General features: G+C 23.9%; 98 protein-coding genes and 1 pseudogene (2 of these 99 cut by a window edge). 68 read left to right on the top strand and 31 right to left on the bottom strand.

Annotated elements, in window-relative coordinates; genetic code table 4:
* The 16 genes and pseudogenes from AAHM84_RS01440 to AAHM84_RS01515 all read left to right on the top strand — a co-directional run.
* Window positions 1–1,376 carry the 3' portion of a PTS sugar transporter subunit IIC gene (locus AAHM84_RS01440; RefSeq protein WP_342259136.1) on the top strand. Its footprint begins 19 nt before the window's first position, so 1,376 of the gene's 1,395 nt are visible here — the last part of the coding sequence; the start codon falls outside the window, past its left edge; the stop codon is at window positions 1,374–1,376.
* Window positions 1,377–1,655, top strand: a complete 279-nt coding sequence (locus AAHM84_RS01445; protein ID WP_342259137.1) for a hypothetical protein — start codon at window positions 1,377–1,379, stop codon at window positions 1,653–1,655.
* Between the two features lie 3 nt (window positions 1,656–1,658).
* A complete protein-coding gene (locus AAHM84_RS01450) occupies window positions 1,659–2,090 on the top strand; it encodes a hypothetical protein (RefSeq protein ID WP_342259138.1) in 432 nt (143 codons plus the stop codon).
* A complete protein-coding gene (locus AAHM84_RS01455; protein ID WP_342259139.1) occupies window positions 2,068–2,574 on the top strand; it encodes a hypothetical protein in 507 nt (168 codons plus the stop codon). Before AAHM84_RS01450 ends, AAHM84_RS01455 begins: the two co-directional genes overlap by 23 nt.
* A complete protein-coding gene (locus AAHM84_RS01460) occupies window positions 2,574–3,680 on the top strand; it encodes a hypothetical protein (protein ID WP_342259140.1) in 1,107 nt (368 codons plus the stop codon). Before AAHM84_RS01455 ends, AAHM84_RS01460 begins: the two co-directional genes overlap by 1 nt.
* Window positions 3,670–4,725: a PLP-dependent transferase gene (locus AAHM84_RS01465; protein ID WP_342259141.1), complete on the top strand. Its 1,056-nt coding sequence runs from the start codon at window positions 3,670–3,672 to the stop codon at window positions 4,723–4,725. The genes AAHM84_RS01460 and AAHM84_RS01465 overlap by 11 nt, the downstream gene beginning before the upstream one ends.
* Window positions 4,726–4,727: 2 nt before the next feature.
* Window positions 4,728–5,480 (top strand): 2-dehydro-3-deoxy-phosphogluconate aldolase, encoded by a 753-nt coding sequence (gene dagF, locus AAHM84_RS01470; RefSeq protein ID WP_342259142.1) that lies wholly within the window; start codon window positions 4,728–4,730, stop codon window positions 5,478–5,480.
* Window positions 5,473–6,585, top strand: coding sequence for a MupG family TIM beta-alpha barrel fold protein (locus AAHM84_RS01475; RefSeq protein WP_342259143.1), 1,113 nt, complete (start codon window positions 5,473–5,475; stop codon window positions 6,583–6,585). Before dagF ends, AAHM84_RS01475 begins: the two co-directional genes overlap by 8 nt.
* A complete protein-coding gene (locus AAHM84_RS01480) occupies window positions 6,558–7,793 on the top strand; it encodes an FGGY family carbohydrate kinase (RefSeq protein ID WP_342259144.1) in 1,236 nt (411 codons plus the stop codon). Before AAHM84_RS01475 ends, AAHM84_RS01480 begins: the two co-directional genes overlap by 28 nt.
* 11 nt (window positions 7,794–7,804) lie before the next feature.
* Window positions 7,805–8,632, top strand: coding sequence for a MurR/RpiR family transcriptional regulator (locus AAHM84_RS01485; RefSeq protein ID WP_342259145.1), 828 nt, complete (start codon window positions 7,805–7,807; stop codon window positions 8,630–8,632).
* A gap of 13 nt (window positions 8,633–8,645) precedes the next feature.
* Window positions 8,646–8,984 (top strand): hypothetical protein, encoded by a 339-nt coding sequence (locus AAHM84_RS01490; RefSeq protein ID WP_342259146.1) that lies wholly within the window; start codon window positions 8,646–8,648, stop codon window positions 8,982–8,984.
* Window positions 8,962–9,192, top strand: a complete 231-nt coding sequence (locus AAHM84_RS01495; protein ID WP_342259147.1) for a hypothetical protein — start codon at window positions 8,962–8,964, stop codon at window positions 9,190–9,192. Before AAHM84_RS01490 ends, AAHM84_RS01495 begins: the two co-directional genes overlap by 23 nt.
* 1 nt (window position 9,193) lies before the next feature.
* Window positions 9,194–9,499, top strand: coding sequence for a PTS lactose/cellobiose transporter subunit IIA (locus AAHM84_RS01500; RefSeq protein ID WP_342259148.1), 306 nt, complete (start codon window positions 9,194–9,196; stop codon window positions 9,497–9,499).
* 70 nt (window positions 9,500–9,569) lie between these two features.
* A pseudogene (locus AAHM84_RS01505) lies at window positions 9,570–9,824 on the top strand (RpiB/LacA/LacB family sugar-phosphate isomerase); the annotation flags it as partial.
* Window positions 9,825–9,974: 150 nt separating this feature from the next.
* On the top strand, window positions 9,975–10,676 hold the full coding sequence (locus AAHM84_RS01510) for an ABC transporter ATP-binding protein (protein ID WP_342259149.1): 702 nt from the start codon (window positions 9,975–9,977) through the stop codon (window positions 10,674–10,676).
* Window position 10,677: 1 nt separating this feature from the next.
* Window positions 10,678–11,562: an ABC transporter permease gene (locus tag AAHM84_RS01515; RefSeq protein WP_342259150.1), complete on the top strand. Its 885-nt coding sequence runs from the start codon at window positions 10,678–10,680 to the stop codon at window positions 11,560–11,562.
* A 76-nt stretch (window positions 11,563–11,638) separates the two neighbouring features.
* Here AAHM84_RS01515 and AAHM84_RS01520 read toward each other — a convergent pair whose 3' ends face one another.
* Window positions 11,639–12,475, bottom strand: a complete 837-nt coding sequence (locus AAHM84_RS01520) for an SDR family oxidoreductase (RefSeq protein WP_342259151.1) — start codon at window positions 12,473–12,475, stop codon at window positions 11,639–11,641.
* A gap of 628 nt (window positions 12,476–13,103) precedes the next feature.
* Here AAHM84_RS01520 and AAHM84_RS01525 point away from each other — a divergent pair.
* The 6 genes from AAHM84_RS01525 to AAHM84_RS01550 are packed head-to-tail and all read left to right on the top strand — an operon-like array spanning window position 13,104 to window position 20,309.
* Entirely contained in the window at window positions 13,104–14,786 is a 1,683-nt protein-coding gene (locus tag AAHM84_RS01525) for a PTS transporter subunit EIIC (protein ID WP_342259152.1), read from the top strand.
* Between the two features lie 29 nt (window positions 14,787–14,815).
* A complete protein-coding gene (locus AAHM84_RS01530) occupies window positions 14,816–15,514 on the top strand; it encodes a GntR family transcriptional regulator (protein ID WP_342259153.1) in 699 nt (232 codons plus the stop codon).
* A gap of 35 nt (window positions 15,515–15,549) precedes the next feature.
* Complete coding sequence (locus AAHM84_RS01535; RefSeq protein ID WP_342259154.1) at window positions 15,550–17,406, top strand: PTS transporter subunit EIIC; 1,857 nt, start codon at window positions 15,550–15,552, stop codon at window positions 17,404–17,406.
* A gap of 2 nt (window positions 17,407–17,408) precedes the next feature.
* On the top strand, window positions 17,409–18,860 hold the full coding sequence (locus AAHM84_RS01540) for a glycoside hydrolase family 32 protein (protein WP_342259155.1): 1,452 nt from the start codon (window positions 17,409–17,411) through the stop codon (window positions 18,858–18,860).
* A 2-nt stretch (window positions 18,861–18,862) separates the two neighbouring features.
* On the top strand, window positions 18,863–19,780 hold the full coding sequence (locus AAHM84_RS01545; RefSeq protein ID WP_342259156.1) for a carbohydrate kinase: 918 nt from the start codon (window positions 18,863–18,865) through the stop codon (window positions 19,778–19,780).
* A gap of 43 nt (window positions 19,781–19,823) precedes the next feature.
* Window positions 19,824–20,309, top strand: a complete 486-nt coding sequence (locus AAHM84_RS01550; protein ID WP_342259157.1) for a GNAT family N-acetyltransferase — start codon at window positions 19,824–19,826, stop codon at window positions 20,307–20,309.
* Window positions 20,310–20,331: 22 nt separating this feature from the next.
* Here the strand turns inward: AAHM84_RS01550 and AAHM84_RS01555 are convergent, their stop codons facing one another.
* Window positions 20,332–21,186 (bottom strand): formylglycine-generating enzyme family protein, encoded by an 855-nt coding sequence (locus AAHM84_RS01555; protein ID WP_342259158.1) that lies wholly within the window; start codon window positions 21,184–21,186, stop codon window positions 20,332–20,334.
* A gap of 79 nt (window positions 21,187–21,265) precedes the next feature.
* Here AAHM84_RS01555 and AAHM84_RS01560 point away from each other — a divergent pair, with 79 nt between their 5' ends.
* The 17 genes from AAHM84_RS01560 (at window position 21,266) to AAHM84_RS01640 (ending at window position 48,296) form a co-directional block, all read left to right on the top strand.
* Window positions 21,266–22,099, top strand: coding sequence for a sulfite exporter TauE/SafE family protein (locus tag AAHM84_RS01560; RefSeq protein WP_342259159.1), 834 nt, complete (start codon window positions 21,266–21,268; stop codon window positions 22,097–22,099).
* An 897-nt stretch (window positions 22,100–22,996) separates the two neighbouring features.
* On the top strand, window positions 22,997–24,853 hold the full coding sequence (locus AAHM84_RS01565; protein ID WP_342259160.1) for a hypothetical protein: 1,857 nt from the start codon (window positions 22,997–22,999) through the stop codon (window positions 24,851–24,853).
* Window positions 24,854–24,876: 23 nt separating this feature from the next.
* Window positions 24,877–25,806 carry an ABC transporter ATP-binding protein gene (locus AAHM84_RS01570; RefSeq protein ID WP_342259161.1) on the top strand — a complete coding sequence of 310 codons (930 nt, stop codon included), beginning with the start codon at window positions 24,877–24,879 and terminating at the stop codon, window positions 25,804–25,806.
* Between the two features lie 511 nt (window positions 25,807–26,317).
* Entirely contained in the window at window positions 26,318–27,991 is a 1,674-nt protein-coding gene (locus AAHM84_RS01575; RefSeq protein WP_342259162.1) for a lipoprotein, read from the top strand.
* A gap of 863 nt (window positions 27,992–28,854) precedes the next feature.
* Window positions 28,855–28,977, top strand: a complete 123-nt coding sequence (locus AAHM84_RS01580; protein WP_342259163.1) for a hypothetical protein — start codon at window positions 28,855–28,857, stop codon at window positions 28,975–28,977.
* 450 nt (window positions 28,978–29,427) lie between these two features.
* A complete protein-coding gene (locus AAHM84_RS01585) occupies window positions 29,428–30,798 on the top strand; it encodes a hypothetical protein (RefSeq protein ID WP_342259164.1) in 1,371 nt (456 codons plus the stop codon).
* On the top strand, window positions 30,785–31,558 hold the full coding sequence (locus AAHM84_RS01590; RefSeq protein ID WP_342259362.1) for an IS3 family transposase: 774 nt from the start codon (window positions 30,785–30,787) through the stop codon (window positions 31,556–31,558). The genes AAHM84_RS01585 and AAHM84_RS01590 overlap by 14 nt, the downstream gene beginning before the upstream one ends.
* Before the next feature lie 150 nt (window positions 31,559–31,708).
* Entirely contained in the window at window positions 31,709–33,247 is a 1,539-nt protein-coding gene (locus AAHM84_RS01595; RefSeq protein ID WP_342259165.1) for a sulfatase, read from the top strand.
* Between the two features lie 38 nt (window positions 33,248–33,285).
* On the top strand, window positions 33,286–35,937 hold the full coding sequence (locus AAHM84_RS01600) for a PTS transporter subunit EIIC (RefSeq protein WP_342259166.1): 2,652 nt from the start codon (window positions 33,286–33,288) through the stop codon (window positions 35,935–35,937).
* A gap of 32 nt (window positions 35,938–35,969) precedes the next feature.
* Window positions 35,970–36,941, top strand: a complete 972-nt coding sequence (locus AAHM84_RS01605; RefSeq protein WP_342259167.1) for an ROK family protein — start codon at window positions 35,970–35,972, stop codon at window positions 36,939–36,941.
* A gap of 259 nt (window positions 36,942–37,200) precedes the next feature.
* Complete coding sequence (locus tag AAHM84_RS01610; RefSeq protein WP_342259168.1) at window positions 37,201–39,324, top strand: anaerobic ribonucleoside triphosphate reductase; 2,124 nt, start codon at window positions 37,201–37,203, stop codon at window positions 39,322–39,324.
* Complete coding sequence (gene nrdG, locus AAHM84_RS01615) at window positions 39,324–39,824, top strand: anaerobic ribonucleoside-triphosphate reductase activating protein (RefSeq protein WP_342259169.1); 501 nt, start codon at window positions 39,324–39,326, stop codon at window positions 39,822–39,824. The genes AAHM84_RS01610 and nrdG overlap by 1 nt, the downstream gene beginning before the upstream one ends.
* 102 nt (window positions 39,825–39,926) lie before the next feature.
* A complete protein-coding gene (locus AAHM84_RS01620) occupies window positions 39,927–40,652 on the top strand; it encodes a hypothetical protein (RefSeq protein ID WP_342259170.1) in 726 nt (241 codons plus the stop codon).
* 167 nt (window positions 40,653–40,819) lie between these two features.
* Window positions 40,820–42,271 carry a glycoside hydrolase family 1 protein gene (locus AAHM84_RS01625; RefSeq protein WP_342259171.1) on the top strand — a complete coding sequence of 484 codons (1,452 nt, stop codon included), beginning with the start codon at window positions 40,820–40,822 and terminating at the stop codon, window positions 42,269–42,271.
* Between the two features lie 841 nt (window positions 42,272–43,112).
* Window positions 43,113–45,767: a glucose PTS transporter subunit IIA gene (locus AAHM84_RS01630; RefSeq protein WP_342259172.1), complete on the top strand. Its 2,655-nt coding sequence runs from the start codon at window positions 43,113–43,115 to the stop codon at window positions 45,765–45,767.
* A gap of 151 nt (window positions 45,768–45,918) precedes the next feature.
* On the top strand, window positions 45,919–47,373 hold the full coding sequence (locus AAHM84_RS01635; protein ID WP_342259173.1) for a glycoside hydrolase family 1 protein: 1,455 nt from the start codon (window positions 45,919–45,921) through the stop codon (window positions 47,371–47,373).
* Between the two features lie 179 nt (window positions 47,374–47,552).
* Entirely contained in the window at window positions 47,553–48,296 is a 744-nt protein-coding gene (locus AAHM84_RS01640; protein ID WP_342259174.1) for a PTS sugar transporter subunit IIA, read from the top strand.
* A 116-nt stretch (window positions 48,297–48,412) separates the two neighbouring features.
* Here the strand turns inward: AAHM84_RS01640 and AAHM84_RS01645 are convergent, their stop codons facing one another.
* A complete protein-coding gene (locus AAHM84_RS01645; protein ID WP_342259175.1) occupies window positions 48,413–48,571 on the bottom strand; it encodes a hypothetical protein in 159 nt (52 codons plus the stop codon).
* A 729-nt stretch (window positions 48,572–49,300) separates the two neighbouring features.
* On the opposite strand from AAHM84_RS01645, the gene AAHM84_RS01650 reads away from it, so the two are divergent.
* From AAHM84_RS01650 to AAHM84_RS01720, 15 genes are all read left to right on the top strand, one after another.
* Entirely contained in the window at window positions 49,301–51,928 is a 2,628-nt protein-coding gene (locus tag AAHM84_RS01650) for a glucose PTS transporter subunit IIA (protein WP_342259176.1), read from the top strand.
* A gap of 109 nt (window positions 51,929–52,037) precedes the next feature.
* Entirely contained in the window at window positions 52,038–53,267 is a 1,230-nt protein-coding gene (gene glyA, locus AAHM84_RS01655) for a serine hydroxymethyltransferase (protein WP_342259177.1), read from the top strand.
* A gap of 604 nt (window positions 53,268–53,871) precedes the next feature.
* Window positions 53,872–56,757 (top strand): cation-translocating P-type ATPase, encoded by a 2,886-nt coding sequence (locus tag AAHM84_RS01660; protein WP_342259178.1) that lies wholly within the window; start codon window positions 53,872–53,874, stop codon window positions 56,755–56,757.
* 547 nt (window positions 56,758–57,304) lie between these two features.
* Entirely contained in the window at window positions 57,305–58,234 is a 930-nt protein-coding gene (locus AAHM84_RS01665; protein ID WP_342259179.1) for a hypothetical protein, read from the top strand.
* Between the two features lie 2 nt (window positions 58,235–58,236).
* Window positions 58,237–59,370: an SGNH/GDSL hydrolase family protein gene (locus AAHM84_RS01670; RefSeq protein ID WP_342259180.1), complete on the top strand. Its 1,134-nt coding sequence runs from the start codon at window positions 58,237–58,239 to the stop codon at window positions 59,368–59,370.
* 24 nt (window positions 59,371–59,394) lie between these two features.
* On the top strand, window positions 59,395–61,500 hold the full coding sequence (locus AAHM84_RS01675; RefSeq protein ID WP_342259181.1) for an MOLPALP family lipoprotein: 2,106 nt from the start codon (window positions 59,395–59,397) through the stop codon (window positions 61,498–61,500).
* Between the two features lie 157 nt (window positions 61,501–61,657).
* Window positions 61,658–62,005 carry a hypothetical protein gene (locus AAHM84_RS01680; RefSeq protein WP_342259182.1) on the top strand — a complete coding sequence of 116 codons (348 nt, stop codon included), beginning with the start codon at window positions 61,658–61,660 and terminating at the stop codon, window positions 62,003–62,005.
* Between the two features lie 239 nt (window positions 62,006–62,244).
* Window positions 62,245–62,877 carry a hypothetical protein gene (locus tag AAHM84_RS01685; protein WP_342259183.1) on the top strand — a complete coding sequence of 211 codons (633 nt, stop codon included), beginning with the start codon at window positions 62,245–62,247 and terminating at the stop codon, window positions 62,875–62,877.
* A gap of 55 nt (window positions 62,878–62,932) precedes the next feature.
* Window positions 62,933–64,720, top strand: coding sequence for an ATP-binding cassette domain-containing protein (locus AAHM84_RS01690; RefSeq protein WP_342259184.1), 1,788 nt, complete (start codon window positions 62,933–62,935; stop codon window positions 64,718–64,720).
* A 139-nt stretch (window positions 64,721–64,859) separates the two neighbouring features.
* Window positions 64,860–65,351 (top strand): peptide-methionine (S)-S-oxide reductase MsrA, encoded by a 492-nt coding sequence (gene msrA / locus AAHM84_RS01695; RefSeq protein WP_342259185.1) that lies wholly within the window; start codon window positions 64,860–64,862, stop codon window positions 65,349–65,351.
* Window positions 65,352–65,536: 185 nt separating this feature from the next.
* Complete coding sequence (locus AAHM84_RS01700; RefSeq protein ID WP_342259186.1) at window positions 65,537–66,334, top strand: hypothetical protein; 798 nt, start codon at window positions 65,537–65,539, stop codon at window positions 66,332–66,334.
* Window positions 66,335–66,522: 188 nt separating this feature from the next.
* Entirely contained in the window at window positions 66,523–67,398 is an 876-nt protein-coding gene (locus tag AAHM84_RS01705) for a Pr6Pr family membrane protein (protein WP_342259187.1), read from the top strand.
* The gene (locus AAHM84_RS01710) at window positions 67,373–68,248 is read left to right on the top strand and encodes a hypothetical protein (RefSeq protein WP_342259188.1); all 876 of its coding nucleotides are present in this window, start codon (window positions 67,373–67,375) and stop codon (window positions 68,246–68,248) included. The genes AAHM84_RS01705 and AAHM84_RS01710 overlap by 26 nt, the downstream gene beginning before the upstream one ends.
* Window positions 68,249–68,381: 133 nt before the next feature.
* Entirely contained in the window at window positions 68,382–69,194 is an 813-nt protein-coding gene (locus AAHM84_RS01715) for a hypothetical protein (RefSeq protein WP_342259189.1), read from the top strand.
* 394 nt (window positions 69,195–69,588) lie between these two features.
* Window positions 69,589–72,240, top strand: a complete 2,652-nt coding sequence (locus AAHM84_RS01720) for a valine--tRNA ligase (protein WP_342259190.1) — start codon at window positions 69,589–69,591, stop codon at window positions 72,238–72,240.
* A gap of 33 nt (window positions 72,241–72,273) precedes the next feature.
* Here the strand turns inward: AAHM84_RS01720 and AAHM84_RS01725 are convergent, their stop codons facing one another.
* Window positions 72,274–72,912: a hypothetical protein gene (locus AAHM84_RS01725; protein WP_342259191.1), complete on the bottom strand. Its 639-nt coding sequence runs from the start codon at window positions 72,910–72,912 to the stop codon at window positions 72,274–72,276.
* Between the two features lie 137 nt (window positions 72,913–73,049).
* Here AAHM84_RS01725 and AAHM84_RS01730 point away from each other — a divergent pair, with 137 nt between their 5' ends.
* Window positions 73,050–73,586, top strand: a complete 537-nt coding sequence (locus AAHM84_RS01730) for a hypothetical protein (RefSeq protein ID WP_342259192.1) — start codon at window positions 73,050–73,052, stop codon at window positions 73,584–73,586.
* Between the two features lie 1,258 nt (window positions 73,587–74,844).
* The gene (locus AAHM84_RS01735; protein WP_342259193.1) at window positions 74,845–75,621 is read left to right on the top strand and encodes a ComEC/Rec2 family competence protein; all 777 of its coding nucleotides are present in this window, start codon (window positions 74,845–74,847) and stop codon (window positions 75,619–75,621) included.
* A 10-nt stretch (window positions 75,622–75,631) separates the two neighbouring features.
* Here the strand turns inward: AAHM84_RS01735 and rpsT are convergent, their stop codons facing one another.
* Window positions 75,632–75,874, bottom strand: coding sequence for a 30S ribosomal protein S20 (gene rpsT, locus AAHM84_RS01740; RefSeq protein ID WP_339033310.1), 243 nt, complete (start codon window positions 75,872–75,874; stop codon window positions 75,632–75,634).
* A 131-nt stretch (window positions 75,875–76,005) separates the two neighbouring features.
* Between rpsT and holA the strand changes: the two genes are divergently transcribed.
* The 8 genes from holA to coaE all read left to right on the top strand — a co-directional run bounded on the left by holA (window position 76,006) and on the right by coaE (window position 85,231).
* Window positions 76,006–76,959: a DNA polymerase III subunit delta gene (gene holA, locus AAHM84_RS01745; RefSeq protein ID WP_342259194.1), complete on the top strand. Its 954-nt coding sequence runs from the start codon at window positions 76,006–76,008 to the stop codon at window positions 76,957–76,959.
* Window positions 76,960–76,978: 19 nt separating this feature from the next.
* A complete protein-coding gene (locus tag AAHM84_RS01750) occupies window positions 76,979–78,442 on the top strand; it encodes a hypothetical protein (RefSeq protein ID WP_342259195.1) in 1,464 nt (487 codons plus the stop codon).
* A gap of 99 nt (window positions 78,443–78,541) precedes the next feature.
* Window positions 78,542–79,036 carry a methylated-DNA--[protein]-cysteine S-methyltransferase gene (locus tag AAHM84_RS01755; protein ID WP_342259196.1) on the top strand — a complete coding sequence of 165 codons (495 nt, stop codon included), beginning with the start codon at window positions 78,542–78,544 and terminating at the stop codon, window positions 79,034–79,036.
* A gap of 168 nt (window positions 79,037–79,204) precedes the next feature.
* The gene (locus tag AAHM84_RS01760; RefSeq protein WP_342259197.1) at window positions 79,205–81,256 is read left to right on the top strand and encodes a fructose-specific PTS transporter subunit EIIC; all 2,052 of its coding nucleotides are present in this window, start codon (window positions 79,205–79,207) and stop codon (window positions 81,254–81,256) included.
* Between the two features lie 112 nt (window positions 81,257–81,368).
* Window positions 81,369–81,647 carry a hypothetical protein gene (locus AAHM84_RS01765; RefSeq protein ID WP_342259198.1) on the top strand — a complete coding sequence of 93 codons (279 nt, stop codon included), beginning with the start codon at window positions 81,369–81,371 and terminating at the stop codon, window positions 81,645–81,647.
* 13 nt (window positions 81,648–81,660) lie between these two features.
* Entirely contained in the window at window positions 81,661–82,701 is a 1,041-nt protein-coding gene (locus AAHM84_RS01770) for a hypothetical protein (protein WP_342259199.1), read from the top strand.
* A gap of 107 nt (window positions 82,702–82,808) precedes the next feature.
* Window positions 82,809–84,632, top strand: coding sequence for a hypothetical protein (locus AAHM84_RS01775; protein WP_342259200.1), 1,824 nt, complete (start codon window positions 82,809–82,811; stop codon window positions 84,630–84,632).
* Between the two features lie 23 nt (window positions 84,633–84,655).
* On the top strand, window positions 84,656–85,231 hold the full coding sequence (coaE, locus tag AAHM84_RS01780; RefSeq protein WP_342259201.1) for a dephospho-CoA kinase: 576 nt from the start codon (window positions 84,656–84,658) through the stop codon (window positions 85,229–85,231).
* 70 nt (window positions 85,232–85,301) lie between these two features.
* Here coaE and AAHM84_RS01785 read toward each other — a convergent pair whose 3' ends face one another.
* The 6 genes from AAHM84_RS01785 to AAHM84_RS01810 form a co-directional block, all read right to left on the bottom strand.
* Window positions 85,302–86,039, bottom strand: a complete 738-nt coding sequence (locus AAHM84_RS01785) for a hypothetical protein (protein ID WP_342259202.1) — start codon at window positions 86,037–86,039, stop codon at window positions 85,302–85,304.
* A 123-nt stretch (window positions 86,040–86,162) separates the two neighbouring features.
* Window positions 86,163–86,777, bottom strand: a complete 615-nt coding sequence (locus AAHM84_RS01790; protein WP_342259203.1) for a SprT-like domain-containing protein — start codon at window positions 86,775–86,777, stop codon at window positions 86,163–86,165.
* A 10-nt stretch (window positions 86,778–86,787) separates the two neighbouring features.
* The gene (locus AAHM84_RS01795; protein WP_342259204.1) at window positions 86,788–88,101 is read right to left on the bottom strand and encodes a DNA polymerase IV; all 1,314 of its coding nucleotides are present in this window, start codon (window positions 88,099–88,101) and stop codon (window positions 86,788–86,790) included.
* Entirely contained in the window at window positions 88,091–88,909 is an 819-nt protein-coding gene (locus AAHM84_RS01800) for a TlyA family RNA methyltransferase (RefSeq protein ID WP_342259205.1), read from the bottom strand. Before AAHM84_RS01800 ends, AAHM84_RS01795 begins: the two co-directional genes overlap by 11 nt.
* 22 nt (window positions 88,910–88,931) lie before the next feature.
* Window positions 88,932–89,804: a hypothetical protein gene (locus tag AAHM84_RS01805; protein WP_342259206.1), complete on the bottom strand. Its 873-nt coding sequence runs from the start codon at window positions 89,802–89,804 to the stop codon at window positions 88,932–88,934.
* Between the two features lie 4 nt (window positions 89,805–89,808).
* Window positions 89,809–91,443: a 1-deoxy-D-xylulose-5-phosphate synthase N-terminal domain-containing protein gene (locus tag AAHM84_RS01810; protein ID WP_342259207.1), complete on the bottom strand. Its 1,635-nt coding sequence runs from the start codon at window positions 91,441–91,443 to the stop codon at window positions 89,809–89,811.
* Window positions 91,444–91,584: 141 nt separating this feature from the next.
* Between AAHM84_RS01810 and AAHM84_RS01815 the strand changes: the two genes are divergently transcribed.
* Window positions 91,585–92,301: a glucosamine-6-phosphate deaminase gene (locus tag AAHM84_RS01815; protein WP_342259208.1), complete on the top strand. Its 717-nt coding sequence runs from the start codon at window positions 91,585–91,587 to the stop codon at window positions 92,299–92,301.
* Window positions 92,302–92,329: 28 nt separating this feature from the next.
* Here AAHM84_RS01815 and xseB read toward each other — a convergent pair whose 3' ends face one another.
* The 8 genes from xseB to AAHM84_RS01855 all read right to left on the bottom strand — a co-directional run bounded on the left by xseB (window position 92,330) and on the right by AAHM84_RS01855 (window position 99,470).
* Complete coding sequence (gene xseB, locus AAHM84_RS01820) at window positions 92,330–92,533, bottom strand: exodeoxyribonuclease VII small subunit (protein ID WP_339030956.1); 204 nt, start codon at window positions 92,531–92,533, stop codon at window positions 92,330–92,332.
* A gap of 1 nt (window position 92,534) precedes the next feature.
* On the bottom strand, window positions 92,535–93,803 hold the full coding sequence (gene xseA / locus AAHM84_RS01825; RefSeq protein ID WP_342259209.1) for an exodeoxyribonuclease VII large subunit: 1,269 nt from the start codon (window positions 93,801–93,803) through the stop codon (window positions 92,535–92,537).
* A 38-nt stretch (window positions 93,804–93,841) separates the two neighbouring features.
* Window positions 93,842–95,323: a hypothetical protein gene (locus AAHM84_RS01830; protein WP_342259210.1), complete on the bottom strand. Its 1,482-nt coding sequence runs from the start codon at window positions 95,321–95,323 to the stop codon at window positions 93,842–93,844.
* A gap of 12 nt (window positions 95,324–95,335) precedes the next feature.
* Window positions 95,336–95,737: a transcription antitermination protein NusB gene (locus AAHM84_RS01835; RefSeq protein ID WP_342259211.1), complete on the bottom strand. Its 402-nt coding sequence runs from the start codon at window positions 95,735–95,737 to the stop codon at window positions 95,336–95,338.
* A 22-nt stretch (window positions 95,738–95,759) separates the two neighbouring features.
* A complete protein-coding gene (locus AAHM84_RS01840; RefSeq protein ID WP_342259212.1) occupies window positions 95,760–96,758 on the bottom strand; it encodes a lipoprotein in 999 nt (332 codons plus the stop codon).
* A 509-nt stretch (window positions 96,759–97,267) separates the two neighbouring features.
* Entirely contained in the window at window positions 97,268–98,173 is a 906-nt protein-coding gene (locus AAHM84_RS01845; protein ID WP_342259213.1) for a deoxyribonuclease IV, read from the bottom strand.
* Window positions 98,174–98,311: 138 nt separating this feature from the next.
* Complete coding sequence (locus AAHM84_RS01850) at window positions 98,312–99,208, bottom strand: riboflavin kinase (protein WP_342259214.1); 897 nt, start codon at window positions 99,206–99,208, stop codon at window positions 98,312–98,314.
* Entirely contained in the window at window positions 99,198–99,470 is a 273-nt protein-coding gene (locus AAHM84_RS01855) for a hypothetical protein (protein WP_342259215.1), read from the bottom strand. Before AAHM84_RS01855 ends, AAHM84_RS01850 begins: the two co-directional genes overlap by 11 nt.
* Before the next feature lie 221 nt (window positions 99,471–99,691).
* Here AAHM84_RS01855 and AAHM84_RS01860 point away from each other — a divergent pair, with 221 nt between their 5' ends.
* Window positions 99,692–100,453, top strand: coding sequence for a hypothetical protein (locus tag AAHM84_RS01860; protein ID WP_342259216.1), 762 nt, complete (start codon window positions 99,692–99,694; stop codon window positions 100,451–100,453).
* A gap of 7 nt (window positions 100,454–100,460) precedes the next feature.
* Here the strand turns inward: AAHM84_RS01860 and AAHM84_RS01865 are convergent, their stop codons facing one another.
* The 4 genes from AAHM84_RS01865 to AAHM84_RS01880 form a co-directional block, all read right to left on the bottom strand.
* Complete coding sequence (locus AAHM84_RS01865) at window positions 100,461–103,106, bottom strand: hypothetical protein (RefSeq protein WP_342259217.1); 2,646 nt, start codon at window positions 103,104–103,106, stop codon at window positions 100,461–100,463.
* 433 nt (window positions 103,107–103,539) lie between these two features.
* Window positions 103,540–104,289: a polysaccharide deacetylase family protein gene (locus AAHM84_RS01870; protein WP_342259218.1), complete on the bottom strand. Its 750-nt coding sequence runs from the start codon at window positions 104,287–104,289 to the stop codon at window positions 103,540–103,542.
* Between the two features lie 92 nt (window positions 104,290–104,381).
* Window positions 104,382–106,094: a PTS transporter subunit EIIB gene (locus AAHM84_RS01875; protein ID WP_342259219.1), complete on the bottom strand. Its 1,713-nt coding sequence runs from the start codon at window positions 106,092–106,094 to the stop codon at window positions 104,382–104,384.
* Between the two features lie 5 nt (window positions 106,095–106,099).
* Entirely contained in the window at window positions 106,100–107,338 is a 1,239-nt protein-coding gene (locus tag AAHM84_RS01880; RefSeq protein ID WP_342259363.1) for a glycoside hydrolase family 1 protein, read from the bottom strand.
* Between the two features lie 244 nt (window positions 107,339–107,582).
* Here AAHM84_RS01880 and AAHM84_RS01885 point away from each other — a divergent pair, with 244 nt between their 5' ends.
* Complete coding sequence (locus AAHM84_RS01885) at window positions 107,583–108,335, top strand: hypothetical protein (protein ID WP_342259220.1); 753 nt, start codon at window positions 107,583–107,585, stop codon at window positions 108,333–108,335.
* A 5-nt stretch (window positions 108,336–108,340) separates the two neighbouring features.
* Here the strand turns inward: AAHM84_RS01885 and AAHM84_RS01890 are convergent, their stop codons facing one another.
* Together AAHM84_RS01890 and AAHM84_RS01895 are read right to left on the bottom strand one after the other, a co-directional pair.
* Window positions 108,341–108,652: a hypothetical protein gene (locus AAHM84_RS01890; protein WP_342259221.1), complete on the bottom strand. Its 312-nt coding sequence runs from the start codon at window positions 108,650–108,652 to the stop codon at window positions 108,341–108,343.
* Between the two features lie 11 nt (window positions 108,653–108,663).
* Entirely contained in the window at window positions 108,664–109,347 is a 684-nt protein-coding gene (locus tag AAHM84_RS01895) for a hypothetical protein (RefSeq protein WP_342259222.1), read from the bottom strand.
* 135 nt (window positions 109,348–109,482) lie between these two features.
* Here AAHM84_RS01895 and plsY point away from each other — a divergent pair, with 135 nt between their 5' ends.
* Window positions 109,483–110,355, top strand: a complete 873-nt coding sequence (gene plsY / locus AAHM84_RS01900; protein WP_342259223.1) for a glycerol-3-phosphate 1-O-acyltransferase PlsY — start codon at window positions 109,483–109,485, stop codon at window positions 110,353–110,355.
* A 58-nt stretch (window positions 110,356–110,413) separates the two neighbouring features.
* On the opposite strand, the gene AAHM84_RS01905 is transcribed toward plsY, so the two are convergent.
* The 6 genes from AAHM84_RS01905 to AAHM84_RS01930 form a co-directional block, all read right to left on the bottom strand.
* Window positions 110,414–111,091: an MBL fold metallo-hydrolase gene (locus AAHM84_RS01905; RefSeq protein WP_342259224.1), complete on the bottom strand. Its 678-nt coding sequence runs from the start codon at window positions 111,089–111,091 to the stop codon at window positions 110,414–110,416.
* Between the two features lie 137 nt (window positions 111,092–111,228).
* Window positions 111,229–111,453 carry a YneF family protein gene (locus AAHM84_RS01910; RefSeq protein ID WP_053946172.1) on the bottom strand — a complete coding sequence of 75 codons (225 nt, stop codon included), beginning with the start codon at window positions 111,451–111,453 and terminating at the stop codon, window positions 111,229–111,231.
* A 56-nt stretch (window positions 111,454–111,509) separates the two neighbouring features.
* Window positions 111,510–113,477, bottom strand: a complete 1,968-nt coding sequence (tkt, locus tag AAHM84_RS01915; protein WP_342259225.1) for a transketolase — start codon at window positions 113,475–113,477, stop codon at window positions 111,510–111,512.
* Window positions 113,478–113,675: 198 nt separating this feature from the next.
* Window positions 113,676–114,302, bottom strand: coding sequence for a lipoprotein (locus AAHM84_RS01920; protein WP_342259226.1), 627 nt, complete (start codon window positions 114,300–114,302; stop codon window positions 113,676–113,678).
* Between the two features lie 169 nt (window positions 114,303–114,471).
* Window positions 114,472–114,684, bottom strand: coding sequence for a DUF896 domain-containing protein (locus AAHM84_RS01925; protein ID WP_342259227.1), 213 nt, complete (start codon window positions 114,682–114,684; stop codon window positions 114,472–114,474).
* Between the two features lie 31 nt (window positions 114,685–114,715).
* Window positions 114,716–115,343, bottom strand: partial view of an ROK family protein gene (locus AAHM84_RS01930; RefSeq protein ID WP_339030995.1) — the 3' portion only. It continues 335 nt past the right edge of the window; the window shows 628 of its 963 coding nt (coding positions 336–963); its start codon lies off the right edge, out of view — the gene reads right to left on this strand; it ends in the stop codon at window positions 114,716–114,718.

The raw sequence follows: 115,343 nt of genomic DNA on the forward strand, positions 1-115,343 counted from the left end.
ATTCAAAAGAGGACTCAAAGTTCAAAATTTGAATGAATAATAAATTAATACCATTTTTTGGAAAAATTAGTACTCAAAGGCATTTATTAGGTATAAGAAATGGAATAATGGCAGCATTACCATTTATTTTAGTAGGAAGTGTATTTTTAATTATTTCAAGTATTCCAATAGGGACTGGAGATGGACAATTATTATCTACACTTTTTCCACAGCAATTAAAAGTTGCTTTTGATCTAATTAACAGATTTACTTTTGGTATTATGGCTCTTTACATGGCAATTGGTATAGGTTCTGAACTTGCAAGGTTAAGCAGATTAAGTTCAACTCAAGGTGCTGTAATAGGAGCAATGGGATATATAATGTGAATATTACCACTATCTTTGAACGTAACTGTTCTTTCTGAACAAGAAGCAGCTCAATTAGCGGAATTATTAGATAAAACAGGTGTATCTTTTAGTATTTTAAAAGGTGGATTATGAATTAATATAAAAGATTTAGGAGGTTCAACTGCTTTTGTTGCAATTGTTTCCTCTACAATTTGTGTAGAGATTTATAGAGTTTGTCTTAAATATAGAATAACTATTAGATTACCAAAACAAGTTCCAGATGCTGTAAGTAATTCCTTTTCAGCACTAGTTCCAATTTTCTTTGGAGCTTTGATTATAGGTTTTATTAGATACATTGTTGGTTTTGATTTAGCAAATTTTCTTAAAGATGCATTAGCACCAATGGGAAACTTTTTAGTAAGTAATTTATTAGGAGCTTTAATTATTATATTTTTAATTGTATTTTTATGATGATTTGGAATTCATGGAGGTTCCCTTGTTCAATCCATTACGAGACCTTTTTGAATAATTGCTTTGGAAGAAAACCAAGAAGCATTTAAGAATGGTGAGAAGATTCCTAACTATTTTATAGAACCATTCTTTCAATGATTTGCCCAGGTAGGTGGAGCGGGAAATACTTTAGGTCTTGTTATTGTTGGTTCAATAATGTCTAAATCTGCTACACTAAAATCTATGTCAAGGACAAGTCTTGTACCAGGAATATTTAATATTAACGAACCAATATTATTTGGTTTACCAATATTATTAAATCCATTTATGTGGGTTCCATTTGTATTGGGACCAGTTGTATCAGCTACAATCGGATATTTATTACAAATTACATTTGGTATTCATTGAGTGACAATGGCTCCTTGAACAATGCCAGGACCATTGGGAGCATTTTTTGCAAGTGGTAATCAATGGCAATCTTCAATAGCTGCATTGATTGTATTAGCATCATCAATTCTAATTTGATTTCCATTTACACTAGCATATGATAGATTTTTATTAAAAAAGGAAAAATTAGATAGTGAGTCAGGAGTTTTATAGGTGAATACATTTACTTTATTAATAATTTTCACTTTATTAAGTTTTACTAATTGATTAGCTTCTGTTTTTACTTATAAAAAATGTGAAGGGAAATTAAAGGGTAGAAATTTATTTATTGGAATTATAGGATTTGTATTATTTATTGGTATAAGCTGATTAGTGGCATTATTTCTTCCCATGATAGTATTAATTATTTTTATAAGTTTCTATTTGCCATGATGATTAAATTATATGTATTATTTATTAAAGCAAAATAAAGTTAAGGAAAGGATTTTTTAAATTATGAAAAAAATAAATGAAGATTCAATAATCAAAAAAAAGAAGGATTTAAAGAAATATTGTAATAATTGGGTTGTTGTTTTAGCAGTTCTTACAATTATTTTATACGTAATATATTTTACAATTCTTTGAGAAGAGTGAGGTGGTACTAAAAATTTATTTGGAAATAACAATTCAACCATGCTATTATTTGGCTTAAGTTTTTTAGTAATAGCATCTTTTATTTATGGATCTAACAGAAAAAAATTTAGTGCTATAAAATGAATTATTTATTTCATATTATTTTTTATGGCGGGACTTTTATTGAATAGTATTATCGGATTTGTAATATGATCATTCCTACTTCTTTTTACTGGACTGGAAATTATTTTTAATATTGATAAATTTAAAGAATTAAAAAAGGATAAAAAAAATGAGACTAGAACAAATCAATAAATTTGAAAGTGTTTTATTTAAAAACAATATCTCTGAAATAAATAGAGTTTTTTCATCGGAGGTTTTCTTTAAAATTGACTTAACTAATTGTGAATTCTGAGAAGAGTTTTTAGAATATTTATTTTTAAATTTAAAAACAAAAAACTTTAAAAAAGAAAAACTAAAAAGGGGAATTAATTTAAATATTGCTGATACAAAAGATAATATAAAAAATTATATAATTACTGAGTATAAGGAAGGTGAATGTTTAGAAATTGCTAATATAAATTCTAATCAAACTGTTCTAACAAAAATATTTATTAGAGCAAAAAATAACAATGGAAGATACCCTACAAATATTTGATATCTAGAGTCGCAAAGAACACTAAATGAAATAAGTAAAAAAGAACATAAAAAATTGCAAAGTACTTTCAATGCGAAAATAATTAATAAAGTTATTCTTTTAAAAGATTATTTATTAAATAAGGTAAGAGATATTAAGTAATGTTAAAAATTTTAAATATAAAAGATATTAATAACAACTTAATAGATATATATATATTAAAGGGATTAATCTTTTTAAAAAAACCTCTAAGATTTAAAGAGAATCAATTTAGAGAAATAAATTTAGATAAAGATACATATGTTAGTTATGGTTGAATTGATAGTCATGTTCATTGTGATAATGAAAATAAATTATATGGTTCTATTATCGATGAAATTGGATATAAAAAAGGAGTAACAACAGTAATAGATGCAGGAAGCGTTGGAATTAATGGGATTGAAAGAATGTGAGGAATTAATAAAAAAAATATTACAAATTTAAAAATACTACTTAATATTTCTCAAAAGGGAATTTATAGACAATCAGAGTTATCAGATTTAAGGGATATTAAAATTGATTATAATAAAAGGTATGAGAATTTTATTGTAGGTTACAAAGCTAGAATGAGTAATTCTGTTACACTAAATACTGGTATAGATTCTTTATCAATTTTTTCTAATATCAGAAAAAATAAAAATATAAAAAAACCCTTAATGATTCATATAGGTAATGAACCTCCAAGTTTTTTTGAAATAGTAAAATTAATAAAAAAGGGAGATATAATTACACATATTTTTAATTATAAGAATAATTCAATTTTTAATAAAGATTTTACATTAACAAATAATTTAAAGAATGCAATAAGAAAAAAAATATTATTTGATGTTGGACATGGAAATGAAAGTTTTATATTTGATTGTGCTAAAGGAGCTTTTGAAAATAATTTTATTCCTGACATTATAAGTACAGATATTTATGAAACAAATATTAAAAATAATAAAGTCAAATCTCTTGCTGTAACAATGAATAAATTTAAAAAAATCGGTATGAAATGAAGTGACATCATTGAAAGAGTTACAAAAAAACCATATGGTTATTTCAAAATTAAAAAAATGGGAGAAATAAAAAATAAAAACATTGCAAATTTAACATTTTTTAAAATTACAAAAAATAAAGAGTTAGAGATTGACTCAAGGGAAAATATTTTAAAAATAGAAGAGCAAATAACTCCTGTTGCAGTTATTGTAAAAGGTAAATTTTATGAGGTGAATAATAATGATAAATAAATTTAGAAAAGTAATTAATGCTGATGGAAGAATGACTATTTTGGGAGTCTCAAAATTTAATTCAGAAGTGGCTCAAGCTATGGAATATGCAGGAAATAATTTTTTTATTATGTCAGAATTTAAAAATTACATTAATGATGAAATAAAAAAAATAATTAAAACTGAAAATGTTTGTGTTGTTAATTCTGCTTCTGCTGGTATAACATTAGCAGCAAGCGCAGCAATATATAAAAATAAAATTTATGATGTTAATAAAATTATTCCTGTAAAGAAAGAGATAATTTTAGCTAAGGGTCATAATATTGATTTTGGTGCTCCAATTGAGTCCTTATTAAATTTAGTTAATACAAAAGTGATTGAGGCAGGATATGCAAATAAATGTAATGTTGAAGATTATCAATATTATATAAGTGAGAATACAGTTGCAGTACTTTATATAGTATCCCATCATTGTGTTCAAAAAAATATGGCTTCATTAGATGAAGTTATTGAATTATGTAAAAAAAATACTGTTCCACTAATTGTTGATTGTGCTGCTGAAGAAGATATTTTAAAATATTCAAAAAAAGATATAGATGTTGTTATTTTTTCGGGATCTAAAGCAATTGAAGGTCCAACTTCTGGTTTTGTTTTTGGAAAAAATAAAGAACTCATTGAAAATATTAAAAGACATCAAGAGATTATTGGCAGAACAATGAAAATAGGGAAAGAAAATATTTTCGGATTATTGAAGGCTTTAAAAAAATATAAAATTAATAAAAATATTGATTTTGAATCATATTTTAAAATATTTAATTTAAATAAAAATATAAAATGTAAAAAAAATATCGATACAAGAGGTATTCAAAGAATACGCTTTGAGATAGTCAATAATAAAGTTAGTGCAATACAGCTGTCAAAATATTTAAAAAGTTGTGATGTAGCTATTTATCTTAGAGACTATTTTGCCAATCAAGGTTATTTGGATATTGACATTAGAAATATAAATCTTAAAGAAGCAAATATTATTAATGATTCCATTTCATTATTTTTAGAGGGGAAATAAATATGAATAATAAAAAAATAAAGTTTTATAAAAATAGAGTATGCTTGAATGTCTTAGCAAAAGATATAAACAATGCAAAAGAAATTATTGATGCTACGGATGGAAATGTAGTTGTTGGTATTTTATCAAAAAATTTTAAAGATGATGAATCCGCTTATAGTGAGATGATAAAATGAAAAAAAGAAACAAATAATAAGATAAGTATTGGTTTAGGATCTGGAAATCCAAAGCAATCCTACATGGTAGCAAGATTAACCAAGAAAATAAATCCTGCACATACTAATCAGGTTTTTACTGGTGTGGGTCTGTCAATTAATAATTTTGAAAATAATAATACCTTTATAAATTGTCTTGTTTCTCCAACTGGTAGACCTGGATATGTAAAAATAAATACTGGACCATTAAGTTCATCAGTTCATAATGAGGATGCCATTGTTGAAATTAATACTGCAATACAAATTATAAAAGATATGGGGGGAGACTCAATAAAGTTTTTTCCAATGAATGGTCTTTCAACTATTCAAGAGTATAAAATTGTTGCTGATGCTTGTGGAAAAAATAATTTTTGTTTAGAACCTACAGGAGGAATTGATTTAAATAATTTTGAAGAGATACTAAAGATTGCAATTAATGCTGGAGTTAAATTAGTTATTCCTCATGTTTATAATTCTATTATTGATAAAAATAGCGGAGAGACTAACATAAAAAAGGTAAAAGAATTATATAAAATAATTAGAGGTCAAATATATGATTAAATTAAAAAATAAATTAGGCATTTCTATTTATCCAGAGTTACTTAAGTTTGAAGAAATAGTTTCATATTTGGAACTTGCAAGTAAATATTCATTTGACTTATTATTTATAAATTTTATTGGAGTTATTGAAAAAAAAGATCAAAGTCTTTTAAAAAAATATAAAGAAACTATAATAGAAGCAAAAAAAAGAAATTATACTGTAACTATTGATGTTAATAAATCTACATTTGATACAGCTAATATTAATTATAAAAATCCAGACTTAAAATATTTTTATGAGCTAGGAATCAATTGTTTACGCTTGGATGATCAATTTAATGGTTTTTTTGAAGCAAATTTAACTTATAATCCTTATAATATTAAAATTGAGCTAAATCCTTCAACATTTAATGCACAAATTGAGAATATTATAAGTTATGGTGCCAATAAGCAGAACTTACAAGCGCTTCATAACTTTTATCCTCAAAAGTATTCTGGATTGGATTATGAGTTATTTAAAAAATATAATTTAAAAATAAAATCTATGGGTATTAACATTGGAGCCTTTGTTACAATAACAGATCATAAAAGCTACGGACCTTGGGATGTTAGTGAAAATCTACCAACTCTTGAGATGCATAGATTTTTAGAAATTGGAATGCAAGTTAATCATTTATTATCAAATGATTATGCTAGTTATATTTATATCTCTACACAATGTGCAAATATAAATGACTTTGAATCAATACTGAGGCACTTTGATTTTAAAAAACATTTTAAAATTAACTTAATAAATGGTGTTACTGAGCAAGAAAAAAGAATATTAGCTTTTAATAATCATTTTATTAGAGGTGATTTATCTCAAAATATTTTAAGAAGTACTATTACAAGAGTAGAATTTAAGGATATGGATATAAAACCAAGAAAATTCAAGGGTGATATAATACCTATAGGATCTATAGTTATTCCAAATAATTCCTACAATAGATATAAAGGTGAATTGCAAATTGTTAAACAAGAAATAAAAAATGATGGTTTAAGAAATGTAGTAGGTTCCCTACAAGATAAATATTTATTTTTAATTAATGAAATTCATCCTTGAAATTATTTCAAATTAATTTTTTAATGCTAAAGGTTTTTATTGATCTAGGAACCACCAATTTAAAAATAGAAACGTATAATCATAAAAAATTAATTGAGAAGCTTACATTTTTAAATAGACATATATATTTTGATAATGATAATTACTTTTATGCAGATAAACTGTTTGAATTTTTAAAAAAATATTTTATATCTTTAAATAATAAGTACGCTCAAAATATATTTATTATATTTTCTTCTGCTATGCATACATTAATATTTTTAGATGAGAATTATAATCAAATAGATAAAGGTCGTTCCTTTTTAGAAAAAGTAGACTTTAAACTAAATGAAGAGAAAAAAATTTTTTATAGAAAAATTAATAAATTAGTAAATTCAGAATTTTTACCCATATATAAAATCAATAAATTTAGTGAGATTAATTATAATTCAATAACAACTTTAAAAAGTTATATTCTATATAAATTTACTTGTGAGAAAGTAATTGAAATATCAGATGCTGTTGGGTTAGGATTGATTGATTCTAAAAATCGAGTTTTTAGTAAGGAAATAATTAGTAGCATAAACTTAAAAGAAGAACTATTACCACAATTAATTCTCGAAAGAAAAATATTTGAATGCAGTCTCAAAAAATTTATATTAAAAATAGATTTGGGTATTTCTGATGGAGCCTCAGCTGCCATTGGATCTGCTTTTAATAAAAATAGTATTTCATTATCAATAGGAACGACTCTTGGAATAAGATACATTACATCAAAATTTGTAGATACTATATGAGACTTTGATTATTGCTTTCCAATATATAATGATAAATGAATTTATGGTATTTCTTCATCAAATGGTGCAAACAATATTGAATTAATTATTTCAAAAATGAATTTAACTTTAGATGATTTGAACAATATTGATTTTTCAAATGCAAAATTAATTAATAAAAAAATATTTTTCTATAAAGAGAGATTTAATCAAAGTCTTTTAGAAATTAATGAGACTAATTTTAATATTGATTTATTATATACATATATTATTCAAATGATTAATAGAGTAAAAAAATATAAAGATATAATTGATTCAAATAAAAAAAATAAATCTCAAATTATTGCAACAGGTGGTTTATTTAGTAATATTCATATTGCAGCTTTATTTAAAAAAGAGTTTAAAAATGATATAATAATTTCAAAAGATAATAATTTATCAATAACTGGATTAAAAGAAATCATCCAAAGATGATAAGGGATAAAATTATGTCAAATGTAATAACAAAATTAAAAAAAATAAGAGTAAATAATGAATCTGATGCAAATATTGCAAATTATGTTATTGAGAATATTGAGATTATGGATAATATTGATATTAGGGATTTAGCAAAAAAAATAAATCATTCTACAAGTAGTGTAACTAGATTTATCAAAAGATTAGGTTATAGCTCATTTAACGAATTTAAATATGAAGTAAAAAACTATATAAATAGCATTTTAATAGATAGTAAGTATAAAAATATTGATAATGAAAAATTAAGCATGATAATAAAAAAAGAAATTGCTTACATTAATGAAATTCTTGAACATAATATTTTAATATGAACTAGAGATAAAAACATTGATGAAATAATTGAAAAAATAATGATCTCAAAACAAATATTTATTTTTGCCTTGGGTGGAACTTATAGTGTTGGTTATGATTTTTGTCTAAAATTACAAAGATTAGGATTTAATTCAAGCGTTTCAAATGACTCTGTGATTCAAGAAACTCTTATAAGTGCTAATTCGGGAAAGCCTGGGTGCTTATTTATAATTTTCTCACTTTCTGGTGAAACAAAACAGCTGATCTATGTTGCTGAAAAGATAAATAAAAGAAAAATGTTTTTAATTTCTTTTACAGGAATTGAGAACAATACAATTAAAAAGTTATCAAATTTAAATTTATCTATTTTTAATAATGATAACCACTTTAAATCACTTATTAAAGGAAATAGAATATCTTTTATATTTCTTATTGATATTTTAATTCAATTAATTATAAATCAAAACAGTGAGAAAAATTATAAATCAGTTTTAGTTACTACAAAATAGTTAGGGAAGGTTTATGAAAAAAATAAATGAAAGAGAAGTTAGTCAGAAAAATTACTTAAATGGAAAGCCATGGCGTTGATGAATTAAACTTATTCTAATTATTTTATCAATATTACTTTTTATTATTTTGATTTGGGGATTTGCCTTTAAAGGCTTTTTATATATTGAATATAAAAATAAAACAATAAAATATTATAATCAAATTGTAATACAAGAAAACAATGAAGAGGTTTGTAAGGAATTAGATAATGCGTCTGAAAAATTTATATCTAGATGTAAAGAATTTAGAGAAAAAAGAAATGTCTATTATGATTATCAAAAAGGTAATGATGTTATATTTAAATATATATAAAATTGAATCTTTAGCATCTAGTAACTATATTATTTTTTCAGTTACAAATACTTACTTTAATGATATTAGAAATAAAGAAAATGAAAATAATGAAGATTTATTAATGAACTCTACTTTTTTTGTTTATAAAAAAGAAAATAAAAAATGATATCTTGAAGATTTATTATTTCAATATAAGGATATAGAAAAATTAGGAGAATACAAATAAAATGAATGAAGAAATTATAAATGTTAGCATGGAATTAATAGCAACATCAGGAACTGCAAAATCATTGGCTTTATCAGCAATTAATATAGCTAAAAATGGTGATAAAGAAGGGGCAATAAAATTGATTTCAGAAGCTAAAATAGAATTAAATAAGGTTCATAATATTCATGGTGATTTAATTTCAAAAGAAGCAAGTGGTAAAAAGTTAGATATTTCATTACTTTTTATACATTCCCAAGATCACTTAACAAGTGCTATTATTATTATGGATTTAGCTGAACATTTAGTTAATTTATACACCAAGTAAAATATTAGTTTATCTTTTTCTTTATACTTCTTTCAAGAGGAGTATCAGTAATTGTATTTTTATTTGCAAAAGTAAAACTTTTGGAATTATTTTTTGCGGAACAGGAGTTGGAATATCATTAGCTGCAAATAAAATAGAAGGAGTAAGAGCAGTTGTTTGTAGTGAACCTTACAGTGCAAAACTTTCAAAGGAGCATAATAATACAAATATTTTATCCCTTGGCTCAAGAGTTGTAGGATTGGAACTTGCAAAAATGATAATTAGTGAATGAATTAATGCCACTTTTGAAGGTGGTAGACATCAAAAAAGATTAGATATGTATTAGTAAAGTATAATTATTACAAATTTTAATAAAAAAAGTACTTTTTAAAGTACTTTTTTTATTAATAAGCCTTGAAATCTAAGTTTTTAAGCATTACTTTATTTTTTTTAATATAAAAGTATGTTATAGTAAGTATTTATAAGGAGAATTCAAATGAAAACACTAATAGAGATAAATAATATTTCAAAAGCCTTTGGTAAAAAAGTAATTTTTAAAGATTTTAATTTAGAAATAAAAGAAGGTCAAAAAGTAGCTTTAATGGGTGCCAATGGATGTGGTAAGACAACCTTAGTTGAAATGATTGCTCAATTCTCAAAACCAGATTCAGGTGAGATTAAAATTTACTTAGAAGATAATATTAAACAAGAAATTGGGATTCAATTACAAGAAGGTAATTGACCCACAGGAATTACAGCACATAACATGTTAGATTTTTATAAAGCAGTATATCCAAAATTAACAAAAGAGTGAGAAGAAAAAATTAAAAAAGTTTTTGAAATTGATGAGTTTATTGACAGACCTCTTAAAAAATTAAGTGGAGGGCAAAGACAAAGATTTAATGCAATGATTTCAATTATGAATAATCCAAAAATTATAATATTAGATGAATTAACAACAGGATTAGATATGGAGTTACAATTTAAAATAATTGATTTTTTTTCAAAAAACACGAAAGAATTTAATCAAACTTTATTATTGGTTTCACATCATCCAGAAGAAGTTGAAGAAATGTGTGATCGTTTAATTATTATAAAAGAAAGTAAAGTTTTTTATGATGATTCAATAATTAATACAATTAAAAAACACAAATCAGTTAGAGCATTAATGGATAAGTTTTTTAAAGGAGAAATTTAAAATGAATAAATTAAAAAAACAAAAGGATTTAAATATTAAAAAACAAATTAGTATTTTTAATAATTTGTCTCTGTTACTTTCTAAGTCTTTCATTAAAGAACCAAAATCAATAATTTTTATGATTGTAGTTCCAATTTTCTTTAACATTATGTTTTTCTTTATAATGGGAGAAAAATCTGGACAAGGTCATTCAATTCTATTTGCTTATACATTATTGCCATGTCTTACAATTTTAACTCTACTAGCACCAGCTGTAGTAGAATGGAAAAACTCTGTTTTCTTAAAAAGAATTGATATAACAGGAATAAGAAAGGGTATGTTTATAGGAGCACTTTGATTTGTATATTTAATAGCTGGAATAATAGCATTTATATTAATGATGATCTTTAATTTAATATTTTCTGAAATTTATAGTTTGGCTTTAAATGACAACCAACCAACTTTTGCAAAATTATTGGGAGATGTTCATTGAGGTTATTTAATATTATCTATGATTTTAATTACTTTAACTTCAATTGCTTTAGCTACAATGTTTGGTGGATTATTTAGTTCTGTGGGTTCAATGCAAGGAATGATTATGATGGTTTACTTTTTTAGTATATTTTTATCAGGAATAATGTTACCCCCAGAGACTTTTGAATCTAGTAAAGGAATGATTATATTTACATATTTTATTCCTCATAAATATGCAGTCTTTATATTCTTATATGCCACAAGAGGATGAAATGGGGATGGATGAGATAGTGAGTTTAATTGACATCAAAAACTTGGAGATGGATCAAGAGATTTTACAGCTACATGACAACCAGTACTTGGAGCAATATTAATACTGATAACAATTTTTATAATTACTACTTTGACTTTTAAATGAACAGCAAAAAAATAAAAATGAACATATTAAATAATTTTGATAACTAAATTTAGTTATCTTTTTTTTATTTATATGTTCATTTTGAAAAGCCTTATTTTACATGTAAATTTGTAGCTTCTTTTTTTAATTTTTTCATATCTTTTTTTAATTTTGTAATTTTATCTTCTGCTTTTTTATAAGCATCTCGACCTGTAAAAATATGAAGAGGTGGTTTTGAATCTTTATTAGTTAAATTAATAATAAATTCACAATATTTTTCTGGATCTCCATCTTGTTGTTTATTAAATTTGGCAATTCCATCAAAATAAGCATCTCTTGCTATTTTATAGTCTTCAATTTTACTTTCTCCACTTACCATTGAAGTTGCTTCTAAAAAGTTTGTTCTAAAACCTCCAGGTTTTATACAACTTACACTGATATTTAAATTTTCAAGTTCATGGCATAAAGCTTCTGTTCAACCATCAGTTGCAAATTTAACAGCTGCATATGTAGAGATGTATGGATCTCCTACATAACCTCAAACTGAAGAGGTTGTAAAGATATGTCCAGATTTTTGTTTTCTCATATATGGTAATGCTGCTCTAGTCGCATTCAAAGTTCCAAAAAAATTAATTTCAAAACACTTTCTAATTTCTTCATCAGTTGTTTCTTCAAATGTCCATAATTGACCATATCCCGCGTTATTTAGTAAAATATCAATTGAACCAAACTTATCAAAACATTGTTTCATTGCTTTATCTAGTTCCTTTTGTTTTGATAAATCAACTTTTACAGCTAATAAATTATCATTTTTACCAATTTCTTTAACTATTTTTTCTGGACTTCTACTTGTTGCTAAAACACAATGTCCTTTTTCTAACAATTTTTTAACAAATATTAGGCCAAAACCTTGACTTGCCCCTGTTATAAATCACACTTTGTTTTTCATAAATTAATTTCTCCCTTAATTATTTTATTATACAACTTAAATAGGGATAATTAACTTAAAACTAAATATATACTTTTATTAATGCGTGTTAATTATAATAGGAAATAATTAACACCCTCTAATAATAAAAAAAAAAAAAAAGCAAAGCAAAATATTAATGTTAAAAATATTTTACTAATTGTAAAACTTTTTCTAAAACATTTTTAAGTGGAGTATTTATTTTTAACTTATAAAAGTGTATAGATTTTTTCCTTTTTTTTTGAAACAATCATATTGAAGGAGATTTAATCTTCTTCGCAAATGTTTTTCTCATATTACTAATACTATTAAATAAATAAACAACAAATAGGATATTTCTTTGTTCTTAATTCCTATTTTATAATTATTTATAAATTTACTATTTACTTATATAACTACTCATAGTTTTCCAAATAAATTTTTAGTAGTATTAGTCTTAAAAAATATTTCCAATAACCAATGTTATGTCCTTAATATTGGTTATTTTTTTTGTTTTTTTACAGTTTATATAATAATTCTTTTAAATAATAGAAACTTATGATTATAGGTATATAAATTTTTAGCAAAAAACTAAATAATGAAAGTGTAAAGGGATTTAAAGGTGTTAAATATGTCTAAAAATATATTTTATGACAATGCAGTTTTAATGGTGGATTTACTTGGCGGTAAAGAAAATATTAAAGAAATCCAACATTGTGCAACAAGATTAAGATTTGTATTAAAAAATGATGATAAATTTGACTTAGAAAAAGTGAAAAAACATCCTTTATTTAAAGGTTATAAAAAACAAGAAAATCAGCATCAAATTATTATTGGTGCAGGAGTTGTTGATAAACTTTATAAACAAATAGAAATCGTAATTGATACTAAAAATCTTGATGGAGATTTAAAAATTGAAAACAAACAACCATTTTGAAGAAAAGATGTTTCTGTAAAATCTAACTTGTTTATGATTTCAAAAACTGGAATGAATTCATTTGCGTCAATTTTTGTACCATTAGTTCCTGTTTTTATTGCTGGGGGAATGTCTTTAGCACTTAAATCCTTAATTGGTTCATTTGCTCCATCTTCAGGTTTTACAAAATTACTTGATGTAATTGGGGGAGCAATTTTAGGATCAATTCCCGCATTTGTTGGTTATACTGCTGCAAAAAAATGAGGAGGTAATCCTTATTTGGGAATGGCGATGGGGCTTGTATTAATTTCTCCAGGTTTATTAAATAGTTATTCAACAAGTACTCCAGTTTTATTAGGATTTGACTTAAATACTTCTGCAAGTGCCATAGAAAATGCTAGACAACTTGCTTTTAGTGAATATTTGTTGAATAATAATTTACCTATTATTGGTCCAGAAGATCAAGGTTATTTAGAAGCACTAAATAGAACAGTAGGTGTTTATTACTATATTTTTGGTGATGGTGCAGGTGGATTTTTCAAAATTAAATTAATAGGTTATCAAGCTCAAATAGTGCCTGTTTTATTAGTTTTAGCTCTTTCTGTAAATTTAGAGCGACTTTTAAAAAAAATTACTCCTAATGTAATTGCTATATTAATAATTCCATTAGGAACAATTCTAATTTCGTCATGATTGGCTTTTTGAGTAATAGGACCATTAGGACAAATCATTGGAAAAGGAATATCAATTGGTTTAGCAGGGATTTTCAAATATACAAATTGAAGTTTTATTGGATTTGGGGGAATGATATTTGCTTTCTTTTATCCGTTCCTTGTTATTACAGGTTTACATCAAGGTTTTTTACCAATTGAAACTCAGCTATTGGTTGACAGTCAATTAAAGTATGGACACTCATTTTCATTTATAACTCCAGTTGCTTGTGTATCAAATATTGCACAGGGAACTGCAGCATTAATGTTAATTTTCTTTGTAAAAAAAGATAAAGAACAGATTACAAAAGCAAGTTCAAGTGCAATTGGTGGTTATACAGGTATAACTGAACCTGCAATGTTTGGAATCAACTTGCAAATAAAACCTTTATTTATTGCAGCTGCAATTGGAAGTGGTATTGCTGGTTGATGATTAGGAATGACACATACAGTTGCAAATTCCTTGGGAAGTGCAAGTTGAATTGGTCTTGTTCAATTTGATTGAACAACAAGACATACGATTAATTACTTTAATCAGGAAGGTATTAATTCCGTATTACAATCAGTGCCTATGGGTGCACATATCTCAATTGCTATGTTAATTTCAGGTTTATCAACTGCTGGAATTAGTACTGGGTTATTGAAAACCAAATGGGGGAAAAAGTCTCTTGAAAACTACTTAAAGTAGTATAATAAGTGTAATAAAGGGACACTATTATGGATAAAAAATGAGAAGTTATCTTCGACTACTTAATGTATTTGATTAGAGAAAACAAGGTTCTTAGAGGTGAGGTTTTACCTAGTCAAAATATGTTGAAAACAAAATTTGGATATTCAGAACAACCAATAAGAATAGCTTTTAATAAATTAATAGAATTAAAAATTGTTAAGTCAGTTAATGGAAAAGGTTTTGTTGTTCAAGATAAAATTTCAAATAATTTATTATTTAGTTTTAGAGAATTATTTCCTGGTTCAAATAACAAATATTATGATTTAGTTGAAATTGTTTGTAATAAAGAATTAGCCAAAGTTACTGGATTTCAAGAAAATAAAAAATTATGACATTTTAAATGCTTGAGAAAGACAAATATAAATGAAGTTATTTTGTATCAAGAAAGTTATATCTTAAAAGATAAGTTTAAAAGTGTAACAATTGAAAAATTAAATGAAAGTGGATTAATGTTTTTAATTGAAAAACAGTCTAATTCAATTATAAGTCACTCTTCAAAACAAATTTCTTTTGTTAAGGAAAGTGAAAATGAAGAATTATTAAAAAATTTTAAAGATAGAGACTCATTTAACTTTATTCTTGATTTAGGTAAAGTTTATGATATTTTTGGTGAGATATTGGAATTTAGAAAAAGCTGATATGATCCAAAGCATTTTAAATGAAACTTTATTGAATGAAGAAAATAAATTAATAATAAAATAAGTGGAAGGAATATGTATCAATGAAAAAAGTTAATTATTCACAAGAAGCACAAAATTTTATAAAAGCAGTAGGTGGTAAAACAAATATTGAATCTTATTTACATTGTGTAACAAGATTACGTTTTAATGTAATTGACAAAGAAAAAGTGGATGTTGAACAAATTAAATTATCACCAATTGCAAAAGGAATAAATTGAACGCAAAATCAATTACAAATTATTTTAGGAACAGGAGTTGTGGAAGCAACTTATAGTGAAGTTCAAAAAATATTGGAAGCTAATATTTCTCAACAAGGTGATGAAAATTCATCATCAGATATTTCATATGAAGAATTTAAAATTAAAGCAAAAACAAATAAGGAAGCATTAAGAAATAGTGGGGGAAAATTTGCATGATTGCAAATGAGCATGAAAACATTGGGAGATATATTCTTGCCAATTATTCCAGCTATTGTAGCTGCTGGTCTAGCAATGGGTTTTGCTGCTTTAATAAAAAATTTAATTCCTTATAATTCATCATCAGATTCATTGCTTTGAATAATTGTTGATATTGTAACTAAAACTGCTTTTAGTTCATTAGCAGTATTAGTTTGTTGATCAACTGTTAAAAGATTTGGTGGAAATCCTGTATTAGGTATTATTATTGGTTTAATGTTAATTAGTCCTCTATTACCCGACAAGGGATTAATTGCAGCCTATAATGCTCAAAGTAATTTCTTAGATGGTGGAGGAACAAAAGATGAATGAATTAATGCAGGTTTAAAATGATTAGATGAACCAGTTCTTCCAATAATGGTTTGAATAATTCCAATTACAGGATATCAAGGATCAGTTTTACCTGCTTTAGTAGTAGGTATTGGTGTTGCTTATCTAGAAAAGTTTATTAAAACTTGAATGCCTAAGTCTGTCAATATTATTTTTACACCATTCTTAACAATTTTAATTGCACTATTAGCAGCATTATTTATACTAGGACCAATTTTATTATTAGTAGAAAATGGGGTACTAATTGGAACAAAAGCAATTTTGGGAGTACCATTTGGTTTTGGTACAGCAATAGTTGCAGGATTATTACAAGTAATTGTTATAACAGGATGTCATCAAGTTTTACAAGGATTAGAAATGCAATTAGTAATTGATGGAAGTATTCCTCAAGGAGCAAATGCCGAAATAATGGGTTCAATATTCAACGCTATTTGAACTGCTTCAATTATTTCACAAGGTGGAGCTGCAATGGCAGTTGCTCTTAAAACTAAATCTAAACAAGAAAAAAACTTAGGAATGTCTTCAGCAGTTTCAACAATGTTTGGAATAACAGAACCTGCTATATTTGGAGTTAACTTACCTAAAATAAAACCATTTATTTATGCATCAATAGGTGGTTTTGTTGGAGGATTCTTTGCAGGATTATTAAATGTAACTTGTCCTGGAATGGGTGTTACTGTAATTCCAGGTCTATTACTATATTCAGGAGATTGAGTAAAATTAATTTTAATAATTTTAATAAACATTATTTCATTTGGTTCTGCTTTTCTATTAACATTATTCTTTTATTGAGAATCAGGAAGAAAGATTTCTGAAAAACAAATTAATAAGCAAGCTGAAAAAATAGTAAATGCACAAATAATCATTAAAAATATTCAAGATAATAAAGAAGTAGAAAACTATAATGCTTTAATTACTAATGCAGAAAAAAAATTAACTAAATTACAAAATAAAGAAAAAAAATTAGTAGAAGATAAATTAAAATATGAAAAATATGTTGAAGAAGTAAAATTAATAAGGCAAAATGAAAAAGAAGAAAATGAGAAAAATAAAAGTGATAAAATTAAACTTAAAGAAGAAAAAAAGAAATTAAAAAATAAAAATGGGGATTAAAAATGAAATGAGAAAAATATAGTTTAATTAATGAAAGTCATTTAAATTTATTTAAAAAATATCATAATAAAAAACAAAAAAATTGATACAACAATCAATTTCACTTAGCAGGTTATTGTGGATCAACAAATGATCCAAATGGATTAGTATATCATAAAGGACAATATTATATTTTTATGCAAAATTGTCCTTTTAGTATTCAACATTATAATAAGTCTTGAGCGCTATATACAACAAAAGATTTTATTAATTATGTTTATGAGGGTTTAACTTTAATTCCTTCAACTGATTATGATAAAAATGGAGTTTTTTCAGGTAGTGCAAGAGTCAATAAAAATGGAGAAATTGAAATATATTACACAGGTAATGTTAAGTTTAATGATTTAGAAAGAACAAGTTATACTTTAAAGGCTTTAATTGATTTAAAAGAAAAAAATGTAACTAAAGAATTATTATTTGAGTGTGATTTAAAAAAATATACTGGTCACTTTAGAGACCCAGTTGTTTTTGAAAATAATAATAAATTATTTATGCTGAATGGTGCTCAAACTTTAGATGAAAAGGGAGTACTAAATGTATATGAATTTATTGATGAATCTTGACAATGAACTAAGGACATAATAGTTGATGAAAAGGATGAACAAAATTCTTATATGGTTGAATGTCCAAACTTTTTTAAAATAGAAAATAAAGATTATATTATGGCTTGTTTAGAGCAAAATGCCTCTTTAAAAGATGGAAGTCACTTTGTTAAATATAGAGAAGTTAAATTTGATAGCAAAGCAAATTTTAAATTTAAATCAGGCTTTAATAAAATTGATTTAGGTTTTGATTTTTATGCACCACAAATATTTTCAAATACTGATGATAGAATTATTATGTTGGGTTGATTAGGAAACTCAAAATCTAATCCATTTCCCAAAGAACTAAAAACTTGAAGTAATCATTTAACTGTACCAAGACAATTAACTTTAAAAAATAATATGATTACTCAATTGCCAATTAAAGAATTAGAAAAATTGAGATTAAATAAAATTTCTTTAAAAGATAATAGTTTTTATTATGAGAATGGTTTAGTAGAATTTATGGCAAATAAAATTTTAAATAAGGATTTTGAAATTTTAATTAAAAATAAAAATAAAAATATAGTTCTTAAAAATGAAAATAATAATTTTTCAATAGATAGAAGTCTAATGGATTATAATGATGAATTAAATTTACCTTCAAAATTAAATTTTGATAACTTAAAAATTAATACTATCAGAATTTTAATTGACAGAAGTTGTTTAGAAATATTCATTAATGAAGGGGAACAAGCTATTTCTTTAAGATTTTTTATTAAAAAGCATAATCAAATAATAACAAACTTAAAAGAAGTGAATGTAATACAACTTGATTCAAATAAATATGTTTGAAATAATATAATTTTTAAAAATGAATTAAAGGAAAAATAAATATGAAAAAAATAATTTCAATAGGTGAAGTTTTAATGGATGTCTATTCTCAAGGAAAAAATGTTCAAAGTGAAGTAGGTGGAGCAAGTTTTAATGTTGCATGTTCAATTGCAGCTTTAAAAAATAATGAAAGTTACTTTATGGGAAGTTTAGGAAATGATGAGTATAAAAAAGAAATAGAACTATTAATAAAAAAATTTGATATTAAAAAAGATTTTATCCAAAATTCAAAATTACCAACAACAATTGCGAAAGTTACACTAGATGAAAATAGAGAAAGATTTTTTGAATTTATTAGAAATAGCGATGCTGATTTTTCTTTATCTAAATTTGATGAAAAGAAATTAAAAGAAATTGATTTTATTCATTTTGGTAGTGCTACTGCTTTTTTATCAGGAGATTTAAATAAATCTTATTGAGATTTATTTAAATTTGCTAATGAAAATAAAATTAGTTTCTGCTTCGATCCAAACTTTAGAGATAAACTTTGAGTTACTAAAGAAGAGACTGCTACTTTTAAAAGTCTGTGTAGTAAATTTTTGGAGAAAGCAAATTTGATAAAGCTAAGTGATGAGGAATTATTTTTATTAACTCAAATTAATAATGAAACTGAAGCATTAAAAAGTTTAATGAATAAGAATCCAAAAAGTTTAATTTGTATAACAAGAGGTAGCAAAGATACAATGTGTGGTTGAAAAAATGAAATTATTTTTGTAAGCACTATACAATCTGATATTGTAGAAGATACAACAGGAGCAGGCGATGCCTTTATATCTTGTTTAATAAATGATTACGTTACAGAAGAAATATGTAGTGATTCATCAAAGGAAAAAATTATTGAGATAGTTTCTAAAGCTAATGCATTTGCAAATAAGGCAGTTAGATATATTGGAGCTTTGGCTTTTCTAGAAAAGTTATAAGAATAATTTTTACTAAAGACAGTAATTAAAAGGAAAATTTAAAATGATAAATATAATTTTAAGTTCAAGATTAATTTTAAGAAAAGTTAATTTAGAAGATGCTTCTGATATGTTTGAATATGCATCAAATACAGAAAATATAAAATATGTAGAGTTTGAAAAACATAAGTCAATTGAAGATACAAAGATGAATATAAAAAATTATTTTCTAAAAAACTCTGAAAATAAATTTGCAATAGTTTTAAAAGAAAATAATAAAATGATTGGCACAATAGAGTTTAGAATTAATGGTAATGAAGCAAATTTTGGATGAATTATTAATAAAGATTATTGATCAAAAGGTTTTTGTACAGAAGCTGCTAAGGAGTTAATAAAAATTTATAATGAAAAATATAATATTAGTTTATTTTCAGCTTTAGTTATGCCAAATAATTTTGCTTCAAAAAGGGTTCTTGAAAAACTTGGATTTAAGTATGAGAAAAATTTAATTAAAAAATTTAATTATGAAAAGTATATTTTAAAGTTCTAAAAATTATAATTTAGTTATTTTATTAGATATCTTTTACACATCTAAAACCCATATTTCCAGCAGTTGATCTTGGTGCAGTTCCATTTCTAGAATATACTTTATATCTTTTACAAAAAGCATCATGACATAAATATGAACCACCCCTTATGGCATACTCTTTATTTTCATTAATCTCTAAATTAGATATTTCATCAGTTTTCTTTTTTTGAAAATATTCTAAGGAAACATTTTTTGCATTTATACATCATTCTCAAATATTTCCTAACATTTGATAAACTCCATAACCATTTGGTTCAAAGCTTTTTGCTGGAGCTAAATCTAAGAAACCATCTTCTAAGGTATTTCCAAAGGGAAAGTCTCCATTTCAAATATTTAAATTATATTTATTATTTTGCTTTAATTCATTTCCTCAACTAAATTTATTTTGTATTAAACCACCTCTAGCTGCATATTCTCATTCCGCTTCGGTGGGCAATCTTTTCCCAGATCATTTGCAATATTCAATAGCGTCATATAATGAGACATGAACAACGGGGTAGTTCATTTTATTTATAATATTTGATTTAGGACCTTGAGGGTGCTTTCAATTTGCACCAGGAACATCAAATCAAATACCCATTAAATCTGCTTTTTGATATTTAACTCTTTCTTCATCAGTTAAGAGAGCTGCAAATACAAATGAATTACCAAATTTTTCTGCTTCAGTTATATAGTTAGTTTCATTAATAAAATTTTGAAATTCTTCATTTGTGACAGAAGTTTCATCGATATAAAAGCCATTAATATCTATAAGAGTAGGAGGACCTTCTTTATCATAAATAAAACCATCCTCAGAGTCACTTCCCATTAAAAACTTACCATTTTTTATTAAAATCATAATTCCTCCATTACAATAATTATAGAATTTTTTCCAAAAAATGCAATTATTATTGTAAAATTTATTTGGAGATATAAAAATGGGAACTACATTACTATGATTATCTATTATTGTTTTATTGATCTCAATATTGGGATCAATTTCAGGAGTTGGAGGAGGGGTACTTTATGTTCCCTTATTTCTAGTATTCTTGAATGATGAAATGAATGAGATAAAATATATATCTACATTTTTAGTATTTTTAGGTTCCTTTATGAACGTTGCAATTGAAATAGTAAAAAAAAGACTTAACTATAAAATTTTATTAGTAGGAGTCGTCTTTTCAACGATTTCTATTTTAATTGGAAATATAATATCTAAAAGTATTAATTCAGATGCTGTAATTAAAATTATTGTAGCAATAACATTAATTATTGTAACTTTTATGTTAATTTATTCTGAATATTTCTTAAAAGTAAAAGATAGTAGTCAAAAGCAATATAAGCTTAATAAGAACTTTTACATAATAAATAATGAGGGTGATAAAATTAACATTATTTTATTATCTCTAATTTCATTTATTGGTGGAATTATAACATCTTTAACTGGAATGGGTGGGGGACCTATAATAATGCCTCTACTTATAATTATTTTTTCTTTAAAAATTAGTTCTGCAGCACCAATTTCACATACTTTAATCATGGTCTCATCTTTTATCTCTTTAATCTTGAATCCAATATCTATGGGTTATAATCCATGAGCTGTTAAAGAGATTTGAGTCAAAAATTTAGTTTTTGCTATACCAGTCATACTTGGTTTTATTGCAGCTATATATTTAAAAAAAGTTATTAAAAAAGAAATTTATATTAAGTGACTGTTAATTGTTGTAATTTGGATATCTATCATAAAAATAATTTTAGATTTAATTAAATAAAAAATATTTACATTTAATGCATTTTATTTATGAGATTTAAAATATAATAATAAATTTTTGTATGAAACTTATTAAAATTACAAATAAATTATAAAAATATTGCAAAAAAGGGAGGAAAAAGTAGTTAATTTAAAGAAATAATTAAGGTAGTCAAGTGAGTTAATACTACTTTCAAAATCAGAATATGAAATTTTGGAAAAGCCTATTCTTTCTTGTACAACTTAAAAGATCATCAATGTAAGAAAAATTATCAAGAAGAATTTAGCTCAGATAACAAATCAAAATTTAATTATGTCAATTTTATGTAAAATTATAGATAATAATTATATTTTATGCATTTTCTCTCATTAATGTTTCTTACAATTTTACTACTTGTTTTTTATTAATTTTTATCTTATAATTATACAAGATTATTAGAATTAATAATCGATAAAAATGAAACTAAAAATATTTTAGTAATTCTTAATTAATTTAAGTTCATCTACAATACAAATTTAATTATTGTTGTAGGGTTAATAATAAACTTATTAATCAATAATTTTATTAAATTATTAACGAATTTAAAAAAAAAAGAAAAGAAAAGTCTTTAGTAAATTTTAGAAATAGCAATAATTAATTAGAGGGATTTAAAATTGCTTATATATCTTGTACATTTGATTAACATATACTTAAAAAGTAGCAGGGGATATTAAATAATTTTATAATGAGATTTTAAAAGTTTTATAAAACAGAAGAAGAATTGAATTATTAAATAATAAATGGATATTATTACAATTAGATTTTCATTATTTATTTAATTTATAACTTATTTAACTATTATATTTTGTATTTATTAATAGAAATTTTGGATATAAAATATTTTAAATTTAAAAATTTGAATTAGAAGGCGGGAAAATTATGAAAGATATTAAAGCTAATATTAGTTTTTTTACAATATTTAAATTCCAGCTTAAGAGCATTTTCAGGGAAAAGACTTTTATGATAATGTATTTAATATCAATTAGTCTATCAACTTTATTAGGTTTAGTAATAATGATATTTAAAACTTCTGATATGAAAGTTATAATATTTAATTATTATGTACTAATACATACGTGTGCAATTGTGATTTTAATATCGATGAGATTATTAAATTATTTTTTTTATATTAAAAAAACAGATAAAACTATTAATATTATTTCAACTCAGCATTTAAAAAGATCAAAACTTTTTATTGTAACCAATATAGTTATTTGATTTTATTGTTTTATATTGTTTACAATTAATTATTTAATTATAACAATTACAAATTTTGGCAATGGAGTTGTCTTTAAAATATCAACAGTTTACACATTATATTTATTCTTAATTATCATATTATTATCTAATTTTATATTGTTTTTATTGGCTGTGCTTTCTCCCCAAGCAACAGTAATTATAGTTACTTTAATAATGTCCTTTAGTTTTATATCAGCGTTACCTTATCAATTTTTAAAAACATCAGAAAAATCAAAAAACATTAATTTTTCAGGAGAAACAGGAAATGTAATTTTAAGAGTCGATAGTATTTATGATGCTTTTGATTTAGTTTCTTATGTTAATAAATCTCAGATTGCTTACCCCAATTTAAGTAAGTATATTATTGATAATTTTTTGAATCAACAGTATAGAATAAGTACTATAAGTACAGAAGAAAATATAAATAATAGAAAAAACCTTTGAAATGATTTAGGTATCATTAGTGATAAACCTGTAAAAATTCGTTTTGATGCAAAAATATCTTCAGTTCCTTTTGATTCTGAAATATCAGATTGAAAATTTGATGATCAAATAAGATTGGAAACGTATTTAAAGTATAAATTTATTAGTACAAAGCAGTTAAAAGATATTATTGATAAATCAGATCCTAATCTCATTGATGAGAACGGATATAATAAATTTAAAATTCTAAGTGAATTGTTAGAGTTTAATGATTTTATTAATTCTTATACAAATAGTTTTCAAGAAAAATTTTATTATTTGTTTGATGATTATATTCAACTTGAAACATGTGATAAAAACAACATTGGAGAGTGTTGAAATTCAATTGATGAACAAGGAAATACAAAAATTGAAAAAAATGGTTATATTGAATTAATTAAAAGTATGGATGGAAGAAATGAAACTAAGCCTACAAAAAGAGGATTTAAAATGTCTTATTTAAAGGAAATCTATCAGAATCATTTTATGAATCTAAATGGTTTAAAAATACAACACTCCTATGGTGAAAACATTATTGAAACGGATATGGATGATAATTATAACTCTGAACAAAATTTGTATAATTCTATTTATAATCCATTGATGTTTACTACTAGAATATTAGAAGATTATTTTATAAATTATAGTTCAAATTATGTTATAGCTACAAATTATAAAATTAATGAGTCAAGTAAAGAATGAATTGATTATCTTAATTCTAGAAAAGTTTATAATACATTATTCCATTTTAATTTTTTATCAAATGTATTTGTAAATTATACCTATTACGCAGGAATGAGTGATAATGATATCTGATTTGATTCAGATCTAAAGTCTAATATTTTATTAGACTCACAAAAAAATTTTCTATTACCTTATAAAACTTATGATTTAATTATCAAAAATGGTTTAATTGATCCAAATTCTTATGATAGTGGTATGAAAACATATTTTTATTTATTAATTCAAATAGTTATTAGTTTATTTTTATACCTTATAGCTTTTTACAAATTTAATTCCTCAGATTTACAATAGTGAAAGAGAAGAGTGAAAATAATATGGAAAAATTAATTGTTTTTGATAACTTTTTAAAAAAATTTAAATCTAATAAAATTGGACCAATAAGTTTTCAAATAGAAAAGGGAAAAATATGTGGTCTTTTAGGTACTAGCGGTAGTGGAAAAACTGTTATTTTGAATTCATTATTGGGTATTATTAAAAAATATAAAGGAAGTATATTAATTGATAAACTAAAAAGAAAATCAAGGAAATATCATAAATCAAATAGAAGAATTGGATATTACACTCAAATGGATTTTGCTTTACATGATATATCAGCATATAATTTCTTGAAAGATAGCTGTATGATAATGGGAGTTAAAAAGAAAAAAATAAAGGAAAAAGTTAAATATTGAATGCAGTATTTTGATGTTTGAGAACATAGAAATAAAAAACTTAAAGATTACTCATGAGGAATGAAAAATCGAATGAATCTAATAATTTGTTTTATCAAAGATCCTGAAATAATTATTATGGATGAACCTGGAGCAAATTTGGACTCATATTGAAGAAATAAGGTAAAAAATTTATTGATTGAATTTAAAAAGCAAGGTAGAACAGTTATAATTACAGTTCATAATATCGATGAAATTTCAGATATTATAGATGAATACATAATTTTGGAAAATGGTAAAAAAATTTTTGAAGGCACAAAAGAGCAGTTAAATATATATCCAAAATATAAAATTTATATTAAGGATAACTTTAATGTTCAAGAATTTAGAAAGTATTTATTACAAGAAAATATAGTTTCTTTTAAATATGATCAGAATGAAAACTCGTTAGTAATTGCTGCTCAAACATATCGTCAAATTAACTACTTATTTTTATATTTAATTAAAAAAAATTTACCATTAAAAAATCTAGTAAAGTTACCTATAAATATGGAGTCAATTCATAAAGCACTTGAAAATCGCAAGAACAATTAAATATAACTAGTTAACTATGATTTTTTTTGTAAAACAATTACTCAGTAAAATTACTTTTTACTTTGTTATTATTAAAGTAATTGTAGTAATCTAGATTCTAATTTAGGTTGAAAACTTATTTTAATAACCTCTTTTCTTAAAGCAATTTTCTTAAAGCAATTTTCTTAATTAATTATTATTTTTATTTTATTTAATGATATCTCGTATAAAGCTTTCATTTATTTATTACAAAAAAATTCAAAATTTTTGTTAATTTAGAAGGGTATAATTGTTTATTATTTATAGTCTAAATTAGATACTTCAAAAAAATAACTATTTTAATTAAAGATTTTGAGTTGTTCTTAAAATATTAATTATTAGTAATTATTTTAAATATAATATTGTAAATGCATATTTTTATAATATTATATTTTGTTATAAAGTAGAACTGTAAAAAAAAAAAAAAAATAGCAAAAAAATTCAATTTAAGACTTAAAAAAATTGTTTATGTTATTTTTTATAAGGAGGAAAAATGAAAAAAATTTTAAGTTTATTAGCTACAGTAGGTTTAGTGGCTACGTCAAGTTTAAGCGTTATTTCATGTGGAAAAAAAAGCTTACCTGAATTAGATGTTGAAAACTTGATTAAAGAGTTCAAAGAAGAGGTAAATAAAATCATAAGAGATCATGCTGCTGAATATAACAAGAACTTTTTTTTGCTAGATTCAGAAAAAAATAGTAACTTACTATTTTTGACAAAAGAGAAAATTTTAAATTTTCTTAATGGTGAAGAAATAAAAAATAGTAATGATTTAATTAGAAAAGATTTGGAAAAAGATTTTAATACACTTTTTAAAACTAATATTATTAAAAGTAAAATTAATAATTTAAAAAATAAGGAGAAGTATCAATTAATTTTAGGAAATGTTGACTCAGTTTTTAAAGGAATTGAATTAAGTTCAAATGATAAAATATTTATATCTTCTAAAAACTCTTCTACAACAGAAGAAAAAATTTGATTTGGAACAACCAAGTTTGATTATTCAATATTAATAAATTTTAGTAATAAAATTGGTCAAATCGAAGAATATAAAGTTACAAACATGAATACAATTATTTCTATTACTGATAGCGAAGTAGTAGCAGGAGATATTCAAGAAATGTATACAAAGATTGATAATACTTTTTTAAAAAATGAAATAAGTAAAATATATTCAAATAATTTACTTTTACTTGAGAAAGATTATTTGCATTTAAATTTAAATAGTGAATTTCAATCTTATTTAAATGGTCAAAATTATAGAAAGGAATTTACTAACTTTATTTCTAAAGAGTTTAGAATTAATCTAAAATTAGATGGAAATAATTTTAATGATTTTAATCAAACAATGGCATATAGAAATGATTATTCAATAAAACAAAATCATATTGAAATGCAGAATTTTCTAAAAAATAAGGATACTCAAATCTCAAACTTAATAAAAGCAACAGAAAATGAAGTAGAAAAAATAGCTGATACTGATATAAAAAATAATTTGGATTTAATTTCACCTTCATTATATAATGACGAAGAATTAAAAAGTATAATTAAATCTAGTTTAAGAATGTATAAAATGAAATTAGGAAGTATTTTTTATAAAATTGATGAACAAAATTTTGTAGAAATTCCTGATTTATATTTGAATTTTTGATACACAAAAAATAAAGAAATCACTTCAAGAAATGATTTTGAAAAAGATATAATTAATAATATAATTTTTACAACTGAAAAATATATTGAAGTATTTGAAGTATCTACTTCTTCAAAAAAAGGATGACTTTTTGATTTTAAGAGTGCTAGAATCATAGATTTATGATTCGAAAATGGACTAGAAGCAAAAACCGAAAATATGAGTGAATATTCAAGTTTTTTAAAACCTGAATTATTAGATTTAAGAAATAAATTTCTTAAGGAGTCAAAGCAATCAATATATGAACTAGATATAACTTCTACTAGTACACCAACTAATGATGTTTTTAGAGCACGTAATTCAAACATCTGAGGAAAAAAAAATACAAGGGTGGAACTTGGAGTATTTGTGCCTATGTTTACAATTATAAATTGTGATATTACTTTAAAGTTTGATTATTTGCAAATTTTATCTGAAACAATTACTTTCGAATGACTCTCTTCAGCATACTTAGTACTATTTGGACAGCAAAATTAACCTAATTTTAATTATATAAATAATACATAACTTTAACGAGACTCGCGGTTGATGGCTAAATCAATTGTAATTGGTCTCTTTTTTTTATTAAAAATATAATTTTCTAAGATTCTTACTTTTTAAAATAAATTTCTTGAATTTAATTATGAATAATGATAGATTATTTCCCTACATATTAGCAAGTGACTTTGTAATCCTTTATAATCAACAAATGGAGCTTTTATGAAAGGCTACTATTAAATAGCATGAAACAAGAATAACTAAGATTAATTAAGCAATTTTTTTAGGAAAAGACTCTATCAAAACAAAACCTTTAAGCTATACTATATTATTAGAAATACAAGACGAAAACTTAAAGAATTAAAGAAACAAATGATAGAAAGAAGTAAATAAGTTAGAGTTAAATACATTTAAATCAAAAGTAGTTTACAACTTTACATTTAAATACCCAAATATTGCAATCAGAAGACTTTGTAGACTAATTTTTTTAACAAAAAGTACTTACTATAATTTAATCTCAAAAGGTAAACCAAAAATTAAGGATATTAATTAAAATTTGGTTTTAAAAACCAATGATGTTTATAAAATGAAGTTAGAATCTATGGAACTAAAATTTATTGAAGTAATTAGATTTAAATTGTGTTATAAAAAAGTTTTACGAATAATGAAGTTTCTAAAGTTAAAACCTAACAACTATAAAATATAAAAGAATAAATCAGTTAGTCCAAAAAAAAAAAAAAAAATTGGTAAGTATCCTAGATTATTTAAATATAAAACAGATTTAAATAATTTGTTCGAATATAATTCTCTAAGTTACATAATGTTAAAAAAAACCTAAAATGTATACAAGGAGAATTTTTTATATGTCAAATGTTACAGGAAATAAATCAAATATATTAAGTATCAAACAAAAACAAGAGTTAGTAAATAGACACTATAATGAAAATAGAACTTTTAGAGAGCTATCAATTGAATATGGTGTATAGTATTCAACAGCAAGAAATCTTTAAATAAATTATAAAATATACGGAGCTGAGGCTTTAATTTCAAAAACAGGAAAGCATAACAAGCATTCTAGTGTTAGGCCAAACTTTTTGGACCCAAAAGATAAGGAACTAGCAATTCTTAAAAAGAAGATTAAATGATTAGAAATGGAAAATGAAGTTATAAAAAAGTTTAATGAAATGATGGAAAATCAAAAGAAAAAATAAATTATATTTATAAAATCATAGAAGAATTTAAAAGCAAATATAGTATTTCAGATTTATGTAAGCTTTTAAAAATTACTAGATCAAGTTAATAAAGGTGAGTTAACAAGGGTAAAAAAGATTATATTATAAAAATAGATATTTATATTGCAAAAAAATAAAGCTTAGAAAAAGGTAACCTAAGTTTACCAGTAGTTTTACTACTGGTTTTTTTAATGAAAGGAAAAAATGAAAAAAACAAAATACAGTAAAGAATTAAAAGTAGAGGTTACAAAAAAGTTTAACCAAGGTCATACACCAAAAAAATTAGTAGAAGAATACAATTTAAATTCTGGAGTACAATTAGTTTATTTATGAAATAGAAAATACTCAAATTTAAACTATAATGATACTAACTTTTGTAAGGAGTTTAATATAATGACAAATAAATTGAAAAAGGATTTTAAAGATAAAAGTATAAAAGTTTATGAAAAAGAAATAGCTAAATTAAAAAAACAATTAAAGGAGTCAAATGAATTAGTACTACTTTCAAATGCAAGATATGAAATTTTGGAAAAGTCCATTCCTTCTTGCACAACGGAGATGATCATCAACATGATGAAAATGAGCAAGAAGGACTTAATTCAGATAACAAAGACAAAAATTTATAAGCATTATTCTTTTTGCATAATATACAAATTTGAAGCGTTATATGGAATGGGAACTAATAAATTAATTAATTTCTTTTATGTATCTAAACAAGGTTATTCAAAATTTAAAAGAAGATTTGTTCTAATGTCACCAATAAAAATTTTCAAAGAGAGATTAGCATTACCTGGTTTTCCAATTTTTCAAAGAAAAGTTTTAAAAAATGCTAATTTTTATATTGAGCAATACTTTAAAACCTTTAAAGGCTTTGTCTCAGGGGCTAATATAATTAATAAATGAATTCTTGAAACTTATAATCTAAATATTTCAATTAGAGAAATAAGGAAAATTCAAAGAGAAAATATATTTAAAATGCCTACTTTTCAAAGAAAAAAGAGAACTAACTTAGGTATCAATAAAAGCAATAATTACATTAGAAAAGATTTAATTATGAATAATTTTAAAAAAGAGAATGTTATTGGAGTTAATGGAAGCCATATGAAAATAAGAATTAAAGGAGTATTAGAAAATCAAGTTGTCATTTTTGGATACAATTGATCTAATAATAATATAGTCTCTTATTCCTTCGATAGAACAGAAAATAGTAATAATGCTTTTAAGGTTTTTAATAAAATTAAAAGTTATGTTAAGAACCTCTCAATATCTAATTTTTTAATACAAACGGATAGAGGCACAGCATTTGCCAATAAAATGATATTTAGTTTCATTAATAGGAACAGTAATTTTTTAACTCATTCTATGTCTGAAGCGGGTTTTAAGCATAATGCTCCAACCGAATCACTTAATGGATGAGTGAAAAATAAATTTTATAAACAATATAGTAATGAATTCACTTCAATGGAGGATTTTCATAATAAGTTTGCAAATTTTGTGGAAATGTGAAATTTAAATCATGATTTTAAATATAATATAAATAGAAAAAAACAGTTTGCAAATATTGCAAACTGGTAAACTTAGGTTATCGCATTCTCTTCTATTTTTTAAATATAAATGTATTTATGGTAGTCCTAGAATAACAATATGTTTAAAAAGTAAGGGAATAAACATAAGCCAAAATAATGTAGCAAGAATAATGAGAATATATAAGATGTATTCAGTAATTAGAGTTAAAAAGATGATTAGAAAACCTAAGGAAAAGAAAAGTATTACTCATGGATCCAATATTGTTAATAGAAAATGAGAAATTTATAAAAAGAATGAATGCTGAGTGACTGACATTACTTATTTACCATTAAATAATAAATTTGCTTATCTTAGCATTTTAAAAGATGTTAAGACAGGATTTATAGTTGGTTATAAATTGTATAAAATAAATGATATAAAAATTTATAGAGATACTCTTATTAATCACACAAAATATAGAATTGACATAAGTAAATCGCTTATAATTCACTCTGATAATGGTTTTCAATATACATCATTTTTTGCCAAAAACTATTCAAAAAAGAATAATATAATTATTTCTTTATCAAGACCTGAAAATTCAATAGATAATGCAATGTGTGAAACATTCTTTTATTCATTAAAAGAGGAATGAAAAAAAGAGTTAAAAGTAAACTCTTTTGAAAAATTGGAAAGCTCTATTAGTAAATATATTCACTTCTTTAATTATGAAAGAATACGAGGTAAAACTTCTAATCCTCCATCTTATGAATACTTTAATAATTGAAACAAAATAAAAGTAATTGCATTTAATGCAATTACTTTATAAAAAAAACATTTTGTATACTTGACAAAGTATATTCAGAAAAAAACAGTACACAATTACTTTTTGTAGTAATTATTCCAAAATAACTATTAATTTTGGAATAATTATTATATGATATTTGTAGACTACTATTAGTCTACAAAGGAGATAAAAATGAGAGCAGTTATATTAATGTTTGATACTTTAACAAGAAAGTACTTACCTAATTATGGCAATGATTGAGTACATGCACCAAACTTTAAAAGATTAGGTGAAAGAACAATGACATTTGATAATTTCTATGCAGGAAGCATGCCATGTATGCCTGCAAGAAGAGAAATACATACGGGACGATATAATTTTTTGCATAGAGATTGAGGTCAATTAGAACCTTTTGATAACTCAGTATTTGAGCACTTAAAAAATAGTAATATTTATACGCATTTAACAACAGATCATTGACATTACTGAGAAGATGGTGGGGGTACTTATCATACAAGATATAATACTTGGGAAGGATTTAGAGGTCAAGAATATGATCAATGAATTCCTGCAGCTTATGGTAAAAATCACGACCAACCTCATAAAAATGATATAAATACTTTTTTTGACTTAAAAACCAGACCAGAAAAATATAATTTTTTGAAATATGGAAAAGCTAATTTAGCACATTTAACACAAGATGATACAAGTTATCCTAGTGTACAAACAATGCTATCAGGAATTGAGTTTTTAAAAGGTCATAAGGATTTAGATAATTGGTTACTACAAATTGAGTGTTTTGACCCTCATGAACCGTTTGTAACTCCTCAAAAATATCGAGATATTTATGATGCGAAATATACAGACAATATTCCTAATTGACCTAAATATAGCCACTATGATGAAGAAAAAGATGCAGAAACAGTTAAGAAACTTCAAATAGAATATGCTGCATTAATTTCAATGATAGATGTTTATTTAGGAAAAATTTTAGATTACTTTGATGAAAATGATTTATGAAAAGACACAATGTTAATTGTAAATACAGATCATGGGTTCTTAACTGGTGAACATAACTTTGTTGGTAAAACAGCAGCACCTTGATATGATGAATTAATTCATACACCATTCTTTTTACATATTCCAGAATTTTCAAATATGGATGGAAAAAGATTTGATAAGTTATGTCAAACAATTGATATAGCTCCAACTCTTTTAGACTATTTCAATTTAAAAGATGATTTTGATCGAGATGGAAATTCAATTTATGAAGCTCTAAGAAAAGATCAAAATAATCACAAGGAGATCTTATTTGGTAATAATGGTGGTCATGTAAATATATATGATGGAAAATATGTTTTTATGAAAGCATCTAAAAGTGAAGCCAATTTCCCAAATACTCAATATACACTTAACTTTAATTTTATGAAGGGATTCTTACCAAATTTCTTTTTAAATAATATGGAATATGTAAAGGGAACACGATATTCAAATGGAATGCCCATGATGAAATATAATTTACAAGAATTTCCTATGACACCAAATTCATTTAAATATGGAGATTTATTGTTTGATTTAGAAGAAGATCCAAAACAATTAAGTCCTTTAAAAGATAAAAAAATTGAATCAATGATGATTAAAAAACTAATTAAAAAAATGAAATCTGTTGATACACCTCCAGAAGTTTATGAAAGAATTGGTTTAACAGAAGAGGCATCAACAATAGTTTAATATTCCTATAATAAATAGAACTTTGAAAGGAATTATTTATGCACAAAAAAGTTTTAAATGTATATGCTATTTGCGATGGTGTTATAGACATAATAGAGAATATTGATGATAGGGTTTTTAAAAATAATTTATTAGGGACAGGTTATTTCATATCTGCTACATCTAATAAAATTCATAATCCAATTGAAAATGCTAATATAGATTTGGTTTTTGAAACAAAACATGGTTTATTTTTAAAGCAAGAAAATTTGGATTCTTCTATTATGATAAATATGTGTCTTGACTTTAGAAAAGAAGATGGTCAATATTTTAATATTGCAAAAGAGCAAAATGAAAAAATAAAAAACTTTGAGAAAATAGCAGAAGTAAATTTAGATTATTTAAAAGTAGTCCATAAAAATACTAATATTGCTGTTTTAATTAATGATGAATCTAATAAAATGAATTGAATTTTTCAACCTTATTTTGCAGGAGCAACAAAGGTTAAAAAAAATGACTTAATAGGTACTTTTGAATCAATTTTAGAAAGTGAAAAAGATATTAAAGTTGATGAATACTTTAAAACTAGTTCAAATTGAGAACTAATTGCACGAAAAATAATTGAGCTTGTTGGAAGAAAAGGTAATTATAGTAATTCTTACAATTGTTCAACTCGTCTTCGATTTAAAATAAAAGATAAAAGTCTTGTAGATATTGAGTCACTTCAAAAAATTAAACAAGTAAAGGGAGTTGTTTGAAAAAATGATGAACTGCAATTAATTTTAGGAAAAACTGTTTATAAATTATATGCAGGTTTAAAAAAATTTGAGGATTCTGGGGAATTTGATTTACTGGCAAATAGAAAAATGTCTCTTGGAAAAAGAATGTTAGTTGCTCTTTCTTCAATCATGATTCCATTAATTCCAATATTAATTGGAGCTGGTATTATAATGGCATTTGTTGGTATGTTGCAAATAACAAAGTTAATGCCAGATGTTGTTTTAAAAATACCAGAATCAGGATTAAAACCAGGTCAAGAATATATTAGAGATACAAATGTATTGTGAGCAATGTTATATGTAATAGCTAATACGCCTTTGAGATTTATAGGTATATTAGCAGGAATAAGTGCTGCAAAGTATTTTAGACTAAATATATTTTTAGGATTGTCGATTGGTTTAATTTTAGGTAGTCCTTTAATATTTGGAGATGGGGGACCAATAGGATTTGGTTATAGTTGAGATTTATTTAAAACTGGAATAAGTCCTGATGATCCTATTTGATATGGTCTTTCATCAATAAAAGTAATGCCTCAAGGGGCAAGAGTAATTGTTGTAATACTGGCAGTTTTAACTACAAAAAAAATTGAAAACTGAGTTATAACTTGAGTGCCAAAATCCTTAGAATTAATTCTAAAGTCTGCTTTAACATTATTAATTGCAGCTCTAATAACATTCTTTATTATTGGGCCAATTTGATATGTTTTTGAACAATTAATTGGTGTTGGTTTAAGATTTGTTACCAAAACTCCACTTGGAATTGGTACTGGTATTTATGCCTTAATTTGACAACCCTTAGTTATAGTAGGTATGCACTCAGCTGTTGGTCAAATTTCACAAATGCAGGTATTAACAGATGGGGTTAGTTATTTGACACCTGGTGGAGAGTTTTCTGTATGAGGACAAGTAGGTGCTGTTATTGCAGTTATACTTATTTCTAAAAATAGTGCAACTAAAAGAGAAGCACGATCAACTGTAATTACTGGTTTCTTTGGTGTGCCTGCTCCAATTGTTTATGGAATTAACTTACCTAAAGTAAGACCTTTTATTGCAGGAACTCTGGGTGCTTTCTTTGCTGGATGCTTTAGTAATATGTTAAGTGTTTCGCAAAGAGTTAATACAGGTTTAGGAGTATTTTCATTCTTTGGATTTTTCTCAAACCCAATAAATCCAGAAATTGTAACTGTTGAGTTAATACCCAATACTTTGAATGGTCTATACAATATATTATGTTGTGTGATGGCAACTGGATTAGCATTAATGTTTACAATATTTATGTATAAAGAAAGAATTCTTGAAAATAATATTATTAAAAAAAATAATGCAAAAGTTATTAAAATAATTAACTTATCAAATTTTAATTTGACTTCTGAAGATAAAATAAAAGTAACAAATATTTTAAGCGCGGAAGAAAACTTTTTTGCAAAAGAGGAAGTTATTAAAATTAAAAAACTTGAGAAATTATTAATTGAAAGTCTAAAATATAAAATTGAATTAGAGATTATATTTTATAAAGAAAATAAAATTAAAGATAGATTATTTGAGCATGGATGTAATTTGATTAATAAAAATAAACCTTTAAAAGCCAAATCAATTATGGAAAAACATAAAGATATTTACTTTTTAAAGAAAAAAGAAACATTACAAAATAAAATTCAGCAGTTAGATATAAAAATGGCTGATAAATTAAAATGATTAGATGAACTTATTAAAACTAAAGAAAATGCAGTACTAAGTAATTTTAAATTATTAGAAGATTATTTATCAGAAGAGAATCTTTATTCAATAAAGTTACTATACAAAAATACTTTAAATGATTTAAAAATAACTTATAAATTACAAAAACCAGTTGATGCTAAAATTACTTTAAATAGTATTATAAAAAAAATTTCACAGGAAAATAATTTAAATAAAAGTTTGCAAAATAATTAAATAGTATTTGAGAAAGATAGGACAATTAGTTTATGAAAAATATAAATTATTTATATGACATTGGAGGATTAAGTACCAAAAAAATTGTTATGGATCATAACAATAAAATAATATCAGAGGATATAATTTCTTATGATGATACCAAAAGACCAAATGCATGACAATTAGATGTAAACTATGTTTTTAGTTTAATAAAAAATGATCTACCAAAGAATATTAAAATAAACTTGGGAATTAGTATTCCTGGAATTATTGATTCAATTAATTATAAAATATTATCTGAATCTGCATTAACAAATATTAAAGAAATTAATTTAAAAGATTTTTTTAGTGAGTTAAAAAATATAGAAGTATTTAAAATTGAAAATGATGCCAAGGCCGCAGCTTATGGAGAATATTATTTTGGTCAAAAGCAAAAATACAAGAATATGCTTCATGTAACTGTTGGAACAGGTCTTGGTGGAGGAATTATTATTGATGGTAAAATTTACAAAGGTTTTAAAGGAGGAGCTGGAGAATTATCAAAGCTATTTGCAAATTTTGACTCTAAGAACAATAATTTAGTTGTTCAAAGTACCTCAACAGGTGCAAATTTAAAAAGATATGCAGACTCAATTGAATTAGGAGAACTTGCAGAAATTGAAGATGTTGTAACTGCTAAGGCAAAAAATAATTTTAGAATGAAAAAATTAATTGATGGTAAATCATTTATGAAACTAGTTGAAGAAAATGAACCAATAGCTGTTAAAGTTTTTGATATATGAACAACAAGTTTAACTAAGTATTTAGTTTCTTTAAATTTTTTAATGGATTTTGAAGCAATAACTATTGGTGGGGGAATAAGTTCTAATAGTAAATTTTTGGATACTATAATTAAAAAGGCTGAAGATTATATTATTTTATTTAAAAATTTTTCTCCAATTGAACATATAAATATAATAAAAAGTAATTTAGAAAATAGGGCTGGATGTTATGGTATTTTAGCCAAGCTATTAAAAGAGTAATTTATCAAAATTTAAATATATTATTGATTAGAAACCTTATTTAATATAAGGTTTTTTTATTTTATAGTTTATACTATAAAACTTATTATTTTTTTATATAAATTAAAAGTATAAAAGTGTTTATTCTATTTATTTTATTTTCAACTTTTTTCTATAAGTTGATTTTTTATTTTTTTTTGAGAGTATTAACTAACAACTAAACAAAAAAGTTTAGTTTTACAATTTTAAAAATAATATATACTTTAAAGGAGTGTCTTATATGAAGGAAAATAAAAGTTCTTGTAAAAATATTACTATAGAATTTAATCAGGTAATTTCAACAATAAATAATGATATTAAAAATGAAAATGCAAATATGAATGGTGATACACCAAGTGGTAAAATGATGAAATTTGCTTCAATATCAGCAAAAAATTTTGCATTGGAAAATTTACTTAAGTTAAAGCATGCAAACTTACATAAAAGTTCATTAATTCATATTCATGATTTGGATTATTATGCTACAAAATCAGCAACTTGTGTTCAATATAATATTGAGGAGATATTTAATAATGGTTTTAAAACAAAAAATGGTTTGATTAAAGAACCGCAATCAATTGGTGTATATGCTGAGTTAGCATCAATTATCTTTCAAACAGCTCAAAATGAAATGCATGGAGGACAATCAATCCCAGCTTTTGATTACTTTATGGCTCCAGGAGTAAATAAAACTTTTAGAAAAATTCTGTTAGAAAAATTAAAGACCTTCTTATTTTTTTCAAATATAAATTTTGAGAAAAATAAAATAAATGATATAAAAAAAGATGAGAGTATAAAATTTAAAAAATTAAAAAAGGAAATGATTAGTTTATATTTACCAAAAATTAATATTTCACAAAAAGATTTTGATAAAATAAATCAATTAACAATTAAAGAGACAATTAATCAAACTAATCAAGCAATGGAAGGTTTTATTTATAATCTAAATACTCAACATTCAAGAGGAGGAAATCAAGTTGTTTTTTCTTCAATAAATTTAGGAACTGACACTTCAGATGAGGGAAGACAAGTTACAAAATCACTATTTAGGGCTTTAGAAAAAGGATTAGGTAATGGTGAAACTTCAATTTTTCCAATAGTTATTTTTAAAGTTAAGAATTTAGTAAACTTTCATGAAGAAGATTACAAAAAAGCAATGAATCAAAGTCAGGAAGAGTGATTTAATGAAAGTAATATTTGAAATGTCAAAAACTTTGATTTACTTTTAGAAGCAATTAAAACAACAAGTAAAAGATTATTTCCAAATTTTATGTTTTTAGATCAAAAATATAATCAACATCATTTATGAAATCAAAATGATAGTAAATCTTGATATTATGAACCAGCAACAATGGGATGTCGTACAAGAGTTTTTGAAAATATTAATGGTGAAAAAACATCAATTGGACGAGGAAATTTGAGCTTTACTTCATTAAATTTGCCTTATATAGCATTAGAACTTTTAGAAAAAAAAGGTTTTTTAAAAAATGAAATAATCAATTACTCTAAAATTAATTCTTCAAAAATAAAAAAATTATTTTTAGAAAGGGTTAAATATTATAGTCAAGAAATTTGTAATCAATTAAAAGTTCGATATGATTATCAAATAACAGCTATTGCAAAAGAATTTCCATTTCTAATGAGCAATAATATTTTATCTGCGGGAATTAATTTAAAATCACAAGATTCTGTAGAGGATGTTTTTAAGCAAGGAACGTTAACAATTGGTTTTGTTGGTTTGGCAGAAGCATTAAAAGCACTGTTAAATTTTCATCATGGTGAAAATGACGAAGCACAAAAATTTGGATTAGAAATTATAGAAGTTATTAACAATGTTTCACTTATATGAAAGGAAAAAACTCATTTAAATTTTGGAGTTATAGCAACACCAGCAGAATCAGTTGCAGGTAGAATGGCAAAACAAACTAGAAAAGTTTTTGGTTTAGTATCTGGAGTTACTGACAGGGAATACTTTACGAATTCAAATCATATTCCAGTTTATTATAATATTAGTGCTATTGAAAAAATTAAAAGAGAAGCAAAATATCATTTATTAACTTTGGCTGGTAGTATAAGTTATGTTGAATTAGATGGAGAAGCTAAAAAAAACTTGCATGCTATTCTTTCTATAATTAATGCAATGCGAATTCATGGAACAAATTATGGGAGTTTAAATCATCCAGTAGATAGATGCAAAAAATGTAATTATACTTCTTTAATTCCCTTACATTGTCAAATGTGTAATAGCAAAGAAATTTCAAGAACTAGAAGAATTACAGGATATTTAGTTGGAGATTTAGAGTGTTGAAATAAAGGAAAGCAGGCTGAAGAATCAGAAAGAGTAAAGCATAAAACTAAAAATTAATGAAAATACTTAAAATTTTTAAAGAAACAATAAGTGATGGACCTGGAGTTAGATACTCTATTTATATTGCTGGATGCTTGCATGCTTGTTATGGTTGTCATAATCTTTTGAGTTGAAATTTTAAAATAGGAAAAGCCTTTGACAAAGAATATGAAAAAGAAATTATTTCAGAGATTAAATCAAATTCATTATTAAATGGAATTACTTTTAGTGGTGGAGATCCAATGTTTAGTGCAATTGAATTGTTGCCTTTTGTAAAAAAACTAAAAAAAGAAACTGGTTTGAATATATGACTATATACAGGTTTTACTATAGAAGAAATAATAGCAAAAAAAGATGATTCTAATGAGAAAGAATATTCTATGTACAAATTATTACTTGAAATAGATACATTAGTAGATGGTAGATTTGTAAAAGAACTATATGACCCTAATATTTTATTTAGGGGAAGTTCAAATCAACGATTAATTGATGTAAAAAAATATTTTAATTTACTTTAAATCTAAAAAACATTTTTTATTTAAATTTAAATGTTTTTTTTTTTTTTTTTATAATTATCATTAAAGATATAAGAAAGAATGAAAATTTAAAAGGTAATGATTATGAAGTATGTATTTGATAAATTGGAAATTATTAGTAAGGAATTTGAAGATACCACTTTCAAAATAATAGCTAAAAAAATATTAGATAATGCTGAGAGAGGTATATTTTGCTCTCAAGACGAATTAGCAGCACAAACTTTTGTATCAATTTCAACTATTACCAAGTTTTCTAAAAAAATGGGTTTTTCAGGTTTTAGAGAATTAAACTTTAAAATGAAAACAGAATGAAAAAAATTTGATTATGAGCAGATTGAAAGGTCAGATACATTTGAAATTTTTCAATTAATTGAAAAATGAATTTATTATAATGAAAATTTTATAAATAGTATTTGCAAAAAAATTAAGGAGAGTAGTTTTATCAATATTTATTCTTCTTATCAAGCAACTGAGTCTTCAAAGTATTTTGCAAATATCTTAATTGAATATGGTAAAAATGTGACAGTTTTAAATAATGAATTTAGATTTAAAGCAAAAGTTAATAATGAAAAAGGCTTTAATTTATTAATATTAACTGGTAGGGATAATGAGACACTTATTGATAATTTTTATAAAGCTTATGAAGCTGATTATGCTAATTTTATTATTGCCTCAGAAAAACAAATTGATAAGATAAATTTAAAATTTACAGAAAAAATGATAATTGATTATTCATTAGATAATTCACAATTGTCATCAAGACAAATAGTACTACATATGCTATTTTTTTATATTTTTAAAAAGTTATAAGTATTTTTAAAAGTAGGAATTACAAAAATATAGAATAAATTTATCGATAATTCAAATATGTGTAATAGAAAATTACTTTACATTTTATGAAGTACTATAAAAAATATAATTTACTATTTATTTTTAGGTTAAATTGATACAAAATACTTACATAGGAGAAAAAAATAATGAAATTTGTAGGAAAAAATTTTTTATGAGGAGGAGCAACTTCTGCATCTCAAATAGAAGGGGCTTATAATTTAAATGGTAAGTCTTTAACTTTAGCTGAAATGAGACCTTTTAATCCTAATTTAAATAGAAAAAGCATTGAAGAAATAAATAATTATTCTAAAGAGGAATATGAAAAGTCAATTGAAAATGTTAATAAGCTTCATTATCCAAAAAGATATGGTATAGATTTTTACCATAAGTATAAAGAAGATATTGCCTTGTTTAAAGAAGCGGGGATGAAAATATTCAGAATGTCAATTTCTTGATCAAGAATTTATCCAAATGGAGATGAAAGTAAACCTAATCAAGAGGGTATAGAGTTTTACAGAAAAGTATTTGAAGAATGTAAAAAAAATGGAATGGAAATTATGCTTACAATTCAACATTATGATATTCCATACTCAATTGCTAAAAAATATAATGGGTGATCAAGTAAAAAGGTTATAGATTTATACATTAAGTTTGCTAATACTATCATGGAAGAATATAAAGATTTAGTTAAATACTGATTACCTTTTAATGAAATAAATGTGGCCACGCTATCACCAATTACGGGATTAGGTATGTTTAGAGAAAATTATAAAACTGAGCATGAGTTTTTAATTGCATCATATCAAGGATTACATAATCAATTTTTTGCTCAAGCAAAAGTTATTGAATTGTCAAAAAGTATTTCAAAAAATATTAAGATGGGTTGTATGATTGCTAATATAACTACATATGCAAGTGATTGTAATCCAATTAATATCTTAGAAAATTTACTAACTCAACAAATGAATAGATATTTTTATTATGATGTTGTGACAAGGGGAATATATCCAACATATTCAAAAAGATACTTTAGAGAGAGAAAAATAGAAATTAATATTACAGAAGAAGAATTAAAAGTAATTAAAGAAAATACTGTTGATTATATTACATTTAGTTATTATATGACTTCAACTGTATCTAAAAATACTCAAGATAATAATTCAGGAAATTTAATAATTGGAGGTAAAAATAAATTTTTAAACTCAACAGAATGAGGATGACAAATTGATCCTATTGGATTAAGAATTACATTAAATGAATTATGAGATCGATATCAATTACCATTATTTATTTCAGAAAACGGAATTGGTGTTGTTGAAAAATTGGATGCAGATAATACAGTGAATGATAATTATCGAATAGATTATCTAAAAGAACATTTTATTCAAATAAATGAAGCAATTCTTGATGGAGTAGATGTCTTTGGCTATACTATGTGGACTCCAATAGACGTAGTTAGTCTTTCTACAAATGAAATGTCTAAGCGTTATGGCTTAATATATGTTGATTATGATGATTATCATAATGGTAGTGGAAAACGATATAAGAAAAAGTCCTTTAGTTGATTTAAAAAATTTATTGAGACAAGTGAATTTTAATAAAAATTATTTATTCAAGTAAATATTATATTTACTTTTTTTTATTGAAATATATAATTTTAATTAGTAGAAAAAGGGCAAAAACTATGTCAGTAATTAATAAAATTAAGTAAATTACTCGATGATACTAATTTTAAAAGTCCTGCAAATTAAATTATAGATAAGTTTGCAAGTGATGATTTTAAAAATCAATAATAACTTGGAAAGCAATGTTATGTTTTGTTGTCAATTATAATAAAATTTTCTCAAAAAATTGGTTATACTGGTTATTGAGAATTAATTTTCACTTTAAAAAATGAATATAATCATTATGGTTGAACTGAGAATGTAAAAAAAGTTAGATCTTTAAAAAGAATTACAAGCAATTAATCGGGCAAAAATAATAAATTTATATGCTTCAAATCAAATTAAACAAGCAAGTTTTTATATATTAGATTTATTTGATAATATGAACGAAATTGTTAGAGTATATTTTTCAGAATATAAAAATAATTTAATAAAAAATGGTGAAAATGTGGTTAAAATTTTAATTATTTGTTTAAGTAATAAAGGCTCTCTAATGAGAATGTATGAAAAAGAAGCAAATAAAAATAATAATATTTTTTTATTATAACGAATAGTCAGGAAATAAAATTAGATATAATAGTTGCAGATAAAATGATGATCAATTATCAATTTGATAGCTCAAAATCCATCTATACAAATATAACTTTGGAAATGTTGTTTATATACATTGCAAGACATCCAAAATACTTTCTAAAATAGAAAGTATTTTCTTTTTATGGAGAAAATACTTTTTTAAGTAATTTTAATGGAAAATATTACTGTAAGGAGAAAATATATGAACTTAAATTTATATGCACCAGTTGATGGTGAAATAAGGGGCATCCAGGAATGTTCAGATTCCATTTTTGCAGATCGTATGATAGGTGATGGATTTCTTATTGTTCCAGAATCAAATGACTTTAAAGCTTTTTTTGATAAGGCCAAAGTGACGATGATATTTGACACATATCATGCATACGGTTTTGATGTTGATGGATTAAAGTTTTTAATTCATTGTGGAATAGATACAGTAGCATTAAATGGAGAGGGATTCACTACTAATTTAAAAGTTGGAGATAAAGTATCTAGAAAAAGTGATATTTTCAGTGTTGATTTAGATTTATTAAAAAAAAAGAAATTATTAACTGAAACCCCAATAGTATTTGAAATTAGTGATTTAGCTGATTATGAAATAAATAATTTAAAACTAGGAAAAGTGAAGCAAGGTGAATTAATTTGCACAATTAATTATGAGTTTAAATCAGAAATTAAAGAAACAAATGTAAATAGTAAGACAGATGTTGTTGAATTCTTTAGTGTATTAAACAAGTATGAAAAAAATGCTAAGTTAATTAATAAGTTTATAGGTAATCAGTCTAATTATAATGAAGTATACAATTGCATGACAAGACTTAGGTTTAGGATTAAAAATAAAGAACAAGTAAATATTGATGAAATAAAGAGATTGGAGCTTGTTAAGGGTACTGTTTGGAATGGTAATGAACTGCAAATTGTTATTGGTCAAGATGTTTATAAATTAAAGGAAGAGGTTATAAAACTTAATAATCAATCCTTGGCAATAAAAGCTTCAATAGGACTTAATAGTTCAAAAGTTTCTTTAGCAAGAAAATTTTTATCAATGTTTTCGGGAATTATGGTCAAAATAATTCCTGTATTGGTTGGAGTTGGTTTAATTCAAGCGGTTATGGCTATTTTAATGCAAGCAGGAATAATGCCCAATATTGTCTTTAAATTAAGTGAAAATCCAGGAATGAATGATGTTTTATTTAAAGATGCTGCTATAGAGTGAATAGTCCTATTTGCAATGGCAAAAACAACAACCTATTTTATGGGAATAATGGTTGCAGTTTCTGCAGCTAATTATTTTAAATTAGATAGCTTAATGGGTATAGCGATTGGACTTATTCTTTGTTGTCCTTTAATGTTTGGAGATGGTGGAAGTCTTGGGATTGGAAATGATTTTCTTTTACTAGATTTAGGAAATATTAATACTGGAAATCCCATGTTAGATCAAATAACTAAAATAAAGATTAATGCCATGAGTACAAAGGTCTTCGTTATTGTAGGTGCAATATATACAGCTAAAAAATTAGATACTTGATTAAAAAAAATAATTCCAGTTGCATTGGAATTAATGTTTAGACCGTTTATTATCATTATTTTTGTTGTTCCGTTATCATTTTTTGGTTATGGAATTGCTTGAAACTTTATTGAAACTTTATTTGGAGCATTAATGTTCTATGTCGGAAAAATTCCTTTAGGAATTGGAGTTGGTATATTTGTATCAATGTGGCAAGTAGCAGTTATTTTTGGTTTACATTTAATGTTGGGATTGATTACCTTTCTTGACCGTTTGTCTCCAGCAACAGGTGGTCAAACAGTATATGGTATTGCTGGCTCAATTTCAGTATGATCTCAAGTTGGAGCATTGATTGGAGTAATATTAATTACTCAAAATGCAAAATTAAAGAAGCAAGGAATAGGTATGCTTCCAGCTGGATTACTTGGTATTACAGAACCAATTCTTTATGGAATTAACTTACCTAAAAAAAGACCATTAATCTCAGGGGTATGTGCAGCGTTTATTGCAGGTGCCTTTGCAAATGTTATTGGAGTTACACAAAGAGCACAAAGCGGAATTGGAGTATTTGAAGCAATTGGTTTCTTCTCAGATCCAATTTATGGAGGTACTGGGAAACTTAATCCTGCTATCAATGGTTCATTTTATTTATTAGCTAGTTTAGTAGCAGTATCAAGTGCAATATTATTCAGTATGTTTTCTTATAAAGAAAGAGAAACTGAAAAAACCTTATTAAACAAAACAATTAGCAAATTAAAGTTATTAACTATATTAGAATTAAACTTAAATAAAGAAGACACAATAAAATTAAAAAAAGAATTAGATGAAGTTAATAATGTTTTAGATAAAGAAACTATTAACTTTATTAAAAGTGTTGAAAAAAATATTCAAATTTGATTAAGATATAAAATTAAATTAAATACTATAATTGAAAATGAAGAAATTGAGAAAGAGAAAATAATAATTAAAGGTAAAAGTTTAATTAGTAAAAAGAAATTTGATTTAGCAAATACTTATATGCAAAAATATAACTCAATCGATAATTCAGAAAAAATAAATTTATTAAAAATAAAAATTGATAATCAATATAAAGTAATTGAGCTAAAAAAAATAAATAAAAGCATTTCAAAATTGGAAAAATTAATTTTAGAAAAATTAAGAAAATCAGTTTTTATAAAAAAAGAAAATTTAAATGAGTTGGAGCCAATAATATTTAATAATTTAAATAGTGTTCAAATTTATTATGGCTTATTAGAAAATAAAATTCCAAATATTAATTTAAATGAAAAAATTAGTTATTTCAAAAATAATAACTCTGTAAATAAAGAGAAGGTGAGTTTAAATGTCTAATGTTATATGGCCTGAAGTAGAATTGATTTAGTTTCAACTAATGTAGGAATTTCAAAACGTTATGGTTTTGATGAAAAAGATATAAGAATAATTAGAAAATATAGTTTGTTTTAATATAAAGACTTAAAAAGAAAAATGGAGAAAATATATAATGGCAAAAAAATTAGAGTTTCCAAAAAACTTTTTTTGGGGTGGAGCTACTGCAGCATCGCAAATAGAAGGAGCATATGATGTTGATGGAAAATCTTTATCTATTCTTGAAATGATTCCTTTTATGGAATTAAAAAATAGAAAAGATTTATCTGCAACAAGAAAATTAACTAAACAAGATTTACTAGATTCAATTGAAAATAAAAAGGGATTACATTATCCAAAAAGATATGGTATAGATTTTTACCATAAGTATAAAGAAGATATTGCTTTGTTTAAAGAAGCAGGATTAAAAATTTTTAGAATGTCAGTTGCTTGAGGAAGAATATTTCCAAATGGTGATGAGAAGGAACCAAATCAAAAGGGATTGGATTTTTATAGAAATGTATTTAAAGAATGTAAGAGTCAAGGATTAGAAGTGATGGTTACAATAAATCACTTTGATACACCATTTCCAATAATGCAAAATTATGGAGGATGAAAAAATAGAAAAGTAATTGATATGTATTTTAAATATGCAAAAGTTCTTATTGACGAATTCAATGAGTATGTTAAATATTGATTACCTTTTAATGAAATAAATTTATCAGTTTTACTTTCATCTTTTTTTGTAGAAGATAAAAGTGGAAATAAAACCACATTTGAAAAAATTAATGAATCTTATCAAGATCTGCACAATCAATTTATTGCTCAAGCAAAAGTAGTTAAGTATTCTAAAAAATTTAAAAATATCCAAGTTGGATGTATGGTTGCTAATTCAACAACATATGCCTTGGATTGTAATCCAATTAATGTATTTGAAAATCAACAGAAAGAATTAATGAAAAAATTATTTTATTATGATGTAATGATTAAAGGCGAGTATCCTTGATATTCAATAAAATATTTTAAAGACAACAATATCAAAATTGTAAAAGAACCGGGAGATGATGAATTGCTAAAAAATAATCCAGTTGAATTTATTTCGTTTAGTTATTATATGTCAAGTACTATAACAAAAGAAGAGGGTGAATTAACTGAGGGTAATTTAATGAAGCTTGGAAAAAATCCATTCTTAGAAGCAACAGAGTGAGGATGACAAATTGATCCTATTGGTTTAAGATATACTTTAAATCAGTTATGAGACAGATATAATGTACCATTATTTATTTCAGAAAATGGAATTGGGATGTTAGAACAATTAAATAATAAAGATACTGTTGAAGACAATTACCGAATTGATTATTTAGCAAGACACTTTGAACAAATGAGTTTAGCAATTAAAGATGGAGTAAATTTATTTGGTTATACAATGTGAACGCCAATAGATGTTGTTAGTGCTGGTTCAAATGAAATGTCAAAACGTTATGGTTTAATATATGTTGACTATGATGATTACCATAAAGGTACAGGTAATAGATTTAAGAAAAAATCTTTTAATTGATTTAAAAAATTTATGACTACAAGTGAAATTTAAAAAAAAGAATGCAATTTTAATTTAAAGAATAGCATTCTTTTTTTCTTTTTTTTGAAACTTTTTCTTTTTTTGTTTCAATTTTTTTTGAAACTTTCCAAATTTAAAAGTATTTTCCTCTTAGCAAAAAGTGATTACCTTTTATATCAAATTATGAAAATATTACAATGAGGAGGAAAAGAATGGAAATTAATTTGTATTCGCCAGTTGATGGTGAAATTAAAGAATTAAAAGAATGTAGCAATGAAATGTTTGCTAAAAAAATGCTAGGTGATGGTTTTATTATAATGCCGGCATTGGATAATTTTAATGGTTTTAGTGATAAAGCAACAGTAACTATGGTTTTTAAAGCGTACCATACTTATGGTTTTAATATTGAAGACTTAGAGTTTTTGGTTAATGTTGGAATGGATACTATTGCCTTAAAGGGAATTGCATTTTCTACAAAATTAAAAATCGGGGATATAGTTGATAAAAGTGATAGTCTTTTTAAAGTAGATTTGAATTATTTAGAGAAAAATAATTTATCAAAAGAAACAGCTATTGTTTTTGAAATTAATGATTTAAGTGAATATAAAATAAATAATTTAAAAATTGGTAATGTTAAACAAGGAGATTTAGTCTGTACGATAACATATAAATTTTTTCCTAGAAATCAAAAAAAAAATTTAGAATCCTCGATGGGTTTAAAAGAGTTTTTTAATTTTTCTAATAAATATGAAAATTCTGCAAAATTAATTAATCAATTAGTAGGTGACAATTTTATTTATGAAGAGATATATAAATGTATGACAAGATTAAGATTTAAAATCAAGAACAAAATCTGAGTTGATATTGAAAAATTTAAGCAAGTTAATAATGTTAATCGAGCTGTTTGAAATGGCTCTGTATTGCAAATTGTAATTGGAAACATATCTATAAATTAAAAGACGAAGTAATAAAATTGAAAAACTATTCAATAGAAATTAAAAATAAATTAGTTTAAAAAATAAAAATGTAACTTTTATAAGAAAATTTTTTGAAATGCTATATGAAATTATGGTTAAAATAATACCAGTAATGCTGGAAACAGCTTTGATTCAAACAATATTTCTATTTTAATTCAAATAGCTAATGTAATGTCCAATATTATTTTTAATAAAATACAACAAAAGTGAGTATTAATAACAAAAGCAGGTATTGGCTGAGTTATTTTATTCATTATAGGTTTCTCTAGTAACTATTTTATGGGAATAATGATTGCAGTTTAAACTAGAAAAAATAAATTCTACACAAGTTTTAAAAAAAGTGTAGAGTTTTTTATGTCAAAATAATTAATCAGTCAACAATGACTAAGAGTAATAAAAATACCACTTTGGCAATAAGAGAACTTAGTAGATAAATTAAAAGTACATAAGACTCTGATATTTCTGACATTATAAATGATCTAAATGAAAAACAAAAAAATTAAATAGTTGAACATTGAATAAAAGAGCAGTGTGACAAAAAGAATAAAAAAAGTTTATCTCAAATCTCTTTCCTAGAAAATGTTTAAATAATTTAAAAACTCAAACCATTTGTTTTGAAGAAATATATGATCATATATCTGAATACATTTAATAATATATTTTATCTAGAATGCATAAAGTATTAAATGGAAAAGTACAAGTTTACACTCACATTATATAATTATAAAATTTATTTTTAATAATTTAAATAGTCTTCAAATTTACCATGGTTTATTAAAAAGTAAGTAGCAAAAATTAATTTTGATTTATAATAAATCAAAAAAATAGGGATTTAAAACATTATATATAGAGTTATTTTTTAGAAATAGAAAATTTACATATGTCTTGAAAATACTTTCATTAAATGAAAGTATTTTCATTTTTGGAAAAATATTACATTTAATTTTTATTTATGGAAATATTACTAATAGGAGGTAAAGTAAATGGAAATAAATTTATATTCACCAGTTAATGGTGAAGTAAAAAATATTCAAGAATGTAATGATTCAATGTTTGCTGATCGTATGTTAGGGGATGGAATAGTTCTTATTCCAGAATCAAATAACTTCAAAGCTTTTTTTGATAAAGCAAGAGTTACTATGATATTTGATACGTATCATGCATATGGTTTTGATATTGAAGGTTTACAATTTTTAATTCATTGTGGAATGGATACAGTATCGCTTAATGGTAAAGGTTTTTCTACAAAATTAAAAGTTGGAGATAAAGTTATAAAGAACAATGATATTTTTAAAGTAGACTTAAATTTATTAAAAGAGAAAAATATTTCAACAGAAACACCAATTGTGTTTGAAATTAATTCTTTAATTGATTATTCAATTAAAGAATTAAAAGTAGGTAAAGTTAAGCAAGGAGATTTACTTTGTAAAATATCTTATACCTTAAAAGAAAAACCAGAACATCAAGATTTAAAAACTATAACAGATCCAGTTGAATTTTTTAATGTTTCAAACAAATATGAAAAAGGTGCAAAATTAATTAATCAATTTGTTGGAACTAAGAGAAATTATAATGAAGTATATAATTGTATGACAAGATTGAGATTTAATATTAAAAATAAAGAAAAAGTTGATATTGAATCAATTAAAAAAGCTCCACTTGTTAAGGGAGTAGTTTGAAATGGACCCGAGTTACAAGTCGTAATTGGTCAAGATGTTTATAAACTAAAAGATGAAATAGTAAAATTGAATACTGAAGAACATAGTTTAAAGGCTTCGATGGGTTTTAATAGTGAAAAAGATACCTTTTTTAGAAAAATGTTAGCGATGCTTTCGGGCATTATGACGAAAATAATTCCTATAATGGTTGGAGCAGGTTTGGTTCAAGCAATTATAGCAATTTTAATACAAGCGGGTTTAATGCCAAATATTGTCTTTAAAAGTCCAGGACCTAATGATGTTTTAATAACAGAAGCAGGAATTGGCTGAATAATTCTTTTCATTGTTGGTAGATCAACTACTTATTTTATGGGAATAATTATTGCAGTTTCTGCAGCTAATTATTTTAAATTAGAGGGACTTATGGGAGTTGCTCTGGGTGTTATTCTTTGTTCACCCTTACTATTTGGTGATGGAGGACGTTTAGGGATGGGAAATGACTTTTTAATCTTTGATTTTGGAAACATTGACACTGGAAATCCTATGCTAGATGAAATAACAAAAATAAGGATTAATACAATGAATACAAAAATATTTGTAATTGTTGGTGCAATATACACTGCAAAAAGATTGGATACTTGATTAAAAAGAGTAATTCCAGTAGCTTTAGAATTAATGTTTAGACCATTTATTGTTATTCTTGTAGTTAGTCCTTTATCATTTTTTGGTTATGGAATAGCTTGAAATTTTTTTGAAACATTATTTGGTGCATTAACATTTTACTTAGGTCAAATACCAATTGGTATTGGAGTTGGTATATTTACAGCTATGTGACAAATAACTGTTATTTTTGGTTTACATATTATGTTGGGAATGATCTCAATGTTAGAACATATTTCAAATGGGGGTCAGAGTATATATGGAATAGGGCCATCAATCTCAATTTGAGCACAAGTTGGAGCATTAATTGGAGTTATCTTAATTACTCAAAATGCAAAACTAAAAAAAGATGCAATTGGAATGCTTCCAGCGGGATGCCTTGGTATTACAGAACCAATTCTATATGGAATTAATTTACCTAAAAAAAGACCTCTAGTTTCGGGGGTATGTGCAGCATTTATTGCAGGTGCCTTTGCAAATATTATGGGTGTAACACAAAGATCACAAAGTGGCTTAGGAGTATTTGCAGCTATTGGTTTCTTCTCTGAGCCAATATATAATGGTGAAGGAAAAATTTCGCCAGTATCAAATGGTTTAATTTATCTAGTAGCATGTGGAATGTCAATTTCACTTGCAATACTTTTCAGTATGTTAAGTTATAAAGAACGAGTAACTGAAAAAACCTTATTAACTAAAACCCTTAAAAAACTAACTACTATATCATTATTAGAATTAAATTTAAATAAAAATGATCTTGAAAAAATGAAAACAGAACTGAAAGAAAATTTAAATATTTTGGATAAGGAAGCTTTAAGTTTAATAAAATCTGTAGAAAAAAATATTCAAAAATGACTAAAATTAAAAGAAAAACTAAATTCCTTAATCTCAAGTGAAGAGATAAAAAAAGATAAAATAATTAATAAAGGGAAAAAACTTGTTGCAAATAAAAAATATGAAAAGGCACAATTTTATATAAGGAAATATAATGAGATAGATAATCTTGATAAAATTAATTTATTAAAGATTGCAATTGAAAATCAATATAAACTTATTGAATTTAAGAAATTAAATCAAACTATTGATAAAATTAATAAAGATATTAATAAAAATATTTTAAAATCTAATTTTATTAACAAAGCAATAAAAAAAGATATTCAATCAATTATTTTTAATAATATAAATAGTGTCCAAATTCACTATGGATTATTAGATAATAAAATCCCAGATATTAATTTAAATGAAATAATCAATAAGAAAATAGCAGAAAGAAAAAAATTAAAGAGTAATTTATAATTATTAAAAGTAAAATTATTATATAAAGTTATTTTTCTTTAAAATAATAAACATTAAAAACAATAAATCTAGTATTATTTTTATATATAACAGTTTAAGGAGAAAAACTATGAAAATGAGTCCAATAATTGAAGAATCTTTAAAAAATGAATTAAAGCGTCAACAAAATCATATTGAATTAATTGCATCAGAAAACTATGTTTCAGAAGCAATTTTAAAATTAAATGGTTCTGTTTTAACAAATAAATATGCTGAGGGTTATCCTGGTAAAAGATATTATGGTGGGTGTCGCTATATTGATGAGATAGAATCTTATGGAATAGAATTAGCAAAAAAAATATTTAAGGCTGATCATGCAAATATTCAACCACATTCTGGAAGTCAAGCTAATGAAGCAGCTTATAGAACTTTGATAAAACCTGGTGATACTGTACTTTCAATGAGTTTAGATGCTGGTGGTCATTTAACACATGGTTATCCTATAAACTTTTCTGGACAATTATATAACTTTGTTTTTTATAAAGTTAATAAGAAAACAGAAGAAATTGATTTTAAAGAAATTAGTGATTTAGCAAAAAAACATAAACCAAAATTAATTCTTGCAGGAGCAAGTAGTTATACAAAAATTATTGATTTTAAAAAATTTAAAGAAATTGCAGATAGTGTCGGAGCTTATTTTATGGTTGATATGGCCCACATTGCAGGGCTTGTAGCAGGCGGGGTTCATCCAAATCCTTGTGAATATGCAGATGTTGTAACAACAACAACTCACAAAACTTTAAGAGGAGCTAGAGGGGGATTAATTCTTTGTAAGGCTAAATTTGCAAAGAAACTTGACTCAACAGTTTTTCCTGGAGTGCAAGGAGGACCTTTAGAAAATCAAATAGCAGGTAAAACCCAAGCCTTATTTGAAGCTGATAGTCAAGAATTTAAAGAATATGCAAATCAAGTTGTAATTAATGCAAAAAAATTAGCAAAAACTTTAAGTAAAAATGGTTTAAGATTAGTAGCAAATGGGACAGAAAATCATACAATAATTGTGGAAGTTAGAGCTTCAATTGGAATTACTGGAAAAGAAGCTGAAAGTATTTTAGAAGCAATTGGTATAGTTTCAAATAAAAATATGATTCCATTTGATCAAGAAAAACCAGTACATACTTCTGGAATAAGATTAGGAACTCCAGCAATGACTACAAGGGGTTTTAAAGAAGCAGAATTTGAACAAGTTGGCAATATTATTGCAAGCATTTTAAAAGATCATAGTGAAGAAAATTTAAAAGAGTTAAGTAAACAAGTTAAAGATTTATGTGATAAATTTCCAATATATGAAAATTTATAATATTAATGTCTTTAATAAACTAAGGCAAAAAGATGAAATTTTAAAAAAACTTGATTGAAAAGATGTTATTTTTCATTTATTTCAATTAAAAGATTATTCAAACAAAATATTATTAATAGACTAAAAACTAGTCTTTTCTCAATACCTCATAATTAAAAACTTAAAAAACTTAATCGTGTTTTATTATTACTAGACAATGATGTTAAAGAAATAATAAATAAATTTTCATTATTGAAGTCAAAAATAATTAAGAGTTTAGAAGGATTATTTATTAAAACAAAGGGAAATATTCATCATATAAATAAACCTGAAAATCAAAGCTTTGAGTATTTTTATCACTTTTTTTGTTAAAATAAAAAATAGACTTTTCTAAGAAAATTTGAGAATCTCATAAATTTTGTTCCTCTAATATTTCAGACAAAATATAAACTATGGAAAGATTAGAGATTTTTGCAAAGAATTTAAAAAAATATTGTAATGATTCAAACTGAAGATTAATATTTAGAAATGAGAAATAATTTTATCAAATATTATATTTGATAAAATTATTTTATATTTTTGTTATAATTTTATATATAAATATAAAAAAGAAGTGGAAACAAATATGGATGAAAATCTCTTAAGTTCTGATAAAGAACTTGAAAAAAAATTAGAAACAAATATCAAAAAGGGTTTAACTACTGAAGAAGTTTTAGAAAAACAACAAAAGTTTGGGAAAAATGAACTTCCAAAAGGTAAAATTACACCTTGATATTTAATATTTTTAAAAACTCTAGTAGAACCAATTTTATTAGTGTTAATGGGTGCTGCAGTTATTTCAATTATTGCACCAATAATATCTAATAAGGGTCACATTGAAGCATCTGAATTTATTGATGCAATTGTTATTTTCTCAATTGTTTTAATTGATGCTATTTTAGAAACGGTACAAACAATTAAAGCACGAAAGTCAATGGATGCTTTGAAATCACTTTCTAAACCAAAAACGGTTGTTATTAGAAATGATATGCAACAAGAAATTGATGCATCAGAATTAGTACCAGGTGATATTGTTGTTTTAGAAGCTGGTAAATATGTGCCAGCAGAGTTAAGAATTATTGAAGCAAGTGACTTATCAATAGATGAATCAATTTTGACAGGTGAGTCAGTACCTGTTCAAAAGACACATTTAGCGTTAAAAGAATCAACAACAATTTTAGCTGATATGAGAAATATAGCATTTATGTCAACTTTTACAACATCAGGAAGAGCTATTGGATTAGTTATTAAAACTGGAGTTGAAACTGAAATTGGAAAAATTGCTAAATCAATTAATGAAAATGAAGAGGAATCTACACCTTTAGAAAAAAAATTAAACTCTTTTACTTATTGAATAAGTGGTTTGAGTTTTATTTTAGCAATTCTAATTTTTACAACATTATTTTTCAGCGGTGATCAAAAAGCATGAGCAAATTACTTAATGGTAGCAATTACATTAGCAATTGGAGTTATTCCAGAATGTTTAGCTGCAGTTGTTTCAATTACTTTAAGTATCAGTACTAAAAAAATGGTTAAGCAAAATGTTATTATTAAGAAACTCCAGGCAGTTGAAACCTTGGGTAATGTTAATTTTATTTGTACGGATAAAACGGGAACTTTAACTCAAAATAAAATGACAGTTAAAAAGATGATTATGGATAATAAAGTTATTGCTTCAAAAGAATATGCTAAAGAGAAAAATGATAAACATATGGACCTCTTTTTAAAAGCATTAGTTTTATGTAATGATTCAGTTACAGAAGGTAATGAAAGAATTGGTGATCCAACAGAGTTAGCACTTGTCGATTTTGCTGAAACAATAGGCTATGATGAACAAGATTCACGTGATGTTTGACAAAGAATTAATGAAATGCCTTTTGACAGTGAAAGAAAAATGATGACTACTGTTAATAAAATTAATAAAGTAAATACAACGTTTACAAAGGGTGCAATTGATCAGTTATTGCAAAGATGTACCAAAATAATGGTAGATAATGTTTTAAGAAATATTACAGAAGAAGATAAAAAAATGTTATTAGAAGCAGCAACAGAACTTTCAAAAGACGCTTTAAGAGTTTTAGCTTTTGCATATCATTTAAACTATGATAAATTAAAAGATAAAAATAACTTGGAACAAGATTTAGTATTTTTAGGTGCTGTTGGAATGATTGACCCTGTTAGAGAAACTGCAGTTAATGCAGTTAGATTAGCTCATGAGGCTGGAATTGAAGTTGTAATGATAACAGGTGATCATGCTGTTACTGCTCTTGCTATTGCAAGAGATTTAGATTTAGCACATTCAGAATATGAAGTTATGAGTAGTAATACTTTAAATCAATTAGATGACAAACAATTATTAAGAGTAATTGAACAAATAAAAGTATTTGCTAGAGTAAATCCTGAACATAAAGTAAGAATTGTTGATGCTTTAAAACAAAAGGGTAATATTGTTTCAATGACAGGTGATGGGGTTAACGATGCACCAAGTTTAAGCAAAGCTGATATTGGTGTTGCAATGGGAATTACTGGAACTGATGTTGCTAAACAAGCAAGTGATATTATTTTAACTGATGATAACTTTGAAACAATAATTAAAGGTGTTAATGAAGGTAGAAACGTTTATCAAAAAATTAAAAGAGCAATTGCTTTTGTTATTGGAGTTAATTTAGCTAATGTTTTAGCAATATTTATTCTTTCAGTAATTAATACAGTTTCTCCATTAGAAGCTACAAATATCTTATGAATGAATTTAATTGTTGAATCAATTATTGCTTTATCAATGGGTATGGGTTCAAATGATCCAACTTTAATGAAAATAAAGCCAGTTAAAGGCAAGAATTCATTATTTAAAGGTTTAGGCTATACCTTATTTAAAATAATTTTATTTACAACTATTGCTTCAATTGGAGCATACTATTTTGGAATGATGTTTGTAACAGATGATTATTTAAAAGAAATTTTAGGTGATAATTATAATCTAAGTTGACATCAGGCTTTAAGAAGTAATAATTTTAGTGTTGAACAAAAAATTAAAATTGGAAATTTTGGAAGAACGGCAATGTTTGTAACAATAACTTGTGCTCCATGTTTCTATGCAAACTTTATAAAATTATCAAATTGAAAATCTGATAAAAAAGTAAATTTAATAGTTAATAAACCTTTATGAATTGCAAGTATGTCAGCAGTATTAGTTAATTTAGCTGTAATTATGATTCCTGGATTTAATGAGAAAATATTAAATCTTGCATCAATTAGTAGTTACAATAGCAGTAATTGATACCTAATTTTAGGAGCACTTGCAATATCACTTATTCCAGTATTGTTTATGTTATTGTTAGATGGAATAACATTTGGAATTTATCATTATAGACCAGATCCTTGAAGAAGAAATAGAATTTTAGCTCAAGAATTGGTAGAAATTGATATTCAAAAAGAAAAACAAAATAGAAGAAGTAAGAAAAAAGTAAATTAGTACTAAAATTATTAAAAATTCCTAAACTCATTTATTTTAAATGAGTTTTTTTGATTTAATTGTACAATTAAATCATTTAGAAAAAACAGTGTGCTGTTAAAAAAAATTTAACACTTTTTAATTTTTAAAAAAATTTTTAAGTTTTATTAATTTTAGTTCAAAATACCAAGAAAAATGAGCTAAAAAGGTAAAAAATGGTTAAATTACATAAAAATATTTTACTTTTAGTAAAATATTTTTATGTAATTTAATTTTGTATTTTTAATTATTTTTAACACTTATATAACCCTTTAAAATGGGACTTTTATAAGTGTCATTTTTGTCTCAGTTTTTTTAAATAGATAAAATTCAAAAAAGTCAAGTCAAATTAAACTCACTAATAAATTGTTATAACTTTTTTAAAGTAGTATATTTTTTGTAAGCCTATTTTTTAAATAGATAATTTTTTTTATTAAAATTAGGTGGGAAAATAATTAACTTTCCTTTATGAGTTATTTTATTTTTTAATTTAAAAGGGGATAAGAAATTTGGAGAAGGGTTTATCAAAATGAAAGAGAAATTCAAAAATTTTCTTAATGAGAAAATGAAATTGAAAATAATAATTTCATCATCAATAGTTGGCTTTTTATTTCTATTTAGTTTTTTGATGGTGGTTCCAGGACTGGGAATTGAATCAAAAAAGTTTATTAATAGCATTGAAAAGCAAATAAAAATCATAATGCCTAAAGGCATGTATGTAATTGATGGTCAAGATGTAGTTTATGAACAAGTAATGAATACAGCTATTAAAAGTGCATACACAAGTGATGCACTTTCAACTATCAATTCCTATGAAGATAGGAATTATGCAGTTAAAAAAGAAGACTACATTAATTTTTCAAATCAGTGATTTGAAAAAAGATGAGGTGATGATATTAGAAATCAAAAAGATGTTGATTTATATGAATTAGGGATGGACTTAATTAAATTTGATCAAGCAGTTGCTACAAAGTTTTTAAGTTATGGTTATGTTCATACAGGAATTCAATGAATGTTTAAAAATGGGGGATTAAAAGAAATTTTTTCCTCTCAATTTTATGAACAAGCAAAAAGAGATCAAACAATTATTAATCAAGAAACTTATGATTCTTGGATGAAATATGATGGTCCTGGACTAAATGGAATTAAAGTAGAAAAAAGTTTAGGAACAATGATAGTAAATAATAAAGTTTGATTTTTAAATAGACAAATTGAAAATATAAAATTTGGTTTAAATATTTTTGGACATAGTATTTTTAAAAATAAAGAGTTAAATGAGAATAATATATCAAAATCAAAAGTGACTTTTGACGAATTATCTTATCCATTTTTTACAGAGACTGTAAAAGTACTAAGAGCAGGAATTATTATATTTCTTATTTTTTTAGGAGTTGTTTTACCCATTTATATAACATTTTTAATTATCTGAATAATGAATTTAAAGAAAGGAAATAAATAAGTATGAAAAAACTATTAACAATTTTTTCATCAGTTAGTTTATTTACAGTTTCTACTTCAGCAGTAGTATCATGCATACCAACAGCAGCTGAAATTAATTTTGATTTCGATAAAAATATTGGAACTCAATTTGATACTAGATTTGCAAAAGATACAAGTGATGATAAATCTAACCATAAAGGCTTTTCAAACTTTTTTACACTAGGTGATTCATTGAGTGATCAAGGGGGTTTACAAACTGTTGGAAAAGATCAATTTAATATTGAAATTAAAATGTCAGGAGAATATGTTGGGGGATTTAGTAATGGATTAACAACAGCAGCTCTGATAAATGAAGAACTAAACTTTTCAAAGGAAGAATTTAAATCTTCAAATTTAATTCATAAGCCTGATATTGATTTAAATGAAGAAAAAGTATGAGGAAAAAATTATTCTGTTGGTGGAGCAACAGCATATGATTCATCAGGGGCAACAGCTTTATTATTCAGAAATACGGGAATTTATAAGCAAGCGCAAGCTCTTGTAGAGCAACAAAAAATTCACATGGATGACTTATTTTTAGTAGAAATAGGTGGAAATGATATGTTTGCTATATTAGATAATTTGAATAACTCAAATAAGCAAGAAGAAATTATGCAAAGCGCATTATTAAATATTAAAAATGCTCTTTATACTCTACTAAATAATGGAGCTAAAAAAATAGTTTTTTTATCTCCTCCAGATATGACATTAATCCCAAGATATTATAAGGTTAATCAAACTAATAAAGAAATAATTAAAATGATTGGTGATGATTTTAATTATGAAATTTCAAAAATTATTAAAAAGGCTAATAAAATGTTTAATGATTCAATTTTATTTTTTGACCTTTATACAAGATTTGGTGAAATTACACAAGAATTTCAAAACTCAGGGCCTAATAAAAATATTACAGAAGAGTTATGTGATTCAACTTCACCAGATTTAAGCGGAATTGATTTAGCTAATTTTGAATTAAAAGCAACTGTAAAACCAGAAAATGTAGGCAAAGAAGAAGACTTTTTCTTCTTAGATTATGTTCATCCAACAAAAAATGGACACAAATTTGCTAAAAAAATTATTTTTAAGGAAATTGAATCAAAATGAAATGAAGAATAAACTAGAAAAGAGATGAATTTTAAAATGAAAAAATTATTAAGTTTAATAGGAGCCATGACATTAATGGCCTCACCAATTGGAGCAGTTGTAGCTTGTGGAAATAAAAATGCAAAGGAACAAGAAAAACCTGATAAGGTTGAAGACAACTTTGAAACTGCAGAAAGACAAGATACAATCTCAAAATTAATGTCTCAATATGCAAAGTCACTTTATTTAAATCAAAATGAATTATCTGATGGTGAAACACACTTTAGTTCAAAATATATGATGGAAAATAATGTAAAAAATGAATATTTAAAAACACTTAAACTAACTGATTTTAATGAATCAGAAGGTGTAGAAGGTAATGCTAAATTTTATAAAGTTGCAGATAAGTATTTTAATACAAATGACTTATTAGCATCTGACTTGAAAATATCTGATAATGTTTATCAAGATTATGTTCTAGATCCAAGTGCACCTGATGAAGGAATAGTTAATATTGTTAAAAATACCTTGCCTACAGTATTATCACTATTATCAGATCCAACAAATTTGCAACAATTATTAGGAGTAGTTGCAAGTAATCCTTCAATGATAGGATCAATTCTTTCTCCTGATTTACTTAAAACTTTAGGAAAAGTTTTAAATCAAGATAATCTAAAACTTTTGGAAAATGCTTTTAGTAATAAAATATATGCAAATATGAACTATCAAACAGCGTTAGATTCAAGCATGATAGGTTTATCAAATGCAGTTGATAAACTATTAAATGGTAATGAAAAAAAATTATCTTATGAAACTCAAGCAGATGTAGAGAAAAATATAGATAGTGCTACAACTAATTTAGCAAATAATATCTCAAATTTAATGAATGGAGCAGCTGAATTAAAAATTGATTTTATTAGTAATATTGACTCTATTGCTGAAGTTATTCGTTTTATAAGAACATTAGTAGTTTATATGGAACAATTTAGCTATGAAGAAATGACTTCTTCCGTATTAACTTTAGAAAAAATTGAAGAAAAAAGAAATCAAATATTTAATTCCAATTCAATTGATATAAAACAAGTATTTAAAAAGATAAATTACATGGTAAATGATGATTTATCAGGAGTTGTATTTAAAAATTATATTGGAATTTTATTTGCAACAAATTCTAAAAACTTTTCAATTGGTAATCAATTTACAGAAAATGTAAATGATGGATTAATGGGTTTACTTTCAAAAATTGGAGTTAAAGCTATGAAACAAGAATCTATTGATATAATCATTTCAAAAGTATATGTAAATTCAATGATAAGGTCTATTATAAATGGTGGTTTAAATTCAAGTTATGGAGGGGGTTTATTTACTACTGTAATTGGAACTCTTGTAACAATGCCAGGTATGCTTCCTAGTCCTGTTAAAGAATTAATGAAAAAAATTACTAGTGTTTCAGGAGAAGGAAAAAAGTTTAAAGCAGATTGAATGGGTTATTTATGAAATAACACTAATAAAAATTTTAATTTCTCTATCAGAGATTTACTGTCAAAACCTATGAATGAAATTAGTTTATCAGGATTATTAGGTCAAGAAGAAATTTCACAACCAGAAGATGAACAAAATCCAACTAAACCGGCAAAAAGATTTAATGAAGCTAAAACAAGTTCAATGAATTTCTTAAAAAAGAAATCTCTTAAAGAGCTTGTGAATGAAGTTAATACAGAATTTAGTTCAGCTACAAAATCAACAATTAACTTTTCCGATTTTGGTGAATTAATGGCTCGTTTTGCAAAGGATTCAACCCTTGAAAAAGCTTTAAATGACATTAACAATATGTTTGAAATATTAGGTTATAATAGTGATGGTTCACTTAAGGAAGGTTCAGTTTTTGAACAATTATTTAAAATTCTAAATGATGAAGATGAATTGATGGCTAAAACAAGTAATATTCTATCAAAATGAATAAAAGAAAGTAATCAAGAAATAACTGATTTAAAAAATCAAGCTGAAGAGTTATTTAAAAAATTAACAGTTAAGACTGAAATTAAATCTGTGAATAATTTTAGATATACTGTAAATGATGGAACAAATGAATTAGTATTTGATATTGCAATGAAATATAAAAATAAGAAATTAGTAGTTTCAGAAATTAAATTACTTGCATAATAAAAATTTCCAAAACAATTATGAATATATATTCATAATTGTTTTTTTTATTTTTTAATTATTACGCATATTTACTTAAATTTTTTATAGAAAATATTTTAATTTATCTAAATCAATAGTTTATAATTATAAAAGATATTAATAAATAGGAGAAAAAATGGAAAATAGAATTAAAAATATTAAACAGGGTGTCTATAAAGTTGCATTATGCTCAGCTATTATTTTTTTAGTTTCTATAGTGCTAACATCTGTTTTTATAACTTTGTTAGTAATTACTTTAAGGCAAAAAGTATCTTGATTATGGTTAAGTCTAGCAATAGTAACTTCTTTGATTGCTGGATTTACATTAATTGCAACTATTTGTGGATTAACTTTTCTTAAATCAAATAAAAATTGAGTAGAAATAGAGAAGGTAACAAAAAAATCATTTTTGGATTGAGGATTGTTCTATTTTGTATATTCTAATAAAATAGATAAATTTTCTGAAAAAAATGAAGAAAATTAATAAAAGCATTGTAGTAAATATACTTTTAATTAAGTATTTTTTTTTTTTTTTTAAAAAAAAAAAAAAAATAAGTTTTATATATGAGTAATTTTATTGAAAGTTATATATTTTATTTTTATAATAAAATGATTTATTTTTCTTAATAAATTAGTTAAAAGAAATTATTAAATTTTGAAATTATTTATAATAAAACACACCCATAAATGTGATATAGTTAATTTCAAAAGAAGGCGAATGTATTGAAAAATTTAAGAAGATATTTAAAATTAAGTTCATTTTTAATTGTATTATTAACTTTTTTTTGCTTTGCTTTTATTTATTTGAATGATGAACTAAAAAAATTAGTTTTAAGTATTTTTATAGTAATTTTAGCGTTATATATTTTATTGAATTTTCAAGTTAGATTATGAGTTATTAACAGAAGTAATTATAATGCTTTATTAAATAACCAAGTAAATTATGAAGGCGTTAAAGTCAGTGTAAAAGAGTTAACTTTAATTCTTATTAATGTCTATTTTTTAATAGACATTGTTTCAAATATTGATTTTAATTTTAGAAATATACTTATACCAATAATAATTTCATTTTCTTTATTTTTATATACTTTTATTAAAATAGAAATGTATAAATTTTATATTATAAAGGAAATGATTTGTAGAATTATTATAAAAATCTTTAAGTTTATAATGAAAATTTTGGTAAGTATTATAAGTTTTGCAAGAGAAGTATTTTTAGCAATCAAAAAACTATATTTTAAGATAAAAAACTTGTTTATTTTGAAGTTAAAAATAAAAATAGGGTGAGAAAATTACAACAGACATTGAAATGAGAAGTTAGCTGTGATTAAAATTGCTTATGAGGACAGTTCTTAGTTTTTTAATTTTTAAAATTAAATTAAGTAAAAAATATAAAAATAGGAGGACTTTTATGTCTAATAATGCAATTATTGTAAAAGATTTAAATAAAAAATTTAAATCAGGTTATGGAATTTTTGATATTAATTTTAGTGTAGAGTATGGTAAAGTTTTTGGTTATTTGGGGCCAAATGGTGCTGGAAAATCAACAACTATTAGAAGTTTAATGGGGTTTATCAGATCTGATTCAGGAACTTCAAATCTTTATTTAGAAAATAATGTTAATTTTAAAGATGACCAAACTTTAGTTCATGATTTAGTTCAATATGATTCATGAACTGATGCTAATAAAATTCAAAGAAATTTAGGATATGTTCCAGGAGAAATAGCTTTCCCAATTCAAATGACAGGAATTGATCTTTTAAAACAAGTTTTTAAATTGAGAAATATGACTAACTGAGATGATGTTAGAAAATATATTGATTATTGAGAATTTAATCCAAATATGAAAATTAAAAAAATGTCTAAAGGGATGAAACAAAAGGTTGCTTTAGTAATTGCTTGAATGCACAATCCAGATATTATTGTACTAGATGAACCAACAAGTGGATTAGATCCTTTAATGCAAGAAAAATTTGTTAAACTAGTTCAAAAATCAAAAGAAGAAGGCAAAGCAATAATTTTATCTTCACACATTTTTTCAGAAATTGAAAGAACTTGTGATTATGTTTCAATTATTAAACGTGGAAAAATTATTTCAACTATTAACATTAAAGATATTCAATATAACGATGAAAAGACTTATGAAATTAAATTTAAAGATAAAGTAATTAAAAACGATATAGAATCATCAAAATGAACTATTAAAAGTTTTAATGATAATACTTTGTTTGCAGTTGTTGAAAATAAAAATATCAATGACTTTATTGTCAAAATGGGAAAAAATAAAATTGAATTTATTAAAGAACATCCATTAAATTTAGAACAATATTTTATGAAGTATTATCAAAATGAAATTGAAACTGATGTAGCAGATTCACTAGATAATATAATTTTGAAATCTTCAACAAAAGAAAGAGCGATCTCTTTTGAATTAATTAAAGATACTATGAGAAAAACTATTGGATTATGGTTATTTTCAACTCTAATACCAGTTTTTTTAATTATTGTAGCGCTTTCTATAATGATTAATGATAGTTCCACTAAGGAAATGATTGCTCAAGGAAATGGTACTTGAAATAGCATATTAACGCAGACTATAGTAGGATTAGTTGTTAGTTCAACAGGAATTACATACTCATTAATGTTAGTTTATTTATTAACAAGTGGTAATTCTATTGTTGCTAGAGAAGTCGATAAAGGAACAATGGTTAATTTATTAACAACTAATCAATCAAGAAAAAGTATAATTTTAACAAAAGGTGGGACTTTCATTTTCTCATTATTTATAAGCATATTCATTCAATTTTTAACAACTATTATAACAATTTCAGCTTTTGGAAAAGGCGGAGAAATTAATTTTGGATTATTTGCAATGTACTTTTTTGGTTTATTTTTAATGTTATATGCAATTAGTTCAATTACATTTATGTCAAGTTGTTATTTCAATAAATCTGCAGCTTCATTATCTGTAGCCGGAGGAATTAGTATTATCTTTTATGTACTTTATTTTGCAAGTCAAATTTCACCTTCGGTAGATTTTTTAAAATACTTCTCATTAAATACTTTATTTAAAATTAAGTATAACAGTGTAAGTGAAGTTTCAAAGTATTTAGGTGAATATATTGCTTTAGCAGTTATTGGAACTGGATTATATGTTGCTTCATATTTAATTTTTACAAAAAAAGATTTACCATTATAAAATTAAATAATTATTTAAAATCATTATTTTTACAATAATGATTTTTTTTATAAAACAGATTCTATTAAAAAACTTGCTTTTTATAAAGTAATTGCTAGACTTAATATAATAAGAATTATAAGTAAGGAGATCAAAAAAAATGAAAACAATATACTTAGCAGGGGGATGCTTTTGAGGAGTTCAAGCTTATTTTGATTTAATTAAAGGTGTAACAAAAACAAAAGTAGGTTATTGTCAAGGAGATATTCAGAATCCAACTTATGAACAAGTTTGTTCAGGAAAAACAAATCATGCAGAAGCAATTTTATTAGAATATGATAAAAATCAAGTAACTTTGGAAAAGATACTTGAAAAGTATTTTAAAATAATTAATCCATATTCTTTAAATAAACAAGGAAATGATATAGGGACTCAATATAGAGTTGGGATTTATTGAGAAAATGAAGAGGATTTTAAAATAATTCAGCAATTTTTAGAAAAAAAACAAAGCGAAAGTCAACAAAAAATAGTTGTTGAGAATGAAAAAGTAAAAAACTTTTTTGATGCAGAAGCATATCATCAAAATTATCTAGAAAAAAATCCCTTTGGTTACTGTCATATTGATCTTTCATTAGCTTATGAAGATGATTAAAATGATCAAAAATTCATTATAAAATTAACTGTGTAAAATTAAATTTTATGATAATATTTAATTAATAATTAAGAGCCACATTTTTTATTTAATTCATATAACAAGAATGAATTAAAGAATTGGTTTTTTTAGTGTATAATATTATTATTAAAAGTAATAATATTGAATAATTTGGAGGAATAATTATGTACTACATATTAGTAAAAGATGGAATATTTTTTGTTGTTAGTCCTGATATGACAGAAGTTAATCGTTTTTATAATTATGATGAAGCTCAGGCTTTCTGTAATAATTTAAATTTAATGAATAATAGTTCTAATAATATTTCTAATCCAAATTTTGGTATTAGAAATAATGGTACAACAGAATTTGGAACTTCTGAATTTGTACCATTTTCAGGAATGAATAAAATAAAACCTAATAACATTCCATTAGTAAATTATGGTGAAATAGTTTTTAATTATGGAGAAGATATGACACAAGAACATAATAACTTAATGCATAATAATACTCATCAAAATCCAAATGATTTTATAGTGAATAAACAAAATAATTATAATTGCAATCATCATGGAAATAATCAAAGTTTAGGATGTGAAAATTGTGCAAATCCTAGTAGTATAGATTACAATAATTCATTGAATATGAATTATGAAACAAAAAATATTGAAGAACCAAAAAGATTAAGTTTTGAAGAGCAAAAGCTTAAAGAATTAGAGATAAGAGAAAAATTAGAAAGATTAAAGTCTCTAGAAAAACAACAAAAAAGTAAAAAACAAAAAGTAATAATTCAACAGGTACCAATTCCTGTTCCTGCACCAATTCCTGCTACTATGCAAGAAACTGCTGTACCAAAAAAAGTTTTAAAAGAAGAGAAAAAAAATAAAAAGAAAAAAATAAAGGAAAATAGAAATGTTTCTGATAGTGATGAGTTTTTAACAACTGATGATATAAGAAACTTTATAACAAAATTGAAAAAGTAGTAGATTTAATTTTATTAAACATCTAAATTAAGAATAATAGTCATGAGTTAATCTTGATATTGTTATTATTTATAGGTGTTTTTTTTATTTTTTTATTTAAATTTATATGAAATAAATAAGTATAAAATAGTGAATTATTTTACTAAATAGTCTATAATTTCTTTATATGTTGAAAAGAGTGAAAAAAAATGTTTATTACTAAAAAAAATTTAAAAGACTGAAAACTCTGATATAAATTAGCAATTGCTTTATTAATAATTGGTTTCCTTTTACAAGGATTAATTCGTGGAATTATTAATATTGGTGATTCTGTCTATAAAATAGATGGTGAGGAATTTAAAAAATGAGCGGTTTATATAGGAGATAAAAACTCAAATGATCCAGCAAAATTTGTTGGCTATGATTATCAAGGATATATAATTAACTATTTTAGTTTTTTTACAATTCAATCAAATATACTTGTTGCAATTTGATTTCTTGTATCATTTTTTAATCATAATAAAGAAAGTGAAACTAAATTTTTATCAAGATCTATTTCTTTATGTGTAGTAACTTATATTACAATTACAGGTTTGATTTTTAATGGAATGCTTCTTCCGCAGGTATTGTTAACAGAAAATGATTTAAATTTAACTCCATTTTGATGGGTTGATCAAATGGTGTTGCATACAGTTGTTCCAATAGCTACAATTGTTTATTACTTACTATTAATGAAACAGGAATTAAATTTTAATTTTAAGGAGTTTGTAAAAAGGGATTTTATATTAATGTGTATTTATCCAATAATCTATTTAATTTCTTCTTTAATTAGAGGAGAATTAATTTATAGAAGCGTAGGTTCAGATGCAATCTTAGCAAGTAAAAAGGGAGCATACCCATATTTTTTCTTAGAGATTCATAATAAACAAGTATCTGGCCTAAGTGGAGTTGTTTGAATGTTTATTGCTATAATAGCTATTATTTCAATAATAATTGGTTTAGGTAGTCTTTATCTATTTGTTGCTTCAAAAATTAATAATTATAAAGGGGAAATTACTAATGAGGAATCAAAAAAACAGTCTTAATTTACTTAAAAAACATAATAAAATAATTCGAACTTTTTTTAAAACAAATTTAATGAGTTTATTTGCTTTTATTTTTGATCAAACTATTTTTTCAATAACTTTGATTTTATTTATCACAAATTTATTTATTAAAGAGCAAGTGGATGCATTGTCATATTCAATTGTTGGGGGAAGCATTTACTTATTGTTAAAGTTTACTTATATCAATTGATTTTCAAAATCTAAGTTTTTTCAATTAATTTGCTTATTTGATTATAATCTGAAGTTAGAAAATCATAAATTCAAGGCTCAAAGAAGTATAGAATTTATACCAATTTGATTTTGAATTTATATAATATTTTCAAATTTTATAACAGTAATATTTATAAATTATGAATTAAGTTCTATTTTGAGTGATAAAAAGCTTTTAACAGCTATATTAGAATCAATGCTAAATGTAATGTTACTTCCTTCATTTTTAAACTCATTTCAAAAATTAACTCAATCTAATAATAATGTTGATGCAAAATATAAAAATTTAATAAAAACACAGTATTTTTCAAATGAGTCTCTATTCAAAGACGCAAAATTTTCTGAAAACTATTTAAATGTGATTTTCACAAAAAATGAGTTAACTTCTAAAAATGGCTTATTCATTTTTAGTAATAAAAAAGATTTAAATAATAACGAAATTTTGGAAATTAAGAAAATAAATGACAAAATTCTAGAAAACTACACAGCAATTTGAGGCAATTATTATGAATTACTTGAAGAAAGTTCAATGCTTGAGTTTTCAAGAAAAAAGGCAAAAAACTTATTTTGAATTGAAAGAGTCTATGATCATATATTCTTAGATTTCTTAGATATTTAAGAACTCTAAATATTTTCTTTTAATACTTTAAATAGAAATAGTTTAATTGTGTTCATAAAATCAAACAATTTAAAAACAATTGTTTGATTTATTAATTAAAAAGTCCTATAATATTTATAAGGAGAGTAAATTAATGAAAATAAAGAGTATTTACAAAAAAATTGATTGAAATAATATAATAGTATATTCAGCAATAATAGCTCTTTTTGCAATTTTTTTATTTATTCCTTCTGTTGATAATTTAAGATTTAATTATGTTAATTCAAAAATTTTAATTATGCTTAAATTATTTTTAGGAACAGTTTCAATTGTTTCAATATTATGAAAATTTTTTAGTGATTATGATGAATTTATGTCGACAATTGATTTTAAAAAGATATCAGCTATATCGTTTAAAAAAATCTTAATTAAAAAGAATTTCTTTGCTTTTTTAAAAATATTTGTATTAGTTTCACCTTTATTAGTTTTTACAATTATTCAAGGAATGAATTTGGAAACAAATATTAATAATATACCAGTTATTTTATATGATGAAATGGGACCATTATTTACTATTCCAAAAAGCGCATTGTATTCATCAATTAATTTAATTATGAAAATTAATAAGGAAATATCATTTGGATTATCTCTAATTTTTATAGGTTCAATTTTTTCAATATTTGCTCTAACATTTGTTTATATTGCTTATTGAATTTCAATGAATAAAATATTAAAAAGCATTAATAGTACTTTTACTAAAATTCTTAAAACTTTAAAACATGAAGAAATTGAAAAATCAATTGAAAATTTAGATAAAATAATCATGGAATTAGAGTTAAAAGAAAAAGCAATTCAGTATGAAAGAATTTTGAATTTGTATAATTTATTAGAACATAAAGAATCTAAATTATTAAAAACTATCAAAAAATCCATTAATGAGCCAGAATTCTCAACTTTAACTATTTAAAATATTTAGTTAAAACAAGTGAAGATATTTAATACGATATGAAGTAAAAATTTATGAATGAAATAATTTAAATAATAAATCACAATTAGTGTCGGAGTTTTTTGTGATTGAATAGCATTTTTATGCTATTTTTTTTATTTGCTTTGATATAATAAAAAGGTAAGAACTTATAAGGAGTAAATAAAAAGTAATTTTCAGAGATCTAGTGTATGGTGCGAACTAGAATTTACTATTATTGAAGGTTGTATAAGTTATAAAATTAGATATAAGAGTGGGTTGTTTTAGAACAATCAATTAGGATGGTACCGCGTGTTATTTTTAAATGGCTCGTTCCTATTTTTTAGTAATTAATACTTACTAAAAAATAGGTTTTTTTAATTAAAAAGGAGAAAATATGAAAGAATTAGATAAAAAATATAATCATAAAGAAGTTGAAAAAGATAAATATAGTAAATGACTTGAAGAAAAATTATTTAAACCAAAAATTAAGTCTAAAAAGCCAGCTTATTCAATTGTAATACCTCCACCAAATGTAACTGGAAAGTTGCACTTAGGTCATGCTTGAGATGGTTCATTACAAGATCTATTAATAAGATTCAAAAAATTAAATGGCTTTGATACTGTTTGAATACCTGGAATGGATCATGCTGGAATAGCTACTCAAGCAAAAGTCGAAGAGCGATTGAGAGAGCAAGGGATTTTAAGAAATGATTTAGGTAGAGATAAGTTTATTGAAAAAGTTTGAGAATGAAAAGAAGAGTATGCTTCAACCATTAGAGAACAATGAGCAAAATTAGGATTAAGTTTAGATTATTCTAAAGAAAAATTTACATATTCAGAAGAATTAAATCAAATTGTAAATCATGTTTTTGTAAAAATGTATGAAGATAAATTAATTTATAAAGGGAAACGAATTATAAATTGAGATCCTAAACAAAAGACAGCACTTTCTAATATTGAAGTTATCTATAAAGAAACTAAAGGAGCAATGTATTATTTCAAATACTTTTTAAGTGATAATAATAAGGACTTCTTAGAAGTAGCTACAACACGTCCAGAAACAATGTTTGGAGATGTTTGTTTAATTGTAAATCCAAAAGATGATAGATATAACAAATATATTGGAAAAACAGTTATAAACCCCTCAAATAGGGCTTTAATACCTATTATAAGCGACAAATATGTAGAAATTGAGTTTGGAACAGGGGTAATGAAATGTACGCCAGCACATGACCCTAATGACTTTGAATTAGGTCTAAAACATAATTTAAAACAAATAGTTGTTATGAATGAAGATGCAACTATGAATGAATTAGCAAATGAGTTTAAAGGGATGGATCGTTTTGAAGCAAGAAAACAATTAGTTGAAAAATTAGCAAAGGAAGGGACTTTCATTAAAAAAGAAGATATTGTTCATCAAGTTGGTTACTCAGAAAGAAGTAATGCAATTGTTGAACCTTTCATCTCTGATCAATGATTTGTAAAAATGAAACCCTTAGCAAAACAAGTTTTAGATTTACAAAATTCAAAAGAGGCAATTAATTTTTATCCAAATCGTTTTAATGAAACACTAAATAAATGAATGGAAAATACTTATGATTGAACTATTTCACGTCAATTATGATGAGGTCATCAAATTCCAGCTTGATATCATAAAAAAACAAAAGAAGTCTTTGTAGGTATAAATGCTCCAAAGGATATAGAAAATTGAGAACGTGATCCAGATGTTTTAGATACATGATTTTCAAGTGCATTTTGACCATTTGCAACAATGAACTGAAATCAAAAAAAACAATCACAAATGATGAAAAAATATTTTCCAGTATCAACAATGGTAACAGGCTATGATATTATTTTCTTTTGAGTAGCAAGAATGATTTTTCAAAGTTTAGAGTTTACAAAGTCAAAACCTTTTAATGATGTTTTAATTCACGGTTTAATTCGTGATGAGCAGGGAAAAAAAATGTCAAAATCTTTGGGTAATGGTGTTGATCCAATGGAAGTTATTGAAAAATATGGAGCAGATTCATTAAGGTATTTCTTATTAACAAATTCAAGTCCTGGTCAAGATTTAAGATATAGTGAAGAAAAATTAACTAGTACTTGAAATTTCATTAATAAAATTTGAAATGCTTCAAGATATGTAATGTTAAATCTTAAAAAAATTCCTACTAATCAACAATTTAAAAATTTATTATTAAAATCTAACAAAAGTAATAATCAAATTGATTTTTGAATTTTAAATCGATTGAGTGAAACAAAAAAAATGGTGAAAGAAGCAATTGATAAATATGAATTTACAATTGCAGGAAAGTTCCTTTATAATTTTATTTGAGATGATTATTGTTCATGATATATTGAACTTTCAAAAGCTCAAGTTAGTGAAAATAATCTATTAAATAAACAAGAAAAGCAATTTAGTCAATCAACTTTAGGGTATGTTTTAAAAAATATTTTAGTTATGTTACATCCATTTATGCCTTTTGTTAGTGAAGAAATTTATCAGTCATTTGAGTTAAAAACTTCAATTTTAAAAGAAAGATGATTAGAAGAAAATTATCAATTTGAGATTTCAAATATTAATCATATTTTTGAAATAGTAACTAATTTAAGAGAATTTCGAGCTACTCAGAATATTAAAAATTCTATTGCTCTAAATATTCATTTAAACTTGAAAAAATCAAAATTTAAATTAGAAATGGAAAAAGGAATTGATTATATTAATCTCTTTGTTAAAAAATTAGTTAACTGTAAATTGAATATTAATAATATTGAAAAAAAAGATTTAACTTCAATTGCTATTAAAGATTATTTTTTAGATATTGCAAATGAAGAATTTATTGATAAGGATAAAGCAATTCAAGAAACTGAGGATAAGATTTTTGAACTTTTACAAGAAATTGAAAGAAGTGAGAAAATGTTAGCAAATGAGAACTTTTTAAAAAGAGCTGCATTTGAAAAAGTCGAAGTTGAAAAAGAAAAGTATGCTAATTATAAAAAACAACATATATTATTAGAAGAAAAATTAAAAGAATTGAAAAAATAAAGATTAAAAAAATGAAGAATATTCTTCATTTTTTTAATCGCTTACTGCATTTGATAACTTAAATATTCATAATATAGTTAAGATAATATCTGGTTCTGATTTTGATAAAAAATTTAAAACTTCCATAGTATGATTAATTTTTTCATGATTTGTAATTTCTTCTATAAAAACTTGAAATATATTATTATATATTTTGTTATAGTTATTAAAAATCTCATTTATTTTTTTATCTTTAAAGTTAGATAAAAAGTCCATCTCAGTATCAGGAATTTTATTTAAACTAATTTGCTTTTTAAACTTAGTAATCTTTAAAGGGCTAGAATTAGTCTTAAGATTTTTTAAATGAGTTTTTATATGCTTTTGGTATCTATTATAAATAGACTTAATAAGTTTTTTATTTTCAATTAAGAAACTTAGAAAATATAAAATTTTGTTTAAATCATTTTCAATTAAGTCAATATCGCTAGCATTTTTCTCACTTTTATTTAAATAGTTATTCATTTCTTTTAAGAGATTTTTATTAAAAGTGAAAAAATACTTTTCCTTAAACTCTCTATAAAAATCTTTGTAGTCATCTTTCCTATAAATTCATATTGATATAAAAGTTGCCAATATTAAACTAATTATTCCAGTAATTAATGCAATAATGTCAACTAAAGTAAATTCAAACATTTGTTATTTTCCCCCATAATCAATAAAATTTTATCATTTATAAAGTTATTTTTAACAATAATAAAAGTGTGCTCGTTATTATATCTTTTCATTTTTTTTTTTTTTTTATATAAACGATATATATATTTGAGGTGTCTATGAAAAAAATAAGGTTTATTTTGTTACTTTTACTTTCGCTAATGGTTGGTATTTGTACTTTATTAATAGCTAATCTAAAACAATCAGAAAAAATTGAAATCATTGATAATAATGAAAGTTATACATATTTAAAAGTTAAATATGATATTTCTTTAGAAGACGAAAATATATTACCTGTTAAAATAAAAAATGATTTAAATATAAATGAATCTAAAGAATTTTTAGAAGTAAGCAATTTAGATTATTTGAGTAATTTATTTGAAATTGATGTTAATAATAACTTACAGAAAAATAACACAATTGTGTTCTATCCAAAAGATCATATTAAAGTTATTAAAACTAGTAGATTTGAAGTGAATAGTGATTTTTTTTATACAAGAGGTGTTAGTGAAAATGTTTCTAAAAAGAGTAGTAAAATTCTTTTAGATATAGATAATTCCTATGATGATTGTATGAAACAGCTGAAAAAAATATATGTAGGAAGTAATTTTAATACACAATTTTATGCTAAAGCAATTCCAAAATTGATCTATTAGAAAGAATTATTTATTTCAGACTTTTTTAGTTATAGTTTTAATTTCTTTAAGTAGGGATATAGAAAATATTTATATATGTATTAGTATCTATTCATTTTGTTGTCTTTCTTTTGTTTGAAAAATAAATAAATCTTATCCTTATTTAATTATTGTTAGTCTTTTTTTAATGTTTTTTCTATTATTCTATAAGATGGACATCAATCAAAAACTAAATTTTAAGATTTATAAAGTAGTAGAGGTAAAAGAAGGTTATATTTTATTAAAACAGTTAGCAACTCTTTATTATATACCAGTAGGGGAAGAAGAATTATTAGTAGGGGAGTTTATTAAACTTAATGGAATTAGCGAAAAGGTCAGCATTTATGGAAACTTTTGAGAGTTTGATTTTAATTCTTATTTACTTAATAAAAATGTTAGATTTCGAATACTAGAACCAATGATAGAGAAAACAAATGGTCATTTTGTGCAATTTTATCTATATAAATTCATTAATTCTTCTAACAAATTAACTAAACTATTCTTATTTCAACAAAAAACAAATGACCCAATTTATACTACTTTAACTTCATATTCTTTAAGTTTTTTAATTAACCTAAGTGGTTTTAATATCTATATTATCAGTTGTTTTTTTAGTAAAAAAATGTTTAAGAATTCAAAAAAATATAAAAAATATAAAATTATTATTTTAGTTCTAGTTTTATATTATTGTGGACTATTAAGTTTTCCCTTATTTTTTTTAAAAACGTGCATATTTTTGATAATAAGATGAATAGAAGAAAATTGGAAATTCAGATTTTCAAAAATAACCAAATTTTCCATCATTTGGATTGTTTGTTTGTTTATTAATCCATTATTTGTATTTAATATAGGTTTTATTTTTACAATTATTGCTTTTCTATTTATAAAAAAATATGAGGACAAAAAGCCAATTACCAATATATTTTATAATTTTTTAATTGTGAATGCAGTATTCATTCCAGTTCAAATATATTTCGATTATAAAATATATTGATTAAGTTCATTTTTTGAAATACTTTTAATTCCATTAATTAGCTTTTCCTTCATTTTATCTATATTTTTTTGAATTCCATTCTCTAGTTATTTACTAGATTTTAATTATCAAATTCTTTATTCATATTCTAAAAGTTTTCAATATATTAATATTTTTACAATATGTGGTCACTTTAGTATATTTTTTTTAATAACTTATTTTTTAATGTTTAAAGTTATAACTGCCTATAAGTTTAATAAAAGAAAAATGCAAAAAATATTAATTATCTTATTTACTTTAAATTGTTTTTATTTTTTTCAATCAAATCAATTCACTAAAATAAATCCCTCAGTAACAATGTTAAATGTTGGCAATGGGAATAGTTTCTTATTGCAATATAAAGGTAAAAATATTTTATTTGATGCTGGAAAGGGCAGCGGTTTCAGTAAAAAAAGTTTACAGCAATATTTAATATATGATGGAGTTAGAAAAATTGATGCCATTTTTATAAGTCATAATCATAAGGATCACTATGATCAAATTGATGATTTAAAAACCATTTACAATATTCAAAATATTTTTTACAATTATGATAATCAATTTAATTTTAACTTTAAGGATTTAAAAATTAGTAATTTTATCGAGAATCAAAATAAAGATGAAAATGATAATTCTCAAGTTTCAGTAGTAGACGTAAAAGGCAAGAAAATATTATTTACAGGAGATATTTCCAAAAAAAGAGAAGCTAGATTATTGCAAAATAAGGAGTTTCTAGAAATGATTAAAGGGGGAGTTGATTTACTTCAAGTTGCTCACCATGGTAGTAAAACTAGTAGTTCTGAATTGTTTATTGAGACAATAAAACCTCAAAATTGTTTTATCTCTGGACATAAGTCAAAAATGTATGACTTTCCAAGTAAAGAGACAATAGCGACATTAAAAAAATATCAATGCAAAACTTATATTACAAATTCTAGAAATAGTTATAAATATAAAGTTAAAAGCAATAAAGTGATTAAAGTACAAAAAAAACTTCTTTTGTAAGAAGTTTTAATTATTTCATTAATCTTGATTTTTCTCTTGCAGCTTTATTAGCTTTAAAAATTCCTTTTGTTACTGATTTATCTAATAAACTAATTGCTTCATTTATTAAAGTTTCTTTTTCTTTAGAACCTTCTTGTTTTGCAACTAAAGCCTTTTTAATTGCAGTTTTAACTGAACTTCTAAAAGCTTTATTAGCTAAACGTGATTTTTCATTAGTTAAAATACGTTTTTCTTGTGATTTAATATTTGCCATGTTTGTAATTCACCCCTCTAAACAAGATATTTATATACAAATAGAGTATATAGTAAAAAAATATCTAATTCAAAATAAATTATATTTTTTATTAATTTTTAGTGGTAAATTATACTTAATAGGTGATAAATATGTTCTTTGTATATTCTAATGACAATTTTCTAATCAAAAAGCAAATAGACAAATTATGTCAAAAAGCAAATATAGATAATGAATATGATATTTTTGAATATTCATTAATTGATGATTCAATTATAAAAATTATTGAAGAAATTACTACATATTCAATTTTTTCAAGTAAGAAAATTATTGTTATAAATGATTGTTGATTTGTTAACGAATCAAAAATTAAGTTTCATAAAGATTATGATTCTAAATATGTAGAGCAAATTTTAAGTAATAATAATAGCGAAGTTGAAATAATAATGACTTTAAATTCTGAGAAGTTTTCAAAAAAATTAAAAATAGCAAAATTAACAGAAGAAAAGTGCAAAATGTTAAAATTAGAGGAACCTAATTTAATACAAAAAAAAGAAATAGTAACCAAAAGATTAGAAAATGCAAAAATAGAGTTTGATATAGATTCGATTGAAATATTTTTAGATAAATTACCAAATGATATGCAAGTATTTACAAATGAAATTAATAAAATAATTAGTTTACGAAAAAAAGTAACAAAGAACTTAATAAATGAAATAACATCAAAATATAATAACTTTGATAGCTTTCAAATTGCTAATTGTTTTATTTCAAATGATATAAAAACTTTTTTAAAGCAATGATCAAGTTATAGGGAAATAAACAATGATATTTTCTCATTTCTTGCATTATTAGCAAGTAATTTAATTACATTAAGAAATATTATTTTATTAAAGGAAGAAAGAATGAGTAATTCAGAAATTTCTTCAGTTTTGGGAGCAAATCCATATCGTATTTCAAAACTATTAGAGCAAAATAAACTAAATATTAAACAAATAAATGATAAAATTAAATTGTTATATTTACTTGAAAAAAATATAAAAAGTGGGGTTTTTGATAATAAAATTATTCCAGAGCTTGAGTTGTTAAAAATGTTTGATGTTTAATAAGAATAGAGGTTAAAAAATGGAAGCTAACAAGATATATCAAAGTTCGATATTTTTATTAGCAAATTTAATAAAAAATGAAAAACTAAGAGTGGAATTACTTAATAGCTTGGATTATAAGAATCAAGTAATTGAATTAGTTAATGACTTATTGATTTTAGAAATAGATGAAAGTTGTAGTTTTAAAGATAAAAAATGAGGACCAATTTTTGGGAAGTCTTTAGTAAACATTACAAAGGAAAAAATAAAGTTTGTAAAACCAGATAATAAAAGTATTGATGAAATATTAAGCGATATTACTTATTTGCAAACATATTGCTTTAATAATTTGCAAATATCAAGAGATTCTTTAACAGATGAAAATTTTGAATTGACAGAAGAATTTATTAAAGAAAACTCAAAAATATCACCAGAATTAAAAGAAAAATATTTAAAAGCAAGTGAAAAAAGTAATGTTGAACCAGAAATCGTTGATAAACAAAAAGAAAAACCAAATACTGAAACACATGATTATTCAAAAATTGCAGGGGCTCAAAGTGCACAAGGAAATCCTTTTATGGGAAGCGTTCCATTACATCCTGCACAAGATCCAAGGTTTTACCCATATAGTAGTAAACCAAAATATATAAAATGATTGAAATTGTCATTGGCAATTTCAATTGGGGTTTTTACACTATTGTTTGTGGCATTATCTATTTATGTTCAAGTTGCAAAACCTTTTCTAATTGATAATAACTTAAATCAAATTGATGGATTTACTTCAGCATTTCATCAACAATGAAAAGCATTTTTAGAGGAAAAATTAAAAGCGGATAATGCTGCTTGACTTTTTGCAAATTCATTGGGAATGCAATCGGGGTCTATGGGAATTACATATACGATCATAATGACACTAGTAATCACATGAACTATTTATACAATTCTTCAGCCTCCAAAAACTTATAGACAAAAATTTATTATTCCTGGAATGAATTTAATTATTCCCTCAATGTTTCTTATTATGATGTCATTTAGTTTTATTAAAGGATTTTCATTAATTTTTGGTTCAAACGTACCATTGTCACAATTAACTAGTTTATTTTTTAATGTTGCAAAACAACAAGGAGAAAAAGCTAATTTTGATGAATGATATAAATTAAATCAAGTAGGACTTAAAAGTTTAATTAATGATATAAATGCTTCATTTAATATGACAGGGGCTAAAGTATTATTTTGACTATTCTTTGTTTCACTTTTAATGACAGCTGCTTCAATTATTGTAATTCTTTGTTTAAATCCTAAATTAGATAGAGAAAAAATTGCAAAAGCTAATAATGAATATCAAACAATGATTGCAGAAGCAATGCAAGGTAGAAAATATGAAATAGATCAAAGTATTTATGAAGATCAAAAAGATATTGATGATTTTTTAACTGAACTTCAAAATAGAAAAAATAAGCATAATAATAAAGATAAAGACAATGAAAAGGATAAAGATGTTTAGAAATTTCATTTGAAATAAAAATATAATTAACTTTTAAAATATATTGACAAACTCAACTGATGTTGAGTTTTTTAAATATAATTTAGATGGGTGATATTGATGGAAGAAAAAGTTCTTAAAATCTTTAAAATAAAAATGTTTGAAAAGGATGTTGTTAAAATAGGGATTATTAATAATAAGTTGAGTTATATTGGTTTTGAGCGTGACAATATTCATGATTTTTACAAAAATTATAAAATAAGAAATGTTTTAAAAAATGATGAATTTATTAAATATATTCAATATCTAAAAAAGTTTGAGAATAGAGAAGATTTCGAATTAAATTTTGATGAATTATTTTTACCAAATTTGACAGATAAACAAATAGATATTTTAAAAGAACTTTGTAAATTAAAATATGGCGAATATAAAACATATTCTGAATTTGCAAAAGATATTAATAAGAGTGATCACACACGTTTTATTGCTTCTTGTATGAGTAAGAATCCAATTTTATTGCTAATTCCATGTCATAGATTAATTAGTAAAAATTTGGATATTAAATACAGATCTGGAAGAGAAATAAAGAGTTTTTTATTAAAAAATAATTTTTAATACTTATTATCATTTTCTCAAAAATGAGTATTGAATTACTTCATTATATAAAATTTACAATATTTTTTCTAAATATTTATATTTATTCGGAAAAAAATATTGTTTTTTTTTTTTTTTTTATAACATATTAATGGTTATAAAAATTTATAACTATAGAAAGAAAAAAAGATGAAAAAAAATATTTTTAATAAAAATCAAATATTTTTAGATATAAAATTAAATACACAAAAAGAAGTTTTTGAATTTATTTCTGCTAAAGCTTTTGAATTAGGTATTGTTTCAAATCAAGAAGCATTAATTACTGGTTTCAAAAATCGTGAAACTGAAGGTACAACTGGTTTTGAAGATGGATTTGCGATACCTCATGCTAGAATAAAAGAAATAAATAAATCAGCTTGTATATTTATAAAATTAAAAAAAGAAATTGAATGAGATTCTCTAGATGGAAAACCAATTAAATATATATTTGCATTAATAGTTTTAGAAAATGAAAATGATGAATATTTATCAATATTAAGTGAATTCTCAACAAAGCTTTTAAATGAGGAATTTAAATTAGGGATTAAAAACTCAAAATCAAAGACAGATATTTTAGATACTTTTGAATTAAAAAGTCAAAAAGTCAAAAATGAAAATTTAACTAAAAATAAAATTAGAGTTGTTGGTATATCAGCTTGTCCGACTGGTGTTGCACATACATACATGGCAAGAGAGGCATTATTAAAAGCGGGGCAAAATCTTGGATGAGATATAAAAATGGAAACCCAAGGTCAAAAAGGTCAAGAATTTAAATTAACAGAAGAAGATATTAAACAAGCTGATATCGTTTTTTTAGCTGTTGATATTTCTGTTGATAAAAGTCGATTTAATGGTAAAAAAATTTATCATGTAAGTACAAAAAAGGCCTTAAGAAATGCTGAACAAGAGTTACAAAATTCAATTAAAGAGGGTTTTATTTTTACAAATGATAGTAAAAATAAAACATTTGATGTAAAAAATAAAAATAAGCAAAGTATAGTCCAACATTTGATGGCAGGTATTTCTTATATGATACCTTTCATTGTTTTTGCAGGTTTAACCTCTGCAATAGTTGCAGGAATTGCTAATGCAACAAAAGTAACATTAACTGCGGATTCAACAGGGTGAATTAAATTTATGTGACATTTAAACGAATTTTCTAATATTGGATTTTCTGTTATGATGGCAATTGCAGGAGCATATATTGCTAATTCTATTGCAGGACGAGCTGCAATAGCACCTGCATTTATATTAACTATGATCGGTAATAATCCAGGACTTGTATGGCAAGGATATTTCCAAAACATTCTTGTAGAAGGACAAAATGGTAGCATGGTTTCAATAAATTCTGTAATGCAACCATTAAATATTTTTGGAGCTATTATTTTTGGTTTGAGTGTGGGTTATACAGTTCAATGAATTAATACAAAATGAAAAATTCATCAATATATACAACCGATCATGCCTATAATCATAATTCCAGTTTTTTTAACATTATTCTTTGCAATTATTTGAATGTTTACATTTGGACCATTAATTGGAATTGCAATAGGTTATTTATATACAGGTATTTTATCATTAGAAAATGCAGGTGTGGGAATGATACTAGTAGGTTTAGTACTTGGACTTTTATCTGGAGTAGATATGGGTGGTCCCATAAATAAAATTGCTTCATTTGGAGCTACAGCTATGATACCAGTTGATGGGGGACTTGCAATGGGTTGTTCTGCTGCTGCTTTTGCTGTGGCACCACTTGGTGCTGGGATTTCAACTATGCTTTTTAGAACAACTTTTAAAGAAGATAAAGAACTAGGTATAAATGCAACAGTTTTAGGAGTTATGGGTGTAAGTGAAAGTGCCATTCCATTTGCAATCAAATATAAATGAGCTGCAATAATTCCAAATATTATTTGTTCTGGAATTGCAGGTATGATAGCTGGCGCATTTATGGTTCAAGGGCATGTTGGCGCTTGAGGTGGACCTATTATTGCAATTTTTGCTGGAGTTACAGATAAAAGTAGTAATTTCATTGGTATTCTATGATATTTAATTTCCATTATTATTGGAGTTATCTGTCATATAATTTTATTTAGAATTCTGGTTGAAATTCAATCTAAAGGAAAAATATCAAAAGATAGTTTTAAATCAATTTTTAGAGAAAATAAAAAATTAATTACTAATAAAAAAAATAGTAAAGCTTAATAAAAGTTATTTAAAAGATACAATCTTCATATAAGTGTTATATGAAGATTTTTTTATTTTTACTTTAATGTAATATAAAAAAACTTTATAATCATAAAGGTGAGGTACTTTAATGAGTTATTATTATAAGCATAAATATGGATTTTCAACTCATTCAATCCAAAGAATAAGAGAAAGACTTAGGCTTAAAGATGAAGAGGAATTTAAATTAAAAGAAAAAATACTAAGAATGATTGCAAAATCAACTTATAGTTTTGAAACAAATAAATTTATTTATATAAAAACATTAAAAAATGAAGTTTACTTTGTTATTGATAAAATTCAAATGACAATTATAACTGCAACACCAATTTCACCAACAAAACAATTATGATTAATAGAGAACGAATAAGACAGGTGCTAATATGAAAAAAATTAAAAGAAATTTGATATTACCAAGTGAATTTTTAAATAATTGACAAACTCAAAATGAAGATGGAACTTTTTGTTTTAAATATATTGATTTTGTAAGTGATAAAATTGAAGAAATTAGAATTGATAATGTACCTTTTATAGAAGTTTTATTTAGTGATTATGAAAATTATGATCTTAAAAAAATTATAAAACAATTTAATCAAATATCAAAAGTAGCAAAAGCCATTATAGATAAAAGAATTAAAAAAAATAAAGACAATATTGAAATTACAGGTAAAGAAGTTATTTTCTTAAAATATTTTTATTTTCTAATAACAATAATCAATGGTGAGTACAAGTATTCATTTTCAAATTCTAATAAAAAATATAGAATCTTTGATGTTTTGAATAAAGAAGTTCAAGAGGACTACAGACTAATAATTTTAGATATAGTTAGCTATGTTCTTTTTGAAATGTATGATTATATTTTTAGTAAGAGAACCTTTGAAAGTTTATATGAATATGTTGAAGATTCTTCAATAAACTTTGATTTACAAGAATATCAAAAAAGAATAATTATTCCTTACGACATTTTGGTAAGTCAAAATTACAAATTTTTAGATTTATATTTTCACAATATTGTAAATAATACTTTCTTTAAGTTTTTTAAAATATCTGACTTAGATAGAGAAACATTTTTATTAACAAATAAAACAGTTGCTAATTTTATTGATGATAGAACCAAAATTAATATTTTAAGTATTTTTGTAGTAGATCCAAAAATGGCAATTGGATTAGTTAATTTAGGACCAGGAAGAGGCGAGTATCGACCATTATTTAAATACTTTAATGAAAGTGTTATAAATAAAGAAATTATGCCTTATTGTTTATCACCAGAGCATAAAATAGAGCAAGATGGAATTTATCTTTCTGGAGATCAAAGGTTTAAATTTTCAATTTTTGAATTAATTGAAAATCAAGTTAAGTTAATCAACGATTGTCTAACATACAGAGATTTAAAATCTGATTTTGAACAATTTATTAAATATTAAAATAAAAAATTCTATTATGAAATAGATTTTTTTTTATAAAAATCATTATCTAAAAAAAGTGGGAAAAATATTATATAATTAATATAGTTTTATGGGGATGTTATATCATGGGCAAAGTTAAAATTTTAAAAAATAATAAAAAATCGCAATTTATGATAATTGCTTTAATGATTTTTTCTTCTATTATATTAATATATTCAACATTGCTAGCTATTTCACCAATAATAAATAAAAATAATATTGAAGTAATTAATAATGCTATTTTAGAAGAAAACTATCAAAAAATACTGTCAATATTTTTATATAATGGTAAATCGTGAATAGTGGCGCCAAGCAAGACATTAATTTCTTTTTTGCCAATTATTTTAAGTTTAATAGTAATTATATTTTTAAGTAGTAGATTAATTATCCATAGTGTAGGTTATAGAACTAAAACTGCAATGGGAATTTCTAGAATTGTTAGACCAATCAAAAGTTATCAATTTACAATGATTTTTGTTTGAATTTTTTTAGTATTATTGATGATAACAATGACTTTATCTTTAATATCTGCAGCTCCATTTTTTCTGGGAATAGCATTTCAATTTAGTGCTGCAAATTTTATAACAATTGATGAAGCAATTACAGTTAAAATTGTTCAACAATTAGATGGTCAATTTGGACAAATTTATTGATTATCTTATGGAGCATTTTCAAAATTACAAGGTGTTAATAATCCTGCACAAGTTTACAAAATGATTGATAAAGTTATGTGATTTATAATGCCAATTATTATTCAATTTATTGCTTTAATTTTAGGATTTATTGGAGCTATATTTGGTGAATGTAGTTGATGATCAATTAATATACTTGTTTTAAAAACATTTGATTTTCAAGCTGGTACAAAATTAGTAGATGAATATGTTAAAGTTAAAAAACCTAAAATTAAAGAAAAAAAATGAAATGAAAAACCTAAAAAGCAAAAGGTTTTAAAAGCCAAAAAAGCGAATTTATCTACAAATCTTAATAATGATGAAATTAAAACAATTGAAATAATTGAGCCAAAAAATTATGAAGAATTACAAGAAATCTTGTTAGAAGAAAATAAGGAAATAATTAAACCAATTGAAGTTGTTGAAACTATTAATAATAACGTTGAAGTAAAACAAGAACTTGAAGAAGTAAAAAATGATGATAATCTTGAAGAAAATATTGAAAACAAGAAAATTGAGGAAAATCAAAGAAATAGTGAAAACAATCAACATAATCGTATTGAATCTTTACAAACAACTGAGTTTGGAAATATAACTGAAATTGAAGATATTTATAATGAAAAAGCATTAGAAGATAAAACTTTTGATCCATTAATTGAAACTAAGTGTGTTTTATTTTATAAAAAAATAATTAAATTATTAGAAGAATCAGATAATACAGATACTTCATTGTATTGAAATACAATTAAAAAATCAAAAGAAATAAAGGATTCAAAAAATAATGATTGATTAACTATTTCAAATGAAATAGAAAAAGAAATAAAATTATTTTCTACAGTTGATACCGAGTTTGTAAATTTAATTGAAAAACTAATCTCTGATTCAAAAAATAATTTTTTTGGTAGATACAAAAGTGATTTAGAAGAGTTAATTGAAGATTATCATTTTGCATTAAAAACATGAGATTTATTGGCAGCTGAAATAAAACTTGAGCAAATTTTGGCAATTACTTTTAGAAAAAAAGAATTATTACCAAAAGTAGGTTTCTGTTTGAAAAATAAGGTTTTAAACAATTATAAAAATATTGATCAAAAAACAAATGTCATTAATAGATTAGAAACTGCAAAAAATAATAGAGATTTTAAAGGTTATAGAGATATTTGTCTGGAAATAATAAAAAGCGTTTCACCAATAAAACCAATTATTAGTAATTATATTAACAAAATAATTTATAATTAACATAATTAAAAGAGGTGTTTTTATTGAAAATAATAGGAGTTAGTGGTTTTATTGGAACTGGTAAAACAACTTTATTAGATCATTTAAGCAAAAACCCTAAAATAAAAGTAATTCAAGCTGATAAAGTTTCTAAAGATATTCTTTATGATAATAAAATATTAGATTTTATTAGAAAATTTATGCCAGAAGTTATGAATGAAAATAAAATTGAAAGATCAATTTTGAGAAAAATTTTATTTAATAATCATAAACTTAATGAGAAATTTACTAAAATTGCATGACCTTTAATTTCAAATGAAATTAAAAAAATTATTGAAATTGAAAAGGATGCAGAATTAATTTTTATTGAAGCTGCAGTTATAAGTGGGATTAAATTAAAGTTTGATAAGAAAATATTATTAACAATGGATAATGAAAAAAGATTAGAAATTGTCAAAAAAAGAGATAATAGGGAACTAGAAGAAATAGAGTCTATTACACAATTTCAAATGAAAAAACTTAAAAATACTAAATTTGATTATGTTTTAAATAATAATAAAAATAAAAAAGAATTTTTAAAAGAGATTGATAATTTAATTGAACTAATACAAAAAAATTAGAGTTCTTATAATTTATTAAAAAACTGAAATTTCAAATAAAAATCAAGATTTCACTCTTGATTTTTATTTTTTATTTATAGGTTTTTTTGCAACTGTTAGTTTTACTTTTTTTATCATCTTTGATTAAACCAACTTGCTTTAATGCCTCTTTAACAGCTTGTTGAATTAATTCTTGGGTTTCTTCTTGAGTAAACATTTTTTCATTATTTTTTGCTTCTTTTACTGGTTTTTTTGCTTTAGACTTAAGTTCTTGCATTTTTTTAGATTCATTAGTGATTAAATTGCCTTTTTTAGAGACACTAGAAGGTCTTTTTGTTCTTGGGAGTAGTATTTCACTAGAATCACTTTTACTTACTCTTTTAGGGGCCTTATATTGAGTTTCTGGATGCTCTTTTTTATAAGATTGAGCATTTTCAATAACTTTTTGTAGATCACTTGAAGAATTTGAACGTGAAGAGGGTGTTTTAGACTTATTCATTTTTGCTTTTAAAATTGCAATCCTGTCATTAATTTCTTCACTAGTAACTACCTTTGTTTCTGATTCATCTAATGAACGTTTAGCTATTTTTTCTTTTTCTTTTTCAATTCTAACCTTAGCTTTTGCTAAAATGTCACCAATACTGCCTGGAGCATCTTTTTGTTTTGATTGACTTTGATTAATTTCTTCTTCAGTTTGAATACCATGCATTCGTCTAATTTTTGCATTAAGGTCTTCTTGAATCACTTTATTTTTATTAAAGACATTTTGTAACTCACAAGTATGAATTTTTAAATGAGTAGGGCAAAACTTTGGTACAATTCCTGACATAAAAACCTCCATAGAATTTATTTTAAAGTAGTTATTCAATACAATTTTAACATTATTAAGTGTTTAATAAAGGCCAAGTATCTTGTTTTTTCAAAAAAAGTGCATATTGTAATATGCACTTTTTTATAATATTTCAAACATTATATTGCAGTCCATACATTTAATATTTAATGTTACTTCTCTTGAATTGTTTATAATAGTATCACAGCCTTTACAAAGATACTTATTACTCTTATTATAACCTTTTGGTTGATAATTAATAGCATCTTTGTGCATTAGAGACTTAAATAGGTCTTTGTTAAAATCTAACTGATTTTCAATATAATTTATAAGATCTAGTGTAGGGGAAGTGGATGAGAAACCACGTCTAGAGTTTTTAGCAACAGTTAGCATAGCAACCTCCTCACAAATTTTTTTAAAATACTTATTGTGTCTCTGATTATTCTCAACATCTTTAATATTTCTTTCAAAATTGTATTGGTGCACCATTTCATGAACAAGTACCCCTATTATGTTTAAATAATCTCCATTTAAAGCTAAAGTTCATATAGTTATTTGATTTAACTCATCTGATCAATCTTTTGCTGTATCGAAATGACCTAATGTTAGCCTACTTTTTCGCTTACTAGTTTCAATATTTATTTTAACTTGTGAAAGGGTATTAGAAAATAAAAATTTATTTAATTGATTATGTATTGAATGAAGTTCTAAAATTAAATCATCAATTCGATATTTCATATAAGACCCCCTATTTATTTTTTCATTTATTAATAATTTGTTCATTAGAAATGTGTACATCATCATTTTTTAAAAATTTAGATTGAACCATATTTTTTTCCATATACTTTAATAGCTTTTCTCCAGTAAAAATTTTGTTTTTTCCAAATTTTAAATTTAAGTTATAAATAACTTTTTCAACCTCATTATAGTCTATTCCTTCCAATAAATCTATTTCGTCAATTGATAATTGTTTTGTTTGTTCAATTTGATTAGATAAATTACTTATTCGAACTCCCAACAATAATATTGGTTGACCAGTCCATAATTCATAAAAACATTGTTTTGCAATTGAATAAATTATTTCTGGATTATTTGTAGGTTCTTGAACAGACTCTTGTTTTGTAATGTGTTTTTTTCTTAACTTATCATTATAAAATTCACTAATATTATCATCTAAATATTTAACAACTATTGTAATAGTTTTTCCTTGTAGAAATCTTTTTTTTGCTCTGTCAGCAATTTTTAAACTTAACTCATAAATTATTTCTTCAATTTCTTCATAATTAGTTGTTGTAAAATTTAAAGTTAATTCGTTACCAATTGATTTAAATTCACTAGCTTCTCTTGAAACTTCATCGTTTCCTTTACCATTAGCTCAATATCAAAGTGTCATTCCCCTTTTACCTAATATTTCAATTAAAAAATTTAAGTCAATTAAAGCTAAATCTCTTATAGTTAAAATATTATTTTGATTTAAAATTTTTTGAGTTGCTGGTCCTATCATAAACATTTTTTCAACATTCATTGGTCAAAGTTTTTCTTGTATTTCTTCTTCTAATAAAAATGAAATACCTTTGGGTTTATTAAAATCTACACAAGTTTTTGCTAAAAATTTATTCGTACTAATTCCAATTGAACAAGTCAGACCTGTTTCTTTGTAAATCATATCAATAATTGCTTGAGCAGCTTTTTTAACAGAACCATATTTTCTTCAACTTTTTGTCATATCAATATAGCACTCATCAATTGAAGCCACTTCAAAATTTTTTGTAAAATTATTATAAATAATATCAAAAACTTTTTCTGAATAATCAATATACAAACTAAAATCAGAATTAGCAATGTAAAGATCCTTACACATTTCCATTGCTTTAAAAACTGGTGTTCCTGCTTTTATTCCAAATTTTCTTGCATTATAACTTGCTGTAGTAACAATAGCTCTTCTATTTGGCGAAGCAACAACAACATTTCTATTTCTAATACTTGGATCTTTTGCCATATGACAACTTGCAAAAAAAGCATCCATGTCTAACAAAAAAATTACTTTTTTATTATTCTCCATTATTTTCAAAAAACTCCCAACATTCATTTACAAGATTTAAAATTAAATTTTCATTAAAAATATTTTCTACATTATTTGTTTTTTTAATATAACATAAATACTCAATATTTTTTTTCTTACTACCAAGAATTGGAGATCAATTAATATCAATTATTGAAAAATTATTTTGATTACAATAATTAATAACTCTTTTTATTGATTTTATATGTCCTTCTTTTGAATTTATTTTACCATTTTTTACATCTTCACGATCTGATTCAAATTGAGGTTTTATTAAAATAACTCCACTAGTATCTGTTTCAACGATATCTTTTAATGGTAATAATATTTTTTCTACTGATATGAAACTTACATCACAACAAAAAAAATTAATTTCTTTCTCAAAAAAAGTTTTATTTACAATTCTAAAATTTGTTTTTTCTAAAGATTTTACTTTTGGATTACTTCTTAATTTTCAATCTAATTGATTTGTTCCAACATCAATTGCATAAACATAATCTGCATTATTTTGTAAACAACAATCTGTAAATCCTCCAGTTGAAGAACCTATATCTAAACAAACTTTATTTTCAATATTAATATTTCAATATTGAATTGCTTTTTGCAATTTATTTCCAGCTCTACTTACAAATTCATTTTCTTGTTTAATTAATTTTATTATTATTTTTTCTTGATCAAATAATGTTCCAGGTTTAGTTATTTTTTCTTCGTTAACTAAAACTTTTCCATCAATTATAAAACCTCTTGCTTTATTTCTGTTTTCAGTTAATTCTAAATCTAATAAAATTTGATCAAGTCTTTTTTTCATATAAAATTATCTCCTGGAATTTTTATTTTTTAAATTTTCTTTTCTTTGTTAGATTTATTCTTTGTTCCTTTAAATTACTTATTTTTTTGTTATTTTCAATATTTTCATAAAGTTGATTTTCTTTATGAACTCATTTACTTAATTTTTTAAATAATTCACTACCATATGTATCTTCAAAACCTTTTTTTATTGTTTCTAGTTTTTTCATATATTTGGTTGTTGATAATGAAAACGGTTTTGTTAAGTTCAATTTTTTGTAGTTACCTTCGTTTAAAGAATCTTTAATATCTAAAAGCATTTTATCTTTTTCTTCATTAGAATCTACATAAATTTCTTCACTGTTTTTAAGAACTTCAGATTGAAAATCATCTTCTTTTAAAAGATTTTCCAAAAAATTATCCTGATTAGATTCTTTTGAAATTGATTCTCCAAAGTCTTGAATTGTTTTCTCAACTAATGGATCCATTTCTTTTGTATAAAGAAGATCATCATCTAGTTCCATTGAAGAATGTTCTTTAAATGGTTCAGAAAGATTTAAAATATTTTTTTGATAAGTTTTTTTTAAGTTGGTACCAGTGTTATCTATTTTATTCTTTTGATTTTCAAAATCCAAAATATAATGTTCTGGTAAGTTATCATATAATTCCTTATTAAATTGATTTAATTCTCTTATCAAAGTATCTTCTGAACCTGTGGGAATAACAATTAATTTATCATATTCTAATAAAATTTTTTTATCAGTTTTTGTTTTTAAATGTAATATTCTTCTTAGTTCTTTTAAGTTATCAAAAAATTCCACGTTTTCCTTACTAGTTTGTTTATGAAGTAAGTCAACAATTTCTTTATCTTTTGAAATTTTTTCTAAAAAATAATTTTTATCAATAATATCTTTCATTTTTTTATCCCTCAAATATTTTCTTTATGACTGTTTCAATGTCCATGGTTAAATCTTTTAATAATAATTCCTTTTCACCATGCTTTATATTAATTTTATCAAATGAGAAGCTAAATATATTAAGATTATTATATCTATTTTTAATATTTGTAAATAAATTATTTTTATTAATTACTTGTTCATAGACAAAAATTTTATTATCTTTATGTTTTTCAAGTAATTTAATATCTATTGGATTAATATATCTTGCATTTATTAAGTTAATTTTCAAATTATTTGTTTCTATATAATTTTTAAATTCACTTAGTACATTTCCATAGCTAATTAAAGTAATATTGTTATTTTTATTAAAAATTAACTCTTGTCACTCACCAATTTTGAATTCTGAATTTGTTTTATCTTCAATAGCTTGCATATTTTCATATCTTAAAAAGAATTGTTTATCATTTGTTAAATATGACTGTTTAATCATAATTTTTAAGTCATTAATACTATATGGTTGGCAAATTATAGCTTGATTAAAGTTATTTATCATGAATAAATCATATATTCCATGATGACTAACTCCCCCACTGTAACTTAAACCTCCCCTATCTATTAAAAAACTCATAGCTAAATTATTTCTAAAGACATCATGAATTAATTGATCAAAAATTCTTTGAAAAAACGTTGAATAAATTGAAATAAAAGTCTTTTTATTTGTATTTGCTATTGCACAAGCTGCTAATACACTAAATTCTTCATTTATTCCAACATCAATTACATTATTTTTAAATTTAGTTTTTAAGTTAGTAAAATTTGAAGAATTTAACATTGCAGGACAAATTAAATAATCATTTTTTGTAAAATACTTTTCTAATTCAATAGCTATTAACTTAGAATAGTTATTCACAATATTAGGTTCCAGAGAATGTTTTTCAAATAGATTCTCTTTTCCACTATAGCCCAGTGCTTTTTTAGTAAAACAATGAATTACAACATGTTGTTTTTCTTCATTGGCTTGATCTAACGCTTTAAAAAGTTGATCAAAATTATTACCATCTTCACATTTAATATATTTTAATCCTAAAGATTCAACATACATTTTCATATCTTTTATTTTTATTGAATTTTCTCCAATTGCTTGATTGTTATCATTTAAGATTGTAATAGTTTTTTTATCTGCATTTTGTAAATTAAGTAAACCTGCTAAGGTATATGAACCTAAAAATGCAGCATCTCCAATGATAGAAATAATATTTTTTTTATCGCTTGCAATTGCATAACCAAACTGATATGCAATTGAAGTTGAACTATGTCCAGTACTAATTCAATCATGTTTAGACTCTGCTATTTCTTGAAAGTTACTTAAGCCATTAAATTTTTTTAATGTTTTAAATTTTTTTAAACCATGAACTAAAAGTTTATAAATATGTGATTGGTGACCTGTATCAAATAAAACTATTGATTCATCTAAATTATAATAAGCTAAAATAGACAATGTCAATTCTACAACTCCAAGATTACTTCCAATATGACCCTTATTTATTTTTACAAAGTCATTTAAAAAAATTCTTATTTCTTGTGCTAATTGTATTAAACTTTGACTATCTTTTATTTTGTATAAGGTTTTATAATTTTTTAAATCTACTAATTTCATTTGTTTTCACCTATCTTATTTTACAATATTGAGTCTATAAAAAAACAAAATGTTTATTTTTTTTGTTATTTACTTTCCTTTTTGGAAAGTAAATAACAAAGATATTATTTTAAAATTGAATTAGAAGAAAGGAATTGAAATATGAATATTATAAAAACAAAAAATTATGATGAAATGAGTGATATAACTCTAGAGTTATTTATAGATATTATTAATAAAAATAATAAAAATAGAATTAATATTGCATTAACTGGAGGTAAAACTCCTTTACTATTTTATAAAAAATTAATTGCTAATTTATCTAAAATTAAAGACATAAACAAAATACACTTCTACAATTTTGATGAAATTCCTTATAAAAAAGATCTTTCAAAAGGAATGACTATTGAAGATTTAGAAAAAATATTTTATTTACCAGCTAAGATAAATGAAAAAAATATTGAAAGAATGAATATTTTAAATTGAAAAGAATATGCTAATCATTTAGAAAAAGATGGAGGTTTAGATTTAGTTTTATTAGGTATTGGTACTGATGGTCACTTTTGTGGAAACCTATCAGGAGTTACAAAATTTGGTGACACAATAAGATTAATTAATAATAAGGATTTAGAAAAAAATATTAGTGTACCTAAGTTAGATGCTAACTTGTTTCACAGTCATTATGTTACTTTAGGACCTAGAGAAATAATGGCAAGTAAAAATATTATTATGATTGCTAATGGAGAAAACAAAGCAGACATAATTAATAAAATAATAAACGGTCCAGTTATTGAAGAAGTTCCTTCTTCAATATTAACTTTACATCCAAATTTTAATTTAATTATTGATGAAGAAGCAAATAAAATAGTAAAAGTATAAAATAAAAATCTGGTTAAAAACCAGATTTTTAAAAATTTGTTACATCATTATTATCTAAAACTTTTTTAACTTCACCCTCAAGAAAAGTTAATTGTTCTTTAGCTTCTTTTATCATATCAGTTCCTTTTTTAAATAACTCAATGGAATTTTCCATTGAAGTATTTGAATCATTTAATTTATCTGATATATTTTTTATTTCATCTAATAGTTCATTAAAATTTTTTTTATTCATATTATTTACTTCCTTCTTCTAATTTAAACTTAACAGTACCATCTTTTAATACTGCATTTATAATTTTATTTTTTGATACTTCTTTAATTGATCTAATAACTTTATTATCTTGTTTTAAAATTGAATAACCCTTTGATAAAGGTAAGTATGGACTTTGTAATTCAATTTTTTCTTCATAAGTTTTTAGTTCTATAATATTTTTTTCTAATTTATTAATTAAACTTCTTTTTCAAGTTGAAATATTATTTTCAAAAGTTGTATTTATAAATTTTAATTTATTAATAATAATTGAATTAAAATTTATAGAAGTATTTTTAAAATTATTAATCATTTGATTAAATTTATTTTTAATACTTAAATTTAATTTTGAAGATAAATTATCAACCTCTATAATTATCTTTTCAATTTTAGTTTTTAATACTTTACCAAATTCATTTGTTTTTGTAGATAAAGCTTGTAATACACTATCTTTATCAGGAGTTGCTTTTTCTCCAGCTGCAGTTGGTGTTGAAGCTCTAAAGTCAGAAACATAATCTGTTAAAGTTATATCAGGTTCATGTCCAACACCACTAATTATTGGTATTTGACTTTCTCTAATTGCTTCAAGAACTTCCATTTCATTAAAAGATCAAAGGTCTTCATAACTTCCTCCACCTCTTCCAACTATTAAGGTATCAATTTTTATTTCAAATTTATTTGCTTGTCTTATTTTTTTAGCAATATCTTTTGCTGCTCCATCACCTTGAACTAAAGATGGAAATAAAAATATATTTACTGGTGGATACCTTCTTTTAATAGTGGTAATTAAATCTTTAACTGCATCACCTGTTGCAGCAGTTACTATACCAATGTTCTTTGGAAATTTAGTAATTGGTTTTTTAAATTCATCAAGAAATCAACCTTGCTCTTTTAATTCCTTATATCTTTTATCGTATAGAAGAGCAAGTTCTCCAACTCCATCTACTCGAACATCATAAACAACAAAAGTTATTTTTCCTGTTGGTTTATAGTATGATAAAGAACCTCTTGCAATAATTTCGGTTCCCTCTCTAATATTTAAATTTGTAAAAATACTTGCATTAGTCTTTCAAATTGCACAATCAATTTTTGCTTGACTATCTTTAAGCGAAAAATAAATATGTCCAGTCTTATTAAGAGTTAAATTAGCAACTTCACCTTTTACATTTACATTTTTAAAAGTATTTGAATCTTCAAGATATTCTTTTAACATATCTGTGAAGTCAGTAATTTTAAAGATCATTTCTGTCATTTTAGCACCTCTTAAATATTATCTGCTTTTTTATTTTTTTAATTCATTTCTTCAAGACATTTTTTTGTTTTTAAATATAAAACTTCATAATTTACTAAATCTTGTTTTAATATTTTTTTATTTTTTAAATAAAAAACTAAATCATCATATTTATTATCAATAAAATTTGATAAATCTCATATATTTTTTTTATTAACTGATTCTTTAAAACTTAGATATTTATCTTGATCGTAATTATCAGTTAATAATTCTATTTCATCTTTACTTTCTTCATATAATTTTATAAAGTTTTTAAATCTAAGTATTTTTTCATTTGAAATAGTTTGCTCGACTTCATTATTAATTTCTTCTTTGTTTTCTATTTGAGTTAAGATATCATCTTGTGGTTCAAAAATATTATCGTTTGATAAATCCGCTAAATTTTCATGATCATTAAAAGTAACTGTTTTTTCTAAGTCTTGTTCTTCTTCTGGTTCTAAAGAAGTATTTACTTTGTCTAATTCAATCTTTTCTTCTTTTTTATCATTATTTTCTAAAATTTTATTTCAATATCAATTTAAAGTATCTGACGTTTTAGAATTATCTGTTGTTAATTCTATTTCTGGTTTTCTTTTTTGATTTTTAGATAAATATTTTATAAGCTCATTAAAATTTTTAAAGTTTCTTAAAGATAGTGGTTTTAATAAACTAAAGAAATTATTTTTATCCACTGTGAAAATAGGTCCATCATCTTTAATAAAGTTTGCAAAAAACTTTAAATCATTTACTAAAGTAGTTTTATAATCTTCTTTTACTTCAACATTGTTGAAAAAAACATAAATTGTATCTTCTGCTATTACTTCAGATAACTTTTCCATTTTATTTTCATATCTTAATTCATCGTAATTAAACGGTGTATAAAGAAATTTATCTAAACTATTTACAATATTTTTTGCTAAAAATTGATTTCACTCATTTTTATAACTTATTTTAGTTCCACTAAAAATATTATTAGAAACAATATTAAATAATTCTTTGTCATAAACTTTTAGTAATTTTATTAATTGATCTTGATAATGAGAGATTTTTCTATCTAACTTTGCATACTTTAAGAAGTGTTGATTATTATATCAATCTAAATTTCTAATTGTTACATTTACATTTAAATCATCTGTAAGTTTGTGAATTAAATTTTGAATATCTAAATCTTTTTTTGATACTTTAGATGCAGTTATGAAAACAACATTTTCAAAATGTTGTTTTGAAAATTTTCTCTTTGATTTTTTTAAATAATCTTTTATTAATAAATAATTTTTTGAATTAAAAATTTTAGATTCAAAACTTTGTAAATAACAATAAGTTGAAAGTTCACAAAAAGCTTTTGTTAAAAAATTTTCTTTAACTTCATCGTAAGAACTTATTTTTTGTTTAAAAATATAATTTTTAAACTCCTTATAAATTAAAAGTTTAATTTCTTTTGCCATCAAAATTAGATGATCATTTAAATCATTTTTGAAATTTGTGAAATTTGTAACGCTCATATTTTTACCCTCTTATTTTATATTATCTAAAAGACCATTTACAAATGCTGTTTCAAAACTTGGTAAATATTGTCTTGTTAATTCTATACTTTCATTTATAATTATTGCCTTTGGAGTTATTTCTTTTTTTATTTCATAAACTGCATTAATTAAAATTGCTTGAATAATTTTAGGCAATCTAGTTCAGTTTCATAACTCAGGCAATAATGATGAAATTATTTTTTTGTATTCAAGCGTGTTTTCAAGCATATCAAAGATATAATTATTTAATTCCTCATCTAAACTATCTAATTGAAAACCATCTAAAACTTCTTGTTTTATTTTATTTATATCTTCTTCTAATAAAAAAAGTCTATATAAAATTTGAATTGCATTTTTTCTTCTTTTTTTTAATATGGTAATTGTTTTTTCCATTTTCTTTTTTTATCTTTCTTTATTATTCTTTTAAAACAAAAGTCTTATTTTCTAATCCTAATCAATTATAATCATCATCTGTAGTTTTTCATTCTTTACCAGATTTAAATTCATTTATTAGTTCTATAAAGCCATTTAATAAATTAGGTTTTGTAGTTTCTTTAATTGCTATTAAATCTTTATATAATTTTTCTTCAGGTGATAGAACTTTTCATTCCTTATTTTCTTTGCCAGGATAATGTGGATTCTCAACATTAATTCATTCTAAACTATTTGATAAATCAAATTTATTTTCAGAAACTTCTTTAATTGCTTTTAAAATACCTTTTATAAATTTTATTGTAACATTTTTATTTTCCTTAAAAAAAGTCAATTCAAGTTCAGGTTTATTTTTATCAATTAAATTAGACAAATCATTAAAAAAATATTTTTCAATTTTAATTGTATTTTCAATATCTCCAAAAATACCATTTGAATCCTCAGTTTTATAAACTCCATCAGTCATTTCTGGAATATTTGTAAATTTTAATTCTAAGTATTTTTTATTAAATTCTGTTTCGGTTCCATCAGTCTTTTTTTCCCTATACGTAAAATAAACAGGAATTGTCTTATGTTTATTATTATCATTAAAATTTTTCTCTAAATAAGTAATAATATCTTCTGGTTCATTGTCTCCACCTATTGGAAATCCCGTATTACTTTTATAAAACTTAAATTCAATGTTATCTTCTTCAATGTTATTATCACCAATACCAAATTTTTCATTGAATTCTTTTTGATTAGTAAAGTTATTTGCAATTATTTGTTTTATTTCAGTATTAATATTTTCTTTAGTAGTATCTTTTGCTTCAGTAGTATCTTTATTAAAAACAATTGTATTATGAGTTTTTGTTCCTCAAAATTTTTCAATATCTTTGAAGCTTTTAAAAGTATTATCACTTGTTATTTTACAACTAACTATTTGAGTTGCTGGAGTAACAATTATTGATAAGCCAGTTAAAATTGTAAGTAATTTTTTCATTTTTTTCACCTTAATTCACTATTATTTTACATTAATATATTATTAAATAAAGAAGAAATTTAGTGATGAGTGATGATTTTTTAGATGATAATGTCAAAATCAATACTTTATTTCATTTATTAGGCAATAATTAACAACTAGAATTAAAAAATAGATAAATTAATGAATTATGTATAAAAGTATTAACAAATTTTAAAGAAATTTATGCATATTTAAAGATAGTTAGCTTATTTGATAAAGAATGTTTAAAAAGATATAAGTTTAACCTTAATAGATTATTTAATGATTGCCAAATTGATCTAGATGAAATGTAACAATATAGTGAAAATCAATATATTTGAGTCAATTTTTTAACACTAGCTTCAATGTTAATGAAACTAGAAAATAATTATTTTAAAGCAAATTTTTCTAATCAAATTAATGAAAATATTGTGGTTCTAGATAAAGCCTTAAGACTAAGATTAAATTTATTTCATAAATAATAAAAAAACTGCTTAAAAAGCAGTTTTTTACTTAATTTCTTTTTCTTTAAAAGGATTTGTAAATTTATTATTTTTAATCATTTCAATTTCAACCTTGTATGGACTTATTTTTCCATCAATTCAAGGTGTTTCTAAAACAATCGGTATTTCCTTAAATAATGGATTATGAACAATATTTGCAAGTGAATCAAAACCAATATAACCATATCCAATGTTTTCATGACGATCTTTATGATTTGAAATAGGATTTTTACTATCGTTTAAATGAATGGCCATTAGCTTATCTAAACCAACTTTTTCATCAAATTCTTTAACAACTTCATCAAAGTTGTTTTTAACGTCATAACCAGCATCATGCATATGACATGTATCAAAACATACACCAACTTTATCTTTTTGTTCGACTAAATCAAGTACTGTTTTAATTTCTTCAAATGTAATGCAAACTTCTGTTCCTTTTCCTGACATTGTTTCTAAAGCCACTTTTACTGGAGTATTTGGTAGAGCTTTATATACCATATTTAACCCTTTGGCAACATTAGCTAATGCAAGTTCTCTTGGAGCCCCAACAGCTGCACCTGGATGCAATACAACAGTATGTACACCAATTTCTTCCAATCTAATTAATTCTTCTTTTAACAATCTAACTCCCAATTCAAAAGTTTCAGGTTTTACTGTATTTGCTAAATTTATTGTGTATGGCCCATGACAAATAACCTTATTGATATCGATGTTATTATGAATTAGCATTTTTTTAAATTCAACTATATTAAGTTTACTTGTTTCAGTTCTTCTAGTATTTTGTGGAGCTCCTGTAAAAAACATTAAAGTATTTGCCCCATTTTCAATTGATTGTTTTGCACTACCAACCAAATAGTTATTGGCTGCATTCATTCCAACATGACTTCCTAAATAAAATTTTTCTTTTTCCATAGTTTATATTACTCGTTTCTTTCATAATTATTTTAACATAATTCAATTAAAGTGAATATATACATAATAGTTTAGTCTTGTCTTTTATTACTTTAAAAAAATATCAGCTTTTAAATTTAAAAGCTGATATTTTTAATGTTATTTTATATATTTTTTAAATTTAAGTGTATTTTCAACATCTTTTTTTAGTAAATCTTTCAATTCCTCAAAACCATTTACTTTAATATTTTCTCTTAATTTTTCAAGCAAAGTAACTTCAACTTTTCAGCCATAAATTTCTTTGTCAAAATCTATTAAAAATACTTCAAAAACATCTTGATTCATTTCATTTTTTCAATAACATCCAGATCCTAAAAAGTGTTTTTCCAAGCTTTCAATGTAAACATCACAAGCATATACTCCATAACTTAAAGCAATAAATTCTTCTGTTATTAAATTTATTGTAGGAAAACCAATAGTTCTTCCCCTCTTTTTACCTTCACTTACTCTTCCAGTAAATTGATAATTTAAATTATTTATTTTTTCAAATTCTTTAAACTTACTTTCCTTTAATAATTTTAAATTATTTTCAAGATCTTTTGTTTCTTTAGAATCAATTATTATTGCATCTTTCTCCCAAAATTTTTCAATAAATTTTCTAGAAAATTTATTTGCTTCTGGTAAATTAAAGTTTTTAGTTACCATCATTTTATTTATATTTAAAAATCCACTAATATTCTTGTAAAGATCAATATCATTCATAGAGTTAATCATTGGATTTAATTGATAAAAAACTACATAATCAATTTTATTTGCTTCGGCCTTTTTAATTATATTTTTAGAATTTCAAAGACCATAATTCATTTCTCTACTGCTTAAAACAAAAAGAGTTGTCTTCAATTTTTCTTTTAATGCTATTTTTTTTAATAAATCTATTTGTTCATCTTCTTTTTTACTTCAATTTTCAAAGTCTGCTAACAATCCAACTGATTTATCAAGGTGTAACATAATCATTGTCATATTATTATAAAAAAATGTAATAGTATTAGATTTCATTTTTATCACCATTTCTTAATAATTTATAGTTATTTTCTGCTTTTTCAAAATCAAAATTTGTTAAAATTCTTTTTTTAAACTTAAATGCTTGTTTCATACTTGTAAATGTAAAAATAGTAAAGCATTTTGTACATTTAAAATAACTATCTCTCTTGTCTTCAGCAATATTATCATGAAGACAATCGCTTATTCCTTGATTAAAATATACGTAATCAAGATCAAATTCCAATTCCTCATTTAAGTCAAATATTTTTTTATTCATAAATTATCACCATAATCTATTTTAACATATATGTATTTATTTTAAAATTACTTTTGCTTGATTTATTGTATAAAATAAACTTTTAATTTACTTTATACAATAAATTATTTTTAGATTTATCTAAAATATTAAAAATTATTTTACAATTACTTTTAAAATAATGAATAAAAAAATAAGATATATAATATTTTTGAGTAAAAAGAAATAAGAACAAAGATAAAATGAATGAGCTACTATATAAAAAAATTGAAAAAATAAGTAAAAATTATATTAATGATACTTCTAAAATTATTAGTCAACAAATTTTAAAGGATTTCTGAAATAATAATTTTAGAAAACAAAAACAATTAGCAAAAATTTGTAATGTAAGTGAAGCTACAATTACAAATTTTTCTAAAGCCATTTCACTTTCCGGTTATCGTGAGTTAATTATAATTTTAAAGATGGAATATAAAAATAATTTTATTGATATTAAAACTAATAAAGTAAATCAGATATCAGAATTATTTGTTAATTTTACAAGCTTTACAAAAGATACTGATTTTAAAATAAATTTATTTAAGAAAATTATTTTGAAAAATAATAAAGAAATTATTATAATGTCTTCTTACGAAACATTTTTCTCATCAATATTTTTATCTGATTTATTAAATCAAAAAAATTATAAAGCTACTATTTTTGACTTATCAAAAAGTCAAAATAATTTAAATCAATCTCATTATTTTGAATATTCTTATATTTTTATTTTTACTGGTGATGATGCACAAGGTCTTTATAATGCCTATGAGTTCTTAAAAAATAAAATAGATAAAAATAATATTTTTATCTTATATACATATTTGTGAGAAAAAAACTTTGAACTTATTGATAACAAATTATTTTTGGATCAAAAATATTATGAATCAAATATTACAGGATTAAATTTTTTTCTTATTAATTTTTTTAAATATTTTTCTACTTTAATTGATTATAAAGTTGATTAATATTTTATTAAATTAATCTTGCTTTAACTTCAATTTTAACAATTTCTCTTGCATTATCAGCATTTACTTTAATAATTGCATCTCCTATTAGTAGAGCTTTAATTGAAATAGTATCTCCTTTAGCAGTAACTGTTATTAAACCTGAGGAACTATTTTCAACTGTGGGATTTTCTAAATCATTATAATTTAAAATTTTAATTTTTGTTAGAGCACTACCTACTCTAATTTTTACTTTTGTTTTATTTACTTTAATATCTATTAATTTTTTTGTAATTTTAATATTAACCTCTATTGGATTTCTTGCATTATCAGCATTAACAATTATTTTTGTTTCACCTTCTGCAAGACCTTCAATTACAATATTACTATTTTCATGAGTTACTGCAATTATATTTGGGTTATTACTTGTAACTGTAACATTAATTAAACTTTCAAAATTTTCTATTTTTATTAAAGCTTCATTCTCTGCTTCGATACTAATATTTGTATTATCTAATTCAATATTTATTAATTTTTTTGTAACTGTAACATTTATTTCTACAGAATCTTTTGCATTATCAGCATTAACAATTATTTTTGTTTCACCTTCATTAAGACCTGTTACTTTAATAGTTTCATTTTCAATCACTACTTCAGCAGTTTTTAAATCTTTAGACTGAACAGTTACATTGTTTAGACTTTCAAAATTTTTTATTTTGATTGAAGAATTTGTTTCTCCTGATTCTAAAGTAGTATTATTATTTGATAACTCAATGTTAAATAATTTTTTTGTAACTACAACATTTATTTCAATTGGCATTATTGCATTGTCAGCATTAACAATTATTTTTGTTTCACCTTCACTAATACCTGTTATCTTAATAATATTTTTCTCTAATATTAACAATGTAATATTTGAATCTTTTACTTCAGCTTTAACATTTTGTAAATCGTTATAATTTTTTATTGTTATTAAATCACTGTTATCAACTTCTATGCTAGTAGTATTATTTGATAACTCAATGTTAAATAATTTTTTTGTAACACTTACATTTATTTCAACTGTATTTTTTGCATTGTCAGCATTAACAATTATTTTTGTTTCACCTTCTGTAAGTCCTGTTATCTTAATAATTTCATTTTCAATTATTACATTAATAATTTTCTCATTATTTGCTTTAACAGAAATGTTATTTAAACTTTGATAATTTTTTATTACTATACTTGAATTAGTTTGTTGAGCTTCAACACTAACTTTATTATCTGATAAATCAATATCAAATAATTGTTTATTAACAGTTACGCTTATTTCGGCAGCACTTTTGGCATTGTCAGAATCAACAATTATTTTTGTTTCACCTTCACTAACACCTGTTATTTTAATAGTTTCATTTTCAATTACTACTTCAGCAACACTTATATTTTTAGATTGAACTTTAACATTATCTAAACTTTGATAATTTTTTATTTTTATTGAAGAGTTTGTTTCATTTGCTTCAACACTAACTTTATTATTTGATAAACCAATATCCAATAATTGTTTATTAACAGTTACGCTTATTTCGGCAGCATTTTTGGCATTGTCAGCATCAACAATTATTTTTGTTTCACCTTCACTAACACCTGTTATTTTAATAGTTTCATTTTCAATTACTACTTCAGCAACACTTATATTTTTAGATTGAACTTTAACATTATCTAAACTTTGATAATTTTTTATTTTTATTGAGGAGTTTGTTTCATTTGCTTCAATACTAACTTTATTATTTGATAAACCAATATCTAATAATTGTTTATTAACAGTTACGCTTATTTCGGCAGCACTTTTGGCATTGTCAGCATCAACAATTATTTTTGTTTCACCTTCACTAACACCTGTTATTTTAATAGTTTCATTTTCAATTACTACTTCAGCAACACTTATATTTTTAGATTGAACTTTAACATTATTTAAACCTTGATAATTTTTTATTTTTATTGAAGAGTTTGTTTCATTTGCTTCAACACTAACTTTATTATTTGATAAATCAATATCCAATAATTGTTTATTAACAGTTACGTTTATTTCCATTGGACTAACTACATTGTCGGCATCAACAATTACTTTTGTTTCGCCTTGTTCAATAGCAGTTATATGAATTGTTTCATTATCATTAAATACTGTTACAATATTTTTATCTGCTGATTCTACATAAACATTATTTAATGCTAAGTAATTTTCAATTATTAATGAGGAATTAGTTTGCCCTACCTCAACAATTGCTTTATTATTTGATAATTCAATATTATTTTTTTTGGGTTCCTCTGATTCATTAACTATCGCTTTAAAAGTTCATTTTTTCTCTAAGTTTGAATTTTTTGTTGACCCAACTAAAGTTAAAAAAGTTTCACCAATGCTATTTGCATTTAATTCAAATTTACCATCATCATGTATAACTTTTTCAGTAACATGTGCAACTTCCATATTGCTTGAATACATCTCAAAATTTTTATGATCCTTATTGTATTCTTCTCAATCTTGAATTCAATGTCAATCTTTGTTACCATGATTCATAATAAAATTCTGCTCTTGTACTTTTTTTTCTTTTGTATTTGGCATTGTATACATAATAATTAATAAAATAAGCCCAATGATTAGTAAAATAATTACTAATGGTTTAAAGATTTTTCCCATATTATACCTCTAAATTTTTCTATTTATATTATATTATTTAGAAAAATTAAAGTACTTTAACTTTATTAAAGTACTTTAATTTTATTAATTGGATAATAATATAGTTAATAGAATTTTTTAGAGTAATTTAAATATTTACATTATTTATTTTTTTTAAAATTAAAACCAATTCATACTAAAAAATAAATTATATCTGCAATTATAAAACCAAAATTGACTCCAATATTAACTCCTCACGAAGAAGTTCATATTAAAAAAGTTAAAACATATAGAAGAATAATTCATATAACATTTAATAACGCCATATTAATATATATAATTTTAAATATTTTTTTTGTATCTTTTTTAAAGTAATTTGCAACTGAAAAATATATGAAAAAAATGGAAATAAAGTTTAGAGTAATAAATTGAATAATTTCAAAAGTTGATCACATTAGAAAATTAAACCTCCATAATTCTTATAGTAATGTTCCCCACTACTAAAATTAGCTGTTTTATAATTATTTTCAGCTAAATATAATAATAAATCTGGAAGCCATTCTTTTGCATAATCTCTTGTATGACAAACTAATATTTGTCCAGGTTTGATATTTCTTTTATATTGCTTTAGAATTTTATTTTTTCCACAAATACTTTCATTGTAATCACAACCTAAATAACCTCTAACAAAATAGTCAATTTTCATTTTGCTTTTAATATAATCCATACCTCTATAATATTGAAGATATGGCATTCTTACTGGAATGACACTAATATTTTTTTCTATATTATTCTCTTGATAAATTTTAGCGATCATTTCACTAGTTTGATAAAATTCATTAAAGCCTTCTTTTGTTTTAAACTGATAATTATTATGATTATAGGAATGATTACCCAATGTATGACCTTCCTTAATGATTCTTTTAACAATCATTTTAATTTTTTTATCTGTTCAATATTTTTTATAATTTATTCCTGTTCCAAAAAATGTTGCCTTGGCATCATTTTCTTTTAAAATATCTAATATTGTTTCATCTGCCAAACTAGGGCCATCATCAAAAGTAAGCATAACAATTTTTTCTTTTGTATTTATTCTATTTACTTCATAATTAACTTTTGGAGTTGAGAAATTAAAAATAATACTAAAAAATAGAATTAACAACAAAGAAATATTTACTACTCTTTTTAATTTAAATTTTTTCATATCATTTCATCCTTATAAAAATATTATAAATTAAATCAAAAAAAAAAAAAAAATGTTCTTCTAAATATAAAACATTTTTTTAATTTAAAATTTTATTTATTAGTCCTTTTATTACTTTTTTCAAATAAAATTTGTTGCTTTAAAGTTTTTTTAGATTCTTGTTCTTTTTTGATTATTTCTTTAAATTCAGTTTTAGTTATTAATTTTAATTCATTTAAATCTTCATTATATTCTTCTAACAAAAGATCACGAGTTCTATTTTGAAAGAATCTAATTTTTCCTAATAGTAAAGTTATTATAAAAGTGACAATACAACTAATTGCGATTGAAATTCCCCCTCAAAGAAATCCTCCTCCAATTCAAGTACTCACGCCTGTTGCACTTGGAGCTTTATGTTGAAACATTAACAAACCAAATATTGAATTAGCTCCTTGCAAGGCAAAAGTATTAGAAGCAACCAGAATTAAGCTTCCACAAAATACTCCAATTGAACAAGCAATTAAAGGATATAAGTGCTTTAAATTTACTGTAAATAAAGATGGCTCCGTAATTCCCCCAACAATAGCAGACACTCCATTTGAAACTCCCAACTCTTTTAACTGTCTAATTCTTTTATTCAATATTACAAATGCTATTGTAGCTACGCCTTGAGATACATTTGATAACGTACATAAACCTTGAATAATAGTTGCTCCATAAGCTGATTGCCCTTGCAATATAATTGGAGTTAAAGAATGATGTAAACCTGTTATTACAAGAGGACCATATAGTGCTCCCAAAAGTGGTAAAGCAATATATTTTGCAATTCCATTTGTACTTAATCAATTAACTGAAATAGATAAGTAATTTGTAAATAATAATCCAATTGGAGCCACAATAAATATTGCAAATATAAATGTTACACCTATTATAAGAATTGGACTTAAAATATTTTTAGCAGTAGTGTTTGATATTTTAGATGCTCATCTTTCCATATAAGCTCCAAAAATAGCTACACCAATCATTGGTACCATTAATCCATTGAAGTTTATTTTTCATGGATATACTATACCTTTACCAAATAATGTCCATCCAGGATATTGTGACAAAATAGTTTGTCCTTCTTTAACTTCAACAGCTCCCATTGTTACTAATCCTGGAGCTGTTAATACAACTCCAATAAGTATTCCATAAATTGAACTACATTTCATTGCCTTAAAAACAGTGTAACTAACTGCTACTGTAATAAATAATGAAAAAGTACTAGTTAAAATATTAAGAATACTTGCAAATTGACCAAAGAAATGAACACTATTAGCTAATGAAGTTCCATCTCCATTTCATTCAACTGTCATCAATGATCAAATTGTTAATAATAGTCCATAACCAATTAAGGGATATACTATTGGTGAAAATACTTTACTAATAAAAGAGAGACATTTATTAGTAAACCCTTTTACTCTAAATTTACCTTTAATTTGTTTTATCTCTTCAAGTTGTTTTGTTTTAAAATCCATATCCTTTGAATTAGTTGATTTTAATAATAAAGTTCTACCATCAAGGTCATAACCATTTATTTCACAAAACGTTTCATAAAATTCAGCAACGTCCATACCAATTATAATTTGGTATTCATCACCACCCTTATTTTTTTTGATCCCTGTTACATGTTGATTTAATCCTAATTCTTCTTCATTAATTATATTCCAATCATTTAAATGAAATCTCATTCTTGTCATACAATGAGTAAAATAATTTATATTTTCATAGCCACCTAAGTATTTAAAAATATCTTGAACTGATTGAATATATTTCTTCTTAATCATCTTAATTATCCTTCCTTATTCTCAATTAATTTCTTATATCAAAAAGCCGATTTTTTAAATTTTCTGCTCTGATCTTGTAAATTAACCTCAATTAAGCCATATCTGTTTTTAAATGCATTTCTAAAACTTCAACAGTCTAAGGCAGCTCAAATATGATAACCAAAACAATTTGAACCGTTATCAATTGCTCTTTTAATTTGACTGAGATGGTCTTGTAAAAACTCAATTCGATAATCATCATTTATTATTCCTTGTTCATCTCTAAATCTATCTTCATTTTCAACACCCATACCATTTTCTGCAATATATCAAGCAATATTGTTATATTTTTCTTTAATCTCCATTCCAATTTCATAAAGAGCTTCAGGATATATTTCCCATCCTCTATGAGGATTTATTTTAGCTTCCTTTGGAATATCAATAATAAATTTATCCATAATTCATCTTTCCTTGTGATTACTTTGAACTTTTACTCTACAAGGGAAATAATAATTTATTCCTAGAAAATCTATTTTAGTTTGTTTAATTATTTCTAATTCCTCATTACTATAATTAGGTAAAATTGAATATTGCTTCAAAGTTTTTATTAAAATGGGGTCAATTACACCATTAAACATAATATTTAAAGGTCCCCTATTAACATATGCATCATAAATCTTAGCCCCTTCTTGATCTTCATCAGAATTAGAAAAAGCATAAGTATAATTTCAATTAAAAACCAATCCAATTTGAGCTTTTAATCTATATTTTCTAAAAACTAGTAGCACTTTAGAATGCGCTAAAAATATTCCATATGCTTGCTGTACAGCTTGTTTAGGGTCATCCAAAGCGGGATAATGCTTATCATTTAAATAACCTTCATATACAGGAACTAAGGGCTCATTAAATGTCACATAAGAGTCAACACTATCATGATACTCTTGAAAAATAAATTCACAATATTGAACAAAAGAGTCAATTACTTCTCTTGAAGCTCACCCTCCTTTTTGATGGGCTCAAAGTGGCATATCAAAGTGAAATAAAGTCATAATTATTTTGATGTTATTCTTTTTATATTCATTAATATAATCGTGATAAAACTTAACTGCTTGTAAATCGAGTGTTTTACCGTCTGGAAATAATCTTGCTCAAGAAAATCCCGTTCTTAATGAATCAAAACCAATCTCTTTAAACATTTTGATATCTTCTTTATAATGTCTTGTAATATCACATGTTACATTAGGTCCAACATTATTGTGAAATAACTGAGGGCTTTCTTAATAATATTTATCAAAAGCTAAATCACCAATCCTTGTGATACCTTTTCCCTCAGTTTGCATTGCACTCATTGATGCTCCTATTTCAAACTTTTTTGAAAACTTAATCATTTTTTATTTACCTCCAAATTAATTCTATTGAATAGAATATTTTTTTGCAATAAATTATATTAATGGAGAATTTTTTTGGAAAATCAAAAAAACTTTGTTAATATATATTTAGGAGAGTAATATGTTCAAAAGCATTAAAGAAAAATTGATATTAATAAAAACCAATCTTGAAAATCAAACCCATGTTTCAATTGCTAATTATTTACTTGATTGTATTGAAAATAAAAAAACGCCTAAAATTAATGAATGTTCAAAACAAAGTTTTTGTTCTGAATCTGTCATTACAGCGTTTGCAAAAAAATATGGTTATGATGGTTTTAAGGAACTGGCAATAAGAATTAAAGTTGAAACTGAATATTATAACTGAACAACTTTAACAATTAATAATGAAAATAATAACAACTCCTATCGAAATTTAATCAATAAATCAATTGATTTAATCGATTCACAAGAGAATAAAACAATAGATCTTATTAACTCTATTAAACAAACAAAAAATACTTATGCTATAAGTTGTTACCAACAATTATTTAATACAGAATTGTTTATAAGTGAATTAAATCTATTAGGCTATAATGCTCACTTTAATTATCAAAGAAAATTAAATGAAACTTGAGTTAATAGAGTAACATTTGAAGATACTTTCATAATAGTTGCTTTTGGTTTGGATAATCAATATGTAATTAATTTTTATAATTTACTTAAAAGCAAGACTGACAATATTTTTATTATATGTTCACCATCTCAAGAACATAAATTTGACAAGTATAGTCAAATAATAATTATTGACTATTATGAACGCACCACATTTTTGGAATCAACAAGAAGCTCCTTAATTATGTATCTTATGAGTTTTATAGTTTGTAAACTATAAAAAAATTATTTTGAAGAAGTTTCTTTTAACTTTTCAATTTTGGATTTAATTAATTGAATTTCTAATTCAATATAAATTAAATCCTTTTTTTTATCTTTAATAATATAATAGTTTTTATCATTTTCTTTTCTTCTTTTAAGATGAATTTGATAGAAAAGAAAACCTAATAAAGGAAAGAAAAATCAAAATCACAAATTTTTTTTAACCTTCTTATCAATTTGTCTTTCTTCTTTTAGCAAGTCTTTATACTCTTTTTCAACAATAAGAAGCTTTTCTTCCAACTCCTTTTGATTCATTTTGTCATATTTATTAAACATATTTTTTTCCTTTAAACAGCAATAATCTGCTTTAATATTTCATTTACTAAATGATTTAATGATTGAAATATTATTTTTACTTCATTTGTATGAGCTAAAAACTGCTGTTTTTCACTTTCTAAACCAACTACTTCTAAACTAGAATAAATATTTTTTGTATCTTGTAAGAATAAAACCAATTTTTCGCAATTTTGTAATTTTTCTTGAAAATTATTTGAGTTATTAATATTTTTAATTAGCAAACAAATATCTTGTGCAAATTTTTTATTTCAGTTATCAATATTAAACTCTTCAATAATTTCTTGATAACTTTTATTATAAAGATCTATTTGATCATTAAAAAATTTACTAATATAATTTAAAAAAAATTCACCAGGATCTTTTTCTTCTATTTTTTCAAAATTATTACAATAGTTTCTTCACTCTAATTCAGTTTTATAAAAGTAGTGATATCTTTGCAAAATTAAAGTTAGCATCAAACTTAATTCAATTGGTTCATTATTAATGTTTTTTTCAAAAAAATTATTAATTCCTTCAAATAAAGTTTTACATTCATCTGTTTGACCTAAAAAAATGAGTTCATTTTTTTGTTCTTTATTTAAATTAAATTCTTTCTTATTTAAAAGACCATATAAATCCTTTTTATATAAACTAAAAATAATATTTTTTAAATTTATTTTATCATTTAATTTCATTCTTAATAAACCCTCCTATTTTAGAAAATAATTTTTAGGACTATTTTATTATTCTAAACTATTTTATTGCATATTACTATAAGTTTATAGTAAGATAAATTATGATTATTAGATATTTTACAAGGAGCATGGAACATGACTTTAGGAATTATTTTAGGAACTTTTATAACTTCCATTTTCGCATATCTCTTAGGAAGTTTTTCTTTTTCAATTGCTATTGTAAAATGAAAAACCAATAAGGATGTTAGAGAACAAGGAAGCAAAAATGCAGGTGCAACTAACGCAAGTCGTATGATTGGTAAAAAATGAGGTGTTGTAATTATGCTACTAGACTCCTTTAAAATATTTTTAGCAGTCCTTCTTGCATTTTTAATTAGCTTAATACCAACTGGTACAACTGAAATTTTTAAAAATACAATTTTAATTATTCCAGGTTTCTTTGCTTTAGTTGGGCATTGTTGACCAGTTTACTACAAATTCAAAGGTGGTAAAGCTGTAAGTTGCTTTTTAGGTTTAATGTTAGTTGCTAATTTTCTTGTAGGTTTAATATTCTTTACAATATGATTAATTTTAGTATTAGTTTCAAAAAAAGTAAGTATTGGTTCTATTTTTGCAACAATTTTAGCTGCAGCATTAATGTGAATTCCTCAACTTTCTGGATTAAATTATTTTTCAATTAATGGTAATGACTTTGAAAATGCATTTCCATTTGTTTGATATAATAGATTTCACTTAGTTAATGGCTCACCAATGGATAGTTTCTTAGTAATAAACTTAGTTGTAACTTTTGCAGCGCTTATTCTATTGGCAAGACATTATCAAAATATTATTAGACTAATTAAAGGTACTGAGCCTGCATTTTTGGGAAAAAAGAAAATTAAGTCAAATAAAAATGGCATTGAAGTAAATGAATTAGATAAAAAGAATGAAAATACAAAAAAAATTATTATAAATGAATCTAATTCCAAGGAAAAAAAACAGATTAAAAATTCAAAAAATAAAAAATAAAAAATGTACTTAATGATAATTTAATTATCATAGCTGTACATTTTTTTATTAATAAAAACTATTTTGATATATATTTTCTTAAAAGTTTGGCATCTTTATCTTCTAAAATATTATTTATTTTAAAACCATAATCATAATGACCAGTAAAAACTTTAAAATCTTTATTAAAATTACTTATTAATCAGTTAAAAGTCTCTAAAATTAACTTTTCATTTTCATTATTTAGTTGCAATAATCCATCAACTAAATAAGTTTCATCTTTAAGAATGAAATCACCTGTAAATAATAATTTTTCTTGTGGTACTGAAATAATTAAAGAACCTTCTGTATGACAATTCTTTTTAAATATTTCAATATCATATCCATTTAAATTAACTTTTCCATCTTGTGATATTACTTTTAAATTTTTTATAGGTTCTAATATACATTTATTAACACCTTCAAAATAATTACTCATATTTTTTATTGGGTCAAAAAGATTTAATAGATCCTCTTTTCCAATAAAAACATTAGGATTATTTTGACTTTTTGAGATTTCATTTATTCCATAAAAATGGGGAAAATGACCATGTGTTATAAAAATATCTGTTATTTGAATATTATTGTTATCCACAAATTTTATTATATCTTTATAAGATTCATACGCTGTATCAAATAATACACCCTTTTTTTCTTCATTGTGTAATAAAAATGCATTTACCCTTTTAAATTTTTTACAAGTAAAAACTTGTATCATTTTTTGTCCACCGTTCTAATATTTTATAATTGATATTCTGTACTTCATACGGAATTAAATTCCTAATTAATTATATAATATTTTTTTAGTAAAAAAAAAAAAAAAATGTTTATTAAAAAACACTTTTAATAAACTTTCTACTTTCCTCTTTTAACAGCATTCATAGTTTTTTTAATATCACTTTCAGTTGGTTTTCTTCCCATACTTCTGTACATAGCTCTAATTTGATTTTCATTAATTGGTGGATTTTCTCTTAATTGTTTTTGAATAACTTTTCTTGTTATTATAAAACCAATTATTCCCCCAACAATAGCAGTAGCTATTGCTATTAATAATGCACCTCATCATACTATAGTTCCCATTATATTTAAATCCTCCTTGATTAATAATTCTTTTTTAATATTAACATAATTTTTAATTATTTTAAGATAGTTAATATGTCTTTTGCTATATCTTGGCTAGTAAATTTAATTTCTTTAATAACATCATTGAATGGTGCAGAATAACCAAATGTATCGATTCCATAAGCTTTACCATTATCACCTAAAAATTTATGTCAACCAAAAGTTGTTGAAAGTTCAATTGAAAATCTTTGAGTACTTCTATTAATAATAGTATCTTGGTATTTTTTTGATTGTTTAATAAACTCATTCATATTTGGCATTGACACAACATTTACTTTATGACCCTTAGTTTCTAAAATTGATTTTACATCCATTGCTAAAGCAACTTCACTTCCTGATGCAATTAAAGTAACATTTGCATTTTTTGTTTCGCTTAAAATATAAGCACCTTTTTTTACATCTTCAATAATATTTTTATTATGATCTAATTCTTTTAAATTTTGTCTGGTGGCAACAATCACACTTGGAATATTTTTATTATTCAAAGCACTATAATAACTTGCAATAGTTTCTGCCATATCGCATGGTCTATATAAACTTAAATTAGGAATACTTCTTAACATTGCCAATTGTTCAATTGGTTGATGGGTTGGCCCATCTTCTCCAACTGCCACAGAGTCATGAGTGAAAATACTTAAAGTTTGAACTTTCATAATTGCGCTCATTCTTAAAGCAGGTTTTAAATAATCTGCAAAAACAAAAAACCCTGAAGCTACTGGCAATAGACCACCATGAAGTGCAATACCATTATTAATTGCACACATGGCAAATTCTCTTACTCCATACATAATATTTCTTGCACTTAGATTATTAAAATCATAGTTTCCATCAGCACCCTTTATTTTAGTTGATTCACATAAATCAGCACTTCCCCCAATAATTGAGGTAATATTTTTGCTTAAATAGTTAAATACTTCTCCAGAACTTACTCTTGTTGCTTGTTCTACATTTTTATTTAATGCTTGCAACTCTTTTAAATCAATATTTCACTCTTTATTAATAGAGTTAATAAGTTCTTGTGCTAATTTTGGGTTTTTTGCTTGATATTTTGCAAATTTTGAACTCCACTCTTGTTCACTCTTAACTCCCCTACTTAATACATTTTCTTTTCAAAAGTTATAAACTTCTTGGGGGACCTTAAATTCTTCTTCTTTTCAATTAAAATAGCTTTTAACTGTTTCGATATCAGTTCCCAATGGTGCTCCATGAACCTTAGTAGTTCCTTGATTGGTTGCTCCAATTCCAATAATTGTTTTAACTTCAATATATGTTGGTTTATCACTTTGTTGTGCTATTAAAATAGCCTTTTCAATTTCTTTTAGATCCTCACCATTTTTAACATGTAATGTATTTCATCCAGCTGCTTTAAACTTAAGACTAATATCTTCACTTTGAGCTAATTCAACTGGAGCATCTAATTGAATGTCATTTGAATCATGTAAGACAATTAACTTATTTAATTTATATCTTCCTGCAAAACTTATTGCTTCATGACACACACCTTCTTGTAAATCACCATCACCACATAAAACATAAGTAAAATGATTAACAATATCAAAATCTTTTGTATTATACTTTCCTGCTAAATGACTCTCTGCTAATGCCATCCCCACTCCCATAGCAAAACCTTGCCCTAATGGTCCAGTTGTTGCTTCAACTCCTTGAGTATGACCAAATTCAGGGTGACCTGGTGTTTTTGAATTTAATTGACGGAATTTTTTCATATCCTCTATTGATAAATCAAATCCTGATAAATGTAGTGCACTGTAAAGTAATGCACTCCCATGACCTGCACTTAAAACAAATCTATCTCTATTAAATCAAGATGGATTTTTAGGATTTAAATTCATAAGTTTTGTAAACAAAGTAAATACTATTGGACTTGCTCCTAAAACTATTCCGGGGTGACCTGAATTTGCTTTATTAACAGCTTCTATCCCTAAAATTCTTAGAGCATTTAGATTTTTATTGTCTTTATTCATATTTCTTTTGAACCTCACTTTTATTCAAAATAATTATATCTCTAAAATTAAAAAAAATATAATTTGTATCAAGATATGTTTTAAATTTTTGATTAAAAAAAAAAAAAAAAATCCAATAAATGGATTTTTAAATAATTTTGTGGATAAATTATTTTTTACAATATGTTTAAATTTTCTTGTATTTTTTCTAATTATAAATTATTCTGCAGCAGCAGTTACTGTAATTACTATTGAACCAGTTAATAAAGTTGAAGCATCTACTGCAGTTACTGTAAATGTGTCTCCCTCATTTAATGCATCAGCATCAGCAGCTTTTGCTTTATATGTAATTGTGTAATCTGTATCTAATACTGCCCCTTTAGCTAGTTCTACTATTGCAGCACTAATTGCTTTTTCAGCATCTTCTTTATTTGAAGTTGTTGTAATTTCAACTTTTAAATCTTTTAAATCTTTTTTGCTAACTTCAGGTGTTGAATTACCAACTTTAATAGTTTTTGTACCAGTTAATAATTTTGAATCTTTTGTTGCTGCAACTGTTATTTCAGTTCCATCAGCTAAAGCTTCTTCAGTTTCACCCTCATCAGCTTTTGTTGCTGCTTTTACGCTAATTGTGTAATCTGTAGTTTCCTTAGCATCTTTTACTTTAGCAGTAACTTGTTTTGCAATTGATTCTTTTGCTTCTTTTTCTGTTAATCCTGAAGCAACAGTTAATTCCATTTTTGATAAATCAGTTTTAGTTACTTCTTTATCTCCACATGCAACAACAGTTGCACTTGTTGTAGCAACTAAACCAGCTGCTCCTAATAATCCTAATAATTTTTTCATTTTTTATTCCCTTTCGTAGCCAATTAAGGCTTAACTATATTATATAAAAATATTTTAATAAATAAAAATAATTTTACAATTTTTTTTATCAAAGAAAAAAAATAGCTATAAAATAGCCTTTATTTGCTTATAAAAGAGCTTTAAAAGAGAGAAAAAGCTTCTTTTAATACTAACTACTATGGTTACTTTTTTTCTTTACTATATCGCCATTTTCATCAATAATTGTTACATTTTCTAGCTGTTGTTCAAGTCCCTTTCGAAAAATAGTAATATATTTTTTTCTTAACTGATCACGTTCTTTTAACTCTACTGCTGTCAATTCTCTTTCTTTTGAGATTTTAGCAAGTTCATTAATTCGTTTTAACAGACTTTCCATTTCCATAAAAAAACCTCCATAAAAAAATGATTGAAAATTAGAATATTTTTCAATCATTTAATGCATAATAAGCGCTTCCAATCATTGCAGAATCATTTCCTAATTGTGCATTCTCAATTGTTAATTCTTCGGCAAACATTTCAATAATGTATTTTTTAATATTTTTCTTAATAATTTTTATTATATGATCATCTAATTGTGTTAGACCACCCGCCAATATAATAGCTTCTGGATCTAATGCATTTATCATTGCTGCCATATGCATAACAAGTGGCTCAACAGCTTCTTGTAAAAGTAAAATCACTTCAATTGGATCTTCATTATTTTCAAAAACTTCAACAATTTCTTTAAAAGTTATTGTTTCAATATTATTAAAATAACTTGATGCTGGATGATTTCTTTTTGATTTTAAACTTGTTTTAAAATGATTAACAATTCCTGATGTTGAAGACATTGGTTCAATACATCCTTTTAAGCCACAAACACAGTCATACTTAGTTTGAAAGATTCCTCCTCCATGACCAAATTCTCCTGCAAATCCTCTAGACCCAGGTGACAACTTTCCTTCTGTTATAACAGCTCCACCAATTCCACTATCAATATAATAAAAAATGATTGAATCATATTGTTTTGCAACACCAGTTCAAAATTCACCTAATGCACTT

This window comes from Spiroplasma endosymbiont of Dioctria linearis, from assembly GCF_964030865.1.
GTDB lineage: Bacteria > Bacillota_I > Bacilli_A > Mycoplasmatales > Mycoplasmataceae > Spiroplasma_A.